Here is a 115,043-nt window from a genome sequence, read left to right on the forward strand (position 1 = left end):
ACTTCTTTCACGATTTGAAGTTTTAAACTTAAACTGTAATCCTTCTGTGTACGTTTAATGTACGTGGATGTTAATGTTTCTGCCATAACGATTCTTTTTTGTGTATCGCTATTTCAGGACGAGACAAAATAAATAATAAAAAAAACGCTGCAGATTCTGCAGCGTTTTTTGTTGAAAAGAGTTAGTAGATTTCCGTATTAAACATATTTCAAAAAATAAAGAGGATAATCCAGCTCAAAGGTTTCATGGAAAATGGTAAATCCATTTTGTTGGTAGAAGGTTCTGTTTTCTAATGTTGTTGTTTCAACATATATGAGTTCGTTCTCATATTTACTCATAGATTCTTTTAAAAGTCTTGTTCCAATTCCTTTGCCCTGTTCACCAGGAACTACAGCCATTAACCATAAATGAACAAATTTTTCTTCCGGATGAAATTTTACTAAGAGTTTTTCTCGTTGTAAAACTTTAAAGATATTTTCAATTCCAATACAATTGAACAGCAATTTTATTTCAAGCCAGATTTTTTTTAAACTGATTTGGGATTTTTCTAAGTATAAAATGCATGCTTTGTGATCGTCGCTGAGAAATATGCTTCCATTTAGCAGTGATAAATCAAATTGAAATTCCATTAATGCTCTCAATCTCTTATATCTGTTGCCAGAATTCTTTATGACAAAATTGATAGAATTAGGAATAAGAACATTTATGAAAGACTGGCATAAAATAGTAACGACTTTTTCTCTATCCTCATAGGTAGCTTTTTTCATGCATTTTTGTTTTTTCAAATATATAAAAAATAGAAGTGTGTTAATCAGTGTTTTATATGGCTTGTGTTAGTTTCTGCATTGAGCTTAGTTAACTTTTTTTCAAAAAAAACCATTCTTAAGCAAGAATGGTTAACTTTTTAATGTGAAATCAAAAAAATTCAATTAAGGCATTTTGAATCCTTTCGTATAAATTCTTCCGTAATCATCTACGAATTTTACCTGTACATTCCCCTGATATTTCTCAAGGATTTTTTCTACATCTTTTTGTGAATTGACAGGTTTGCCGTTTACCTCGATGATGATATAGTTATCTACAATTCCGATTTTAGCCATTTCACTGCCCTCAGAAACGTTTTTAGCTACTACACCACTGTTCAGTCCATATTCTGTTTTGAAACGTTCCGTAAGAGGGTCAAATTCAGATCCGATTTTTTCTGTTACGCTAAGATCGGCTTTCGTTCTGGTTGAAGTTCCTCCTTTCTGGTCTCTAAGTGTTACCGAAGTAGTTCCTTCTTTACCATTTCTTGAGTAGGTTACCTGAACTTTGTCACCAGGACGCTTGCTTCCGATAGACATGGAAAGATCAGCAAAGTCTGTAATATCGTAGTTGTCTACTTTGGTGATAACGTCTCCTTTTTTCAATCCTGCATCTTCAGCACCACTGTTTTCACCAAATCCTGTAATATAGATTCCTGATCCTACTTTTAGATTTGTTTTAAACTGCTTGTTGTAAGATGCTACTAACTGATCATTTGAAAGATCTAAAGACTGAACTCCAAGGAATCCTCTCTGTACAATTCCGAATTTCTTGATATCCTCAACAATTTTTCTCGCCAGGTTAGAAGGAACGGCAAATCCGTATCCCTGGTAATATCCTGTGGTAGACTGAATCGCAGAATTGATCCCGATCAGTTCTCCATTGGTATTTACCAAAGCACCTCCTGAGTTACCCGGGTTAATAGCAGCATCCGTCTGGATGAAGCTTTCAATAGGATTAGCAGCTTTTCCCTGGCTTCCCAGGATTCCGATACCTCTTCCTTTAGCAGAAACAATACCTGCTGTTACCGTAGAGTTTAATCCTAATGGATTTCCTACTGCAAGAACCCATTGTCCTACATCAATATTGTCAGAATTCGCAAAATTCAGATAAGGAAGCCCTTTTTCTTCAATCTTTAATAAAGAGATATCTGTATTAGGGTCTGTTCCTACCAATGTTGCGATATATGATTTCTTGTTGCTTAGTACGACTTCCAGCTTATTAGCACCTGCTACCACGTGGTTGTTGGAAATGATATAACCGTCCGGAGAGATGATTACCCCTGAACCCATTCCCGATGGCATATTATCAGGAACCTGCTGCTTTTGTCTCTGCTGGCCTCTTCCCCCGAAAGGATCTCCGAAGAAAAAGTCAAACAAATCCTGCTCTGAAGCTCTGCTTGATGTTCTGCTTTGATAATTTTTAATAGTTACTACAGCGGGAACGGTTGTTTTAGCCGCCTTTACAAAATCATCACCTACTGCTCCCGTATTCATTCCTGCGAATGAAGTATTGGGTGCTGCTGTTGTGAAATAAGATTGATCTCCATTGTTGGAGCCGTGTCCGAAATATTGTAAAGCTCCAACGGTAGTAGCTCCGGAAAGGACTCCAACTACTGCAAATGGTAATAGTTTTTTTAAAGTACTCTTCATTGTATATCTTTCTTGTTTATTAATTAATTTTCTTTTTATGTTTTTGAGTAAACAAATTTAATGTTAAATAAGTAAGCAATTAGTATGCTATGTTTCAATTTTAACTAAAATTTAACGGCTATTATATGATTTTGTGCCTTATGTCATAATTGTTAATGCCACAGTTAACAAAACTTAAAAAAAAATTAAAGAAAATATGGCAGACTTATCATACATAGTGATCTGATTTTCATTGCTGGCAGGTTACTGATTATTGTTCGTGATTGGTGTTATAAATATACTTAATTCTAAAATGATTATCTTTGCAAAAATTTTTATTCTCACTTAAAACGTTTATAGCATGCAACTGTATAACACCTTAAGCGCAGAAGAAAGAGCTCAACTTATTGATGAAGCCGGTAAAGACCGTCTTACCTTGTCTTTCTATGCGTATGCCAAAATCGAAGACCCCAAAAAATTTCGCGACGAACTATTTATAGCCTGGAATGCCCTTGATGCTCTTGGCCGTATTTATGTTGCTACAGAAGGAATTAATGCTCAGATGAGTGTTCCTGCAGATCAGTTTGAGGCTTTTCGTGATACGCTCGAAGTTTATGACTTCATGAAAGGAATCCGTTTGAATGTAGCGGTAGACCAAGACAATTACTCATTTTTAAAATTAACCATAAAAGTCAGAAACAAAATTGTTGCTGACGGTTTGAATGACGAAACTTTTGATGTGACCAATAAAGGAATTCACTTAAAAGCTCAGGAATTCAATAATATGCTGGAAGATCCCAATACCATTGTTGTAGATTTCAGAAATCACTACGAAAGTGAAGTAGGGCATTTTGAAGGTGCCATTACTCCGGATGTGGAAAATTTCAGAGAAAGTTTACCCATCATCAATGAACAGCTACAGGATTTTAAAGAAGATAAAAACCTGTTGATGTACTGTACCGGAGGAATCCGTTGTGAAAAAGCCAGTGCTTACTTCAAACACCAAGGTTTCAAAAATGTTTATCAATTGGAAGGAGGTATCATTGAATATACACGACAGATCAAAGAAGAAGGAATAAAAAGTAAATTCATTGGTAAAAACTTTGTATTTGACCACCGACTGGGGGAGAGAATTACAGATGATATTATTGCACAATGCCACCAGTGTGGAAAACCTTGTGATAATCATACCAATTGTGCCAATGATGCCTGTCATTTGTTGTTTATCCAATGCGACGACTGTAAAGCTGTGATGGAAAACTGCTGTTCTACGGAATGTCTGGAGACCATTCATTTGCCGTGGGATGAACAGGTGAAACTGAGAAAGGGATTACAGGTTGGAAATAAAGTATTCAGAAAAGGAAAATCAGATGCCCTGAAATTTAAAAACTCAGGAGATTTAACTGATAAACCTTTAGCAAAAGCTGAGACAAAAAATATCCGTCAAAAGATTGCTGTTAAAAAAGAATTGATTGGAAAGGCAGAACATTACTACTCAAAATCAAAGATTGCACAGTTTTTAATTGAACATAAGGATTTATCAGTGGGTGATAAAGTATTGATCTCAGGTCCTACAACGGGAGAGCAGGAAGTTACCATTACTGAAATCTATGCTAACGGAGGGCCTTGTGAAACGGCAAACATTGGAGATCAGATTACTTTTGCACTGCCATTCAGAGTTCGTTTGTCTGATAAATTGTACAGAATTGTGCAAAATGCATAATTCATAGCTGTCAATACAATTATTTCTGTTTTAACAACTTAATAATTCCAGACTTGAAATGACAAAAAGCGGAAAAATAGAACTGATGTCTCCTGCAGGAGATTTCATATCACTTCAGGCGGCTATAGATAACGGTGCAGACTCTGTCTATTTTGGAGTTGAGCAGCTCAACATGCGTGCAAGAGCAACAATGAACTTCACCATTGATGACCTGCAGGAAATCGCCAGAAGATGTGCTGAAAAAGGAGTAAGAACGTATCTGACCCTTAACACCATCATCTATGATCATGATCTTTCTATCGTCAGAACACTTTTAGATAAAGCGAAGGAAGCCGGTCTTACAGCAGTGATTGCAATGGACCAGGCTGTAATTTCTTATGCAAGGCAAATTGGTATGGAGGTGCATATTTCCACCCAGATTAATATAACCAATATTGAAACCGTAAAATTCTATGCTCTTTTTGCTGATACCATGGTGATGAGCCGTGAATTAAGTATCAGCCAGATCAAAAAAATCTGTACTCAGATTGAAAAAGATCAGGTAAAAGGACCTTCCGGTCATCTTGTTGAAGTGGAGATTTTCGGGCATGGTGCCTTATGTATGGCAGTATCCGGGAAGTGTTATCTGAGCCTGCATTCCCATAATTCTTCAGCAAACAGAGGGGCCTGTAAACAGAACTGCCGGAAAAAATATACTGTGATTGATCAGGAGTCAGGTTTTGAAATTGAACTTGAAAACGAATATATGATGTCTCCCAAAGACCTTTGTACGATTGGTTTCCTGAATCAGATTGTGGATGCCGGCGTGAAAGTCTTAAAGATAGAAGGAAGAGGAAGGGCTCCGGAATATGTAGCAACAGTTACAAAATGTTATAGAGAAGCAATTGACAGTATTGCGGAAGGAACGTTTTCTCAGGAAAAAGTGGATGAATGGATGAAACTTCTGGAGACCGTATACAACAGAGGCTTCTGGAGTGGATATTATCTTGGTCAGGAGCTGGGTGAGTGGTCTTCAAACTCCGGTTCCAGTGCAACACAAAAGAAGGTTTATATTGGAAAAGGAAGGCATTTCTATCCGAAATCCAATATCGCAGAATTTGTGGTTGAAGCCTATGATATTTCTGTAGGAGACAGTGTCCTTATACAGGGACCTACTACAGGATCACAGGAAATGGTCATCGAAAGTATGATCGTTGATGCGAAGACAGGGGCAGACAAGGCAACAAAGTCTGATGTGATTACTTTCCCTACGAAGTTCCGTGTACGGCCAAGTGACAAATTATATAAAATTGTTAAAGCGTAATGGTCATTGCTACACTTCAGAGAGATAAATGTATTGGTTGTAATTACTGTGTCGAATTTGCTCCGGAATATTTTAGAATGTCTAAAAAAGATGGTAAATCGGTATTGCTTAAGACGATTGATAAAAAAGGCTTCTACACGTTAAAAACACCAGACCACGAAGCGTTTGAATATTTGGAGAGAGCCGCCAACGCCTGTCCTGTGAAAATTATTTCTGTAAGAATCACTTAATCATTATGCTGAAAGCTGAGCTTAGAAAAAAATATACCCAAAAAAGGAAAGCCTTGTCTCCAGATGAGGCTTTTCTGTTATCTGAGAAGATTTTTGAAAATTTCATTCAATATTTTAAGCCAAAAGAATCAGAAAAAGTACACGTTTTTATCCCGATTCCGGCAAGGAAAGAAATTGATACCCAAATCTTCATTCAATATTTTTTAGCACAGAATATCCGGGTGTATGTGCCTAAAATTGTAGCGGATAAGCTGATTAATATTGAAATTTCTGAAGATACTGCTTTTGAAACCAACAGTTGGGGGATTTCAGAACCTGTTTCCAATGAAGATTCTGGCGAAAAATACTTTCATTATGTGATTACGCCTTTGTTGTATTGTGACAAAAAAGGGAATAGAGTAGGCTATGGTAAAGGATTTTATGACAGATTGTTTCAAAGTATTTCTGAGGAGACAAAAAAAATCGGAGTCAATTATTTTGCCCCCGATGAATATGTGGATGATGTCTGGGAAAATGATATTCCTCTTGACTATTTGGTTACTCCTATCGAAGTGCTGTCTTTTTGAAGCGGTTTGGAATAAAAATCCAAGAAGTAGAATTTAAACTCTTTTTTAAGCTTTGATGTAGACAATAAGATGTATTGTGCATTCTTTTCAAAGCTTCCCAGAGACTTGTTTTTACTGTCAAAATATTCCACATTAAACCTGGCATAGTCTAGTGTATCTTTTTTATAAAAATCTTTATATACATTCAGATTGCTGACTTTCGCTGTTTTTACTTTCATGCTGTCCAATTCCTTCAGCAATCTTTTAAATGTCAGTGAATCCGGTTTGTGAAAATAGCTTTCCATCTGGGAATAAATGACAGTATCTATTTCCGTATTTCTGTTTCCGCTGAGATATAGAGTAGACAGATCAAGAAGTTCCTGAACTTTCTGTTTGGTGATGGAATTAATCGCCTGCATGCTATCCATCTGTACGGCAGGATAGCTTTTTTCGTTGGTGCTGTTTCGTAGCTTATCGAGGTCGCTTACCTCTGAGGTTTTATTATTACAGGCAATAAATAATGTCAGAAGCACGGTGAAAATTAAAAAATTACTTATTCTTTTCATCTGTGGTAGCAATTTTAAATTTGATGGATACAATTTTACCTTTGGTATCCTTTTTCATTTCTATTACATTCAGGTTTTTCAGAGAGGTTGTTGGAGTCGTTACCAGCGTGATATACTTCTGCTTATCCAGCCTTTCAATGCCATAAGTATCATTATCATATACCTGATAAATTACTGCATTGTTGCTGATCAGGTTTTCAAGCTGATTTCTTTTTTGCTTGATAAGAGCAACCTGCTCATCCGGATTTCCTCCTTTGATGTCTTTTATAGAGAAATAATAAACCGCCATCTTATAATCATCCGGCTTTAATTCGATCTTTTCTTCTTCAGGAGCATTTTCAAGGTTCCTGTTCACTTCCAGAGGCTCATAGAAAGGAGCGCTGATTCGCATTTTTAGATTTTTATCCTTGGTAGAATAATAAAAACACTCTCCCGGCTTTATTTTATACATCAGCGGAGACTCATTTTCCTTCACCACCATTATTTCTAAAGTATTGATCACAGAAACTCCTCTGTCCTTATCAATGAAACAATATTTATAAGTTTTTGAAAAAAGTACATCTTTAAAACCTAAAAGACCGGTAATCGTAATCAAAACTGAAGTAACAAGTGCCCAGGCATTCTTTTTGAAGAAATTTTTCTTAGGCGGAATATCTGAAATTTCTATCTCATTTGTTATTGTTTTGTTTTGTGTAATTTGTTGATTTTCAGTATTCGATTTTTGTAAATCAGTATTTTCTGGGGTCCTGATTTCAACTTTTTTAGGTTGAAGTTCAATTTTTGGAAGTTCAGGAGCTTCAGAAACTGTTTTTTCAAGTTCTTCGAGATCTTCGTCTTCAAAATTTTCATTTTCCTGAAGTAATTCACCCGCAAAAAGATGCTGTTTCTTGAAATCGTACCATGAGTTGTAACCCGCATAAATGCTCAATAAATTGAGCATGTCTATTCTTGGTAGTTTAGTAACCGGTGAAGTTTTAAAATAAGTGTAAAATGACTTTTCACTGATGTTTCCTTTCGCTTTTTTTCGAAGGTCTTCCTGAAAATATATAATATCTATACCCTTCCACTTGGATATGTCATCCTGCGAAGGGGTATATTCTTTTAAGTATTGACCCTGAACATCCTTTTTTAGCTGTTCAAAGTGTAATAGATCTAAATCTGTCAATTTTTCAAAAAATAATTAAATTGTTGATTATCAGCTATGTTTTTTTGTAAAACTATTTTACAAAGGTATTACAATTATTTTTCATAGACAAATTTTCTAACTGCTCTACCTTTGTCTTGTTCAAATAACAGAACAGAAGAAAATTTTATAAAACAATATTAACAAAATTAAATTTAATTTATTATGAAAAAGTCATTATTCGTAGCTGCTATCGCTGCAATCTCTCTAGTTGCTTGTAAAAAAACTGAAGCTACTGCTACTGAAGGTACAACTGATTCTGCTGCTGCTACTGTAGCTGATTCTGCTGCTGTAGTTTCTGATTCAGCTGCTAAAGTTGTTGATTCTGCTGCAACTACTGCTGTAGAAGCTACTAAAGATGCTGCTGCTGCTACTACTGCTGCTGGTGCTGAAGTTGCTAAAGATGCTGCTAAAGGTGCTGCTGACGCTGCTAAAGGAGCTGCTGATGCTGCTAAAGGAGCTGCTGATGCTGCTAAAGATGCTGCTAAGAAATAATTCTAGCATACGCTTAACAATAAAAAAACCGTTTCACCCAGTGAAACGGTTTTTTTATGCTTAGTCATTGCGAGCTAAAGGCGAAGCAATCTCTTTCATATCAAAATAAGATCTGGAATAGCTTATCCCTTCTTTTGTTTCAGAGATTCATAGCAGGTAATAGCTACTGCATTACTCAGGTTTAAAGAATCAATACTTCCTGCCATCGGAATTAAAGTGTTTTTTCCTTTTCCAATCCAGAAATCACTCAATCCGGAATGTTCCGTGCCGAATAATACGGCAGAACGCTGTCTGAAATCTCTTTGATAAAGGTCTTCAGCACTTTCGTCCATCAGCGTAGTGTAGATATTGAAACTGTTTTTCTGCAGGAATTCCAATGTTTCCGTATTTTCAGCCTGATAGACTTCCATTCCGAACAGGCATCCTACACTGGATCTGATCACATTAGGGTTGTAGAAATCGGTTTTCCCGTCAGCAACAATCAAGGCATCAATACCAAATGCCTCACAGCTTCTTAAAATAGCACCAAGATTTCCTGGCTTTTCTACACCTTCAACAATAATTACCGTAGAATCTTTTTTAGGAACAAATGATGAAAGTGAATTTTCTTTGGTATGGTAAATGCCGATAATTCCTTCGGAACTTCCTCTGTAAGCGATTTTTTCATATACCTTCTCACTTACATAATGGATTTTTCCATCGGGAAGAGTTCCTTTAAAGATATTTTCAGAGATAAAGAACTCCAGCGGCTCAAAATCATACTGCATGGCTCTTTCATTTTCCTGCTGGCCTTCTACTACAAAAACTTTTGATTTTTTACGAAACCTGTTGTCAGTAAGAAGCTTAGTGACATTTTTTATTTTATCGTTTTGAAAACTTTCTATCAACATGCTGCAAAATTATGTAAAATTTATGATTGAACTTCTCTGGTTTTAATAAAAAGGTTTTTCCACGATATTTCAAATGGACTGTATTTTTCCATTTTAAAAATGAGAATGGTTATAAAGGTATGATGATTAGCTTTCCTGAGATTTAACTTTCTGATGGTTCAATAAGATTACTATTGTCAATAAGACTTTGTGGCAGCTCTTTTTTATTTTTAATTCCTAATGATTTCAATTTCTGAGTCTGGATCACCAGGTTGTCATTTCCGGTATGAAGCTGTTTGTAAGCATCATTGAATACATTTTTCGCCTGATCCAGATTTCGTCCTACTTTTTCCAGATTTTCTACAAAACCTACAAATTTGTCGTACAGTCTGGCACCGCGTTCCGCAATTTCAATAGAGTTTCTGTTCTGATATTCACGTTTCCAAAGATCGGCAATCAGTTTTAGGGAAGTAATCAGGTTACTTGGATTCAGTAGCAGAATTCTTCTTTCATAAGCATAGTTCCAAAGATTCTGGTCTGCCTGCATTGCCGCAATATAAGCCGGTTCACTCGGAATAAACATCATCACGAAATCCAGTGATTTTCCATAGTCATCGTATGCTTTTTGACTGAGTTGATTAATATGATTCTTGATAGATCCGAGGTGCTGGCTCAGTTTTATGGCGTAAACATCAGCATCAGTTTCGTCAACCAATTCTGTGAAAGCAGTCAGAGATACTTTAGAATCAATGATGACATTTCTTTCATCCGGGTATTTTACAACAGCATCAGGACGCATTTTCTTTCCGGAGAATTCAGAAAATAAAGCTTTATTGTCTTCATCGCGCAATTCATGTTCGAGAAAATATTCTCTTCCTTTTACCAATCCTGATTTTTCAAGAATACTTTCCAGAATCATCTCGCCCCAGTTTCCCTGAGTTTTGCTTTCTCCTTTCAGGGCACGGGTTAATTTTTTGGCATCTTCGGAAATCTGCTGGTTCAGTTCTGCCAGTTCTTTCACCTTTTCTGCAAGGGAGAAACGTTCTTTATTTTCCTTTTCGTAAGCTTCGTTGACTCTATTTTTTAAATCCGCGATTTTCTCCTGAAAAGGTTCAAGGATATTTTTTAAGTTATTTTGATTTAAGGTAGTAAACTTTTCAGTTTTTTCTTCTAAAATTTTATTGGCAAGATTTTCAAACTGAAGTTTAGAATCTTCCTGAATTTTAACAATTTCTTCTTTCTGGGTGTCAAGAGATTGTTGAAGACCTTCATTTTTGGCAGAAAGTTCAGAGTTTTTAGCATAAAGAGTCTGTTTTTCAAGAATGTGAGTTTCTATCTGAGAAGTCTGCCTCTGATTGATTTGTTTTAACTCCTGAAACTGAAGATTTAAGGATGAATATTCGGCAGAGATTTTAGAAAATTCATTTTTAAGGTCATCCAATAGATCCTGCTGCAGCATATTGGCTTCTTTCTCTTTACTGATGATTTGATTAAGCTCCTGAATTTTCTGGTTTGAATTTTCAAGATCAGATTGGGTTTTAATGGATAAAGTGTTCAGTGCATCATAAGAACTTCTTGAAACCATTGACGATTTTAGTACAAAGTATAGTATAACAGCGCCCAGTACACCACCGGCAATCAATCCAATAATTAAATATATCATCTCCATCTTCCAAAATTATGAAAAAAGGTCGGAAGCTGGAAGCGGGATGTTGGAAGTTCCTTTTGGACAGATAAGAACTGATTTTTTTTACAATTAAATTCAATGTTTTTTAAAGGGAAATAAAATGGAAACAATCGCTTTATAAAATTCCATTACCTCTCGCTTCCGGCCCCCAGCTTTCTTTCTGAATTAGAATACCTATATTTATGGGAAATTTCAGAGACTTATGAATATTTTGCTGGTAGAAGATGATCAAAGAATCAGTAATTTCCTGATAAAAGGCCTTTCCGAGGCTGGCTATAATACAACCCTGGCAGATTCCGGGGAAAATGCACGTGAGCTTCTTCATACCTATGATTTTGATATTATTTTAATGGATATTATGCTTCCCGGACTGGATGGCATGCAGTTGACACAAATTATCAGATTTAAAGGAAACTATACTCCGATTTTGGTTTTAAGTGCCCTGAACAGTCCTGATGATAAAATCAAAATGCTCGATATGGGTGCTGATGATTATTTATCCAAACCCTTCCATTTTGAAGAATTGATTTCAAGGATTAAAGCTTTAACCAGAAGAAATAAAATGAGCTACCAAAAGGAGGATCAATATTTATCATGCGGAAATATTGTGATTGATACTGATCTTCATAAAGTAACTCAGAATGATAAGGAAATAGAATTTTCCCCTACGGAATACAAACTGTTTACTTTTCTGATGGAGAATAAAAATAAAGTGTTGAGCAGAACCCAGATTTTACATAAGGTATGGGGAATTGATTTCGATAATACAACGAATGTAGTAGATGTTTATATTTCCTATGTCCGTAATAAGATTGATGAGACAGAACAGAAAATTATTCATACAGTAAAAGGAACCGGATATTTGATCAAAGACTGAAGATGACGCTAAGAAGTAGATTTACCCTTATTTCAAGCCTCTCATTTGGCATCGTTTCTATCATCACATCTGCGGTGATATTTTTTGCCTATTATGACAGTACCAAGATTTTCTATTTTGAAAAGCTCAGAAATACGGCTCTTATCTCTGCTATTTATTATCTTGAAAAGGATGAACTCCCGAAAGACCGACATGCCCAGATTAAAAAAGAATACAACCATCTGATTCAGAATAACAGGGTAGCGGTTTATAATCAGAATAATGAAGTTACCTTTGGACATAACCTTAACGATAAGAATATAAAGCTTTCCCATTTGCAGGCTGTCCGAAAAAACAAAGGAATACAGTTTATGTCTGATAATCAATTCTACTACGGAATTTTTTATCCTGATAACCAAGGTGACTTTGTGGTTTTTGTGAAGTCTTCCAACGATTCTTTTCAGTCACAAATCCTGAGATTGGCTATTATCATGCTTTCCGTATTGTTGATCGGGCTTCTCGCAATCTATTTTCTGAGCAGATACCTTTCTAAAGTAGTTTATAAACCTATCTCCAATGTAGTAGAACGGATCAATAAAGTAGAGTATAATAACATTTCTACGGCAATTATTACTTCTACCAATACCAATGACGAGATTGAAGATTTGATAAAGTCCTATAATAAACTGTTGGGCAGAATCTCTGAAAATGTACTCTTGCAGCAGAACTTTATCAATTATGTTTCCCATGAATTCAAAACACCCTTAGCAGCGATTTCTGGAAATCTGGAGGTGTTTGCCCAAAAAGACCGTACACCGGAAGAATACAGGGAAGTGGCTAAAGAGTCATTGGAAAATGTATATGAGATTGAAAATATTCTCAACAATCTTTTACTGATGTCCGGAATGACAAAGCTTGAGTCTTCTCACAAACCGATGAGAGTGGATGAACTGGTCTGGAAGATTTATGCAAAACTGGAACCCAAAGCAAAAGAAAACCATTCATCTATCAAAATACAGCTTCAGGTAACAAAACCTGCTTTACTGGAATTCCCGGGAAACGAAACACTTCTCTACCTGGCGTTATATAATATTGTAGAAAATGCCATCAAATATTCCTATGACAAACCTATAGTGATCACATTATCTGAAATGAACAGTCAGTTGTACATTGAGGTCAGAGATGAAGGAAGAGGAATTCCTGCTGATGATCTTGTGAAAATATCAGAGACTTTCTATAGAGGAAAAAATGTAGATGCTGTAAAAGGCAGCGGAATTGGTTTATCGCTTTCAAAAAGTATTTTTGATCATCATCATATTATCATGAAAATTGATTCTACGGTCAATGTGGGAACTAATGTTCTCCTGGAATTTCCTACCCATTCATAATCGTGTTATTTGTGAAAAGATTTGTGTTTTTCGTGTTTTAAAAAAGTTCTAATCAAACTCTAATGTTGAACTAACCGAATTTTAATTTTCTTTACAATTCCCTCTAATATTAGACAAATAGCTTTGTGGTCTTAAATAAGAGACCCTTGAAGAAGCTATTTTTTACACTATTTTATATTCCCTGTTTCAGTTTCTTTTCTGCACAGATTTCAGACACCATGAAAATCAGCAGAAAGGAGGCTGAAACTATTTTTCTGGCTAAAAACCTTGACCTTATTGCACAGAAGCTTGAAATTTCACAAGCCGAGGCAAGAGCTGTTCAGGCTAAATACTGGCCTAATCCTACATTGAGTATCAGTGAGGTGAATTTATGGAGAACTTATGACATCGAAGAACAGCCTGCGCTTATCAGAAATTGGGGAAAAAGTACTCAGATTTCTGCCGAGATAGAACAGGTGATTCAGACTGCGGGGAAAAGAAGAAAAAATATTGAACTCCAGAAAATAGAAGTGGAAGGAGAGAAGTATGAACTGCAGGAAGTTTTGCGTGAACTTAAAAAGACACTCAGAAATACGATTACTGAAATTCTTTACAATCAGGAACAGCAAAAAATCTATCAAGGGCAAATTACTTCCATTGAGAAAGTAACGAAATCCTACAATAATCAATTAAACCTCGGGAACATCAGTAAAGCTGAATATGTCCGCTTAAAAGCACAGGAAATTGAATTCAAAAAGAAACTGGTTTCATTGAAGCAGGAAATCGAAGACCAGCAGGTAGAACTGAAAGCTTTATTAATGCTGCCTTCTCAAACGTATCTGGAGATTTCAGATTCATTTGTTATGCCCGAAAAACAACTATCAGAACTGGAAGTGACTCAATGGATGGAAAAAGCAAAAGAAAACCGTCCCGATATCATGATCTCCAAAAATAAAGAGAAACACGCTGCCAAAAATCTGGAAATTCAAAATGCCATGAAAACACCTGATGTTGCAGTTTCTATAGGATATGACCGCGGAGGAAATATCATGAAAGATTTTATAGGACTGGGGGTTTCTATGGATCTTCCCATTTTTGACCGTAACAAAGGGAATATTCAGGAAGCTAAGCTTGAGATTGAAAAAAGCAAACTGGAGACCCGTAAAAACATGATGAAATCTGATAACGAAATTGTATCTGTTTTCAGAAACTATATCAGAACACAACAGGTCTCACAAGAAATTGATGAAAATTATGAATCTACGCTGGACGGTTTGCTGGTAAGCCATGAGAAGAATTTCAGACTAAGAAATATCAGCATGCTTGAATATATGGATTTCCTGGATACCTATATCGGAAATAAAATGATCATCCTGGACACTAAAAAAGAATTGAATCAATACTACGAAAACCTGCAGTATGTTGTAGGACAAGATTTATAAGATATGAACAAGAATATGAACCCATACATTGCTGCGGCTTACCTGTCTGCCCTCGTCATTTTTACAGGCTGTGCCGGAAAAGCAGAAAATAAAGAAACCGAAAAAGCCTATTGCATCAGCAAAGAACTTAAACAAGAGATTAAACTGGCCAAAGCAGAAATGCTTCCTATACAAGAAAGTATCACCCTTACCGGGGAAGTGGAAAGTAATTCTGATAAAACGGTTCCTTTTGTAAGTCTTGTAGACGGAGTAGTAATAGATACCTATTTCTCTCTTGGTGATTATGTGAAAAAAGGGCAAACGCTGGCTAGTGTAAAAAGTACGGCCGTTAACGAAATGCAGGATGATACCCAGACCCTTCAGGCGCAGCTGGCTGTTGCAAAAAGAAAACTGTCTTCCGTAGAAGCCATGTATAAAGATGATATTGCCTCCCAGAAAGATTTGCAGGAAGCAAGATCAGAGGTGGCCATATTGCAATCCAATATTTCCAAAACACAGAAAAATATGCAGCTGTATTCCGCAGGAGGAAGCACGATTCAGATAAAAGCACCTGCGGACGGATATGTGATTTCAAAGAATATTTCAAAAGGAATGCCTGTTACTGCCGGAGGAGATCAATTGTTTACCATTTCCAATCTGGATAAGGTATGGGTAATGGCCAATGTGTATGCTACCAATATGAGACACGTTTATGTGGATCAGCCGGTCGTGGTAAAAACGCTTGCTTATCCTGATGACAGTTTTTCAGGGAAGATTAATACTATTTCCCAGGTTTTCAATGAAAATGAAAGAGTACTCAAAGCCAAAATCATTATGGATAATAACGGAATGAAGCTAAGGCCGGGAATGTCTGCAGATGTTGTATTACCAGTGAATTCACAAAACAAAAGCGCACTGGCTATTCCGGCAAAGGCTTTAATCTTTGATAACAACCAGAGTTATGTAGTGGTTTACAAAAAAGATTGTGAGCTTGAGATCAGACCAGTAACAGAAATTGCTTCCAACAGCCAGTATATTTATGTAGAAGGCAATTTAAAACCAGGTGAAAATGTCATTGCTTCCAACGGACTGCTGATCTATGAAAACCTGAAAAACCAATTAAATAATTCCACGAAGTAATGCGAAAATTTGTACAGAATATAGTTTCCTTCTCTCTGAAAAACTCATTGATTGTTCTTTTGGGAACTTTTCTATTGCTCGCCGGAGGAATCTATTCCTATCTGCATACGCCCATTGAAGCATTTCCGGATGTTACCAATACAAGGGTACGAGTTATTACCCAATGGCCGGGGAGAAGTGCTGAGGAAATTGAAAAATTCGTTACCTTACCTATTTCCAAAGAAATGAATGCTATCCCGAATAAAACTTCGGTACGTTCTATTTCCTTATTCGGATTGTCTGTGGTGACGGTTATTTTTGATGATCATGTCAATGATTTTTATGCCCAGCAATATGCTTCCAATAAACTCGGAAATGTAGAACTTCCTGCCGGAGCAGAATACAGCATTGAGCCTCCTTCGGGAGCTACCGGTGAAATTTACAGATATATTATCAAGAGTAAACTTCCCATCAAAGAAGTAACAGCCATTCAGGATTGGGTGGTAGAAAGAGAGTTGCTGGCTGTTCCCGGTGTTGCGGATGTGGTAAGCTTTGGTGGAGAAGAAAAAACATATGAAATAAAAATTAATCCTACGGAATTACACAATTACGACCTTTCCCCCCTGGATGTGTATGAAGCAGTTTCTAGAAGTAATATCAATGTAGGAGGAGATGTAGTAGCAAAAGGTGATCAGGCTTATGTAGTGCGGGGGATCGGTCTTTTGGAGAAGAAAGAAGATATTGAGAATATTCAGATCGAGGTAAAAGGTTCTACACCTATTCTGGTGAAACATGTAGCTGAAGTAAAAGTTTCAGCAAAACCAAGATTGGGACAGGTAGGATACAACAAAGAAAATGATGTGGTAGAAGGAATTGTGATTATGCTTCGGGGTGAAAATCCAAGTGAAGTGATTGCAAGGCTGAAAGACAGAATAGAAGAACTGAATGGGGGAGAATTGCCGGGAGATGTCCAGATTGTTCCGATCATCGACCGTACGGAGCTTGTGAATACTACAGTGCATACGGTTTCTAAAAATCTTATTGAAGGAGTCATTCTGGTTTCCATCATTGTATTTATTTTCCTTTACAACTGGAGAACAACTTTCATCGTGGCATCAGTGATTCCTCTGGCTTTTCTGTTCGCTATTATTATGCTTAAAATTCAGGGATTGCCGGCCAACCTTATTTCCATGGGGGCGCTGGATTTCGGATTGCTTCTGGAAGGAACGCTGGTTATCGTGGAACATGTCTTTGTCGCCCTCGAACTTAAAGCGAAAAAGATAGGACTGCGCAGATTCAATAAAATTTCAAAACTCGGAATCATCAAGAAAAGTGCGGGAAGCGTAGCGAGCTATATTTTCTTCGCCCTACTGATTCTGATCGTTGCCCTGATGCCTATTTTCTCTTTCCAGAAAGTAGAAGGAAAAATGTTCTCTCCATTAGCATTTACACTTGGGTATGCATTATTAGGATCATTGATCTTAAGTTTAACATATGTTCCGGCAATGTGTAAACTGCTATTGACAAAAAATATTGAAGAGAAAGAAAACTTTATTTCAAGATTTTTCAGAGTTAATATCTATAAAATTTACGAATTCAGTGACCGCCATAAAAAAGGATTCATTGTTGGTTTCGTTGCTTTGCTTGCCGTGTGTGGATGGAGATTTTCCAATTATGGATCCGAGTTTTTACCCAAACTGAACGAAGGCGCAATTTATGTAAGAGCAACCCTTCCCAACAGTGTCAATCTGGATGAATCTGTAAGACTGACTAAAGAAATGAAGGAAATTCTCATGAAGTATGATGAAGTAAAATTTGTCATGACCCAGACAGGCCGTCCCAATGACGGAACCGATCCCACCGGGTTCTTTAATATCGAATTTAATATTCAGCTGAAACCGGAAAATGAATGGAAGAAAAAAATATCCAAAGAGGAACTTCTTGAAGAAATGAGAGTCTCCCTTGAGAGATTTCCAGGTATCAATTTTGGATTCAGCCAGCCGATACAGGATAACGTGGAAGAATATGTGGCAGGAGTAAAAGCTCCGCTGGTTATTAAAATTTTCGGAAATGATTTATTTGAGCTGGAAAATTACGCCAATAAAGTAGCTAATTCCATCAGAACCGTTCCGGGAATATCGGACGTGAATGTTTTCAAAAATATCGGACTTCCGGAATTGAGAATACAGCTTCACGATTCCAAAATGGCAAAATATGGAGTCTCCACAGCAGATGCACAGGCTGTGATTGAAATGACAATCGGAGGGCAGGCCGCTACCAAGTTTTATGAACAGGAGAGAATGTTTGACGTCATGCTCAGGTTTGAAAAAGATTACAGAGATACGCCTGAAAAGATGGGAAATATTTTGATCCCGACTCAGGACAATAAAAAAGTTCCGCTGAAAGAAATTGCAACCATTGATTATCATACAGGGCCATCATTTATTTACCGTGAAGGAAACAGCAGATATATCGGAGTTGGCTTTAATATTGAAGGACGCGATCTGGGAAGTACCATCAAAGAAGCCAAAGCGAAAGTAGATCAAGAAGTGAAGCTTCCGAAAAAGCATAAAATGACGTGGGCCGGAGAATTTGAAAGTAAAGAAAGAGCCGCAAAACAGCTGGCTATGGTAGTGCCGATTTCTTTAGTTCTTATTCTGATGCTATTGTACTTCAATTTCGGAAATATAAAAGATACGCTGATTTCATCCATTACACTTGCATTTGCATTCATCGGAGGGTTTTTATCCCTTTGGTTTACGGGAACGATCTTTGGAATTTCAGCGGGAATCGGGTTTATCATCCTGTTTGGAGTAGCTACCATAGACGGTATCGTACTCATTGGAGTGATGAAAGAAAATCTGCAAAACAGAATGTCACTCAAAGAATCCATAGCTCAGGGAGTGAAAAGCAGAATCCGCCCGGTGGTGATGATTGCCCTGATGGGTTCTATGGGACTTCTTCCGGCAGCCATGTCGAATGGAATGGGATCGGAAATTCAGAAACCTTTAGCCATTATGATTGTAGGAGGATTAATTATCTGTATGCTGCTTTCATTTACAGTGTTACCAATAATTTTCCACTATGCCTATCGCAAAAAGTATAAGGAAGCCATATAGTTTCTTTCATTTTGTTCATTATGAGGCCGGGATCCGTGAGGAAGATCCCGGCCTTTTTTTACGAATTTTTTGTAGCTTCTAAAATCTCAATATTTTTTACCACATCACTGCTTTCACATTTTTTTAGTTCTTTTAAAAGAGCAGGAGTGAGGATCTTCGGGTTCAGAATTTGAGTTGCAACTTTTGCGGCGGCGTAATCCACAATACCGATCACAGATTCTCTTAGGAAATTTGGAGTGTTGGAAGCGATAACTGCCGTTGCCCATGAAGTATCTCTTGCTTTGGATATGGCAAAATCAAGGACAGCATTATCCTTTCCGTTGGAAAGTTGGTCAACAAGATCTACAGGATAACAGATTTTGTTCAGCGAATTCTGTACGTTCTGATTAATGGATGCAATGACATTATTAATGTTCTCAAAATCTTTTTTCAAAGGATTTATTTTCCGGTAAGGCATAATAGAAGCGGCAGAAATACCAAGGTCCAGGTTGATGTGAGCATTCATACCAAGAAATATATGCTGTAATATTAAAAGATTCCTGTTTTTAGCGGCTTCAAAAGCAATGTACCATGAGTTGGTGCATCTTTCATTTTTACTGTAGCTGTCCCATGCCTGAAGATATCTTTGTGCAAAAGCAATGTCAAGTGAAGTCATCCTCGGATTGTCTTCAAATTTTTTCTGCTGAATTCCTTTCAGAACCTGTGTGGTCATAATTCTGTAGGTACAGGCAAAATATCCTGCGGGACTCTTGTTTTCCTTGCACCAGATGATAATTTCATCCAGTTTTTTAAGAACTTCCTCAATGGTTTTCATGATGGCTTTTGTTTACTTAAAGATACTAAAAAAGAGGCGTCTCAAAATTGTCATTCTGAACGAAATGTAATGTAGTGAAGAATCTCATGTAGTTGTTTATCAATAAGATTCTTCCTTCGTCAGAAATCGAAGATTCGACGTAGTCAATGACAAAAGCCAATTGTTTGACTTTTGAGACAGCCTCTTTATGTATTGTTATTCTGATTATGGGGTGATGATAACCGGATCAGTGATGATAATCGGATCTGGAAAAGGTTCAAGAATCAGTGGCTTGCACATGGCGGCCGGTTGACAGGTTCCTCCCATGCATATAAAGTTCGTCATGGTAGTAGTACCGTCAGGACATCTGATCATGCCTTCACCATGGCATCCTCCGGGACATTCTGCCGGGTATAGTGTTCCGCCGAATATATCTTTCAGCTCTGTTCTCGAAAGTTTTGTAATGTTTAATTTTTTCATGTGTTTAATTTTTAGTTTTTATTGGTATATAACTTACTCATAATTAGATAAGTAAATTGGATTATTTAAAAGCTAAAGTAATTAAATTAATTCATTAAAAAAAGAAATATTCATGTGCTTTTATTGGTAATTATTTGAAATGCAGATAGTTAAAGTGTGTCATGTGTTTATTCCAGGAAAGAAGTTGATTTTTTTTCCTGCTTTATTTAAGGATTTTCTTTCGAGATCTCATCATGATGTTTAAGATACAATGGCAGCGCTGCGGAACCATACCATGGGAAAATTTCATAGCTGAAGACACCGGCCTGAACTGCCGGATCTGTTTTTACCCACTGCGCGGCTTCTTCCTTAGATTGGGTGTTGAAAATAAACATACCGCGATAGTTCTCCTTATTGTTTTCAAGAAAAGGTCCGGCAACAACAATTTTGCCTTCATTGGCCAGCTTACCGATATTGGCCATGTGCCCTTTCATGAGTTTCCCCATTTTGGCTTTGTCTTCAATTTTAGCAGAACCTGATGTCAGCATAACAATCGTATAAGGTTTCATCCCATATTTGTCAGCACCTAAAGAAGTAGCCAGTTCCTGGTTGTATTTAGGCTTTTCTGCTTTCTTTTCCTGAGCAAAGGAAAATGCTGATAGGAGAAGACCTGCGAGTAGTAATGTTCCTGATTTCATCTTGTTTTTATTTTGATAAATATAATAAATCCTTATAGATTTCTGAAAACTGAATTTCAAATGTCACTATGAAACTAAAAAACCTCGATGATTTCGAGGCTTATATCTAATTGTTCTGATGAGGTTACTAATCTTTTATTCTTAAAAATTCTTTCGCCAGTTCGATCATCTTTGGATCTCCGGTATATTTACCATGCTCATCGGAAAGTTTTACTGTAGGAATCCATTCTTTATTGGGAGCTTGTACACCAATAAGTTTCATTACAATATTCATGGGCTTCAATCCCACATCATTGGTAAGGTTGGTGCCGATTCCGAATGAGATGCCAATTTTTCCTCTGCAATAATTGGTAATTTCCTCTACTTTTTCAAGATTTAATGCATCTGAAAAAATAATATATTTAAACATCGGATTGATCCCATTTCTTTGATAGTGAGCAATGGTTTTATCTGCAAATTCCAGAGCATCTCCACTATCATGACGAACGCCATCAAAAAGCTTAGCAAATTTTTTGTCAAACTGCTGGAAAAATACATCTGTGGTATAAGTATCAGACAAAGCTACTCCAAGATCACCTCTGTAAACATCTACCCAATGTTCCAGTGCCAACTCATTGGCCATTTTGAATCCATATTCGGCAGCATGGAACATAAACCATTCATGAGCATGCGTTCCGATAGGTTTTACACCGTATTTCATCGCAAAATGTACGTTTGAACTTCCGATAAAAGTAGACTCTTTTTTCTGGGTTAAAGCTTCCATTACCAGATTTTGTACCTTATAAGAGTGTCTTCTTCTCGTTCCAAATTCTGCAAATGTTACTCCAAGTCTGCCCAATGAATCTGCTTTTTCTATCGTTTTGCTCATGACCACTTCGTTGGAATCTCTTTCCATGTGGTTCATTTCGTAATGCAGTTCACTGATCAATGCCAGCAGTGGAACTTCCCAAAGAATTGTTCTGTACCAAAGTCCTTCCACAATGACGGAGAGGTCTCCTCCTTCCTGGTGGATTTTTACTTCAGACGGATCATAATGATAACCTTCTAAAAAATCAAGATAGGGCAGATCTATATAAGGACATGTTCTTGCCATGAACTTTTTTTCATCTTTCGTAAGTTTAAGTTCGGCCATTTTGTTGACAGCTTCTCTTAAAGCAGCGTCAAACCCTTCCGGAAAGTGGTGTTTTCCCCTGTTGATAAATTCATATTTTACAATAGAACTCGGGAATAGCTTTACCACAGCATTCTGCATGGTTATTTTATAGAAATCATTATCAAGGATAGAGTTTAATCTGACGTCGCTCATAATATGTGTAATTTTAACGCAAATATAAAAATAAAAAATAAAATCGCCTAAATGTAAGGCGATTTTTTTTAAATATTTCCATGCTTTTGATGGAGTTATTTTCCAAGATAGGAATTGTACATCCAAACTTCTTTCTCCTGCTCGGTGATATAGTCGCTCATTTGCGAATTGGTACCTTCATCTCCCGCTTTATCTGTAATATCTAAAAGTTCTCTCTGCAGATCAATTACTACTTTGAATGAACTTAGAATCTGTTCAACACTTTTGGTACCGTCCGTTACTTCTTTGCTTTCTTTAATGGTTGCTACCTTTAAGTAATCTGAATAATTATGTGCAGGAGTAGCTCCTAACGTAAGGATTCTTTCTGCAATCTCATCAATCTTTAAGACAAGGCTATTGTACAATTCCTCAAACTTTGGGTGAAGGGTGAAGAACTGATCACCTTTAATATTCCAGTGAGAACCTCTTGTGTTCTGATAGAATACTGAATAGTTAGCTAATAGTACATTTAATTTTTCTGAGATGTTTTTACAGTCGGCTTCTTTAAGACCGATAATACTTGCGTTTTTCATATGTATATATTTATTTTTTTAAATGTGATACAATCACCACTTCGGTTCAGTAGAATATGAAGCTTTTTAATGATGACTGCTGTGTTTATCATTGTATATCCCAAATTTACGAAATATCGTGCCGAACTCATTGGATTATTCATAGATCATAACTATAAGAAAGTTTTTAAATATAGTTTGGATATATCGGGTGAGGAATTATGATTCTACTGTGAATGAAAATTTTTATAGATCTTATTTAAAATAATAAATTTCATAATTATTTAATACACAATTTTTAAACTTGAAAAAAGATTCTTTTCTACCTGTTTTCCTCGTATATATTATACTTCTTTTATTGTTATATGGAAACGTCTTCTATTTTTGGTGTAAGTATTTGATTTTAATTTTTATATAAGTGTTTGCAGATTAAAAAAATATTACTATTTTTGCACCCTAAAATAAAAAGCAATTAAATGCCTACTATTCAACAATTAGTAAGAAAAGGAAGAGCCACGCTTGCCAAGAAGAGCAAATCGGCTGCCCTTGATTCTTGTCCACAAAGACGTGGTGTATGTACGAGAGTATATACAACTACACCGAAGAAACCTAACTCTGCACTTAGAAAAGTAGCAAGGGTAAGACTTTCTAACGGTAAAGAAGTTAATGCCTATATCCCGGGCGAAGGACACAATCTTCAAGAGCACTCGATAGTATTGGTTAGAGGCGGAAGGGTGAAAGACCTACCGGGAGTACGTTACCACATCGTAAGAGGTGCATTAGACACAGCTGGTGTAAATGGAAGAACACAGAGAAGATCTAAGTACGGAGCTAAGAGACCTAAACCAGGACAAGCAGCTGCTGCTCCTGCAAAAGGAAAGAAAAAATAATCATTAAATAAGGTACAAAAGCAATGAGAAAGACAAAAGCGAAAAAAAGACCGTTGTTACCAGATCCGAAATTTAATGATCAATTGGTAACGAGATTCGTAAACAACTTAATGCTTGACGGTAAGAAGTCAATCGCATTCAAAATTTTCTATGATGCATTAGATATCGTAGAAACTAAAAAAGGAGATAACGAAAAAACTGCACTTGAAATCTGGAAAGATGCACTTACAAATGTAATGCCTCACGTAGAAGTACGTTCTAGAAGAGTAGGTGGAGCTAACTTCCAGATCCCTATGCCAATCAGAGCTGACAGAAAAATTTCTATGGCAATGAAATGGTTAATCAAGTATTCTAAAGCTAGAAATGATAAGTCTATGGCTTTGAAATTAGCTAACGAAGTTGTAGCTGCTTCAAGAGAAGAAGGTGCTGCTTTCAAAAAGAAATCTGATACTCACAAAATGGCGGAAGCTAACAAGGCTTTCTCACACTTCAAATTCTAATCTGAAATGGGAAGAGATCTTAAATTTACAAGAAATATTGGTATCGCTGCTCACATTGATGCAGGTAAGACTACCACTACAGAAAGGATTCTATTCTATACAGGGGTAAACCACAAAATTGGAGAGGTTCACGATGGTGCTTCTACAATGGACTGGATGGAGCAGGAAGCAGAAAGAGGTATTACTATTACTTCTGCAGCTACCACTTGTTCTTGGAACTTTCCAACAGATCAAGGAAAAGCTTTACCAGAAACTAAACCTTACCACTTCAACATCATCGATACACCGGGACACGTTGACTTCACAGTAGAGGTAAACAGATCTTTAAGAGTATTGGATGGATTGGTATTCTTATTCTCTGCAGTAGATGGAGTAGAGCCTCAGTCTGAAACAAACTGGAGACTTGCAGACAACTACAAAGTTGCAAGAATGGGATTCGTAAACAAAATGGACAGACAAGGTGCTGACTTCCTTAACGTGGTAAACCAGGTTAAAGAAATGTTAGGATCTAACGCAGTTCCAATCGTTTTACCAATCGGTGCTGAAGAAGATTTCAAAGGAGTTGTTGACTTAATTAAAAACAGAGCGATCATCTGGGATGAAGCAGGACAAGGAGCTACTTTCGAAGTAGTGCCAATTCCTGAAGATATGAAAGATGAAGTTCTTGAATATAGAGAGAAACTGGTAGAAGCTGTTTCTGAATATGACGAAACTTTGATGGAGAAATTCTTCGAAGATCCGGATTCAATTACAGAAGAAGAAATCAATGCTGCATTGAGAGCTGCTACTATTGATTTATCTATTATCCCAATGACTTGTGGTTCTTCATTCAAGAATAAAGGAGTACAGTTTATGTTGGATGCAGTATGTAAATACCTGCCTTCTCCATTGGATAAAGATGATATCAAAGGTACTGATCCAAGAACAGACGCTGAAATTACAAGAAAACCATCTGTAGATGAGCCTTTCGCAGCTTTGGCATTTAAGATTGCTACTGACCCGTTCGTGGGAAGATTAGCATTCTTCAGAGCTTACTCTGGAAGACTGGATGCAGGTTCTTATATCTTGAACTCCCGTTCAGGAGATAAAGAAAGAATCTCAAGAATCTATCAGATGCACGCTAACAAACAAAACCCGGTAGAATATATTGAAGCTGGTGATATTGGTGCAGCGGTAGGATTCAAATCTATCAAAACTGGTGATACGATGTGTGATGAGAAAAACCCAATCGTTCTTGAATCGATGGTTTTCCCTGATCCGGTAATCGGTATCGCTGTTGAGCCTAAAACTAAAGCTGACCAGGATAAAATGGGTAACGCTCTAGCTAAATTGGCTGAAGAAGATCCAACGTTTACTGTAAGAACTGACGAAGCTTCTGGACAAACGATCATCTCTGGTATGGGTGAGCTTCACTTAGATATCATTGTAGACCGTATGAAGAGAGAGTTCAAGGTTGAAGTAAACCAGGGACAACCTCAGGTAGAGTACAAAGAAAACTTAACAAAAGTTGCCAGCCACAGAGAAGTTTACAAAAAGCAATCTGGAGGTAAAGGTAAATTTGCTGACATTGTATTTGAACTAGGACCTGCAGACGAAGGTAAAGTTGGTTTAGAATTCATCAATGAGATCAAAGGTGGTAACGTTCCTAGAGAATTCGTTCCTGCAATTGAAAAAGGATTTAAAGCTGCAATGAAGAACGGTCCATTGGCTGGTTTCGAAGTTGAAGGTATTAAAGTTACTCTTAAAGATGGATCTTTCCACGCAGTGGATTCTGACGCTCTTTCTTTCGAAATGGCTGCTAAGCTAGGATTTAAAGAAGCTGGTAAAGCTGCTAAACCAGTAATTATGGAGCCTATTATGAAACTGGAAGTTGTAACTCCGGAAGAATATATGGGTAACATCATTGGTGACCTTAACAAGAGAAGAGGTACTATCAGTGGCCAGGAAGAGAAAAACGGAGCTGTTGTAATCAAAGGTTCTGTTCCACTTTCTGAAATGTTTGGATATGTAACAACTCTAAGAACACTTTCATCAGGAAGAGCTACTTCTTCTATGGAATTAGAGAAATACGCACCAACTCCACAAAACGTTGCTGAAGAAATCATAGCTAAAGCAAAAGGTTAATTTTTAAATTAAAGAAATGTCACAAAGAATCAGAATAAAACTAAAATCTTACGATTACAACTTGGTAGACAAGTCTGCTGAGAAAATCGTAAAAACGGTAAAGGCTACTGGTGCTGTTGTAAACGGTCCTATTCCATTACCAACGAATAAGAGAATCTTCACAGTGTTGAGATCTCCGCACGTAAACAAGAAAGCAAGAGAGCAGTTCCAACTTTCAGCTCACAAGAGACTAATGGATATCTACTCTTCTTCTTCTAAGACTGTTGATGCTCTAATGAAATTAGAACTTCCTTCAGGTGTAGACGTTGAAATTAAAGTGTGATAAATGCATACTTTGCAATGATTATACAATCCGTTCCTTTTCAGGGACGGATTTTTTTATGCATCTGCTATTTGTATAAACTCAGTCAATGGCCAAAGTCAGATCTGTATTTTTATCAATCTGACTTTTTTTGATTGTACTTTCTCTAATCATATCAAAAAACTAAAAGATTAGTATTAATAATAGAACAGATCTGTTTGATCATTGTAAGGAGTCCTTTTATTGAATTAATGATTTGATATTAGCAGGACTTTTCATGGTGACATATGTCACACTACTTTATTTATTTAGAATTAATAAAAATAATAATTTTGTAAAAAATTATCAGATGAATAAAGTAGTATCCTTTTCTCTGCTATTATTGGGTGGGGTTCTGGCCAATGCACAGAAAGTAAATGATTCAGTTAAACACAAAAAAATTGAAGAAGTAGAACTATTTGGTGAGAAAAAGAAACAGCCGCAAGGCCTGGACGCAATTACCAGATTGCCATTGAAGACCAGAGATCAGATACAGAGTATTTCTGTAATTTCCCATAAAGCCATTGAAGAATTAGGAGCGCTTACAGTTACTGATGTTGCCAAAAACGTTCCGGGGGTAACTTTATTTTCAAGCTATGGCGGAGGAAATGAGAGTATGTCTATCAGAGGATATCGAGGAGTTCCTGTACTGAAAAACGGGGTTCAGCTGGATTCAGACTTCCGTACTGCAGGGATGATTACGGATATGCAGGGAGTGGAAAGTATTCAGGTGATCAAAGGATCTGCAGCTATCGGCCAAGGGATCGGAAATGGTTTAGGATCTGCAGGAGGAGTAATTAATGTGGTAACAAAAAGACCGCAGTTTATTGATCAGACTAATGTAGGATTCCGTTATGGAAGCTGGGATTTTTACAGACCTACCGTAGATTTCCAGAGAGTTCTGGATTCTCACGGAAAAGTAGCTGTGAGATTCAATGGAGCATACCAAAATAATAATTCATTCAGAAGCCACGTACAGGGTGAAAGAATTTATGTGAATCCATCTGTTGCTTTCCGCCCGGATGATAAAACAATAATCAATGTGGAAATGGATTATCTTCATGATAAAAGGACACCGGACAGAGGAACAATCAATCTTGCTCCGGGAACTGTTGAAGCATTATATCATATGCCGAAAGGGAAGTTTTTAGGATATGCATCTGATTATTCAAAAACAGAGACATTCAACTTTGCGACTACCATCGTACGTAACCTTACAGACAAATTAAAAGTGAGAGCTGCTTTCGTTAATTCCGTAAGCAATACAGATTCTGAAGCTTCATCAGTATCATTACCGGCTGGTGAAACCAACTATAATATCAGACAGCGTACCATTGGAAAATCACAGGGAGAAGATATCAACAAAGTATTACAGTTAGACTTCATTGGAGAGCAGATAAAGACAGGATTTATCAATCATACTTTCCAGGTTGGTTTTGACTGGAGAGAAACAGAAACTTCATCCACAACTTACGGAGCTTATAAAAATTCAATTGCACCCGGAAATTTAATTACTGCGCGTGATACAAAAATTGATAATATAACGTATGCCGCCAATCCGCTTGATATTTTCGACGTAGTGAACGGAAGTATTCCCAATCAGCTTCCGGTAAATGTCATCTATAAAAATCTGGGAAGATCAAACGCTGTTTTAACTCCAAGTATCGGAGCAATGGCCCAGGACGTAATGACTATCGGGAAATATGTAAAAGCTCATTTAGGACTTCGTTACAGCAGATTGAACGGATCCACCAATGAATCTGTAGATACATGGAATCCTAATTTCGGTTTGATTGTTTCTCCACTTCCCAATGTTAATGTATTTGGATCATATACTACAACAACCTCTTTAAGATCTTCTAATAACCTCCTTTTAGAGGGTGGAAGAGTAGGCCCGTCAATGACTAAACAATGGGAAGCAGGTATTAAATCAGACTGGTTTAATGAGCGTTTAAGATTTAACGTTACTTTATTTGATATTAAAACAGATCACCTTTCGTTCACTATTCTTGACGAAAATTATAACCCTGTTGTGATCGACAAACAGACGATGTATGGTCTTGCAGGAAATCTTCGAAGAAAAGGAGTTGAAGTAGAATTGATCGGAAGAATTCTTCCCAACCTTCAGGTGATGTCGGGGTGGGCATATCTGGATGCTCAATATCAGGACAGCCCTTCTTATATGAACGGATCAGCACCAATGAATGCCCCTAAACATACTGCAAACGGATGGCTGAATTATAAATTCAACGAAGGTACTTTATCAGGACTTGATGTAGGGGCAGGAATTTATTACGTAGGAAAAAGACCGGTTGACGAATGGACTCAGAAAACATTTACAGCAGGACACCTGAACAGTGTGAGGCCCGGTGACAAACCTTTCGATATGCCGGAATATACAACAGTAGATGCTCAGGTCGGTTATTCTCTGAAAAATGGAATGGGAATAAGAGTATTCTTCAATAATATTTTTGACAGTGTAGGATACAGTTCCTATTTCAGAGGTGGATATATCGATCAGATCCAGCCAAGAAACTTTGCTGTACAGGTAAACTATAAATTCTAACACAAAAAAAATATTATGAAAATTACCAGAATAGTATTTTTAGTAATCATTGCCATTGCCGGTTTAACCTCATGTTCCGAAGAGCATCTGTCTGAAGAGGAACTGAAAACGGCAAGAGAAAATATAGAAAGACATTACACAAATCCTAGAAGTATATATTCATGGGGTAATATTTCTCCCTGGAAAGATCATTGGAACAATACCTCTTATCCAAAAACTTTTTCACCTGGACAGGTCGGAAAGAGTATGATAGCAGAAGAAAAACAAAATCTTGAAAAGCATTTCTCAGGAAAAATCAAATAATTTAGTTTCAATCATTCATATCAATTTTAATTCAAAGAACATTAAGACAGAACTTTTGTCTTAATGTTTTTTAGTATTTATTATTCCGGATTCCTGTTAATTTTATACATTTAATCAATCTATAAAATGACGGTTATGGGAAAAAAAAGCTATAGTTTTTTTGAAAAATTTTCAAACTGGGCTGTAAAATTTACAGGAAGTCCATATGCTTTTATAGGAGCTTTTGTTATCGTAGTGCTATGGGCGGTAACCGGACCTTTCTTTGATTATTCCGAAACCTGGCAGCTGGTGATCAATACCGGAACTACAATCATTACCTTTCTGATGGTATTTTTGATTCAGAAAGCGCAGAATAAAGACTCCAAAGCGATACAGATTAAACTGAATGAACTTATAGCTGCTCATGAAAAAGCAAGTAATCGTATTGTGGATATTGAAGATCTTACAGAAGAAGAACTTGATCAGCTTCATGTTTATTATGAAAGACTAGGACATCTGGCCAAAAAAGAGACGGATATTCATACTTCCCATTCTATTGATGCCGCGGAAAGAAACCATGACTATAAATATGAGTTCTTCAAAAGAAAACATGAAGAATGGCTGCAGAAAAAAGATCATAAAAATATTGATTGAAAATTTTTTTTAATATTTTAAATACTGTGTTTTTTTTACATTGTATTACAGATATTATGGAGGTTTTGGTAGCTGTTTTTGAATTTTCATCTGGTTTCTAGTGTTTTTTTTAATAAATATATACATTTATTGAAAAAAAACATATGAAAACAAAATTATTTTGTTTGCCGGTATTCCTGTTGGCAATATCTGCAAATGCCCAATGGAACAGAGGGCTGCCTCAACAAAAAATAATAAAAAAGAGTGATCATTCTGTTTACTACCAGCTTGATATTGATCAGATAAGGACACAGCTGCTAAGAGCTTCTAAAATAGGCGAAGGTTCTCCCGTCACTATTAATATTCCTACTCTTAATGGAAAAATCGAGAGATTTTCAGTCAACAGCTTTCCGGTAATGGATGAAGCCCTGGCTAACAAATACCAGCTGGGTTCCTACGTTGGGCTCGGAGTGGACGACCCAACCAAATACATCAGGTTCAGTGTCGCCCCCAATGATTTTCAGTCCATGATCATTGGTGCCGACGGTCAATATGAGTTTATAGAACCGGCAACATCTGATAAGTCCTTTTATTCCGTACATGGAAAAACTAATAAAAACGGGCATGCATTTACATGTTCTACAAAGGAAGATAAGGAATCTGTTGCCAATCTTCAAAAGCTGAAAAATGCAGGTGTTACTGCAAGATCTAATAATAAAACTTTCCACACCTTAAGGCTGGCTATGTCAGTGACAGGTGAATACACTACCTATTTCGGAGGAGTTTCTGGTGCACTTACCCAGATTAATGCCACTTTATCAAGGGTAAATGGGGTATTTGAAAAGGAATTTAATGTACATGTCAATGCAATCGATGCCCCTGGCCTGATCTTTACCAATTCTGCTAATGATCCCTACAGTATAGCTGATAATAAGTGTAAATGGAATTACGAACTAATGAATACATTGCATGGAGGAGCTTATGGTGTTACAGATGATGATTTTGATATAGGACACTTGTTCGGAGCTTCTGGAGGAGGCGGAAATGCAGGCTGTATTGGCTGTATAGGAAGTAATGATACTTCTACAACGATTGATCCTGATTGTGATGATATACCTTCTCCCGATAATTATAAAGGGAGTGGATATACTTCTCCTGCGGACGGTATACCACAGGGAGATAACTTCGACATAGATTATGTAGCGCATGAAATGGGACATCAATTGGGAGATAATCATACCTATAGTTTTAATGAAGGAACAGGCGTTTGTGTGGAACCAGGATCGGGATCTACCATTATGGGCTATGCCGGAATTACAGGGACCAATACAGATGTTCAGCAACATTCTGATGCCTATTTTCATAGCGTAAGTATTGACCAGGTGCAGGCTAATCTTGCTGCAGTAACTGCTGATGTGGAAACACCTATCACCAATAATCCACCGGTTGTAACCGCAATGAATACAACTTATACCATTCCTAAATCTACAGCATTTGTATTGACAGCATCAGCAACAGATCCGGACGGAGATGCCTTGACTTATTGCTGGGAACAAGTGAATTCATGTTTATTAGCCGATGGCATTGGTAAATCAGGAGGTACAGGTGATGGAGCGTTAGCTATTGGTAACACATCATCTGGAGCTAATTTCAGATCCTGGACACCTACCTCCAGTCCTACCAGGTATTTTCCTAAGCTGGCAACCGTATTGGGAGGTGCAGTAAAAAATACAGCAGATTTTGAAGCGGCAAGTACTGTCGCAAGAACTACAGATTTCCGGGTAACCGTAAGAGATAATAAGCCGGGTGGACAGGCTCAGACTGCTTATGCTACTCAGACTGTAGTTGTAGGATCTGCAGCCGCGTTTACTGTAAATACAACATCATTAACACCCAATGCCAATTCTGCAATTGCATGGACGGTTTCCGGAACAACTGCTGCTCCATATAACGTAGTTAACGTAAAAATTGATTATACAGCAGATGGCGGAGCAACCTGGAATGACCTTGCTGCATCAGTTCCCAATAACGGATCAGCGAATGTTTTTATCCCGGCATCTTTAGCTGGAAAAACGATTCACCTGAGAGTCTCTGCTATTGGAAATGTTTTCTATGCTGTGAAGCAGGCTACCGTATCCGGTTTATTGGCAGTTTCTGAAGCTGGAAATGCGAAACCTGTGAAGATTTATCCAAACCCTGCAGAAGATGTATTGAACGTCACAAATGTTTCTTCAAGCGCTTCTTATGAAATTTTCAGTGCTCCGGGGCAGATCATTGCCAGAGGAACTATAGGCGACGGCAAAATTAATCTAAAAACTCTTGTGAAAGGAATCTACTTTATTACCATCAATAATAAAGAAGAAAAGAGTACAACTAAGTTTGTTAAAAAATAATCAGGTCATCCATCAAAATAAAAAACCTCTGATCATTCAGAGGTTTTTTTATGGTTTGTCTTATCTCATAAAATAGTTGAAATAACTACAGCTTCCCATCAGATTTCGGGTAGTTTCAGTGTCAGAATACTGAGCCTTCAGCTGAGCAAAATAAGTTCTGTACTTCTGGTTTTTAAGATTGTCCATTTCTTTTTGTCTGGCATCTTCTTTTTCAGACCATTTCGGATCAGAATAATCAAAATCCTTAGGTGCCTTGGCTTCATACTGATAATATTTACCCTGTTCAGCACTTGCCATCTGGAATAGGATTCTTGCTTTTTCTTCTTTATCATTGGAAAGCTTAAGCGCCTTTTGATAATAATTGATGGAAAGGTCAAAATTATCAGGTTCAATATAAGAAGTATCAAGGAAGTTTTTATAATAATACTTGTAAGGATTCTTTCTGTCTGTATTCCAGAAATCATATTTACCTCCGTTGCTGTTGTCAATGTCCATAACAAACAATTCTCGGTAATATCCTAAAATAGAAGTATTGTACAATAAGTTTCCGATAAGCTGATTGGCTTTTGCCGCTTTTTCATCCGTACCGTTTCCGATCTTTTTCAGCTGAATCAAAGCGTCTGCCAGCTCAAGTTTATTCATACTTGTTTTGATGAATGGGAAATCCGCGTAATTTTCCGCTTTCATACTTTCGGTATCAGGGCTTCCGAAACTTTCCCATACATTATGTCCGAATACAAGATCTGAAATATTTTTAAATCCATCGTACTCTGTGGGAGCGTATTGTTTTGGAGTGATGGTTTGGCCAGTCTTTTCTGTCCATTCATAATTTTGTCTTGGAATACCCGCAAAGCTTTTTGCTTTTTCATAATATGCTTTTGCTTTTTCAAAATCGGCAAGTCTCATGGCTCGGTCTCCATAAATGGTGTTGAAGAAGGCATCAATATTACCTACGCTGTCCATGTTTTTGGCGATGATCTGCTGCTCAAACTGGGTTTTATTAGGCTTTCTGTAAAATTCTTCTACGCTTTTTACCAGACTGGAGTTCGGGTTGTACTGCAGATCTGAAAGTTTATTGTTCATCAGGAATGATTTTCCGTCCTCTCCCTGAAGAAAATAACGGTTGGCAATAACATCTTTAAGGAAATCTGCAGTAGAAGGTACTTCACCATAATAATCAAAATTATCTGTAGTGGCAGTGTCTTTCTCTACTTTTTTCTCTACAAAGTATTCCGCATACTCTTTCATCAGATGGTCTTCATAGTCTGCATCAATTTTCGGCTGGGAAACAATATCATTAAGAACTTTCATTCTTTTGATTTCCTCCAGATATTCCGGATTGGTCGTTTTGATGTCATTCAGAATTTCAGAACTTTCTTTATAGTCTTTCTTTAAAAACTTAAGATAAGCGTCTGCAATCTGCCAGTACTCATCCTTAGACTTTTCCTTTGTTTTATCAGTGAATTTTTCAAGACTGTCAAGGAAATCCTGTGTTTTTTCATCATAATAATAAGCTGTTCTGTTATAAAAAGGGATTCTATCCGGATTACTGAACAGTTCATCGTCACTTTGATCAGCTTTAACGTTATTACCTGTTTTATCAGATTTGGAACCTCCGAAAAGATTTTTGAAGAACCTTACAATTTTCTGCCAGAAAGAAAGCTTTTCTTCTTTCACCTCAGTTTTGGTTGAATCTGCAGATGTATCTTTTGAGGTGTTATCCGTTGAATTTTCCTTCGTCGTTGCTTTTTGAGCATCTGAAGTGTAGTAATAGGTAGGCAGATAGCTTCTTTCAAGCTCGTTGATACTTCTGGCAGCCATTACCTTCAGAATCTCGGAATCTGGATCAATTTCATACATCTTTTCCATCATGGGAATTGGATTGTTGAAATCTTCATAACCCAAAAGGAAGTAAGCCATATTCTTTTCTTCATTCGTATTGGCTCTTTTCATGATATTGCTGAAAGAGGCAGTGTCTGAAAGTTTCATGGAAACAAAAGCAGACTCCTTACGGTCTTTACTGTTCATGAATACCTGAAAAAAGTTCCAGTTGGCATCACTGTTCATTTCCAGTCCTCTTTGAGCTCCTGCCAATTGGTCCAGAGACATGAAGTAGACCGTTCCTTTCAGTTTGATGGGAGCAACATATGTTTTGAAAGCCTGCAAAGCAGAATCGTAGTTTCTGGTATAATGATTAAGACGTACCAGTTGATATCCGTACCGCTGCTTGATTTCAGGATTTCTCGCTGCGTTGTACAAAGAGGTTAAAGCAGCAATGGTTTTATGGTAATCAAGAGCCGTAGCATTTTTTCTGTTGGCATCCCTGTCGTAATAGAATGAGTTTTCACTTTCTATATAATTGATGCTCATATAAGGCTCAAGATACTTGGCTTCAATCAAATAATTAATACCTTCCTTATATTTCTGGTAAAATCCGGTGCCTAGCTTTTGTAAAAGAGGGTTGGTTGGATTTCCGTTCTTTAAAGCATTCAGGTCGTTCATACTGATCTTATACACCAGATTCTGGGTTTCGGAATAGCTCAGCTGATTGTTAAAAAACTTTTTCCATGTTTCAACATTATCATCAGGAATCAATGCAGAATTATATCCTCCATAAAATCTGCTTGAATAATTATGCAGGAAGGGGAGATAAGCCTTGTCTTTGATGATGGTTTGCGTAAAAAGGTTGAAGTAATCATAATCAGGATCCGACCACGCACAGGCGTCAGATTGTGTATAGAAAAGTGATACGACCGCAAGTGAAAGAATATACTTTTTCATAGGGTGTGCAGTGTTTTTTTAGTTTTAATATTGTATGATGGCAGTGTTCTGGCAAGTATGCCTCTATCTCCAGGAGATTAAAATTTCCGGTCTGACACAAATTTACTATCTAATTGATAATAAATGATATTAAAATGCGGGATTTTTTTCTGTAAAAACCCAATAACATCATTAAGCTGTTCTTCAGATATTTCCTCTGCCTTTATTTTGAAACCTTTATTCAAATAACTTCCAAAGTAGAATCCGTCTTTCATGACTTCAACTTCGTGATCTGAAATCTTTTTGAAACTGGAGTTTTCCAGATCTCTTTTCGATAAGGCATTAATAAGTCTGTGTTTTCCTAAATGATTGGTAACAATTCCCCATGAATATATGGGAAGTGCCACTTCAACATTTTTGATCGGATAATCTTCCATTTTTGAAAGGTAGCTTTTCAGAATATTCACATCCAGGATAGAATTCTTATCAGATTTTTCAAGAGGCGATGAAGTAGAGTAGCACATCAGATACACTTTTCCTACGGGAGGAATTCCGGTCTGCTTTTTATCTTTTACCTGGTGAAGGCGAAGTGTACAGGTAATTTCTTTTCCGGAAATTCTTTTGAGTTCTTTCAGAAATTTAAAATAATCATTTCGTGTACCGGCGGTCCAGTCACAGTCGATCTGGATTTCGTTACTGCTGTTAAGATGATATTCTCTCGCTTTCTTTTGAACTAATACATGAATGCTTTCTGCCAGAAATTTGATCTCTTCCGCAGAGATCCCCAGCAAGGTCTGATTGGTAATGAAAACCGTAGGAACAATCTGTTTGTCTGTCTGAAAACTTGGGTCTTTGGTGATTACTGCAACAGGTTGAAATTTCCCATTCACCTTATCTACATCAAAAAATCTTGTGTACAAATAAGGAATCGTAGCTTTATCCAATGCTTTCTTTTCTGCATTGTCAAGCTTCAGTTTGGTTTTCCAGTAATAGAAAGTGTAAGTATGATTCTCTTTCCTGTTGCATGATACAGTAAGAAAGAGGAGAAATAGAAATAAAATTTTAAAATGTTTCATTGGTGTAAATCACCCTTCAAAAATAAAGATATTTTGGCAGAATATAACCCGTAAAATCCCGGTGATTAAAGGTAATAAGCAAAAAATATTGTATTGATGTAGTATGATTTGTTCAAATGCAGTAGGTTGTATAACGATTCCCCTCCTCCGGAGGGGTGGCAAATTTATAATTTGACGGGGTGGTTTTCCACAACAGGAAAACCACCCCAAATGGAGTGGCTTTTTCTCTATATTGTACTACTTAAAAAATTCGCTTTCACAGGTACAGGTTTCTTTATTGATGCTCTCAGTGGATGAGCAGCAGCCTTCAAGATTCTTAACATTTCCTTTTTCATCGGTAAGGTAGATTTTATCTTTATCAAATTTCACGAAAAACGTTTCCTCATATTTTTTAAAAACCACTTTCATTACCTTATTGGGTGCGTATTTACCAACATTGATTTCTTCCGTTGTTTCTTCTCCGCTGGCCTGATTCACCTGAACGTATCCAAAATGTACATCACCATTATTTTTGAGATCCAGATAATAATGAGGAGTACCTGTGCCACTATATCCTTTCATGATATCAAAAGCTCTGTATCCAATAAAAGGAAGCTCTGTCTGCTGTGCCCACGTAAAAATACTGATGCATAGAATCATTATACTGAAAAACTTTTTCATAGATATTTTTTTCAAAAGTAAAGATTTTTAAGCAAAAACATTCACCGTAAAAACACGGTTGTTTAAAAGATGTGTTGTACAAAATCTCTTTCAAAGTTTTTTATAACAATAAAGCCACTTCTTTTGGGAGTGGCTTTCTATAATGAGTTAAAATCAGATTAAAAAACGGTTGCCGCAAGCTGAATCCTTGCAAACTTATTCGATGGATTCCACATCGCCATCATGGTTACAGGAAGGCTGTAATGATCAGTAATCTTAACTACCTTTCCGGCCTTTAGGCCTACATTTACGATGTCAAAGCTGTTTTTACCATTGCCATATAAGAACGTTTTATCATTGAGCGCGAATCCTGCTCCTACAAATGCATCCAGATTGACTTTCTGTCCCTTAATAACAGGATAGCTTGCCTGTACATAAGTGGAGTATCTGTTCTTTTTGTAACTTCCATCAGCTTCAAGAATAACTTCTCCTGCATTGGCTCCCCCATACAGCATGATATCAGCCTCAATATTGATCGGGAATGACGGTCCGAAAGTATAGTTGGTTCTTAGATCAATAATATGGGCAGTTCTTCTCTGTGAATAGCTGAAAATATCGTCCGCAGCCACTGCAGTATTGATGTTTCGGGAATTGTAAAGGTCCCATAGCCCAATATAAAAACGTCCGTCAGAATATTGAATATAATAATTGATCTCTTTATAATGAGTGTTGTCTTTATCATCCGCAAGTGCAGATGCTCCCCAGATTCCTACCTTCCATTTTTTCTCTGCATCCAGGGCATACGACAGGTTTCCCATTACAACAGGCTTATCAGTAATAATAAGGCCTCTCCATAAATGATTGTTCTGAATATTGGCCGTAAAATCAAGTCTTCCTTCTTTGGATTCCGTGGCTTCAGCACTTTCCTGTGAAAATAGCTTTCCTGTCCCTAAAACAAGAAGGAAAATCCCTTTTAAGATTTTTTTCATCATGTGTTTTATTTTAAAAATCCATATAATACTGCTGCGATAATCGCTCCGGTAACCGGACCTACTACAGGAATCCACGCATAGCCCCAGTCACTGCTTCCTTTTACAGGTAAAATGGCATGCATGATTCTTGGTGCAAGATCTCTTGCCGGGTTAATGGCATAGCCTGTAGTTCCTCCGAGTGATAAACCAATTGCCCAGACTACAAACGTAACAGGAATTGCTCCGATAGAACCCAGACCTATTTTAGCGGTTGGATCTGCCTGTAAAGAAATACTTGGATCTGCAAAATAGAATACACAGAATACCAGTACAAATGTTCCGATAATCTCACTGATAAGATTGGACGATGTTTTTCTGATAGCAGGACCTGTACTGAAACATGCCAGCTTGGCTCCTTCATCTTCCGTAATCGCAAAATGGTCTTTATGAAACAGCCATACCAGAAATGCACCCAGCATTCCGCCGATCATTTGGGCTGCAATATAAGAGGGAACCAGGTCCCATGAAAATTTTCCTGCGGTTGCAAGACCAATGGTTACAGCCGGATTCAGATGGGCCCCACTTATTGGCCCTGCAACGGTTACTCCCACAAATACGGCCAATGCCCATGCGGTAGTAATAACAATCCATCCGGAATTATTTCCTTTCGTATCTTTTAAGACAACATTGGCTACAACACCGTTGCCTAACAATATAAGAAGCATCGTTCCGATAACTTCTGCAATAAATGGGGTCATATAAGTTTTTTTAATGTATGAGTTAATCTTCTATCCAGCTTTGGGCACTTTTTACAGCTTTCTTCCAGAAGTGGGTCATTTTATCCACTTGTTCTCTGGCCAGCTGAGGGTGGAAATCCTTGTCCACAATCCATTGTTCCTGGATTTCGTCAATACTTTTCCAATATCCTACTGCAAGTCCTGCAAGGTAGGCTGCACCAAGTGCTGTAGTTTCCAGTGTTTTGGGTCTTGTAATTTTAAATCCGAATAAGTCAGACTGGATCTGCATCAGAAGATCACTTGCAGATGCTCCGCCGTCTACTCTCAGCTCAAGACTTGCTCTTCCGGAATCGGCTTCCATTGCTTTTACAATATCATACACCTGAAATGCAATTCCTTCCAGTGTTGCTCTTGCTATATGTGCATCGGTAGTTCCCCGGGTAATTCCTACAATGGTTCCGCGGGCATACTGATCCCAGTAAGGAGCACCAAGACCTGTCAGTGCAGGGACAAAGTAAACGCCACCATTATCTGGTACGGAAGCTGCCAGTTTATTGATTTCATCAGAAGAATGAATAAGCTTAAGACCGTCTCTTAGCCATTGAATAGCAGCGCCTCCTACGAATACACTTCCTTCCAGAGCGTAGTTGACTTCTCCATTGATTTTCCAGGCTACAGTGGTAAGAAGATTGTTTTTAGAAGAAACTGCTTCCGTTCCTGTGTTCATTAATAAGAAACATCCTGTTCCATAAGTGTTTTTTACCATTCCCGGAGTGGTGCACATCTGTCCGAATAAAGCTGCCTGCTGATCGCCGGCAATACCTGCGATTGGAATTTTGGTAGAGAAAAGGGTAGTTGCTGTTTCTCCATATATTTCACTGCTTTGCTTGACTTCAGGGAGAATGTTTTTAGGAATATTGAACAGTTCTAATAAATCATTGTCCCATTCTAAAGTATGAATATTCAGAAGCATGGTTCTGCTGGCATTGGAAACGTCGGTGATAAACATTTTTCCACGGGTCAGTTTCCATACAAGCCATGTGTCAACAGTTCCAAAACATAATTTTCCTTCTTCGGCTTTCTGTCTTGCTCCTTCTACATTATCAAGGATCCATTTCAGCTTGGTCGCTGAAAAGTACGCATCCAGAACCAGTCCTGTTTTTTCTTTGATGGTTTCTGCATGTCCCTGTTCTTTCAGCTCGTCGCAGTATTTTGAAGTTCTCCTGTCCTGCCATACAATGGCATTATAGATGGGTTCACCGGTTTCCTTATCCCAAACAATTGTCGTTTCACGTTGATTGGTTATTCCGATGGCTGCAACTTCCAGTCCTGAGATTCCTGCCTTTGCAATAACTTCAGCTGCTACAGAGATCTGTGAAGACCAGATTTCGTTTGGATCGTGTTCTACCCAACCCGGAGTAGGAAATATTTGTCTGAAATCTTTTTGAGATACATATTCTATTTCTCCACTGTGATTGAAGAGAATCGCTCTGGAGGAAGTTGTTCCCTGGTCTAGAGCGAGAATTAGTTTTTCATTCATGTATATAATGCTAATTTAGGTTGATTACTTTAGGTGAATAAGGAGTTAGTAAATATCCTCTTGCCAGTTCAATGAATTCATTTTCCTGCTGCTGAGCCCATTCTTCAGAATATCCTTTTTCTTCAGCAATGATTTTTGCTACGTTATGAGCGCTGTCTATCGCTGCTCTGGCATCCAGGAAAAGCAAACGTACTCTTCTTGCCAGGATATCTTCAATCGTTTCTGCCATTTCAGCTCTTACTGCCCATACTACTTCTGCTACAGTAAAAGGGTGATCCGGGTGGATTTTTTGAGCATAGCGCGGATTACTTTCCTGTAATTTTTTGATCGCCGGAATATCAGATCCGTACACATACAGATGATTGGTTCTGTCTACCTGTTCCGGTTTTACATTTCCATGAATGGAAAGATGTTCTGTTTTAGACGGGCTGTTTCCCAATCTGTGAACTTTCATGGCTTCGTTTACGGTATCTTCTGCCATTTTACGGTAGGTAGTCCATTTTCCTCCGATAATGGAAACTAATCCAGTCTCTGAAGTAATGACCTTGTGGCTTCGCGATACTTCTTTTGTACTTTTGCTTCCGTCTTTGGGTGCAGCAAGCGGACGAAGACCTGCGAAAACAGATTTTACATCTTCACGTGTCGGTTTTTTAGCTAAATATTGTCTTGCTGTATTCAATACAAAACTGATTTCCTCTTCTAGTGCACGAGGCTCAAAGCTTTCATCCTTCAGAAGGGTGTCTGTAGTTCCCACCAAAGCTCTGTCATGCCATGGAACAACAAATAACACTCTGCCGTCCGATGTTTTTGGAATCATGATGGCATCATCACTTTTCAGGAAGGATTTATCCAGTACGAGGTGAATCCCCTGGCTTGGTACCACAAGTTTACCATGTTTAGGGTTGTTCATATTAAGAATATCATTGGTAAACACACCTGTTGCATTGATCACTACTTTACCATGGATCTGATATTGCTGTTTAGAAAACTGGTCTTCTGCAACTACACCGATTATTTTATCCGAATCATCTTTCAAAAGGTTGATTACTTTAACATAGTTGACAGCACTTCCGCCTTTTTCAATAATAGTCTGGGTAAGGTTGATCGCAAGTCTGGCATCGTCAAACTGTCCGTCCTGGTAAACAACTCCACTCATTAAGTGATTTTGTTCAATAGTGGGAAGCTTTTCGATGGTTTTTGATTTGCTGATGTATTTCGTTTTACCTAAGCTCAATTTTCCGGCAAGAAAATCATAAACAGATAGCCCTATCTTATAATAGATTCCTCCCCACCAGGTATAGTTAGGAATAATAAAAGACTGATTTTTTACAATATGTGCTGCGTTTTTTGCTAAGAGTCCTCTTTCTTTTAATGCTTCTTTTACCAATCCGACATCTCCCTGAGCGAGATATCTAACTCCGCCGTGTACCAATTTGGTACTTCTGCTGGATGTTGCTTTTGCGAAGTCATGAGATTCAAGCAATAAAGTTTTGAATCCCCTGCTTACCGCATCTAATGCTGAACCTAAACCACTGGCTCCTCCTCCTATGACAATAAAGTCCCATTCTTTTACATTGGTTAACTTACTGAGTTCTTCGTTTCGTTTCATAAATGTTTCGTTTATGTTTCGTTTTCAAATATATAAATTAAAAATGAAAGCAAAAAGAAAATAAATGAAATTTTAAAATATCGGAAAAAATCGGTAATTTTGATGAAACGAATAAAATGGAAAAGCTATTACCAAGGCAGGATGAAATACTTAAAGAGCTGGATGAGAAAGGATATGTACTTGTCCAGGATCTGTGTGAAAAGCTCAATGTTTCTTCGGTTACGATCCGAAAGGATCTGAACTATCTCGAAAGCCTGGGGCTTCTTTTCAGGAATCATGGAGGAGCAAGTAAGCAGGTAAGATATGCTTACGAGAAAAACGTCGGGGAGAAAGAAAACATCAATGTGGAAGCGAAGCAGATTATTGCCAAAGCGGCATTATCACTGATTCAGGAAAATGACTGTATTATATTGGCGTCCGGAACAACCATGCATTATCTTGCCAGAATGCTTGTGAATTTCAATTCGCTTACTGTTTTAACGTCCTCATTGAGGGTGGCTATTGAGCTTTGTAACAATCCTAATATTAATGTGATCCAACTGGGAGGGGAGGTGAGGAAAAGTTCAACTTCAATTGTAGGATCCATTTCGGAAGGAATTCTCAAACAGTTTTCATGTAATAAACTTTTTCTGGGAGTAGACGGTATTGATCTTGAATTTGGAATCAGTACCTCCAATGCGGCGGAGGCACATCTTAATCAGGTAATGATTGAGTGTGCGGATAAGACAGTCGTTTTGGCAGATTCGTCCAAACTGAATAAGAAGGGGTTTGGTAAAATTGCCTCATTGGACGAAGTAGATTATCTGATCACAGATAATGGTATCGGTGAAGAAGACCGGTCCGCGTTGGAAGAGAGAGGTGTTACGGTTATTGTAAAATAGATTGTATTCAGCTTAATCAAATAGTTAAAAAGAGACCATCTGACTTCAGGCGGTCTCTATTTTAAAATAGAAATCATTTGACTTATACTTTCCAGAAAAATCTCTTTTTGTTTTTTCTTTCCGCTCCAAGCGCAGTGTAGAACTTAATGGCTCTTGTATTAAAATCCGGGGTTTGCCATTGAATTATGGAGCAGCCTTCTTCTTGTGAGTGGCTTTTTATTAATTCCATTATTTGTTTTCCTGTTCCGTTTCCCCTTGCATTCTCTTTTAGGAATAAGCAGTCAACATACATATAGTAACCTGCGTCCCAGGTGGAGAACGGTTTGAAAAATGTTGCATATCCTGTTATTTCAGTATCAGATTCTGCAACCAGACATTTTATATGGGAATCCGGATCAAGGAGGTGTTTAGCGAGCTGTTCCTTTTTGTTTTCTTCCTTAAAAAAGTTTCTTTCATAGTGCGCATGGGCTTTACATAATTCAATAATGGAACTTATGTCTTTTTCTTCGGCGAATCTTATTTTCATATCTTTATGTTGATGGATTAGCAGGCGCATACAAAAGCGGAACCATTGGTAGGATCTGTTCCTTCTGTGGCATAGCCATCAAATTTCCACCATTCCATTCCTCCTATTAATTCCATCACCTTAAATCCTAATTGGGTCATTTTTAAAGCTCCTTTTGTGGAAGCATTACAGCCTATCCCGTCGCAGTAGCAGACATATATTTTTGACTTATCAAGGTGCCGGGTGCTTTCTTCTGTCATTTCCCGATGGGGCAGATTAATTGCAGATGGGATGTGTTCTTTGCTATAGCCATGTGGTCTTCTGGTATCTACTGCAATGTAATCTGTGCTGTTTTGAAATCCATCATATAAATCTGAAGGATCCATTTCATACATTAATTTTTTCTGGTAGAATTCAATTTGTTCTTGCATACTATTAAATTGTTTGTAGTGCAAAGCTATGATCGGGTTTATTCTTTTCCTAAGATTGAAATTGAATGTTCTGCAGTGTTAAATGAAATATTTTCAGATAGTGTTTTTTGTTATATGATTAACTTTGCGCTATGGAAATCAAGTTTTTAAAACTTATTAAAACAATTGCGGAGGAAGGGAGTATTGCAGGTTCTTCTGAAAAACTTTTTTTGACACAGTCAGCCTTAAGCCATCAGCTTAAAGATCTGGAAATCCAGCTCGGGTTTAAAGTGTTTTACAGGGCAAGGAACAAATGGGAGCTTACTGAGGAGGGAAGTGTGCTTTACAAAACTGCATGTACGGTAATAGATAGTATAGGGAATGGCCTGAATGAGATTCAACAGATAAGAGCCGGAGCGGCGGGTACCATAAAAATCAGTACAGAATGTTACTCATTTTATCAGGGACTACCGTTATTTATTCAGAAAATGAAAGTATTATATCCGGAGATTGAAGTGAATCTGGTATTGGAAGCGACTCATAAGCCTGTGGAAAAAATCATATCCAATGAAATTGATATTGCAGTGGTCACTTCAAAACCTGCCGGTAATAATGAATTGATCTGCATTGAGATTTTTGAGGATGAAGTTTTTGCAGTAATTCATAAAGAAAACCTTTTAAATGATACTGAATATCTTAGTGCTGAGGATTTTCGGGAAGCTCATTTAATCATTCATTCTTTTCCTTTAGAAACCGTTTCTGTTTACGATCGGTTCCTTAATCCTAGCGGAATGATGCCTGTGAAGATTTCAGCAGTTCCGCTAACAGAAGTTACTTTGGAAATGGTGCAGGCCAATATGGGGATTACCTGTATGCCGAAATGGGCATTGCATTCATTCAGGCTGTCTGATGAGCTGAAATTTAAAAAAATCGGAAGTAAGGGGTTGAAAAGAAAACATTATCTGGTGGTAAGAAAATCGGATGCCGGAAAAAAATATATTAATGACTTTCTTTTAAACTTCAAAGAATATTTTCAAAATTTTGGATAGTTTTTTTTCTGAAACTGCTAAATGATTAAAAATCAAAATATTTTAGTCGAAATATTTGTCAGTTACAAAATTATTCATAAATTTGCACACTCATTTTAGGGGCGTAGTATGCCTATATCAAAAGTAGAAATTACTTCAGACTTCCGAAAAATGGGGATAAATAAAGGATAAATTTTATTATAATATAAACAATGTCAGGTATTATTGGTAAAAAAATCGGTATGACATCTTTGTTTAACGAAGAAGGAAAAAACATTCCTTGTACAGTTATCCAAGCTGGTCCATGCTCGGTTTTACAGGTCAGAACCTTAGAAAAAGACGGTTATAAAGCTGTTCAGTTAGGTTTCGATGACAAGAGTGAGAAGAACGTTGGTAAAGCGTTAGCTGGTCATTTTAAAAAGGCTGGTTCTGCTCCTAAAGCTAAATTAGTTGAATTCTACAGAGAGTTCGTTGATGAAGTAAAAGTAGGAGAAGAAGTAAAAGTTGATTTATTCGCTGAAGGTGAATATGTTGACGTAACAGGAACTTCAAAAGGTAAAGGCTTCCAGGGTGTTGTTAAGAGACACGGATTTGGAGGTGTAATGCAGGCAACTCATGGTCAGCACAACAGACTTAGAGCTCCAGGTTCTATCGGTGCTGGTTCAGACCCTTCAAGAGTATTCAAAGGGATGAGAATGGCTGGAAGAATGGGAGGTAAGCAGGTAACTGTTCAAAACCTTCAAGTGTTAAAAGTTGATCAAGAACAAAATCTTTTAGTAGTAAAAGGTGCTGTTCCGGGAGCTAAAAATTCTTATGTAATTATCAGAAAATGGAACTAGTAGTATTAAATACATCAGGAAAAGAGACCGGAAGAAAAGTAACTCTAGACGAAACAGTATTCGGAATTGAGCCAAATCAGCACGCGGTTTACTTAGAAGTTAAACAGTATCTTGCTGCTCAAAGACAAGGTACTCATAAAGCAAAAGAAAGAAGCGAAATTACTGCTTCTACTAAAAAGCTTAAGAAGCAAAAAGGATCAGGATCTGCTAGATACGGTGATATCAAATCTCCAGTATTCAGAGGTGGAGGTAGAGTATTCGGACCAAAACCAAGAGACTACAGATTCAAATTGAACAAAGCTCTTAAGAGATTGGCTAAGAAATCTGTTTTATCTCAAAAAATGAGAGACAACAGCATTAAAGTTTTAGAAGATGTGAGCTTTGACGCTCCTAAGACTAAAGATTTCATCAATGTATTAAATGCATTGGAACTTAACGGTAAAAAATCTTTATTCGTTCTTCCTGAAGCTAACAAGAATGTGTATTTATCTTCAAGAAACTTACCTAAAACTAAAGTAATGAACTTCAACGAGATCAGTTCTTACGATTTAGTAAACGCTGGTGAGATCATTTTCTTCGAAGGTGCAGTTGAAAAATTCCAGGAAAATTTAAAGAAATAAATCATGTCAGTTATTATTAAACCAGTTATTTCAGAAAAGGCTAATTACCTTACAGATTTAAGAGGTTCTTATTCTTTCTTAGTGAATCCTAAGGCGAATAAAATCGAGATCAAAAAAGCTGTTGAAGCGGCTTACGGTGTAAAAGTAGCAGACGTTAACACAATGATTTATGCTCCGAAGGTTTCTTCAAAATACACTAAAAAAGGTCTTCAAGTAGGAAAGACAAATAAATTGAAAAAAGCGGTAATCAAACTTGCTGAAGGTGAGGTTATCGATATTTTTGCTGTAAATTAATTATTAATTATAAATAATAGTAATGTCTGTTAGAAAATTAAAACCTATCACCCCGGGACAGAGATTCAGAATTGTAAACAATTTTGAGGAAATTACTACCAACAAACCAGAGAAATCTCTAACAGTTGGTATTAAAAAGTCAGGTGGACGTAACCAAACAGGTAAAATGACCATGCGTTACACCGGAGGTGGACACAAAAAGAAATACAGAATTATTGACTTCAAAAGAAACAAAGCAAACGTTGAAGCTACTGTAAAATCTGTAGAATACGATCCAAACAGAACTGCATTTATCGCTTTATTAGAGTACGCAGACGGAGAGAAGAGATATATCATCGCTCCAAACGGTATCAAAGTTGATCAGAAAGTAGTATCAGGAGAAAGCGTTGAACCAAACGTAGGTAACGCAATGAAATTGAAAAATATTCCATTGGGTACTGTAATCTCTTGTGTTGAAATGAAGCCTGGACAAGGTGCAATTTTAGCAAGAAGTGCTGGTTCTTCAGCTCAATTAACTTCAAGAGATGGTAAATATGCAATCATCAAGTTACCTTCAGGAGAATCAAGAATGATCCTTACTGAATGTATGGCAATGATTGGTTCTGTTTCCAACTCAGATCACCAATTAACTGTATCAGGTAAGGCTGGTAGAAGCAGATGGTTAGGTAGAAGACCAAGAACAAGAGCGGTTGTAATGAACCCAGTAGATCACCCAATGGGTGGTGGTGAAGGACGTTCTTCAGGAGGTCACCCAAGATCTAGAAACGGTAAACCGGCTAAAGGTTACAAAACTAGAAAGAAAAACAAAGTGTCTAACCGTTACATCGTATCTAAAAGAAAATAATTATGGCAAGATCACTTAAAAAAGGACCGTTCATTCATCATACTTTAGATAAGAAGGTTCAGGCAAATATAGAGTCTGGTAAGAAGACAGTTATCAAAACTTGGTCTAGAGCATCTATGATCTCTCCGGACTTCGTAGGACAAACTATTGCTGTACACAACGGGAAATCTTTTATCCCTGTTTACGTTACAGAAAACATGGTTGGTCACAAGTTAGGCGAATTTTCTCCAACAAGATCTTTCAGAGGTCATGGTGGTAACAAAAACAAAGGAAGCAGATAATCATGGGATCAAGAAAACAAGATAGTTCAATCGCAAGAAAAGAAGCTAACAAAGACGTTGTAAAAGCTTCATTAAATAATTGCCCGTCTTCTCCAAGAAAAATGAGATTAGTTGCTGATATCATTAGAGGAGAGCAGGTAGACAAAGCACTTTATATCCTAAAATATTCTAAGAAGGATGCTTCTAACAAGTTAGAGAAATTACTTCTTTCTGCTATGGCTAACTGGCAAGTGAAAAACGAAGGTGCTGACATCGAGGAAGCAAACCTTATCGTTAAAGAAATATTTGTGGATAGTGCAAGACAATTGAAGAGACTAAGACCAGCTCCACAAGGTAGAGGGTATAGAATCAGAAAAAGATCTAACCACGTTACATTAATCTTAGGTAACAAAGAAAATTAATCAAGGTATGGGACAGAAGACAAATCCAATTGGTAACAGATTAGGTATCATCAGAGGATGGGATTCTAACTGGTTTGGTGGAAACGATTATGGAGACAGAATCGCTGAAGACTACAAAATCAGAAGATACCTTGAAGCTAGATTATCTAAAGGTGGTATTTCAAAAATTTATATTGAAAGAACTTTAAAATTAGTTACAGTAACTATTACTACTGCTAGACCGGGACTTATCATCGGTAAAGGAGGTCAGGAAGTTGATAAATTGAAAGAAGAGTTGAAGAAATTGACTGGTAAGGATATTCAAATCAACATTTTCGAAATCAAAAGACCTGAATTAGATGCTGTACTAGTTGCTGATAGTATTTCTAAGCAAATTGAAAACAGAATTTCTTACAGAAGAGCTGTTAAAATGGCAATGGCAAGTACTATGAGAATGGGTGCTGAAGGTATCAAAGTTCAAATCTCTGGTAGATTAAACGGAGCTGAAATGGCAAGATCAGAATCTTTCAAAGAAGGAAGAATTCCATTGTCAACTTTCAGAGCTGATATTGATTACCACTGGGCAGAAGCTCACACTACTTACGGTAGACTAGGGGTAAAAGTTTGGATCATGAAGGGTGAAGTTTACGGTAAAAGAGAACTTTCTCCACTAGTGGGACAACAGAAAAAAGGAGGTCAGTCAGACAGAGGAAACAGAGGAGGAGACAGAGACAACAGAAGACCTAGAAAAAACAACAACAATAACAATAATAATTAAAATTTTAGATTAGAAATTTTGAATTTTAAATTACCGTTACTTTTTTAAAATAAAAAAAATCTAAAATCTAAAATCTAAAATCTAAAATTTAGAAATTATGTTACAACCAAAAAGAACCAAATTCCGTAGAGTTCATAAGATGAAGATGAAGGGGAATGCCCAGAGAGGTAGTCAACTTGCTTACGGAACTTTTGGGATCAAAGCAACGGAAGGAGCTTGGATCACTGCAAGACAGATTGAAGCGGCTCGTATCGCTGCGACAAGATATATGAAGAGAGAAGGTCAACTATGGATCAAAATCTTCCCAGATAAGCCAATTACTAAGAAACCAGCGGAAGTACGTATGGGTAAAGGTAAGGGTGCTGTTGAATATTGGGTAGCTGTAGTAAAACCAGGTAAAATTATGTTCGAAGTTGGAGGTGTACCTTACGATATCGCTAAGGAAGCTTTAAGACTTGCTGCACAAAAATTACCAGTAGTTACTAAATTCATCGTTGCTAACGATTTTGTTAAACCTCTATAATCTTTGAATACAATGAAAAATGCTGATATTAAAAATTTAAGCGCGGGTGATATTCAAGCTCAATTAACTGAAGCAAAAGCTCAATATTCTAAATTGAAATTGGCTCATGCAATCAGCCCAATTGAAAACCCGATTCAAATCAGAGATTTGAGAAAAACAATCGCAAGACTAAACACTGAGTTAACTAACAAACAATAATTTCATTTTACAATGGATAGAAATTTAAGAAAAGAAAGAATCGGAGTGGTTTCCAGCAATAAAATGGAAAAAACTATTGTTGTTAGTGAAACTACAAGAGTAAAGCACCCGATGTACGGTAAATTCGTTTTGAAAACGAAAAAATATACTGCACACGACGAGAACAACGAATGCACAGAAGGTGATACAGTTTTGATCCAGGAAACTAGACCTTTGAGCAAGAGCAAGAGATGGAGATTAGTAAGAATCATTGAAAAAGCTAAGTAATAATGTTACAAACAGAATCAAGATTAAAAGTTGCTGATAACACAGGTGCTAAAGAAGTACTAGTGATCAGAGTTCTGGGAGGAACCAGAAGAAGATATGCTTCAGTTGGTGATAAAATCGTTGTTACGATCAAGGATTCTACGCCATCTGGAAACGCTAAAAAAGGTCAGGTATCTAAAGCTGTAGTAGTAAGAACTAAAAAAGCAGTAAGAAGAAAAGATGGTTCATACATCAAATTCGACGACAATGCTTGTGTATTACTAAACGCAGCGGGAGAAATGAGAGGAACGCGTGTTTTCGGACCAGTTGCTCGTGAGTTGAGAGACAAAGAATATATGAAAATCATTTCATTAGCTCCTGAAGTACTTTAATTTTAAAAATTTTTAAAAGAAATGTCAAAGTTAAAAATAAAAAGAGGAGATAACGTAATCATTACTACTGGTAAGAAAGATATCAAAGGTAAGACAGGTGAAGTTATTGAAGTGATCAAGAAAGAAGGTAGAGACCCAAGAGTAATCGTTGCAGGACTTAACATCGTTAAAAAACACGTTAAGCCTTCAGCTTCTAATCCTCAAGGAGGAATTACTGAGAAGGAAGCTTCTATTCATATCTCAAACGTAGCTTTAGTTGGTAAAGACGGAAAAGCTATCAAAATCGGTTATAAAATCGAAGGAGATAAGAAAGTAAGAATTAACAAAAAAACGGGTGAAACTTTATAATTTGAATTAACATGGAATATATAGCAAGACCCAAAAAAGCATATAAAGAGACAATTGTTCCTGCAATGATGGAAGAATTCGGGTATAAGTCAGTAATGCAAGTACCTAAATTAGAGAAAATCGTTGTATCACAAGGTTTAGGTGATGCTACTGCAGACAAAAAAATCATTGATTATGCTGTAGAAGAGCTTACAAATATCACAGGTCAAAAGGCTGTTGGTACAATCTCTAAGAAAGACGAAGCTGCTTTCAAATTGAGAAAAGGTATGCCTGTAGGTGCAAAAGTTACTTTAAGAGGAAACCAGATGTATGAATTCTTAGACAGACTTACTGCTTCTGCTTTACCACGTATCAGAGATTTCTCTGGTATCAAAGCTGATGGTTTCGATGGTAGAGGTAACTACAACTTAGGTATTACTGAGCAGATTATTTTCCCTGAAATCGTAATTGACAAAGTGAAAAAAATCCAGGGGATGGACATCACTTTCGTTACTACTGCGAAAACAGATAAAGAAGCTAAAGCATTATTAACTCACTTCGGTTTACCATTTAAAAAGAACTAAGAAATGGCTAAAGAATCAATGAAAGCGCGTGAGCGCAAAAGAGAAGCACTAGTTGCTAAATACGCTGCTAAAAGACAAGCTCTTAAAGAAGCTGGTGATTACGAAGGACTTCAAAAATTGCCTAAAAATGCTTCTCCTGTAAGATTACACAACAGATGTAAACTAACAGGTAGACCAAGAGGATACATGAGAACGTTCGGTATTTCCAGAGTAACTTTCAGAGAAATGGCAAACAACGGTCTTATCCCAGGTGTAAGAAAAGCTAGTTGGTAATTATTACTAATTAAAAATCGGGACAATTAAGTTGTTCAGATACTAAAGATAAAAATATCAGACCGAAGATTTCTGAAGTCTGATATTTTACTCTTCAAGTCTTTGCAAAACTGATTGTTCTTTAACCAATAATTTATAAAAGAAAAATGGTAACAGATCCAATTTCAGATTTCCTAACAAGAGTAAGGAACGCACAAAGCGCAGGCCACAAAGTGGTGGAAATTCCTGCATCGAAAATCAAAAAGGAGATTACTAAGATCTTATTTGATCAAGGGTATATCTTAAACTACAAGTTTGAAGATAACGCTGTTCAAGGAGTGATCAAAATCGCTTTAAAGTATGATAAGCAAACTAACAAACCGGCTATCAAGTCTATTCAAAGAGCTTCTAGACCAGGTTTGAGACAGTACAAAGGTTCAGCTGAGCTTCCAAGAGTACTAAACGGTTTGGGTATTTCTATCATCTCTACTTCTAAAGGAGTAATGACTGACAAGAAAGCTAGAGAAGAGAAAGTAGGCGGTGAAGTAATCTGCTATGTTTATTAATTTTTAATCAGAGGAAAATGTCAAGAATTGGTAAAGCAATTATAACAATTCCAGCAGGAGTTACAATCACTGAAAACAACGGTGTAGTAACTGTAAAAGGAGCTAAAGGAGAGCTTTCTCAGGAGCTTACTGCAGGAATTACTATAGAACAGAAAGATGGTGAACTTAACGTAAACAGACCATCTGATTCTAAACAACACAAAGCGCTTCACGGTTTATACAGAGCGTTAATCAACAACATGATTGTTGGTGTAAGTGCAGGTTTCGAAAAGAAACTTGAACTAGTAGGGGTAGGATATAGAGCTTCACACGCAGGTCAAAAACTTGAGTTGGCTTTAGGATTCTCTCACGGTATCGTATTAGAACTTCCAAGTGAAGTAAAAGTGGATACATTGACTGAAAAAGGTAAAAACCCAATTATTACTTTAACGTCTCACGACAACCAACTTCTAGGAATGGTAGCTGCAAAGATCCGTTCTTTCAGAAAGCCTGAGCCATACAAAGGAAAAGGTGTAAGATTCGTAGGAGAAATTGTTAGACGTAAAGCTGGTAAATCTGCTTAATAAATTATAAGTATTATGGCATTAAGTAAATTAGAAAAAAGAATAAGAATCAAAAGAAGAGTAAGAGGGAAAATCTCTGGATCTTCTGAATTGCCAAGATTATCTGTATACAAAAGTAATAAGGAAATTTACGCTCAGTTAATCGACGATAAAAATGGTAAAACTTTAGTTTCAGCTTCTTCAAGAGAGAAAGGTGTAGACGCTAAAGGGACTAAGACTGAAGTTTCTGCTGCTGTTGGTAAAGCTATCGCTGCTAAAGCTATCGCTGCAGGAATCGAAAGTATTGTATTTGACAGAAACGGATTCGTATACCACGGTAGAGTAAAAGCTCTTGCTGATGGTGCAAGAGAAGGAGGACTTAAATTCTAATCATTAAATTTCGGAAAATATGTTAGGACTAGATAATATAGAAAGAGTAAAACCGGGAGGATTAGAATTAAAAGATCGTCTCGTAGCTGTTAACAGAGTAACAAAAGTAACAAAAGGAGGTAGAGCTTTCGGATTTTCTGCTATTGTTGTAGTAGGTAACGAAGAAGGTGTTATCGGTTTCGGTTTAGGAAAATCTAAAGAGGTTGCTTCTGCAATTGCTAAAGCAGTTGAAGACGCTAAGAAAAACCTTGTGAAAGTTCCTGTAATGAACCATACTATCCCTCACCAAACTACTGCTAGATACGGTGGTGCAGATATCTTCCTAAGACCTGCTTCTCACGGTACAGGATTGATCGCCGGAGGTGCGGTAAGAGCGGTATTGGAATCTGCTGGTATTCACGATATCCTTTCAAAATCTAAAGGATCTTCTAACCCTCACAACGTAGTGAAAGCTACTTTCAAAGCGTTATTAGACATCAGAAGACCTGAAGAGATCGCTAGAATGAGAGGAATTTCTCTAAGTAAAGTGTTTAACGGTTAATAATTAAAACAATGGCAACAATTAAAGTAAAGCAAGTAAGAAGCGCTATTGGTAGAACAAAAACCCAAAAGAGAACGCTTGAAGCATTAGGATTAAAAAAACTTCACCAAGTTGTAGAACACGAAGCTACTCCTTCTATCTTAGGAATGATCGCTGCAGTAAGCCACTTACTTGAAGTTCAAAAATAATTTTATAAAAGAGAAATTAAAATGAATTTAAATAACATAAAACCTGCTGCAGGATCTACTTTCAACTCAAAGAGAATTGGTAGAGGTCAAGGTAGTGGAAAAGGAGGTACTTCAACAAAAGGACACAAAGGTCAGAAAGCTAGAGCTGGTTATTCTCAAAAAATCGGTTTCGAAGGTGGACAGATGCCTTTACAAAGAAGATTACCTAAATTCGGATTCAAAAACGTAAACAGAAAAGAGTTTAGAGGAGTTAACCTTGATACTATCCAGACTTTAATCGAGAACAAATCCATCACCGGAGATATCACGAAAGAAGTTTTAGTAGCAAACGGGATAATTTCTAAAAACGAATTAGTGAAAATTATGGGTAGAGGAGAATTGAAATCTGCGGTTTCAATCTCTGCTGACAAATTCACTAAATCTGCTGAAGAGCTTATTGCTAAAGCAGGTGGAAAAGCAATTACCTTATAATACTTACTAATGAAAGAATTTATACAAACACTTAAAAATATTTGGAGTCTTAAAGAACTTAGAGATAAAATTCTCTTCACTTTAGGGATTATCCTTGTGTATAGATTCGCATCTTATATCTCGCTTCCTGCAATTAACCTTGCAGAGGTGGGAGATCTCTTAGAGCATTATAAAAATCAAGGCGGTAACAAGCAAGGAGCAGGTCTCCTTGGCTTGCTTTCGTCGTTTACGGGGGGAGCTTTCAGCCACGCTTCCGTAATGGCGTTGGGAATCATGCCTTATATTTCTGCTTCTATTATTGTTCAGTTGATGGGGATGGCTATTCCTTATCTTCAGAAGCTTCAGAAAGATGGAGAGTCAGGTAGAAATACATTGAACCAAATTACAAGATGGTTAACAATTGGAGTTTGTCTGGTACAGGCACCTTCTTACTTAACTTCTATTACTCAATTATTCTTACCATATGCTCAGTTCCAGTCTGCATACTATGTAGAGCCAAATTCAATCATGTTCTGGTTGCCAAGTATTGTTATTTTGGTTGCCGGTTCAGTATTCGCAATGTGGCTGGGTGAAAAGATTACCGATAAAGGAATCGGAAATGGTATCTCTATCCTTATTATGGTGGGGATCCTTTCAAGATTACCTGAGGCATTCGTACAGGAGATGGCCGTGCAGAACGGAAAAGGAGGAATGGGATCTATCATGATCCTTATTGAAGTATTATTCTGGATGTTGGTAGTTCTTTTAGCAGTAATCTTATCAGTAGCTGTTAGAAAAATTCCAATTCAGTATGTAAGCAGAGCTCAAGCAAGAGGAGGTGTAAACAGAAATCTTATGCAGGGAGCAAGACAATGGATTCCATTGAAAGTAAATGCTGCTGGTGTAATGCCGATTATCTTTGCCCAGGCATTGATGTTCGTACCAGGATTATTAACAAAATTCGATGAGTCTAACACTTTTCTTGCAGGTTTCAAGAATGTTTTTAGCTGGCAGTACAACGTATTGTTTGCGCTATTAATTATTATCTTCTCATTTTTCTATACTGCGATTACAATTCCGGTAAACCAGATGGCTGATGACTTGAAGAGAAATGGAGGTTTAGTACCGAAAGTAAGACCCGGTAAAGAGACCGCTGATTATTTAGATGATATTTTATCAAAAATTACCTTGCCAGGTGCAATTTTTTTATCTATCTTTGCAGTCCTTCCAGCAATTGTGCATGGAAGCTTTGTTCAGACAGATGCGTTTGCCCTATTTTTCGGGGGAACATCATTATTAATTATGGTGGGTGTAATTTTAGATACAGTTCAACAGATTAATACTTATCTGCTGAACCATCATTATGATGGCTTAATGCAGTCTAAATTATCAAGAACGACTGGATATTAATTTATGGCAAAACAAAAACATATTGAACAAGATGGCGTGATCGTGGAAGCACTTTCTAACGCCATGTTCCGTGTAGAGCTGGAAAATGGGCATATCCTTATTGCTCATATCTCCGGCAAAATGAGAATGCATTATATTAAACTTTTACCTGGAGATAAGGTAAAACTAGAAATGTCTCCCTATGATTTAACAAAAGGGAGGATCACATTTAGATATTAAAACAATTAGCCAAATGGAATACCCATTCCATTTGGCATTTGTAAAAAATAAATACTATCAAAATGAAAGTAAGAGCATCAATTAAAAAAAGAAGCGCTGATTGCAAAATCGTACGCAGAAAAGGTGTACTATTCGTAATCAACAAGAAGAACCCAAAATTTAAACAAAGACAAGGTTAACATTAAATTATGGCGAGAATTGCAGGTATTGATTTACCAAAAAACAAAAGAGGTGTTATCGGTTTAACTTACATCTATGGAGTAGGAAGAAGTACTTCTTCTGAAATCCTTAAAGCTGCCGGTATCAGCGAAGACAAGAAAGTCAACGAATGGAATGACGATGAATTGGCTGCAATCAGAACATATATCTCTGAAAACGTAAAAGTAGAAGGAGAATTGAGATCTGAAGTGCAATTGAACATCAAGAGATTGATGGACATAGGATGCCAACGAGGAATACGTCACAGACTTGGATTACCTTTAAGAGGCCAGAGAACGAAAAACAACTCTAGAACACGTAAAGGGAAGAGAAAAACTGTTGCTAACAAGAAAAAAGCTAGTAAATAATCGTTAGGAATTATGGCAAAACAAACTAAAGTAGTTAAGAAAAGAAAAGTAAAAGTTGAAGCTATTGGTGAAGCTCATATTCAGGCTTCTTTCAATAACATCATCATTTCTTTAACAAATAAAAACGGAGAGGTTATCTCTTGGGCTTCTGCCGGTAAAATGGGTTTCAGAGGTTCTAAAAAGAATACTCCATTTGCTGCTCAGATGGCAGCTGAAAATTGCTCTGCTGTAGCTCACGAAGCTGGTTTAAGAAGAGTAAAGGTGTTTGTGAAAGGTCCAGGTGCAGGTAGAGAATCTGCTATCAGATCTATCCACAATTCAGGAATTGAAGTTAGCGAAATCATTGATGTGACTCCTATGCCACACAATGGATGTAGACCACCAAAAAGAAGAAGAGTTTAATTTTTAGAATTTACCCATTATGGCAAGATATATTGGACCTAAAACTAAGATTGCTAGAAAGTTTGGTGCTGCAATCTACGGAGATGATAAAAACTTCGAAAAAAGAAAGAACCAACCGCCAGGACAACACGGTCCTAACAAAAGAAGAGGTGCTAAAAAATCAGAATATGCAATTCAGTTAGCTGAAAAACAAAAAGCTAAATATACTTACGGTATTTTAGAAAGACAGTTTGCTAACCTATTTGACAAAGCACACAGAAGTAAAGGTGTAACAGGGGAAGTTCTATTACAACTTTGTGAATCAAGATTGGATAACGTAGTATACAGATTAGGTTTTGCTAAAACAAGATCTGGAGCTAGACAATTGGTTTCTCACAGACACATCACTGTGAACGGGGAAATTCTTAATATCCCTTCTTACTTGGTAAAAGCTGGTGATGTAATCGCTGTAAGAGAAAAGTCTAAGTCTCTTGAAGTTGTTACCAATGCATTGGCTTCTAAGTCAAACTATGAGTGGTTACAATTCAACGATGAGAAGAAAGAAGGAACTTTCGTTTCTGCTCCTGAAAGAATCCAGATTCCGGAGGACATTAAGGAGAACCTTATCGTCGAACTTTACTCTAAATAATTTTTTAATCAAATTTTTGCTCAACCCAATAATATGGCAATTTTACAATTCATAAAACCCGATAAAGTAATTTTACTTAACTCTGATGAATTTAAAGGTCAATTTGAATTCAGACCTTTAGAACCAGGTTTCGGGCTTACAATCGGTAATGCTTTGAGAAGAGTGTTGCTTTCTTCTCTGGAAGGATACGCTATTTCATCTATCAAAATAGAAGGTGTAGAGCACGAATTTTCAACTATTCCAGGAGTAATCGAAGACGTTACCGAAATTATTCTTAACCTTAAGCAGGTAAGATTAAAAGCTGCAGCAGAAGGCCAGGCTAACGAGCAGGTTGTTGCTAAAGTTTCAGGTCAAACGGTTATTACTGCTGGTGATTTAGGAAAGTCTATCAATGGATTTGAGGTTCTGAACCCGGATCTAGTGATCTGCAACCTAAACAGTGATGTAACTTTCGAAATTACTTTCAATATTGAAAAAGGTAGAGGGTATGTTCCTTCTGAACAAAATAAATCAAACAATGCTCCTGTAGGAACTATTGCTATTGACTCTATTTTCACGCCGATCAAGAAAGTACAATACAGCATTGAAAATTATCGTGTAGAGCAAAAAACAGACTACGAAAAACTTGTATTAGATATAGAAACTGACGGGTCTATCAGCCCTCAGAATGCTTTAACTGAAGCTTCTAAGATATTAATTTATCACTTCATGCTATTCTCTGATGAGAGAATCACGCTTGAAACTGAAGCTGTAAAAGCATCTATCCAGTACGATGAAGAAACTCTTCACACAAGACAACTTCTTAAGTCTAAATTAGCAGATATGGATCTTTCTGTAAGAGCCCTTAACTGTCTGAAAGCGGCTGAAGTAGAAACTCTTGGAGAACTGGTTTCTTACAGTAAGTCTGATTTGATGAAATTCAGAAATTTTGGTAAAAAATCTTTGACAGAACTAGAAGAATTAGTGCATTCAAAAGGTCTTAACTTCGGTTTCGACGTTGCAAAATATAAGTTAGACGCTGATAAATAATTAATAATGAGACACGGTAAAAAATTCAATCACTTAGGAAGAACAGCTTCTCACAGAAGTGCTTTACTTTCTAATATGGCTTGTTCTCTAATTGAGCATAAAAGAATCAACACTACTGTAGCTAAAGCTAAAGCTTTAAGAGTATATGTTGAGCCTCTATTAACAAAAGCAAAAGAAGATACTACACACAACAGAAGAGTAGTATTCTCTTACCTTCAAAATAAATTTGCGGTTGCTGAATTATTCAGAACTGTAGCTCCTAAAATCGCTGAAAGAAACGGTGGTTATACAAGAATCATCAAGACAGGATTCAGACCAGGTGATGCTGCTGATACTGCTCTTATCGAGTTAGTAGATTTCAACGAGCTTTACAACCCTAATGCTGAAGAGAAAAAAGCTACAAGAAGAAGCAGAAGATCTACAACTGCTAAAAAAGCTGAAGCAGTAGTTGCTGATGCTCCTGCAGTTGAAGAGAAAGTAGAAGAAGCTAAAGCTGATACTACTGAGGAAAAAACTGAAGAATAATATTCATTCAGATATATAAAAAAACCATCCGGAATCCGGATGGTTTTTTATTTAATACTTATCAAATAAAATGTCCCTCAATATGGAAGGACATTTTTTTATTTAAATCTTTGTTCTTTTCAGCTCAATAATATTGTTACCCTGTTCAAGGTGAAGGCTGTCTCCTTTTACCCTTGCAGTCATATCATCTTTTTTGTAAATCGTTTCATCTCCTTTCGTTTCCGACTTAGGCAAGGTAAACGTTTTCTTGTTGCTGGTAATAGCTACCGTACTTTCTTTCGGATCGTTTTTAAATACTACTTTCACCAGTGTTCCGTCAGTAGCTTTATACACAAAATCTGTTTTCTCAGTTTTCTGACCGTTGATATCTACTGTCGAAGAACTTTGTGTTACCGAATCTATCTTTCCGTTGTTGTCTGTAACTACAGTTTCTGAACTGTCTGTTTTGATAACGCTTTTGTTTCCGCTTTCACTTTTTTTACAGCTGACTACTGCCAGTGCCAATACAGCACCTAGTGCTAAAAGACTTTTTTTCATGATTATATTATTTGATATTCAATTGATTTTTATATTTTAAATTTTACAAAAATCATGCCTTACAATATGAGAAATTTTAACCGTTATTTATGCATAATTCTTTTATTTTTCTCCTTGAATACTGTGTTTTCGCAGAAAGGAAATTTTGAAATTAAAGATGGACATTTCTTCCTGAACGGAAAACCATTTACCGTGTATTCAGGAGAGATGCATTATCCCAGAGTTCCGTCGGAGTATTGGAAGCATCGTCTGGAGATGATGAAAGCAATGGGTCTGAATACTGTTACGACTTACGTTTTTTGGAATTATCATGAAGAAACTCCGGGAAAATGGAATTTTTCAGGTGAAAAAGATTTGCAGAAGTTTATCAAAACGGCACAGGAAGTTGGCTTATATGTTATCATTCGTCCGGGGCCTTATGTTTGTGCAGAGTGGGAATTCGGAGGATATCCATGGTGGCTGCAGAAAAATAAAGACCTTGAAATAAGAAGAGACAACAAAGCCTTCTTAGAGGAATGCCGTAAATATATCAGTCAGCTGGCAAAGCAGATCGTACCTCTACAGATTAATAATGGCGGCCCGGTTATTATGGTACAGGCAGAGAATGAATTTGGATCTTACGTTGCCCAAAGAAAGGATATTCCGTTGGAAGAACACAGAAAATACAGTCATAAGATTAAAGATATGCTGTTGAAAAGCGGGATCTCTGTACCTTTATTTACTTCAGACGGCAGTTCACTTTTTAAAGGAGGATCTATAGAAGGTGCTTTACCTACCGCAAACGGAGAAAGCGATATTGCTGTTTTAAAGAAAAGCATCAATGAGTATAATGGTGGAAAAGGTCCTTATATGGTTGCAGAATATTATCCCGGATGGCTTGATCACTGGGCAGAGCCATTCGTTAAAGTTTCCACGGAAGAAGTGGTGAAACAAACAAAGCTTTATATAGAAAATGATATTTCTTTTAATTATTATATGATTCATGGCGGAACCAACTTTGGATTTACCAGCGGAGCCAATTACGATAAGGATCATGATATCCAGCCGGATCTTACAAGCTATGATTATGATGCTCCCATCAGTGAAGCAGGATGGGCAACCCCTAAATATAATGCGTTGAGAGAAATTTTTCAATCCATCAATAAAAGTAAGCTTCCGGATGTTCCAAAACCAGTAAAAGTCATCACCATTCCCCGGATAAAATTTTCAAAAGTAAATTCTCTGTTTGATCTTACCGATCATCAGAAACCTGTTATTAATGACCAGCCACTGACGTTTGAAGATTTGAATATCGGAAACGGATATGTTCTTTACAGAAGAAAGTTTGACAAAGACCACAAAGGGAGATTGGAAATAAAAGGACTCCGTGATTATGCGAATATTTACATCAATGGCCAATGGAAAGGCGAATTGAACAGAGTTTATAAAAAGTATGATCTTGCTATTGAAATAAAATCCGGAGACCGGCTGGAAATTCTTGTTGAAAATATGGGAAGAATCAATTACGGAGCAGAGATTGTTCATAATTTAAAAGGAATTATCAGCCCCGTAAAAATTAATGGCGCTGAAGTTTCCGGGAACTGGGAAATGCTTCCTCTTCCTTTTGATACTTTTCCAAAACATCACTTTAAAAATAAAGAAATTGCAGATCATTCACCTGTTATTCAGGAGGCAGAATTTGTGCTTGAAGAAACCGGTGATACTTTTCTTGACATGAGAAATTTTGGAAAAGGTATTGTTTTTATTAACGGAAAAAATGCAGGAAGATACTGGAGTACTGCAGGTCCTCAGCAAACACTTTACATTCCCGGAGTATGGCTGAAGAAAGGCAAAAACAGGATTCAGATCTTTGAACAGATTAAGTCCCACCATACAATAAGCAGTATTGATTATCCTATCCTTGATCAGATTGTGAAAAATAATTAATTTTAAATATGTATTTGTAATTTTTTATTTTGATTTATTATGAACTATTTATGATAATATTGTTTTTGAAGTGAAAAATTGATTAAATTTAATACAGCTAAAACACTAAACCATAACTTCAAACTCAAATAGTAATATTACACAAAGGTGTAATTGATTTCAAATTGTTTTCTGTTGAAATTTGCTTCAAACAAACAAAGTCATGAGCATTTCCATAGCCATAGTAGAAGACGAAAAAAACTACAACAATGCGTTGAAGAAGGTCATCAATTATCAGAAGGATATGAAAGTGGTTGCCCAGTTCTTTGATGGCAATGATGCCATAACGAACCTGCCAGATATCTCTCCTGATGTTGTGATGATGGATATCCAGTTACAGGACATGCTCGGAATCGAGATCATAGAAAAACTGCGAAAAGAAATTCCCGGTACCCAATTTATTATGTGTACCAGCTTTGATGATGATGAAAAGATCTTTAATTCTTTAAAGGCTGGCGCCATGGGATATCTTGTAAAAGGTGAAAGTATGGATAAGATTCTTGCTTCGATACGGGACGTATATCAGGGAGGTGCTCCTATGAGCTTTTCTATTGCAAGAAGAGTATTGAATCATTTTGAAAAAAAGCTTCCGGAAATAAAAGGCTTTGATGAACTTACGGAACGCGAAAAAGAAATTCTAGAACTCCTTTCACAGGGACTTCTTTACAAAGAAATTGCAGATAAAAAATTCATCAGTATTGACACCGTCAAGAAGCACGTAGGAAATATTTACAGAAAACTCCACGTCAACAACAAAGTGGAGGCCGTCAATAAATTTAACCAATCAAAAAACTAAGAAATTATGGAAAATTCAAATGCAACAAGTCAGGTAATCCTTGATGACAATTTAGCTTACAGAAAAGGCCCTATCGGTAATAAACTTGAACAGCTGGTTGAAGATGTGTCGGAAATGAGGCCCATTAGCCACATTCTGGCAAAAAGTTTTATTGACAGTGCTAAAAGGGGAGTTTTGCTATTTATGCAAAATCAAAATGTGAATTTTAATCTCGGAGGTATTTATGCTGTAAAACATTCATTACTGAAAAATATTTGTGACCTCATGAATGATATTAAAGCGACCTATTTAACATTCACTTTTGTACAGATAGATCCCCGGGATTCCAGGTTGCGACTTACACCTAATTCTGAAAACAAGATGATCTACATGGTGGCCTCTTTGCAAACAGAGGGGAAAAATACCATTGATGAGCATAATTATCTTATCATCAATGCCAATCAGGATCTTTCACTTAAGGATCTGAAAATCTCCGATGAGAATGTAAAAGCACTTAATGATTTTTATCTTAAGAACGGACATCAGGTATTGACTAATTATTTAGGACGAAATAATACATTTTATATCAGTTATCATATCGTTGATCTGATAGATACCCTGTCAAAAGATGATAGTGAGACATTTATCATTAATCTTTGCGAGATCAGTGATGTGAAGAAAGTCGTTTTTGAAAATAATCTTGGCGATAAATTTCGCGAAGACCAATATAAAAGACATTTTGAAACCCATGAAAAACAAATGACACTGGTTTTTAGTACAGACGAAGGATATTACGATATGGGTTCATTATATCCGTAAAATGGTAATCCAGATAATATACATCGCAGTACTCCTGGCGGCTACTGTAAAGTCCATAATTTTAGCTGGGAAGAAAGGTCTTTCCAGCCAAAACTATTTTGCGATATTTTTATTTCTTTCGCTTTGTCTGGAGCTGTATGGCCATTATAAAATATTCAATAAAGAATTTGACTTTGCTTATCTGTTTAATTATTACAGCATTTTTTTGATTATATTTTTTAACATTTACTATGCTAAAATCTTCCCTCAGAAACTCAGGATATTTTTCCGCTGCATTCTGATTGCGATACTTGCCTATATTATCCTGTTTGTAAAGTTTTATAGTGATAACTATGAAAATACATTAGGAATATTAGTATGCTTTTATTTCATCATTAATGTGTTGGTTTGGTTGTACATCAGACTGAAGAATTTTGACGAAATAAAAATTCTGGACGATCCGCATTTCTGGGTTTCCTGTGGTTTACTTTTTTGGAGTATTTTCTTTATTTTCAGATCTATACCCATGTTTTTTCTTCGGGATAATGATCCGGGGCTTCTGCAAATTCTAAAAGTGATGCAGTATTGTGTAAATATCATTATGTATGGAATGTTCTATATTGCTTTAAGGAAATTTGAAAATAAAAACACAATATGAAGCAACTGCCGGATACAATAAGATTGGCTTATATTATTGCTGTTATTTTATTAATAACTTTTGTCATCTTTATTGTTTTAATAGTTGTTCTGTATAACAAAAGACAGCTTTTTTTTATTCAGCAGCAAAAGCTTAAAGAATCTGAACACCAGAACCAGCTCCTTCAGAAAGAACTGGAAAAACAAAAGGTGCTGGAACAGGAGCGGGAACGTATCTCCCACGATATGCATGATGATCTTGGAGCCGGAATTTCTGCATTGAAGCTCCAGGCAGAATTTCTGAAACAGAAAGCGGAAGATGATGATCTGTTAAACGACATCGATGAGCTTCTGAAAACCTCCGAAGAAATGAATATTTCCATGAGAGAAATGCTCTGGAGCCTGAACTCAGGAAATGACACCTTAGGAAGCTTTATCGATTATGCTGTCCTTTATACCGGAAACTTTTTGAAGAAAACAAAAATAATCGTGTATTCAGAATATGAAAATATCATAGCAGAAACACCGATTTCCACCGAAATGAGACGTAATCTTTTTCTTTGTCTGAAAGAAGCCGTTAATAACGTTTATAAACATAGCCGTGCCAACAGCCTGAAGCTTTCATTTTCGCAGGAAGAAAATAACTTTTCTATGAAAATCTCTGATAACGGAAAGGGAATTTCCGACGGCCATAAAGAAGGGAATGGTCTTAGAAATATGAAACGAAGAATGAGCGAATTATCCGGCGATTGTACAATCATTTCCGGAAATCCCGGAACCTGTCTGGTCTTCAAAACCAAATTATAAATTACCCTTTTGTGTAATTGACTGGTCCGTTTTTTAGAGAGAAATTTGATACATAAAATCAAAGGCCATGAAAACTCTTATTAACGACAGTATCGAAGATCTGGAAGCTGCTTTAAAAAACAGCAGTGATCTTCAGGAAAAGTTCAGAATAAATCCTGTAGAGGCCATAAAAAATGTAGAAATAAGAAATCCTAAGGATACAGACTACTGGATTTACAGGATTATTGTCCTGATGCTCGGGCTGGCAGTTATCGCAATCATTGCAGGGCTTATACTCATTGCTTACTGGAATGACGGCTCCTCCAAAGATAATCAGCTGGTCACTATATTTGCTACTATTTCATCAGGAGCAATAGGTGCCCTGGCCGGTCTTTTATCTCCCACACCCAGAAAATAATATAACCCTATATGCCGTATCATAAAGCTCACTTTTCAAGGTGAGTTTTGTTATGATCTTCCATTTTTTAATTCCTGATCTATTCCCTCAAAAATGGGGAATTATCATAATATAAATTAACTAAAATTTAACTTGGATTTATTTCAAAAAAATGCTGTGAAATACCCTTGAAAGTTAAATTTTGATTAAATTTGTCTAAACTAAAAAAATTAAAAAATGAGTGCAATTTCTTACATAGAAGCAAGACAGATTTTAGATTCCAGAGGAAATCCTACCATTGAAGTAGATGTATTTACAGAAAGCGGGGCAATGGGCCGTGCAGCTGTACCTTCAGGAGCATCTACAGGAGAACACGAGGCGGTAGAATTACGTGACGGTGGTTCAGAATATCTGGGAAAAGGAGTTCTGAAAGCTGTTGAAAATGTAAAAGAAGTAATTGCAGAGAATTTAGTAGGACAGCCGGTTTTTGAACAAAACTATATCGATCAGATTATGATTGATCTTGATGGAACGCCTAACAAAGGAAATCTTGGTGCCAATGCTATTCTTGGTGTTTCTTTGGCCGTAGCAAGAGCTGCCGCTGCAGAATTGGGAATGCCTCTTTATAAATATGTAGGTGGCGTGAACGCCAACACACTTCCTGTTCCAATGATGAATGTAATCAACGGTGGATCTCACTCAGATGCTCCTATCGCATTCCAGGAATTCATGATTATGCCGGTAAAAGCTGATTCTTTCTCTCATGCATTGAGAAAAGGAACTGAAATTTTCCACAACCTAAAGTCTATTCTTCATTCAAGAGGTTTATCTACTGCGGTAGGTGATGAAGGTGGTTTTGCACCAACTTTCAAAGGAACTGAAGATGCTTTGGATACTTTACTTCAAGCTATTGAAAAAGCAGGTTATAAGCCAGGTGACGATATTATGTTGGCACTTGACTGTGCGGCTTCGGAATTCTACAAAGACGGAATCTATGATTACAGAAAATTCCAGACTCCGGATGCAGCCCAGTTTTCAAGCAGCGAGCAGGTTTCTTACTTAGCGGAACTGGCTGCAAAATATCCAATCATTTCAATTGAAGATGGTATGCAGGAAAACGATTGGGAAGGTTGGAAAATGTTAACAGATAAAATTGGTGACAGAGTACAGCTGGTAGGAGATGATTTATTTGTAACCAACGTAGAAAGATTATCCAGAGGAGTAAAAGAAAATATTGCGAACTCTATCCTTGTAAAAGTAAACCAGATCGGTTCTCTTTCTGAAACAATGGCTGCTGTACAAATGGCTCAGAATAACAAATTCACTTCAGTGATGTCTCACAGATCAGGAGAAACCGAAGACTCTACAATTGCTGATTTAGCGGTAGCAATGAACTGTGGACAGATCAAAACCGGTTCAGCTTCAAGATCAGACAGAATGGCAAAATACAACCAGTTATTAAGAATTGAAGAAGCTTTAGGCGAAACTGCAATTTTCCCGGGATTAGAAGCTTTTAAAATCAAAAGATAATTAATCGAATTTATAAATAACGGCAAGCGAAATTTTTAGTTTGCCGTATTTTATGGAAAGTGGTATATTTAAAAAAAATAAATAAATAATGTCAGACAACAAAGTAATATTGAATTACGACGGTAATTCATATGAATATCCAATCGTGGATAGTACTATCGGAGACAGAGGGATTGATATTTCAAAATTAAGAGACCAGACAGGTTTAATCACTCTGGATTTAGGTTACAAAAATACAGGAGCTACTATTAGCGACATCACTTACTTAGACGGAGATAAAGGAGAATTATTTTACAGAGGTTATCCAATCGAGCAGATTGCTGAAAAATCTAACTTCACTGAAGTAATGTATCTTTTATTACATGGAGAATTACCTACTCAGGATCAGTTTACTTCATTCGACAATAATATTAAAAAATACAACTTCATCGCAGACGAAATGAAAAAAATCATTGATGTTTTTCCTCGTTCTGCCCACCCTATGGGAGTTTTATCTTCTTTAACGTCTGCTTTAACAGCCTTCAACCCGAAAGCTGTTAACGTAAACTCTAAAGAAGAAATGGATCACGCTGCTGAGCTTATGATCGCTAAGTTCTCTCACCTTTGTGCATGGACTTACAGAAAAACTCAGGGCTTACCATTAAACCACGGTGATAACAACCTGAACTACGTAGAGAACTTCTACAAAATGGCATTCAGATTACCAAACGCTGATTTCGAAATCGATCCGGTAGTTGTAAATGCTTTAGATAAATTATTAATCCTTCACGCAGACCACGAACAAAACTGTTCTACTTCTACAGTAAGAATGGTAGGTTCTGCCCACACAGGTCTTTTCGCTTCTATCTCTGCCGGAGTATCTGCACTTTGGGGACCACTTCACGGTGGTGCTAACCAGGCTGTAATCGAAATGCTTGAACTGATCGAGAAAGACGGTGGTGACGTATCTAAATATGTTGCTAAAGCTAAAGATAAGAATGATAACTTCCGTTTAATGGGATTCGGACACAGAGTGTACAAAAACTTCGACCCAAGAGCGAAAATCATCAAGAAAGCTGCTGACGATATCCTTAAAGCATTAGGTATCCAGGATAAAGCTCTTGACATTGCAATGCAGCTGGAAAGAGTAGCGCTGGAAGACGAATACTTCGTAGAAAGAAAACTATATCCAAACGTAGACTTCTACTCAGGTATCATCTACAGAGCGTTAGGAATCCCTACAGAAATGTTCACCGTAATGTTTGCATTAGGAAGACTTCCGGGATGGATTTCTCAGTGGAAAGAAATGAGACTGAAAGGAGACCCGATCGGAAGACCAAGACAGGTTTACCAAGGTGCTCAGCAAAGAAACTACATCGATATTGCAAGCAGATAATATTTGCTTATACTATAAAAAAATCCCAAAGCATGCTTTGGGATTTTTTATTTATATCAATTAGCTCAATAAGAAAGCCTGCTTTTTTAAGCAGGCTTTCTTTGTTTATTAAGGACACTGGCATCTGTCGCAAGTCCAGATATAACAGTTTCCTGCATCATCCCATTCACAGCATCTTCTGCCTGTTGAGATTGGAGCGCCTCCCATTACGGATTTTTGTTGATCTCTTCCTAACTTTTGTGCGTTTTTCAGCACCGGATTGTTCTTGTTCATGACTTTGATTTTTGGTGTTAATAGTTCAATTTTAAGGTTTATAATTTCGCGAAAATTATATCACTAATATAGGAAATTAAATAATATGATTATCTATTTTTTTGTTCTTATGTAGATGGAAAATAGTAAGTTGTAGATGTTTTTGGAACTATTCACTACAGTTGGCTCTGCATACAAGCAAATTTTGCCGAAGGGGGTTGATTTTGGGAACCAAATTTAATACATAAAATAATCCAAAAGTTTTATAGGTAGAGACCTTTACTTATATTTGTAGTATTGCATAAATCTTTATGAGACTAAACATTAAAAACGAAACGGGCAGGCTGAAGTCAGTAGTTCTGGGCCAGCCTAATTCATTGGGGCCGGTTCCCACACTAGAGGAAAGTTATGACGCAAAGTCATATTACTCAATCGAACACAACATTTATCCTAAAGAAGAGGATATTATCAATGAAATGAACGCTTTTGAAGCGGTTTTAAAAAAGTATGGCGTTGAAGTACTGCGTCCCAGCATCATCAAAGATTACAATCAGGTTTTTTCAAGAGATGTAGCCTTTGTAATTGATGATAAAATGATCATTTCCAATGTGATTGCAGACAGAGCAGACGAGCAGGAAGCCTATAAAAGTGTTTTTGAAAAAGTAGCATGGAGAAAGATCATTAATCTTCCGGAAACTGCACATATCGAAGGAGGTGATGTGATCGTATGGAATGACTTCCTTTTCATCGGAACCTGCTTCAGTGAAGATTACAGAAACTATAAGACGGCAAGAACCAATGAATATGCCATTGAAATCTTAAAAGAATATTTTCCGAAGAAAAGAATCATTGACCTGGAGCTGAAGAAAAATGATAAGGTTCCTTTTGAAGGCATTCTGCATTTGGATTGTACATTTAATCCGGTAGGTGAAGACAAATGTATTATTTATAAAAACGGATTTGTAGATGAAAGCGACTACCGTTTAATCATTGATATTTTCGGAGAAGAAAACTGTTTCCATATCAATGATGAAGAAATGTTTGAAATGTTCCCGAATATTTTCTCCATTTCTCCTGATGTTGTCGTTTCGGACAAAGCATTCACAAGAATGAATAACCACCTGAGAAACGAGTGGGGAATGACTGTTGAAGAAATTCCTTACAGAGAAATCTCTAAAATGGGAGGCTTGCTGAGATGCTCTACAATGCCGCTTGTGAGAGAGTAATTGAGTTGGAGAGTTTTAGGGTTTGAGAGCGGAGAAGTTTTAGAGTCTGAGCGTTAGAGTGTTGGTGGGTTTGAATATTTTTTTAATTTTAAAAAAATATTTGGGTATGTCGACAATTAAATTTCATCAGGACTTAAAAGTGTATCAAAAATCATTTGAAACAGCTCAACTGATTTATGAACTCTCAAAATCTTTTCCAAAAGAAGAACTTTAATCACTTACAGATCAGATAAGAAGATCATCAAGATCTGTAACGGCAAATATTAGTGAGGCTTGGGGCAAAAGAAAATATGAAAAATCCTTCATCGCTAAGCTTACAGACTCAGAGGGTGAAGCAAGAGAAACCCAAACATGGCTTCAGTTTGCTTTTGCCTGCCATTATATGAATGACGAGCAATATAATAATTTGCACAACAAGTATAACCAAATAATAGGGATGTTAGTTAACATGATGAGCCAGTCAGAAAAGTGGTGTTCATTTTCTTCGGTGAATAAAGAAGATAATAATTTGTAAAACGCTGTTCAGACACTCAAACTCTCATACACTAACACCCTCAAACTTAGAAAAAATGCAAACAACAGATACAGTATTAATGATAGAACCGATTGCATTCGGTTACAACGCTGAAACGGCGAAAAACAATTACTTTCAGGTAGAACAGACAGGCTCTGATATCCAGTCAAAAGCGTTGGCAGAATTCAACACCTTTGTCGGAAAGCTGAGAGAAAAGGGAATTAATGTAATCACTATAAAAGATACGTTGGATCCCCACACTCCGGATTCTATTTTCCCGAATAACTGGGTAAGTTTCCATAAAGACGGAAAAGTGGTTTTGTACCCGATGTTCGCTTCCAACAGAAGAGTGGAAAGAAGAGAAGATATTATCGAAAGTATCAAAGATCAAGGGTTTGAAGTGGCTGAAATTGATGACTGGTCTTTCTCTGAAACCCAAGGACACTTTCTGGAAGGAACAGGAAGTATGATTTTTGATCACGATAACAAAATTGCTTACGGTTCTGTTTCTTTGAGGCTGGATGAAAAACTGTTCAGAGAATTCTGTACAAAATACGGATTTACTCCCGTTGTATTCCATTCTTTCCAGACTGTAGGCACAGAAAGGCTTCCAATCTATCACACCAATGTAATGATGTGTGTAGCCGATAAATTTGTCGTAATCTGCCTTGACTGTATTGATGATGAACTTGAAAGAGGAAAAGTAGTGGAAGCTATTAAAGGATCCAGAAAAGAAATCATTGAAATTTCTGAAGAACAGATGCAGCAGTTTGCCGGAAATATGCTTCAGGTTCAGAATAAAGAAGGCAAAAAATTCCTGGTCATGAGCCAGACTGCTTACCAGTCTTTAACTCCGGAACAGGTAGCTGCTATTGAAAAATACTGCGAAATTATCTATTCAGACCTGAATACCATTGAAGTAAATGGTGGAGGAAGCGCAAGATGTATGCTTGCTGAGGTTTTTCTTCCAAAAAAATAATATATTTACAAAAAAATTAATTGAAACCATTATCAAGTAAAGGTTTACATATTCTTCTGACTTTGGAAACAGAGTCAGAAGATTTGTTATTAGACAGCAAAGGTTTTCTGGCGTTTACAGAAGGAATTCTGGAAACCAAAGAGGTGGAAATTGTAGGCGTTACCAATCATATTTTTGAGAATGACAGCTTTACTTCCGCCGTGATCCTTAAAGAGTCTCACCTTTGTATCCACACGTGGCCGGAATTTAAACAGCTTACTTTCGATGTTTTCCTTTGTAATTATACCCAGGACAATACCACAAAAGTAGAGCAGATTGCAGATGAAGTGGTTCAGTATTTTAAAGCTAATACCATTCAAAAACACAAAATTTACAGATAAAAATGCACTATGTCTGCCCAGCATGCGAATCCGAAAATACATTAGATCTCACCTTTCCTGTTGAAGAATACGTTTGTATGACCTGCTCCCATCTCATTGATGTAGCCTGGAACAAAAAAATTAAACATCTGAAAGTCCCAACGGAAAATGTTGTATTGGATGTCGGACAAAAAGGAAAAATTGACGGTACGGAATATACGGTTGTTGCGATTACTGTTAAAAAATACGGAAACAGTATTTTCTGGCGTGAATATTCTTTAAAAGACAGCAAAGGAAATGATGCTTTCCTGAGTGAGAGCGATGGACATTGGGTTTTCCTGATTTCTATACATCCTGATGATTTTAAAGGCAAGGATTCAAAATTTCCAACCTATCTCGGACGAACCTACCGGTGGTACGAAAATACTCCATGCACTATTGACGCTGCAGCCGGATTTTTTGATGAACATCTGGATTTCACCATTGCTACCTACAAAGAGTATGTCAACGGAACCCGTATGATCTCTCAGGAGAAGACCAGCAGAAAAAGCCAGTATTTCTATGGAGTTCACATTTCAAAATATGAAGTTAAGAAAGCTTTTAAAATAGCTAATCTGCCCTATTATACGGGAATAGGGATTGTTCAGCCCTATTATTTCGATATCAGACAAGCCGTGAACATCTTTTGTGTGGCTGCATTAATGATTTGTCTGCTCCAGATGTATGTCTACACTTCAAGAACGAACGAAACCGTTTTTGCAGAGACTATCAATTTTGCAGATGTAAAAGACAAAGAGCTGGTCAGCAAAAGCTTTACCTTGTCCGGCGGTTCAGCTCCGTTAAAGGTGAATGCTTTTTCAGGTGTTGATAATTCCTGGGCGAATGTTCAGCTAAGCCTTGTGAATGAGAATACCAACGAAATTATCTATACCTCCAAAGATATCGAACAGTATCATGGGTACGAAGGTGGAGAAAGCTGGACAGAAGGAAGCCAGTCCGAAGATTTTAACCTGTGTGGAGTAGGCTCCGGGAAATATCATTTCATTATTTCCGCCGAAAAAGAAGGAGGCTTACCCTCATTTTCAGGTCTTACATCTCCTGATTCGAAGGTCGTGATTTCACGGGATAAATCAGGAACAATTGAGGTTACTGATATATTCAAGGTGCAGACCAAGACTTTTACAGACGGACAGACGCTGGAAAAAGATACATCAGAAGTAATCAGACTTGCCAAAGAATCGTTCGGAACTCAGAAACTGGATTCCCTGATTAATACTGAAGCCCTTAGACTTACTACAGATCCTATTTCAAGCAATACCTATGTACAACTCAAAGCAACCTGGCTTCCCGTTTCATTCTGGAACTTCGGAATTATTTTATTCATAATGATTGCTCTGTTTGTGGCGATGTGGATAGGAAAACATTACTTTAATGTAAACAAATGGAAGAATAGTTCAAACTCACCTTATCCTGCCAATGATAACTAATATAACCAATTACATAAGACAAAACTGGATACTCTGCCTGATCGGAGGATTTTTCATGACCTGGTTTGTATACCTTACGTACCGGGGAAATCAGGTCTGCGACTGTGCCAAAACGGAAACATACCGCGACGGAACCACAAGAAGCCATTCCAGAGTAGGATTCTACAGATACTATCACAAATAAAAATATAAAAACTATGGACAACATCAATTTCTTACCCATACTAAACTCGGTTCTTTATTCATTTTTAGGAATCGCCATTTTACTTGTATGTTATTTCATTATTGAAAAACTGACTCCTGAAAAAACATGGCACGAGATCGCCCAGAACAAAAATATAGCTATTGCTATTGTCTTTGCGGCATTTATTATCGGAATTTCAATGATCATAAGCGCAGCAATTCATGGATAAGAAGAGGATTCCTCTTGAGCTGCTTTTATTGTTTTCAGTATTCGTCATTGCTACATGTGGATTGATTTATGAGCTGGTGGCCGGAGCCCTGGCGAGCTATCTTTTAGGAGACTCTGTAAAGCAGTTTTCTTTCATTATCGGAGTGTATCTCTTTTCAATGGGAGTAGGTTCCTACCTTGCGAAATTCATCAAAGGAAATCTTATTGATAAATTTATTGAGATCGAAATCCTCGTAGGAATTGTAGGCGGAATCAGTTCTGTTGTGCTTTTTATTCTGTTTAATACACTGGCACATTTTGAAAGCGTTCTCTATCTCTTTGTCTTCTTCACCGGATGTCTTGTAGGGGTGGAAATCCCGCTTCTGATGAATATTTTAAAAGACAGGGTTCAGTTTAAAGATTTAGTTTCAAATGTTTTTGCATTCGATTATATCGGGGCTTTGCTGGCATCCATTCTTTTCCCGTTGGTTTTGATTCCGAAATTAGGAATTGTAAAGACACCTTTGTTTTTTGGATTGATCAATATCTCTATTGCGATATTCCTGTGCTATTATCTTACAAAGGAATTATCAAAACCCTTATCCCTGAAAATAAAATCTATCGCGGCATTTGCCTTCTTGCTGGGACTTTTCTTTTTTTCAGATACGATTCTGTCTTATTCTGAAGAAAAACTATATGGCGAAAATGTGGTTTATACTAAAAGTTCACCCTATCAAAGAATCGTTTTAACGAGGAATACGCACGAGTTTCGTTTATATTTAAATAATAACCTACAGTTTTCTTCCACGGATGAATACCGTTATCATGAAGCTTTGGTACATCCTGCTATGTCGATGGCGAAAAACATTGATAATGTCCTGATTTTGGGAGGAGGTGACGGCTTCGCAGCCAGAGAAGTATTGAAATACAAAGACGTTAAAAAAGTAACCCTGGTGGATCTTGATGGTGAAATGACTCAGTTTTTCAAGACCAATGAAACCATGCGCAGGCTGAACCAGAATTCTTTTTCCAATCCAAAAGTAGAAATCATCAATAAAGACGCTTACATATGGGTAAAAGACAGTAAAAAGAAATTTGACGTTATCATCATAGACTTTCCTGATCCGTCCAATTATAGCTTAGGAAAACTCTATTCCCTGCATTTTTATAAAGAACTGGAGAAGCTGACAACGCTTGATACGAAAATTGTGGTTCAGACCACATCTCCATATTTTGCTCCGAAATCTTTCTGGTGTATTGAGAAAACAATCAATCAGATTTTTCCTTTCACAGCAGCGTATCATACCTATGTTCCGTCTTTTGGAGAATGGGGATTTTCGATGGCTTCATTTGAGCCCGTCAACAACAGAGTTTACAGAAAGCTTCCCGGCTTAAAATACTATGATTATAACTTTTCACAGATGTCTTATTTTAATAAAGATATGAAAGTGAAAGATGTAGAAGTTAACCGTCTGGACAACCAGATACTAGTCCGTTATTTCGATGAAGAGTGGGGGAAAGTACAGTAGAAAAGATTTTCTTACAACTATATTTTTAGGTAGCCTTATGCTTCCTTTTTTGCAGTATTGCGGAAAGAAAGTAAAAGCTTTGCTGTTAAAGATCACGGGGACCAATCATGTTCTCGGGCATAGATTATGGGCAAAAGATTTTCCACAGTTTTCTGAAGTTATCCACACTAAGTATCTTATTGTCGGGGGAGGAATTTCCGGACTTTCAGCGTGTAGATTTTTCAGTAAGCATCATAAAAATGATTATCTTCTTCTGGAAATGGAAAACCATCTTGGCGGCAATTCTTCCAACGGACAGAATTCATTTTCAAAATTTCCTTTAGGGGCTCATTATTTACCGTTACCGAACAAAGAGAATACAGAAATTATCGACTTCCTTAAAGAATGTAAAATCTGCTTGGGAACTGAGGATGGCGGAGAACCCATCCTTGATGAATACCAAATGACTTTTCCACAACAGGAAAGACTGTTTTATAAAAATGCCTGGCAGAACGATATTGTTCCGCAAAGAGGAATTTCAGCGCAAACCCAGCAAGAGCTTGCCCGCTTTTTTAAACTGATGGATGAATTTCGTGCAAAGAAAGACACTGAAGGAAGATATTGGTTTGCTATTCCGGTACATGACTCCAGCAGAGAAGATGAGGTGGTAAAGCTTGAAAAAATCATTTTTAAAGACTGGCTCACAGAAAATAACTTCTATTCGGAAGAACTTCTCTGGCTGCTGGATTATTCCTGCAGAGACGATTTTGGCTTAGGAATTGACTATGTTTCAGCATGGGCAGGCATCCATTACTTTGCCGGAAGAAAAAACAACTGGAGCACGAAATATAAAGATCAGGTATTCACATGGCCAGAAGGAAATGCAAGACTGGCAAACCATTTTTCAAAATATACAGAGGGAAAACATTGGCCGGGAAATCTGGTTTTTGATATAAAAATCAATGATAAAGTTGAGGTCTTAAGTTTTGATAATACCCAAAAGAAAACGAAGAAGATCATTGCAGATAAAGTATTGTTTGCAACCCCACAATTTGTGAATGAAAGAATTTTTAATCAAAAAAGAGCATCATCATTTCATTATGTTCCGTGGCTTTTAACCACCATTACCCTGAAGAATGAATTCGGAGGAGATGAAGAGCTGGCCTGGGATAATGTGATCTACGGTTCTTCGGGATTAGGTTATATCTTCGACCAGCACCAGAATCTGAACCAGGTTATAGGCGAAAAAGTGATTACTCACTATAAAAGTTTTTCAACCGGAGACTGCAAGAAAGCAAGGAAAAAGCTCTACACCATGAAAGATGCTGAACTGAAAGATTTAGTTTTGGATGATCTGAAGAAAGCCCATCCATTGATAGAAGATTTCATCCTGGAAATGCAGTTTCATAAAATAGGACATGCGATGATTGCTCCCGTTCCCAACCAAATTTTTGGTGAAGAAACCCAAAAAGCAAAAGAGTCCATAGAAGGAAAAATTTTCTTCGCTCATTCTGATCTTTCGGGAATCTCTATTTTTGAAGAAGCCTTTTATCAGGGAATCCGGACTGCAGAACAAATGATGTAAAATACTACAATGAAACAACCGTGGATACATAATGCAAAAACAGACTGGTGGTTTATTTTATCGCCGCCTTTTCTGGTATTGATGATTATCTTTCTATTTCAGAAACAAATTCAGGGGCTGGAAAATCATTATTCCTTTTACACATGGCTTTTCCTGATCGTTTTTGTGGATGTGGCTCATGTATATTCTACGCTGTTCAAAACGTATTTCGTAAAGGGAGAAATACAGAAAAATAAACTGCTGTATCTGGGAATTCCTGTTTTGAGCTGGATCTTGGGAATGATCCTGTTCCAGTTGGGTAGCCTGACATTCTGGTCAGTACTGGCATTGATTGCCGTTTTTCATTTTATACGGCAGCAATACGGATTTATGAGAATCTATGCGCGCTTTGAACCGGATAACTGGAGCAAAAAAATAGATGAGGTGGCTGTGTATTCCGCAACGATTTATCCGATGCTGTACTGGTTTAAAACGCCCCGTGCCTTCACCTGGTTTGTCAACAATGAGTTTGACTGGCTTCAAAATCTTCCGGATTATATTACTTTAATTACCATTATCTATTTTGCCATTCTGATTATTTGGATTATTAAAACTGTTGTTGAAGCTTTTAAAACAAAAAAAATTAACATTCCGAAAACAGCACTGATCACCGGGACTTTTCTTTCCTGGTATTTCGGGATTGTTTACTTCAATAATGATCTTCTGTTTACTTTTCTGAATGTGGTTTCTCACGGTATTCCCTATATCGCATTGATCTATATCCGGGAAATAAAGCAAAAAGAAAATCATCAGCTGAACCGGATGCAGATTTTTAAATCCTTTTCAGGAATATTCCTATTTGTCGGAGTCATTTTATCGTTTGCCTTTCTCGAAGAATTCTTGTGGGAAACGCTTGTCTGGAATGAGCACTTTTCCCTGAATATGGTGATCTCAGAAAATCTTTTTCAGTTTCTGGTTCCTTTGTTGGTTGTTCCGCAGCTCACTCATTATCTTCTGGACGGCTTTATTTGGAGAAAACCAAAAAAAGTTAGTTAACTTTGTCCGGAACGTTTAAAATCTGAAAATGAGACAATATTTTTTATCATTAACAATTTTTATTGGAATTATTGTTGGAGCCCAGCAGAAAACTTTCTGTAATCCTATCAATATCGACTACGGATATACCCCTTTTGAAGCCTTTTCCAAGCAGGGAAAGCACCGTGCTACAGCAGATCCGGTAATTGTCAATTTTAAAAATAAACTTTTCCTTTTTTCTACCAATCAGGAAGGATACTGGTACAGTGATGATATGCTGGATTGGAAGTTTGTAAAAAGGAAATTCCTCAGAGATAACAAATACATCCATGATCTTAATGCCCCGGCAGTCTGGGCAATGAAAGATACTTTGTATGTGTATGGCTCTACCTGGGAACAGGATTTCCCGATTTGGAAAAGTACTAATCCCACCAAAGACGACTGGAAAATTGCAGTGGATACTTTAAAAGTAGGAGCGTGGGATCCTGCATTCCATTATGATGAGGATAAGAATAAATTATATCTGTACTGGGGTTCAAGCAATGAATGGCCATTGCTGGGAACAGAAGTGAAAGTAAAAAACCTTCAGTCCGAAGGTTTCGTAAAACCGATTATTAAGCTAAAACCTGAAGACCACGGTTGGGAAAGGTTTGGGGAATACAATGATAATGTTTTTCTGCAGCCTTTTGTAGAAGGAGCGTGGATGACGAAGCATAACGGGAAATATTATATGCAGTATGGTGCTCCGGCAACAGAATTCAGCGGCTATTCCGATGGAGTGTATGTAAGTAAAAATCCTCTGGAAGGCTTCGAATATCAGCAGCATAATCCGTTCTCTTATAAACCGGGCGGTTTTGCAAGAGGTGCAGGGCACGGAGCGACATTTGAAGACAATTACAAAAACTGGTGGCATGTTTCGACCATCTTTATTTCAACTAAAAATAATTTTGAAAGAAGACTGGGAATCTGGCCGGCAGGATTTGATAAAGATGATGTGATGTACTGTAACACGGCTTATGGCGATTATCCGACTTATCTTCCCCAATATGCACAGGGAAGAGATTTTACAAAAGGTCTTTTTGCCGGATGGATGCTGCTGAACTATAATAAACCGGTGCAGGTTTCATCTACTTTGGGTGGATATCAGCCCAACTATGCGGTAGATGAAGACATCAAAACGTATTGGAGTGCTAAAACAGGAAATTCCGGGGAATGGTTCCAGACGGATCTGGGTGAAGTTTCTACGATTAATGCCATTCAGATCAATTATGCGGATCAGGATGCTGAATTTATGGGAAAAACGTTGGGGAAAATGCATCAATATAAAATCTATGGCTCCAACGACGGGAAAAAATGGAATGTGATTGTGGATAAAAGCAAAAACATGAAAGATGTTCCTCACGACTATGTAGAACTTGAACAGCCTGCAAAAGCCCGTTTCCTTAAAATGGAAAACCTTAAAATGCCAACAGGGAAATTTGCATTAAGCGGCTTCAGAGTATTCGGAAAAGGAGCAGGAAAGCAGCCTGCTAAAGTGGAAGGGTTTGTTCCTTTAAGAGCTGACCCGAAAAAATATGGTGAAAGAAGAAGTATCTGGATGAAATGGCAGCAGAACCCTGATGCAGACGGCTATGTAATCTATTTTGGAAAGTCTCCCGATAAATTATACGGAAGCATCATGGTATACGGAAAGAATGAGTATTTCTTTACCGGAGCAGACAGAACGGATGCCTATTATTTCCAGATTGAAGCTTTCAATGCCAACGGAGTTTCTGAAAGAACAGCCGTTGCAAAATCTGAATAAATCAATTTAAAAATAAAAAATAACACGTTTTGAGGATTCAGGACGTGTTATTTTATGTTTGCTTTCTTAAGAAATGTTTCTATTTTATTGATAAAGAATTCGTCATTTGGATGTTTATCCCAATCCAGGTGCCCACCATTAAATTGATAAGATTCACGGATAACATGGTTGGCTGTCAAAGCTGAATCCAGTCTTTTTTCTTGTGTAAACGGAATTACGCGGTCCGAATTTCCATAGTAAGATAAAGTAGGAGGGGAATCGCTTTTTATCCATTTCACAGGACTGGCAAAACCTATCTTTGATGTTCCGGTTTGAATTATTTCAGGGGCCACAAGTCTGCTTTCTACAAAAGAATACTCCTGATAGTTTTTAAACCCCGGATCCGAAAGATCTGCAGGACCCACAATATTAATTACAGCTTTTACTTTTTTATCCGCATCAAACTTGTAGGCATACAACATCGATAAATGGCCTCCGGCGCTGTTGCCTGATAAAATCACATTGGGATTGTAGCCCAGTTTATTTTTTAATAATTCAGTTACCTTTTTAATATCATTAGTTTGATTTGGAAGTCCAAAGCTCGTAGCTGAAGCAAGTCTGTAGTTCATATTAACGAAAATATGATCAGGAAATTTCTGCATCATAGAGAGTGTGAAAAAGGTGAGTTGTGATTTATCTCCAGCCCTCCAGCCTCCACCATGAATCATAATAAAAACATCCTTTTCTTTATTCGTTCGTGCAGATGGAATATAAAGATCCATAACCTGCTCTGGATTGTTTCCATAGTGAATATTTTCCTCCTTATCAAAGTGGATATCTTTACCAAGCTTTATCTTTTTTTCTTTGCAAGCTGTCCATAGAAAAAGGAGGCTGAGGGATATCAAAATAATTTTTATATCTTTTTTCATAATGATTAAATATAAAAAATCCGCTGAAAAGAATCAGCGGATACCGTAAGAATAATTAAATATGAAGAAAGATAATTCTCTATCTTGTTCTGCTTTTGATGGCATCTGATGCCCCTTCGATGTCTCTCACCTTTTTCACTTTCTGGTTTCCGAAATTGTAGGTAAGGCTTACGATTAAACTTCTGTTGTAACGGTTTTGGTGGATATAATTATAATTTCCGTTCTCCTGAAAGTCTTCAATTTTAACAATATTGGTATTCAGGACATCGTTTACATTCACTGCAAAAGTCCAGTCGTTCCACATTTTTTTAAGACTGAGATCCAGACTCATTAAGTTTTTCAGTGAACCAAGCTCAATCTGCTGTTTATCTACGAAGAAATAATTAAGTCCGAAGAACCATGTTTTCTTTTTATCAAGACGGATGGTATTATTGGTCTGGATCAGAAGACTGGTAGAATTGGTTTTATTGGTGTAGGTTATAAAATTTCCATTAGGTCCTTTGCTATCTTTGAAACGGTCTCCCGTAGTAGGATCCGTATCAAGACTTCCATTGTTGATATTATGCTGCACTCCAATATTGAAATTGGTTGTCCAGTACTGTTTGAAAAACGACTTCTGAATACCTACCATGGCCGACATTTCCTGCTTATTTCCAAAGTTGGTTCTGATGTATCTCAATGCAGGATTATCACCAATTTTACCATCCGGTGATACCGGGTATCCCTGAAGCGGAACCTGTGTAATGACGTCCTGAATGTAAGAATGGTTTAAAATCAGGAAATACGAATTTCTGTACATATAGGTAAGTTCCTGATTGTAGTTGGAAGAGGCCTTTACAAACGGATCATTCTGAGTATAATTATCATCGGTCAGAATATTTTTTACCGGATTAAGTTCCCAGAAACTTGGCCTTCTCATTCTGCTTGAAAAGGAATAGGAAATATTGTTTTTATCATTAATCGCATAATTCAGGCTGAGATAGGGAAGAAGGTTTTTGTAATTTCTCTCAATTCTTCTAAGGGCTTCTGTGGGAGCGTTGTCAGACGTACCAAGACTGTTGGTGATCTCGTATCTGGCACCTACTTTTCCTGAAAGTTTGTCGGAAATTTTTTTCTCCACGGTAAGATAGATTCCGTAGATGTTTTCATCATAGATAAAATGGTTGGGTCTTGAATCCGGAGCTGTTACGGGATTAAATGAATAAGTGATGTTTTTAGAATCGTTATCTGTTTTAGTCTTGTTATAATTTCCACCGACGGAAACGGTAAGATCATTTTTAAACTTTTGATTATAATCCACCATTCCGGAGAAATTATTAATGATCTGCGGAAGGTCCTGAATAACTTGTTTTGTTCTTGCTCCTACATTTCGGTTGATATCTGAGGTAAAGGTTTGGTTATCCGTAAACTGGAACCTTCTGTAGTTGAGGTATGCTGCATTTACATTCAGTTTGCTACCCAGAGAATCCGTTTTTAATTCATAGTTTAAATTCACAGAATTGTTATAAGATCGTGTATTCTCTCTGTTTTTAGACCATGTATATTCCGTATTCGTTTTTTTTATGGTATTGAATAAATCTACCGTTGAATTATAACTTTTATTGGCCCATGTATTCCATGATAAGGCAAGGTTGCTTTTGTCGTTCAGCTGGTAATCGATATTCAGATAACCTCCTATGTTTTTATTCGGATCGTCAATATCTCCGGTAGATTCGTTGGAAGTTGTTGAGGTTCCGTTTCTCAGGGTATAGGTTTGTGCTTCGATATTTTCACCGCCGCTAAGACTGGCACTTACTCCCAGTTTATCTTTTCTGTAATTGGCTGAGAAACTTGCCTGGCTTCCGTTATACTTATTGGTTGTGTTAGACATTCTCATGTTTCCGTTGAGACCGTCACTCATTTTTTTCTTTAAAATGATATTGATGATTCCATCAGAAGATTCTACCTGATACTCGCTGCCGGGAACAGTAATCACTTCAATTTTCTGGATATTTTCAGCCGGAGTATTTTTCAGAAACTGAGCCAGTGACTCAGAATCCATATTGCTTTTTCTTCCGTTGATATAGATCAGAGCATTGTTTTTTCCTGCTATTTTTAATGTTTTATCATCTGTAGAAGATAATAAAGGAGTTTGTTTTAAAAGATCAAAAGTGGTGTTTCCTTTGGCAACAGGTGATGCTGCCACATCGTATACAAAACGGTCACTTTGCTTTTTGAAAACCTGCTTTGTGATGGTAACACCTTCTATGTTTTTTGTTTTTGCCGTATCAGATTTCTTCTCTTGTGCAAATGCACAGGTACCGAATACAATTGCCATTGACAAAATTATACGTTTCATGTTGTTTTTATTTAAGAGTGGATTTAGTGAAATAAGTGGTTATAGATTAGGTTCTTGATTTTACAGCATCATTAGCCGATTTCATTTCCCTTGCTTTTTTCAGTTTCTGATTTCCGAAATTATAAGTAACCCCTAGGCTCATCAACCTTGGATAATTGAAGTTGGTGATATTGTTAAATTTTCCATCGGGCTGTACGCCTCTAATGCTGTAGAAACTTTGATTAAATAAGTCACTCACTTCCGCTACAATAGTCCAGTCTCCTGCAATTTTTTTCAGACTGAAATCGAAGCTTTGTCTTGCTCGGATCATACCTCCTTCCATGGCAGTCTGGCTGGCAAAGAAGTAATTCACTCCCAGGAACCAGTCTTTTTTAGAAGACAGTCTGATCACATTATTGATGGTTGCAGACATATTATAGTTTTTAACATCAATGATATAAGGATCCACTACTTCAGTTTCTCCCGGAACCGGCATGGAAGTAGGATCTTCAAATACTCCGCCTTTGTAGGTAACATATCCCAGATTGACAGAATAATTGGTTGTCCAGATGTCTTTGAACCAGGACTTGTTCATTCCAAGAGTAAGAGCAATTTCCCTGTTTTTACCATAATTGGTTCTGATATATCTTAAGAATCTGGTAGTTTCCATAATTGGATTTCCTTTGATATCCTTGATGATTTTCCCGTCAGCATCTTTTTTAGGAGCTGTTACCGTTCCCTGCAATGGAATCAGGTCTGAAGCTGCTGCATCTTCCACCATATTAAAACTAAGATTGGCATAGAATGCATTTTTGTACATATAATTTAACTCCTGATTATAATATTTGGAAGCCAGTATAAATGGATTGTTCTGTGTATAATTGGTAGGAGTAAAATAAGTTCTTGAAGGATTCAGTTCCCAGAATCTCGGTCTTCTGATTCTGCTGGAGAAAGTATAGCTCAGATTATGATTGGTATTGATGGCGTAGTTTAAATTCAGATAAGGCAGAAGGTTGTTGTAATTTCTTTCAAAACCTGTTTTATCTACAATATCCCCGGTGCTTCTGGTCATTTCGTAGCGGGCACCAATCTTTCCGGATATTTTCTCAGTCAGTTTTCTTTCATAGTTCAGGTAAATTCCAAGAATATTTTCTTTATAAATGAAGTGATTGGTTTGGTTGGGATCTATGATAAATTCCCCCTTTATTAGTTTATCCTGTTTGGTATCGTTATCTGTATTGGTGTGATTGTAGCTGATCCCCATTAACCATGTTGCGCCTTTCGCTGTCTTTTTCAGATAATCAATATTGGCTGCATAGTTGTTGATAATTTGGGGTACCGCCTGATGCAATGCAGAATATTTGTTAATCGTATCATTCGTTAGAGGAAAACTCTCATTGAAGCTTACTTTATCTCTGTTGAACCACAGGTAAGAAACATTTGATGTAAGTTTACTTCCCAGAGAATCTGTTTTCATCTCATAATTTAAATTGAAAGAATGATTTCTGGTCTGTGCATCCTCGTTATTCACTGTTCTGTTGTTTAAGACTCCGTTTTGCCAGTTGGTAATATCCAGTACAGAATTGAAACTTTTATTGTATCTCATGTTGTAGGAAAATCCAAGACTGTGTTTTTTATTGATTTCATAATCAACATTGAAGCCTCCACCAAAATTTTTGTTAGGATCATCATTAAACCCAAAAGACTCATTTCTGAAAGTAGGATCACCGTTGGACAGCGTATATCTTTGTCTGTCTGTCCAGCTTCCCGTTCTGAAATTGGAATTACCAGACCATTTACCTTGTCTGAAATTAAAAGAAGCTCCTGCATTAGGGTTATTGTAATAAGCCTGCTCGTTCTGCATTTTCAGCGTTCCGTTGTAGCCGTTGTTTTTGCTTTTTTTCATCACAATATTGATTACCCCTTCTTTAGATTCAACCTGGAATTCACTTCCTGGAACTGTAATCACTTCTATTTTCTGGATATCCTCAGAGGGAGTAGACTTCAGCATTTCAATCAACGCCTCAGAATCCATATTGGTTTTTTTATTGTTGATATAAATGATTGCATCATTTTTTCCCAAAATCTTCAGCGTCTTTCCGTCAATGCTGGAAATCATCGGTGTTTGTTTCAAAAGAGTAAAGGTGTTGGTCCCTTTAGCTACAGATGAAGAAGCTACATCGTATACCAAACGGTCACCTTGTTTTTTGAAAACCTGCTTCTTGAGATTCACTGCATCAATAGCATTTACTTTCAAACTGTCTTTTTTCTGCTGGGCAGTGATAAGTCCACCGAAAAATAGTGCTGCAATAAGAATTTGAGTCTTCATGATTATTCTTTTTTAATTAATAGCTTGTATGGTTTGTTATTTAACATTACAAAGATATATAATAAATTTAGTATTATGCAATACAAAGTACTTAAAAATATTTTTGAATCATCGCAATTGATTGATTGTCAGTTGATAAAAATTTAGTTTAAAATATTGATTGCTTGATCTTTCTGTATAATAAGACAAATAAATGATGCTAAATGTTACATCAATGAAAGAAATTATGAAAGAATTTTTTTTAAATTGGATAATTAATATTGGAATTTATCCTCGTAGTTCAACAATTATGTCACAAAGGTCATATCCGTAAAAATAAAAAAGGACCGAAAAGGTCCTTCATTATATTGTTTATTCTCTGTCGAATCGGGCCAGCTTTTTATCTACCCAAACCGTTGCAAAGGGGAAGAATGCCGATAATAAGGCAAAAACAAAATCTTCATCATCCCAATTATAAATTTTTCTGGCAGGAAGGCAGAGTAGAAGGTAAAGAGTAAAAAATAATCCGTGTAAACTACCAATAACACTGATGAAGATGATAGAATATAAATTTTCATCATACCGGATCCAGATCATCGCAACACCATACAATAAAAGACATGAAATGGCCTCTGCAAGACAAATCTGCTTAAACCATCTGATGATTTTTTCCTGAGAATATTTTGAGAATATTTTTTCGATGAAGTTCATTTCTTAAGATTGTGGTGAGGGTTAAAAGGTAAGAGTCTTTCTCCAGGCTTGGTTTTAGCCTCTCATTTCTGATTTACAAAATTACTTATAAAAACTACTACCATCCAAATATTCAAAAACTTCTGGTGGCAGCATAGGTCTTACATTTTTACCATCCTTTATCATATTACGGATTTCCGTAGCTGAAAGCTCTATTATGGGTGCTTTTACCAGAGAGATATTTTCATGCTGTAAATATTCAGGATCTTTTTTCTCGCCTTCAAATACTCTTGGGTAAACAATAATATGATGATTTTTGATCAGGATATCAGCATTTTTCCATTTGTGAAGGCTCTTTAGATTATCCTCTCCCATGATCAGACTGAAAGAATAATCAGGGTATTTCTCATGCAGATACGTTAAGGTATCAATAGTATAACTTGGTTTCGGAAGAGAAAACTCCACATTGGAAGCTCTCATATTGGGGTAATTCTTTACTGCCAGTTGTACCATATCAAGTCTGTTATGGTCATTCAGTAAAGACTTTTTGTCCTTAAATGGGTTTTGCGGGCTTACCACAAACCAAAGCTCATCCATATCAGAATTTTCCAGAATATAATTGGCCAGAATAAGATGCCCGATATGAATAGGATTAAATGATCCGAAAAATAAACCGATTTTTTTCATTTGTTCAGGTGGCAGGTAGAAGATTATAGGTAATAGTAATTAATCCCTGAATTTTACATCCTTGATATTAAGATAATGAGTGACATTGCCTTTCCAGTGATTCTCTTCCAGGGTAAAAGCAAGATCAAAATTTTTATTTTTAAAATCTTCAGCAAACTGTCCGAGTTTGAATCCGACACATTCAATATTTCGTCCCGTAGATTCCTGCTTGATATAAAACTTCAGGTGATTATTATCTTTTCCCATGGTTTTTACATATCCGGAAAGCTTCTGATTGGTTAATGTAAAAATAGGCTTCATATTATGAGGCCCGAATGGCGCCAGTTTTCTGTGGAAATTGATAAACTCTCTGTTGATTTCGTCAATTCTTATTTCCGTATCAATCGTAATAGAAGGTTCCTTTTGGTGCTCCTGGATTTTTTCAGAAACAATTCTTTCAAATTTTTCCTTGAAGGCATCAAACTTATCTTTTTCCATCGAAAGTCCGGCAGCAGCATGATGGCCTCCGAATTTAAGGAAATATTCAGAGCACATATCAAGAGCTTCATGTACATCGAAATCAGAAACAGACCTTGCAGAAGCTACCATTTCTCCGTTATTACCATCGGTAAAAACTAGTGTGGGTTTATAATAGGTTTCAATAAGCCTTGAGGCTACAATACCGATAACGCCTTTATTCCATTCAGGATGATAAACGATAGTCGTATGTTTGGTTTCCTGCTGGGATTCTATAATCTGATTGAGGGCCGAAAGGGTGGAATTCATATCCAGTTCACGCCTTTCATCGTTGAGGTTCATAATATCATTCACAATCTGATTGGCATGTTTCAGATTGTCGGAAACCATAAGCTCTACAGCTGCTTTACCATGAGAAATTCTTCCGGCAGCATTAATTTTGGGAGCTATTTCAAAAACGATATTGGAAATTTCAAAATGAGAAAGTTTATCTTCCGGAATCAATAATCGTAACCCAAGATTTCTGGTCTTCCTTAAGGTTTTTAATCCCATTTTAGCCAACACTCTGTTTTCACCTGTCATCGAAACAATATCTGCTGCAATGGAGATCGCCAGAAGATCGGTCAGTTCAAATAATTCTGCTTCCGGTAATTTATAAATGGTATTCAGTCCCTGGCAAAGCTTAAAGCCAACCCCGCATCCTGAAAGTTCCTTGAAAGGATAGCGGCAGTCGCTTCTTTTAGGATCAAGAACAGCTGCAGCGTTTGGAATCTCTTCACCCGGAAGGTGATGATCGCAGATAATAAAATCTATACCCAGATTGCTGGCATAGTTGATCATATCAAGTGCCTTGATTCCACAGTCTAGAGCAATGATTAATGAGAAACCATTTTCTTTGGCGAAATCAATTCCTTCCGTGGAAATTCCATATCCTTCAGAATTTCTGTCCGGGATATAATAATCTAAATATTTTTTCTCAACAATTTTGCTGAGATACAGGTACATTAAAGCAACCGCTGTGGTTCCGTCCACATCATAGTCACCATATACCAATATTTTTTCACCGTTTTCAATGGCGGTAGCAATACGCTCTACAGCTTTTTGCATATCTGCCATTAAAAAAGGGTTGTGGATATCGTTAAGGTTCGGTTTGAAGAATTCTCTGGCCTTTTGATAATTGTCAATTCCCCTAAGAACGAGGATTTTAGATTCAAAAGTACCAAAACCAAGTGACGAACTTAGTCTGTCCACAACTTCCTCATCGGGTTCAGGCTTGTAAATCCATTTTTGACTCATTTCACAAAAATAAGGAAAAAAAATAGCATTCAGGGAAGAACTGAAACGAAGTTTTGACTTAATAATTGTTAAAAAAAGGCTATCTTCATGCTCCAAAATTTTAAATGACTATGAAAAAAATTACTCTATGCTTTCTGTTACTGGGAACAGCATGTTCGATCAACGCACAGAAAATTAATCTTGGCAAAGCAGCCGGAATGGTTTCAAATGGTGCAAAAGCCTTAACATTTACCAACGAAGATGCTATTAAATTATCCAAAGAATCAGTAGAGTGGATGGATAAAAATAATCCTGTAGCAGGACCGAAAGATCCTTACACTGTGAGACTGAACAGGCTGTTTGGAAAACACAAATCTCAGGATGGTCTGAACCTTAATTATAAAGTTTATAAAGTAAAAGATATCAACGCGTTTGCCTGTGCAGACGGAAGTGTACGTGTATTCTCTTCCTTAATGGATATTATGACTGATAATGAACTGCTTGCCGTAATCGGACATGAGATCGGGCACGTAAAGAATCAGGATACCAAAGATGCTATGAAATCGGCTTATCTGAAGGCGGCTGCATTAGATGCTGCTTCCTCAGCTTCGTCAGATGTAGCTTCACTAAATGAAAGTCAGATAGGGAAGATGGCGAATGCATTTTTAGATGCTTCGCACAGCAAAAAGCAGGAATCTGAAGCAGATACTTATTCATATGATTTCATGAAGGCCAATAAGTATGATGTGGTAGGAGCATATACAGCTTTTAAAAAGTTAGCCTTACTTTCACAGGGAAGTACACAGACTAATTTTGAAAAGATGTTCAATTCTCACCCCGATAGCAACAAGAGAGCTGAATCTATCAAAAAGAAAGCAGAGAAAGAAGGCTTATGGAAAGATCCGGGAACGGTTACTTTACCTGCTGCAAAATTGACGAAATAAATATTATTTATTGTTTAAACGAAAACACCTCAAAGCACTGCTTTGAGGTGTTTTTATATAGATTTTAATGTTGTTCAGATTAAGAATACATTTTCTCTCTTAATTCTTTTACTTTTTTATCCGCAAGATACTCGTCGTAAGTCATTTCTCTGTCGATAATTCCGGAAGGAGTCAATTCGATGATTCTGTTACAGACTGTTGAAAGCATTTCGTGGTCATGAGATGCCAGTAAAAGATTTCCTTTGAAGTTGGATAAAGAGTTGTTCAAGGTTGTGATACTCTCCAGGTCTAAGTGGTTGGTAGGTTCGTCCAATAAAAGAACGTTCGCTTTTTGAAGCATCATTCTACTGAACATACATCTCATTTTTTCACCCCCTGAAAGTACTTTACAGGATTTCAAAGCTTCATCTCCTGAGAACAGCATTCTTCCTAAGAATCCTCTTACGAATTCTTCATGACGCTCTTCGTCATTTTTTGTAAACTGTCTCAACCAGTCAACTAAGCTTAAGTCTTCCTGGAAGAAGTTGGTGTTGTCTAAAGGCATGTGAGACTGGTTTGTTGTTACTCCCCATGCAACTGTTCCTTTATCAGCTTCTACATTTCCAGCAAGAATCTCGAAGAATTCTGTGATGGCTAAAGAGTTTTTAGAAAGTACTGCTACTTTGTCCCCCTTTTTAAGATTTAAATCAATATTTGAGAATAATAATTCCCCGTCTTTTGTTTTCTCAAGACCTTTTACATCAAGGATCTGATCTCCTGCTTCTCTTTCCATTTCGAAAATAATAGCAGGATATCTTCTTGAAGAAGGCTTAATATCATCAATATTTAATTTGTCGATCATTTTCTTTCTTGCAGTAGCCTGTTTTGCTTTCGCAACGTTGGAACTGAATCTCGCAATGAAGTCCTGAAGCTCTTTTTTCTTCTCTTCAGCTTTCTTGTTGGCCTGAGCTCTTTGTCTTGTTGCCAATTGAGAAGCCTGGTACCAGAAAGAGTAATTACCCGTGTATAGGTTAAGCTTAGAATAATCAAGGTCACCGATGTGTGTACAAACCGTATCAAGGAAGTGACGGTCGTGAGATACAACGATTACCGTGTTTTCATAATCAGCAAGGAAGTCTTCAAGCCATGAGATGGTATCGATATCAAGGTCGTTGGTAGGCTCATCCAGAATCAATACGTCAGGGTTTCCGAAAAGTGCCTGAGCCAAAAGAACTTTTACTTTGTCTTTGTTCTCAAGTTCGCTCATCAGCTGCCAGTGCATATCATCAGAAATACCTACGTTAGAGAGCATAGTCTGAGCATCAGATTCTGCAGTCCAACCACCCATTTCGTCATAAATTACACCTAGTTCACCGGCTTTAATACCGTCTTCGTCAGAGAAATCTTCTTTTGCGTATAACGCATCCATTTCCTCTTTTATCTCAAATAATTTCTTATTACCTCTTAAAACAGCTTCAAGAACTGTAAACTGATCATAAGCAAAGTGATCCTGTTCCAAAACTGACATTCTTTTCCCTGGCTCCAGAGATACATGTCCTGTTGTAGGATCCTGCTTTCCTGTTAGTATTTTCAGGAATGTAGACTTTCCCGCACCGTTTGCTCCGATGATTCCGTAGCAGTTTCCTTTGGTAAACATAATATTTACCTCGTCAAAAAGAATTCTTTTCCCGAATTGTAAAGATAAGTTAGATACTGTTAACATATAGTTTTGTAAATTTGGCGCAAAAATACGAAAAGAATTTGGGTATTTTGTAATAATATAATAGTCAAGTTTTTAAATGTACGGTATTTTTTATATATTTCATTAACGAAATTTTAAAATGATGAAGATTGAGAAAACAGTTAACATATTAAACAAAAGAGCCCGTTTTGAATATGAAATTCTTGAAGAATATGAAGCCGGAATGGTTTTAACGGGTACCGAAATAAAATCTTTACGTTCATCCAAAGCATCTATCACAGAATCGTTCTGTCAGTTTATTGATGGGGAATTGTACATCATCAACATGATGATTGATGAGTACAAATTGGGAACTTTTTACAATCACAAAACAAAAAGGGAACGGAAATTGCTCTTGCACAAAAAAGAATTACAAAAACTTGAAAAAAAGTTAAAGGATGCCGGGAACACCATAATACCTTTAAAATTATATATCACTGATAGAGGGAAAGCAAAGGTGCTCATAGCGCTTGGTAGAGGGAAAAAACTTTTCGATAAAAGAGAGGCGATAAAAGATAGAGAAAATAAACGGAACCTCGACAGAATATTAAAGAAAAGTTAAAAATCATTTGAAAAACTTTGTATATAAAGAAAAATTATATTTATTTTGCATTATCAATTATTTAATCATTTAATTCTATGAAAAATCTAAAATTAGGAATTTCAGCATTGGCGCTTACTGTTGCCTCTACTGTTTTCGCACAGACTACCAACAATCCGTGGTTAATCGGAGTTGGTGCTCATGCTGAAAACCACGTAGCAGCAAGAAGTAACTTCAGTAATACGTTCTCTGCTAACAATTTGACAAAAAGTATGTTCAATGTGAACAACTTTTCTATTACACCTCCACTATCTAAGTTAACAGTTGCTAGAAACGTTGGTAAAGGTTTAGTAATTGACTGGCAAACTTCTGTTGGAAATGTTGAAAACAAAAGATTCAACATGGGGAAAGAATTTTTCCTAATGACAGGTCTTGGTTTCCAGGCTCACGCTGCAGGTCTTTTATGGAACGAAGAATCTTGGTTTGATCCATATTTAAGAGTTGGTGCTAACTACTTAAGACATGACTATACAGCTCTTACTTTCCCTAGAACATCTGTTGATGATAACGGTAACCCAATCGAAACTGTAACTAACGGTAAGGATGGTAACGAAAACGGTAAAGCTAACCACTTTACTGTAGCTACAGGTGCTGGTGCTAACTTCTGGGTAACTAAGAACTTCGGTCTTGGTGTTCAGGGAGATTATGTATCAACTCCAGGTGACAAATCTACTGTTGCTAACTTCTGGCAAGCTTCTGCTTCCATCTTATTCAGATTCGGAAACAGAGACAGAGATAAGGATGGTATCCTAGATAAAGATGATCTTTGTCCAGATACTCCAGGTTTACCAGAATTCCAAGGATGTCCTGATACTGACGGTGACGGAGTTCCAGATAAAGACGATCAATGTCCAGAAGTGGCTGGTCCAGTTGAAAACAACGGATGCCCTTGGCCAGATACTGATGGTGATGGTGTAATCGACAAAGATGACGCTTGTCCTACAGTAGCAGGTCCTGCTGAAAACAACGGTTGTCCTTGGCCAGATACAGACGGTGACGGTATCTTAGATAAAGATGATGCTTGTCCTACTGTTCCAGGTCTTCCAGAATACAACGGATGTCCTAAACCAAAAGAAGTAACAGCTACTGATGTTGAGAAAAACCTTAAGAGTGTATACTTCGATTTCAACAAAGCTACAATCAAGCCTGAATCTAAAGGAGCTTTAGATACTGCTGCTGAAATCATTAAGAAAGACGGAGGTAGATTCCTATTAGTTGGTGAAACTGACAAAAAAGGAAGTGATGCTTACAACTTGAAGTTATCTAAAGAAAGAGCTGCTTCTGTAGTTGCTGCTTTAGATGCAAGAGGTGTAGATACCAACGCATTAAAATCAGTTGGTATTGGAGAGCAAAATGCTAAAGTTGCAGAATCTGCTTCTGACGCTGAAAGACAAGCTGATAGAAAAGTAACTGTTAGATACATTGGTGATGACAGTGAGTGGAACAAATATCAGAAATCTGATGTAGCTCCAGCGAAAAAAGCTACGAAAAAAGCTACTAAAAAAGCTCCAGCTAAGAAAAAAGCTGCTGCTAAAAAGAAAAAATAATTAATTTTTCTAAATAATGAATACCTCCAATTTGATTGGAGGTATTTTTTTTTTGTGGACTTTTGAGTAATTTTGTTGGAAATTTAAAAATTAAAATGGGAAGAGCATTTGAATATAGAAAAGCTTCTAAAATGGCCAGATGGGACAAGATGGCCAAGACATTCTCTAAAATTGGAAAAGATATTGCTTTAGCAGTGAAAGCTGGCGGAACAGATCCGGAATCCAATCCTGCATTGAGAAGATGTATCCAAAACGCAAAAGGGGCTAACATGCCTAAGGATAATGTTGAAAGAGCAATTAAAAAGGCAAGCGGTGCAGATGCAGAAAACTATGAAGAGATCACTTATGAAGGTTACGGACAAGGTGGTGTTGCTTTTTTTGTAGAATGTACTACAAACAATACTACAAGAACGGTAGCCAATGTAAGAGCTATCTTCAATAAGTTTGATGGTAACCTTGGTAAGAACGGGGAATTGGCATTTATCTTCGACAGAAAAGGTATTTTCACTATAGATTTGGCTCAGATCAAAATGGATTGGGATGATTTTGAAATGGAAATGATTGACGGAGGAGCAGAAGATGTAGAAAAAGATGAAGAAGAAGTAATGATTACCACTGCTTTTGAAGATTTCGGTTCTTTATCTCACAAATTGGATGCGCTTGGAATTGAAGCAAAAAGTGCAGAACTTCAAAGAATTCCAAATAATACGAAAGAAGTGAACGCAGAACAGTTCAAAGCGAATATGAAAATGCTTGAGCGTTTCGAAGAAGATGATGACGTGCAAAACGTTTACCACAACATGGAAATCACAGAAGAGCTGATGAACTCTCTATAAAAAATAATATAGCATTCATATACAGTTAATTTTCAATTAGTTTCTTTGTACAAAACTATGAAAAGAAACGTTGAATTAGTTGTTATATCGGATGTTCATTTGGGAACTTATGGATGTAAGGCTAAAGAATTGCTAAGATATCTCAATTCAATCCAGCCTAAAACTTTAGTTTTAAACGGTGATATTATCGATATCTGGCAGTTTAAAAAGTCTTACTTCCCTAAACCTCATTTGAAGGTAATCAGAAAGATACTTTCACTGGCTACCAAAAACACAGATGTCTATTACATTACAGGCAATCATGATGAAATGTTCCGTAAGTTCACAGATTTTGAACTGGGAAAACTTAAAGTCTGTAACAAGATCTGTCTGAATATCGATCAGAAAAAAACCTGGATTTTTCACGGGGATGTTTTCGATGCATCCGTCCAGCATTCCAAATGGATCGCCAAACTTGGCGGAAAAGGTTATGATCTTCTTATTATCATCAATAATGTTGTAAATTGGTTCCTGGAAAAAATGGGTAAAGAGAAATACTCATTTTCCAAAAAGATCAAAAACAATGTGAAAAAAGCGGTAAAATATATCGGGGATTTTGAATTGACAGCTTCAGAGCTGGCCATTGATAACCAATATGATTATGTGGTATGCGGGCATATCCACCAGCCACAGATCCGCGAGGTTGTTAATAAAAAAGGATCCTGTACTTACCTGAATTCCGGTGACTGGATAGAAAATCTTTCTGCTTTGGAATATCATGATAAACAATGGAAGATTTTTTATTATGATGAACATAAACATTTACTGAAAGATGATGAAGCAGAAGAAATCCCGGAGATGGATAATTCTGATCTTTTAAAAATTGTAACTAATTTTTCTTAAATGAAGATTCTGTATGCATTCCAGGGTACCGGAAACGGGCATATTGCCAGGGCACAGGAAATTATTCCTCTTCTCAAAAAGCATGCGTCTGTAGACACCTTGATCAGTGGCCATCAATCGCAATTGAAGGCTGATTTTGACATTAACTTTCAATACAGAGGCATTTCCCTTCTTTATAATAAAACAGGAGGTCTATCTTACCGAAAAACATTTACCGAAAATAAATTCTTTGAAGCCGCTAAAACAATCAGAGAACTAGAGCTGTCACAGTATGATTTAATTATTAATGATTATGAACCTCTGACAGGCTGGGCTTCCAAATTGAAAAAGTTTCCGTTGATAGAACTCAGCCATCAGGCTTCTATGAGTTTTCCTGAAACACCCAAACCAAAGGAAAAAGATTTTCTGGGAGAAATGATCCTGAAATATTATGTTCCCAGCGAAAAAAAAATAGGATTTCATTTTGAAAATTACCATCCACAGATCAAAAAACCTGTCATCAGGAGAAAGATCAGAAACCTTAATCCTTACAAACAGGGATATTATCTTGTTTATCTTCCGAGTTTTGCGGATGAAAATATCATTAAGGTTTTAAGAAAAATCCCTGTGGAGTGGAAAGTTTTTTCAAAATACAGCAAAGTACAGGTGAAAATAAAAAATGTAGAAGTATTTCCCATTGATGAAAGCCAGTACCTGAAATATTTTGAAGGCTGTGACGGAATTTTATGCAATGCAGGTTTTGAAACCCCGGCAGAAGCACTATTTATGGATAAGAAACTATTTGTGATTCCTATCCACAATCAATATGAGCAGGAATGCAATGCATGTGCTCTGGATAAAATGGGAATTCCCAATTCCAAGGTGTTAAATCTTCAGGAAATAATGGAATGGGTAGCATCAGATCATCATCTCAAAGTAGATTATCCGGATGATATTGAAGATATCCTGGTAAACGAGGTTTTAATTCTTTAAAAAGATATCGGCCACATCACTCATTCTCATCATCACAGACCTTGCATACGAACAGTGCGGGTATACTTTCCAATTGTTTTCTCTGGCAAATTTAATGGCTTCTTCCACAAGGAATTTTCCCATTCCTCTTCCTTCAAATTCCGGGTGTACCAAAACAAAAGAGATAATCAGTTTATGATCTTCAGGGAAAATGGTATAGGTAAGCCTTCCGACTTCTTTTATTTCGTTATTTAAAGTGATAACTCCGCCGTTCCCGGATTTATTGTTTTCAAATTTCATGATTCTTGACTTTAGTTTAAAGATACAAAAATTGAACCGAGCTTTGCGTAAGCAATAAGCAATAAGCAATAAGTCTTGCTCAACATTTTTCAAGTTGACCATTCACTTGCGAAGAAAAATTAACCATTGCCTACCTAATTATCTTTCCCCGTATAATAATTATAATCTTTGATAATTACACCGATGAACTGTCTTTCCGTCATTTTAGTGGGATCTATTTCCAGTTTCAGAATGCTTTTGATTTTTTCGGATAGTTTATTGATGATCTGGCGATCATCTGCTTTCAATGCTTTGGTATAATTGTCTTTGATAATTCTCATATCATTATCACTCAAAGCAATCACCTGAGGGAAAGAGGGAATATAATTTTCATGGATATTCTCCAGGATTGTATGAGAAATATTAATGTTGTTTTTTAGAGAGATAACGGCCGTTCCGGAAGCAATGTCACCCAAACGCTGATTATTTTTAGAAACAATCATAGAAATAAGTCCTACTACTCCGGCAAATGAAACATCTACAATTCTGAAAACCCACCGGATCATATAATCTGCGAAACTAGCCTGGTAACCGTCAATTTTCACCACTTTTATTTTCATGAGTTTTTTACCGGGAGTCTGGCCTTCCATCAAACTTTCCAATACAAGAGGATAAATATAAACAGGAAAGGTAAGGACAAGATATACCGCACGTATCGACCAGCCATCAAGACCATTCAGAAGATATCCCAAATCAAGAATATTGAAGAACAGATACAGGATAGCAACTACATAAGCAATCCTGATCAGAAGATCAATAATGAAGGCAAGCATCCTTTCTCCTATACCTGCAATAGTAAAATTAATATTTACATTTTGTGAGGTATTTATCGCAATTTGAGACATATTTTTTATTATTTTAGCCTTAATAATTATGAGAGAAGTTTATTTCATTAAACAAAATAAAGAAAAATGGTTGGGAATCGAACAGGTTATTCAAGGGAAAATTAAAAAAAATCCTGATGACCTGTCTTCATTGTATATAAACCTGATCAATGATCTTTCTTTTGCCCAGACTTATTATCCCAAAAGCAATACTACCGTTTATCTGAACCATTTATCTGCCCAGATTTTTCAGAAGATTTATAAAACAAAAAGGGTAGAGGAGAACAGGATGGTTTATTTTTTCAAAACCGAAGTTCCGCTGCTGATGTATCAGTACCGGAGATATCTGATATATGCCTTCCTCTTTTTCATTTTATTTACATCAATAGGAGTGCTTTCCGCCATTTATGATAAGAACTTTGTGAATATTATACTGGGCGAAGAGTATGTGAATGAAACGATCGAAAATATTAAAAATAATAATGCGGTAGGCGTTTATCAGAGCGGAAGTACCTGGGGAAGTACAATCGGGATCATTTTTAATAATATTCAGGTTGGAGCAAAGTTGTATATTTACGGTATTGCCGGAGGAGTGGGAACATTGTTTGCACTGCTCTCCAACAGTGTGATGCTGGGTGCTTTTCAATATTTTTTCTATGATTACGGAGCATTGGAAGACAGTGCAAGAGGAATATGGCTTCACGGAGTCTTTGAAATTTTTGCCATGGTTGTGGAAGCAATGTGCGGATTGATTCTGGGAGCTTCTATCTTATTTCCGAGAACGTTTTCAAGATTTAATTCATTTAAAAAAGGATTTAAAGATTCATTTAAAATATTTTTGAGTACGGTTCCTTTCACTATTTGTGCAGGGATTATAGAAGGATATGTCACCAGACACGCATTGAAGATGCCTTTACTATTGAACCTTATCATCATTTTTGGCTCACTGGCAATTATTGGATACTACTATTTTGTATATCCGTCTGTTGTTTACAAAAAAACTAATAAACACATCAATGATACAATTTTATAAAAAAAGAGACTTCGGAACTTTTATCAGTGATAGTTTCAATTTTTTCAAATTATACGGGAAGAATTATTTTAAAAACTATATTCTGATCAACGGCTTGCTTTTGATCTTAATGGTTACAGTTGTTATTTTCGGCTATAAGGAACTGTTTTCACAGATATTCGGATCTAATCTTGGCGGTGAAACCTATTATTTTGAACAGTATTTTTCAGAAAATTCCGGAATGCTGATCACAGTAGGATTACTGACTTTCCTGCTTTTCATGATTCTGATGATTGTCAATTATCTGTATCCTGTTTTTTATTTAAAAAGAATTGCACAGGGAGCAGAAAAAATAAAGACTGATGAAATTCTCGGCGACTTTAAAAACAATGCCGGAAGAATTGGAAAACTATGTCTGGGAATGATCTTTATCGTTACTCCGGCAATCTTATTTGTAGTAGGTTTTTCTTATATCCTGATTTTTATTATTATCGGATTGTTTTTGATACTGCTTCTTTATCCAACGATATTTAATTTTACTACCTTTCTGATGTATGATTATTTTAATTCGGACAGAGGTTTCTGGGGAAGCTTGAGCTATGCTTTACGTTCTCAGTTTTCTTACCCGAATGGAAGTGAAAAATCACCATACTGGAAATATTGGGGATCTGCATTTGTGATGTTTATTATTATGTATATGATAACATCTATATTCACATTTATCCCTATGATGTTCTTTTACGGATCCCTGCTTACTTCTACACCGGACGGAAATTTTGAGCAGAATCCTTTTACCGGAGCTGCCGGAATTGTATTTTTTGTATTCTATGGATTTTCTATGTTATTTTCATTTTTTCTTTCCAACCTGATGTATGTGAATGCAGGACTGATGTATTATGACAGCAGAACAGATCTTCACCAGAAAGTAGAATTGGCAGAAATAGATACAATTGGAATCAATGAATAAAATTATTTTTTTCATACTGCTTTTTTTCTCACTTGGGCTGGTTCATGCTCAGGATGATAATTCCGATTCTGATGATCTGGTAGATTCACTATACACCACCGGACATTACAGAAATATGCTGCGTGCGGATTCTGTGCTGATGAAAAATCCGGTATCAGAGAATGAGGTGTATCCGAAAACATTCAAAGAAAATATTCCGTCAAGATATAAAGGAAATGAATTTGACTATTCCGTATCAAAACCGAGAGAATCTTTCTTTCAAAAGCTGATGCGAAAAATCAATCAGATTATACAGAGTATTTTTGGAGAAACAGCGTTCACTAAATCGGCAGAGCTGACCACGATCATTATTCGTCTGTTTGCAATTATTCTTGTAGGTTTTCTGTTGTATTTTATTATTAAATATATTATGGGAAAAGACGGGAATTTTATTTTTGGTAAAAAAAATAAAAAACTGGATCTCAATGTACAGGAACTTCATGAGAATATCCATGAAATCAATTTCCCTGAAAGTATCGCGAAATTTGAAAACGCAGGAGATTATCGTTCCGCAGTTCGGTATCAATTCCTGTTTGTTCTTAAAAAACTGAGTGATAAAAAACTGATCACCTGGAATCCGGAAAAAACTAATAAAGATTATACTGCAGAGTTAAAAGCTGCCCACCTGAAGAATGACTTTTCTGATCTGTCCTATATTTTTGATTATGTCTGGTATGGAGAATTCAGTATTGATGAAGAGAGCTACCGGAAATTTAAAAATCAATATCAGGCCTTTAAACCATAACAATAATAACCATGAATAAAACTTTCAAAACATATGCTGTAATTTTCGTCATTGTGATGATTGTTCTGGCATTGCTTGAAGTTAACAAAAAAGAAACAACAGACTGGCGGAAGAATTTTGATATCAACGAAAAATCTCCGTTCGGGTTGTTTGTTTTCAATAAAGAAGCCAACAATCTTTTTAAAAATAAGCTGAAGAAGATTGAGCAGGTTCCTTACGAATATTACAGCCAGCATAAAAAACAGGCTCACAATATTGTCATCATTGAAAATAATCTTGACAGAGAGTCCTGGCATAAAATTCTGACTCAGATATCTGAAGGCTCAGATGCATTTCTGATGGTAACCCGTATGCCTAAAGAAATTTCAGACAGTATCGGATACTATGATTCAGAGATCTCCTTTGAAGAAGAAAATGTTTTGAAGCTTACCGACAAAAAATTTCAGAATGATTTTATTAAGCTGGATAAATTTCCGTCGGGCAGAGGATTCTCATTCATAAAACCGGGAGTGGAAGTACTGGGGAAAACCGTTGAGAAGAAGAATACAGATCAGGCCAATTTTATTAAAGTAAAGTTTGGTAAAGGATATATCTATGCTCATACAGAACCTCTTTTCCTTACGAATTATTATCTTCTAAAACCCGGAAATGTAAAATATGCTCAGGACGTATTTTCATATCTTCAGGATAGGGAAACCCTTTGGTTTGTCTCAAACAAAAGCTATGAATCACGCTTTTTCATGAGATTTATATTGTCAAATCCGGCTTTAAAATATGCATGGTGGGTATTTTTAGGAGGGCTTATTCTTTTTATCTTCTTTAATGCAAAAAGGAAACAGAGGATAGTCCCAGTAACAGAACCATTGAGAAATACTTCCCTGGATTTTGTGAAAAGCATTGGAAATCTGTATCTTCAGGAAGGCGATTTCCATGATATGATGGCCAAGAAAGCTCAATATTTCCTGAACAAGGTAAGAATGGATCTGTTGATAGATACCCAGCATCTAGATGAAGAATTTGCAAAAAAATTACATCTGAAAACTGGTAAACCCGTAGAAATGATTGGCGAAGCAATAGCACTTATCAAAAAAGCTCAGGATCCTTACGCCAGTGTAATGAAGGAAGATCTTACAAGGATCAATAAGCTCCTTGATGAAATACTTAAATAATATAACAATAGAATAACCTAACCATATAACAGTTTTTCAATGCTAAAATGTCTGTTCGTTAGAATAAATGTAATTGTAGATAGTCATTGTTAAACTAGCAAATTAAAATTATTATGGAAAACTTTGATAACCCGAATATAGAAAACCAAAACGCTATCAATCTTAATAAACAGGAAGAGCAGTTTCAGTCGAGAATTGATATGATTGAACTTCGTGCGAGTTTAGAGAAAGTAAAATCTGAGATCGGAAAAGTAATTGTAGGGCAGGAAAAAATGATTGAACATCTTTTGGCTGCATTACTTTCAAACGGACACGTACTTATTGAAGGCGTTCCGGGAGTAGCGAAAACAATCACGGCAAAATTATTAGCCAAAACCATTGACGTAGGGTTTAGCAGAATTCAGTTTACTCCGGACCTGATGCCTTCCGATATTTTGGGGACTTCCGTATTTAATGTGAAAAATTCAGAATTTGAATTCAAAAAAGGACCTATCTTCTCCAACTTCATCCTGATTGATGAGATCAACAGATCGCCGGCAAAAACGCAGTCTGCATTATTTGAAGTTATGGAAGAAAGGCAGATCACGATGGACGGTACACGATATACCCTTGAGGAACCTTTCCTGGTGATCGCTACACAAAACCCTATTGAACATGAAGGAACGTACAGGCTTCCGGAAGCGCAGCTGGACCGTTTTTTATTCAAAATCAATGTAGGATACCCTGATCTTGAGCAGGAAATTGCGATCATTAAAAATCAGCACGAAAGCAAAAAAGAAGATAAAACAGAAGGAATCAACCGCGTGATCACAGCTGAACAATTGAAAAACTACCAGCATCTGGTAAAAGAAATTATTGTGGAAAGCCAGCTGATGGAATATATTGCTAAAATTATCATCAATACCAGAGAAAACCAATTCTTATATCTGGGAGCTTCACCACGAGCTTCATTAGCTCTTCTTACAGCATCAAAGTCATTTGCCGCTTTAAGAGGTAGAGACTTTGTGACTCCTGAAGATATTAAAGAAGCAAGCTACGCCGTATTAAGACACAGAGTCATCGTATCTCCGGAAAGAGAAATGGAAGGTCTTACCGCAGATGAAATTATCCGTCAGATTTTAGAAGGAATAGAAATACCGAGATAGAACAATAGGTAGTAGATGGTAGGTAGCCGGTAGCAGTTGATTGTGAGTGAATGTTTAAATATTTACAAAATTATTATGTATGGCAAATTTTAAAGAACTTTTAGTCTGGCAGAGATCTATTGATTTTGTTACTGAAATCTACAGAACTACAGAAGCTTTTCCTAAGGATGAGATTTATGGCTTGCCATCACAAATCAGAAGGGCTGCTGTTTCTATACCCTCCAATATTGCAGAGGGAAACTCCAGGAGAAGCAAACCTGATTACTCGCAATTTTTAAAAATATCAAGAGGCAGTTGTGCGGAAGTAGAAACACAATTAATTATTTCAAAAAATCTCAAATTTTTAAATGAAAATGAGCATTTAAAATTAAATGAAAAGATTATAGAAATATCCAAAATGTTGAACGGACTCATTAACTCATTACAATAATACAACTGTAAGACCTATGGTGCGTTCACATAATCCTCAAAACCTGTAACCTGCAACCTATAATCTGCAACCTGCCACCTAACCAATGAAAAACTTATACATCAATACACGTTTCTTTTTTACACTCATCGGAGTGGGGATTCTGTATGTCCTTGCATTTTTCTTTCCGGTGCTGATGTGGGTAGCCCATATCGCACTCCTGATTTGTTTTTTGGCAGCAATGGTAGATTTTCTGTTGCTTTTCAACCAAAAGAATGCATTGCAGGTTCAAAGAATTCTGCCGGAAAAACTGTCTAACGGAGATGAGAATTTTGTAAAAATTGACATCAAGAATAATTACAACTTTACCATAGCCACTAAAATTATTGATGAAATCCCGTTTCAGTTTCAGAAAAGAGATTTTCTGATCAAAAAACAGATCACTTCCGGAGCAAATACATTTTTTCAATACACATTAGAGCCTAAAGAAAGGGGAGAATATCATTTCGGAGGATTGAATGTGTACGCATCATCACCAATAGGACTGATTTCAAAAAGATTTATTTTCCAGAAAGATGCTATGCTTCCTGCCTATCCCTCTTTTATTCATCTCAGAAAATATGAACTGATGGCTATTCAGAGTGAATTTTTATTAGGCGGAATCAAGAAAGTCAGAAAGCTGGGACATACCATGGAATTTGAGCAGATCAAAGAATATGTACCCGGAGATGATATCAGAACGATCAACTGGAAAGCAACTTCCAAGACCAACAGACTCATGGTAAACCAGTTTCAGGATGAAAAATCACAGCGTATTTTTATGTTGATCGATAAAGGAAGAACCATGAAAATGCCGTTCAATGGATTAAGTTTACTGGATTATTCCATCAATGCAACCATGGCACTTTCTCATATTATTTTAAGAAAAGGAGACAGAGCGGGAATGATGACTTTTTCCAAGAAAGCTGAAAATAAAATTGCTGCCGATAATAAATCCGGACAGCTGAAAAAAATCTCTGAAGCCCTTTATAATATCAAAACAGATTTCTTCGAAAGTGATTTCAACAGATTGTATCAGGATGTAAAATATTCCATCAACCAAAGAAGTTTAATTCTGCTTTTTACCAATTTTGAAACGTTAGACGGACTAAACCGGCAGCTGAAATATCTTAGGGGAATTGCCAAAAATCACTTGCTGGTAGTGGTATTCTTCAAAAATTCAGAACTGCAGACGTTGATCAACAAAAATCCTGAAAATATGCAGGAAATTTATGATGAAATTATTGCTGAAAAATTTGAATTTGAAAAGAAACTGATCATCCAGGAACTTCGTAAATACGGAATTTATACCGTATATACCCTTCCGGAAAATTTGAATATCGATGTTATCAATAAATATCTGGAGATAAAAGCGAGAGGAATTTTATAATACATTTTTTTGTGATTTATTTTTGTTATTTTAAATATTATTTTTATTATTGTAGTGTTAATGCTTTGTAAATTAACATAATAAAATAATTTATTAACAAACAAATCTAAAACCATGAAAAAAATTGTCTATGGGATAGCTATGTCAATTAGCTTTACCGCTTTCGCTTTTGCTTCTAGCCCAGTAAGCACCACAACTTCAAATTTTGATGAGAATGTCTTCGAGGAGGCTACAACACTTGAACTTTGCTGTCATACGGCAGATGTTTACGTAGGAAATACTAATTATGGATCTGTAACATCTTGTGCAGGAACCTGCCAGGCAGCTCAAGATAACTGGAATTCCATTCGCCAACAGGTTATTAAGGCTGTTGAAAAAAGCGAGTCATTAGATTAATCAAAAATTTTCTTGGGGGCTAAAACCCCCATTTTTATTTATTTTAATTTTCCCCCATTACCATGAAATTACTATATATTATTTTTCTCATTACAATCAATATTTCAGCACAGACATTTGAAATAGATTATAAATATCATGAGCTGCTACAACCTAAAAACCTTCCACGTGATGAGGTTCATAAACTTATTAACATAGATAATGACATATCTTATTATGTAGTAGATAAAGAACAAAATCATAGTAATGTACCTGGGTATACTGCACCTACTGAATCGGAGGCGTTAAGAACATTTAAAAAATTTAATCAGGACTCTGTTTATACAGTATATCCTGTTGGACTTAAATACGCTTATGTAAAAGAAAAAATCCCGGTAATTAATTGGAAAATAGAAAAGGAAACTAAAAAGATATTAGACTATGACTGTAGAAAAGCGACTGCGGAATATAGAGGAAGAAAATTTGAAGCTTATTTCACTGAGAAAATACCTACTACTGATGGTCCCTGGAAATTCTCTGGTCTTCCGGGTACTATACTGGAAGTTTATGATACTGAAAAAAAACTTACGATTGAAGCTATTGCGGTAAAAATATCAAGGGAGACGAAGAATTATGATCAGTACTTGTCCCGTTTGAATGTAAAAAGGAAATATACATATGAGGAATTTGCAAAATTAAGTGTTAAAAGACATTTAAAGATATTAGCGGCAATTAATTCAAGCTTACCTAATAATTCAGATGTTAGTTCAACTTCTAATTTAATAAAAAATTACCCGCAGGAGATAGAGATTATAGATGTTGAAAAGTATAAATAGATATTTTTTTTTATTGATTTTATTTTTTAGTTCCTTTCTTTTTTCACAGGGAATTCATATGACCATTAAAGATGAGAATGGAGACCTTATAAAAAATGGGAAAGCTTTTTTTTATGAAGAAAAAAATGAAAATTATACTGAATTCTCTTTAATTAGAAATGGCTCTGCATTATTTATTCCTACAATTGAATATCAAAATCTGAGGATTAAAATAGTTTCAGAAAGCTTTCTTCCTGAAGAGAAAATAATTCATGATTTTAAAGCTTCAAAGTCATATGAACTGGGCTTCCAGCTCAAAAAAGATAAAGAATATGCTATTGAAGAAGTTGTCATAAGTAAAAGAAAACCCATCACGGTAAAAAAAGATACCGTTACTTATAATGTGGAAAGATTTGCGGATGGCACAGAAGTAAAACTTGAAGATATTCTTAAAAAACTACCGGGCATTGAGGTTGATGATAGTAATGGAAGTATTAAATACAAAGGCAAAAGCATAGAAACCATCACCTTAGATGGGGATAATCTTTTTGATAGCAATTATACGATTGGGAGTAAAAATATCAACTTTGATATGATTGATAAAGTAGAGGCTATAGACAATTATCAATCAAATCCTTTATTAATTAAGGCTGACAGAGGGGACAAGGTTTCTCTTAATGTAAAGCTCAAAAAAAGTATATTGAATATTTCCGGATCAGCAAGCTATGCAAGTGGCTATTTTGGAAACAGAAAACAGGCTTATGATTTTGGAGGAAACTTAATAACTCTATATAATAATCTAAAATCTTTTTCTACTGTACAATATAATAATCTGGGATTATCCGGAAATAATGATTTTACGGCAAAAGATTCCGATTTAAAATATGGTAAAACAATTGATGATATTCATACTACGGCATCACTGCCAGCTTCCAGATGGAACTTCAACAATAATTTTATAGTAAGTTTAAACCTGATTTACAAATACAATAAGAATACAAGTTTCAAATTTAATTATAATATTAATGATGATAAGGTTTTAATAAATGAACAGACTAGAAATTCTTATCAGACAGATCAGGTTAATTTTGAAAATAATTCTTCCACAACTATTACAAAGTCCATATTAAAAAATTTTTTTAGCGGAGAGTTTAATTATTTACCTTCAAAAAAGATCAGGGTAAACTCTGTTTTCTCTTTAGATAATACCCATGATTTCCGGGATGGTTTTTATACCTTTAATGATAATGAAAATTCACGGGATTTGCTTTTTAGGCAGACTTATTTTAAGAATGTAACTAATATTACAAAAGTTTTTAAAAATGAAGATGTTTTAGATTTCTTTTTTAAATTGAGCTCTTTCCGGGGAAATGATAATCAGGAATTTTCACCGAACCTGCAAGTAGAAGATTTGTATAGCCTGCAGAATGTAGAAGCTCAGAAAAATGTTTTGAGTAGCTATATAAACTATCATAAAAAAATAAAGAAAATTAATCTGACACAATCTTTAGGTTTCAAAAGTTATGATGTAAATTTAGAATCTGTTCTTAATGAGAATACAGGATTTAATAATGAGAGAAACAATGTATTATACAAGGATATCAGTTTTTTTGTAAACAGTAATCTGAAGTATAATTATCAAAAGTGGATTTTTGAATCCAGATTAAACTTTGAACAAAAAAAAATCAGGTATAATAATATATCAGAAGATTGGACTGCCAATAATTTTTTATTTGGAAACGAATCTAATATTTCTTATGTATTTGGTGGTATTGATGTACTTTCTGCAAATTTTGAATATAAAAGAAAGCCCATACTGGAAAACTATCTCTATGATAATTATATTCGAACTTCATACAACTCAGTACAAAGAAATTTAATTAGCAGAGATCTTCAGAATGCAACATCCGTTGGACTTAAATTCTGGCACAACGATTTTGAAAATCAGTTTTTGATTAATACTTTCTTGAATTATAGCAACGAAAGAGGGCAGTATTTTTCAAACCTAAATATGGAAAGTGATCTTATTTCCGCAGTTTATTTTTTTAGTCCAAGACAAAATAATCAATTCACACATTTATTTAACTTAACTAAATTAATTTACCCGATCAAAACAAAAGTAAAAATTAAAACATTTTACACAAGATCAAATTATTTTAACATAATTAATTCTGACGAAAGAAAAGTACAGGTTCAGAATTTTAATATTACCTTAGGCTTTAACTCAGCATTCAGCTCAAAAATAAGATTTGAAAATGAAACCACATTCGGTTTTCTGGATTATAAATCGGATGTTGAAACCGAAAACAAATCCATTCAAAATAAGTTTACATTTGTTTTGGTACCTATTAATAGTTTTTCATTTATCAGCGAATTTTATACCTATGTACCCAATAGAAAAGAAAAGGCAACCTTTAATTTCTTAGATGTTACGATAAAGTTTCTTCCTGTTAAAACAAAATACAGTTTCTCATTTTCTTTAAGGAATTTGTTAAATGAAAAATCATTTGTAAATACTTTTACTACAGATTATTCGCAGGTAATTCAGGCAATTCCATTATTGCCATTTCATTTTTCCTTTGGTGGAAGTTATCGTTTTTAAAGGTTCAATGTCTCCAGAAACTAGTTCTGCAAAAATAAACGGAATTTTATAACTTTGTAGAAGCAATAAGCAATAAGCAATGAAAATTACACTCAACAGAATAAACGACGATTTTTTATTTGAATGTACCAATGCTCAGGGAAATTCTATTCTTTTGGATAATACTTCCCAGCCGGGAGCTAAAGGAGTTTCTCCAATGGAAAGTGTACTGATGGCTGTGGCAGGCTGCAGCGGAATTGATGTAGTTTCTATTTTAAAGAAGCAGCGTCAGGAGATCAGAAGCTTTCAGGCAGAGGTAGAAGGAGAAAGAGTACAGGTAGAAGATGCGAAACCTTTTAAATCAATTAAAGTTAAATTCCTTCTGGAAGGAGAAATTGATCCTAAAAAAGCATTAAAAGCCGCAGAGCTTTCTTTTGAGAAATACTGTTCCGTATCAAAAACATTAGAACCGAATGTAGAAATCGGATACGAAGTCTATGTGAACGGAGAAAAAATTTAATCTCTTATATAAAATAACAAAAGCCGGATGTTTCATCCGGCTTTTATTATTACTCATTACCAATTACTCATTGCTTATTAAAAGGTGAGTCTTGGCTTTATCAGTTTCGCTACAGTAGCAGTCCATCCTGTTTGATGGGAAGCACCCACACCACGGCCGTTATCACCATGGAAATATTCAAAGAACGTAATATAATCTCTGAAGTGTTCATCATAATTGAACTTGGGATTGCCTCCGTTGAACGCCCTTTGGCCATGTTCATCCTTTAAAAATATTGAGCAGAGTCTTTTGCTGATATTCTGGGCTACTTCATCCAGGTTTCTTTTATCACCGCTTCCCGTTGGGAATTCTACTTTCAGACTGTTTCCATAATAATAATGGAAGCGCTGCAGGCTTTCAACAATCAGGAAATTGATAGGAAACCAGATGGGGCCGCGCCAGTTGCTATTTCCGCCAAACATTCTGCTGTCACTTTCTGCAGGCGTATAGTATACCATATTTTCAGACCCATGTACAGAGAATACAAACGGATTTTCTTCGTATACCTTAGACATAGCACGTATTCCGTAAGAACTCAGGAACTCATTTTCATCAAGCATTCTGGTCAGAACTTTTGTCAGTCTGTTTTTACGAAGTATGCTCATAAGGTGTTTTCGTCCGTGTCCTTCCTCGTCCCAATGGGAAACGAGTTTGGTAAGCTCCGGTTTATTTTTTAAGATCCACTCCATTCGGGTCCTGAAATTCGGCATCTTTTCCAGTAAGCGATGGTCTACAATTTCAACAGCAAACATAGGAATCAAACCAACAATACTTCTTAACCTCAAAGAAACACTGTCTCCGTTTCCAAGCTGCAATACATCATAGAAAAATCCGTCTTCTTCATTCCAGAGACCTTTTGTGCCTTCGCCCAGATTTTCCATAGCCTCAGCGATATAAAGATAATGTTCAAAAAACTTGATGGCCATATCTTCATACACCTGATAATATTGGGCAAGTTCCATCGCAATACGCATCATATTCAATGCATACATGGCCATCCAGCTGGTTCCGTCTGCCTGTTCGAGGTGCTGGCCATCCTTTAAAACCATATTCCGGTCAAAAGCTCCGATATTATCGAGACCCAGGAAACCTCCACCGAAAATATTTTTTCCGTTTTTATCCTTTCGGTTCACCCACCACGTGAAATTAAGCAGGAGTTTCTGGAATACTTTTTCTAAGAATAATAAATCCGGCTTTCCGTTATTTTTTTCATCAATTTTAAAAACACGGAAACAAGACCATGCGTGCACCGGCGGATTCACATCACTCATATTCCACTCATAGGCAGGAAGCTGTCCGTTAGGGTGCATATACCATTCTTTCGTAAGCAGTAACAGCTGTCCCTTGGCAAACTCTGCATCGATGATGGAAAAAGGAACACAGTGAAACGCCAGGTCCCACGTTGCATACCATGGATATTCCCATTTATCAGGCATGGAAATAATATCCTTGTTATGCAGATGATTCCACTCTGTATTTCTTACATATTCATTGAAATTTCTTGGCGCTTCAAAATTAGGATCACCTTTCAGCCATTTTCCGATATTATAATGATAAAACTGTTTGTTCCAGAGAAGCCCGGCAAAAGCCTGTCTCTGTACATTTCTCTCATCTTCGTTAACGGTATCACTCTGAATTTCCTGATAAAACTCTTCAGCTTCAGTCTGCCGGGTATTGAAAATTTCATCAAAGTTTTCAAAAGGCTCATCGGCTTCATCCGGGCACAATCTGAATTCAAAAACCTTTGATTCTCCGGCTCCGATAAGCTCATCGATCAGGAAAGAAGCTTTTGTCCCTTTCTTTGCGGGATTAATCGTATTTGCCTGGTGGGTAATAAAATGATTGATGCCATCTTTGAAATATGTATTTTCACCTGCAGGAGCTCCGTAAAGCTTAGAAGTATTGGTTTCATTATCACAAAATACGCTTTGTGCATTGGTATTTCGGGAATAAAGTTTTTTAATGGAGATACTGTCGTGTCCAATATTGATACTTCCGTCATGAGAAGCATTAAGCTCTGCCTTATAGGTGTTGTATCCCCATTTCCAGTTGTTTCTGAACCATACAGTAGGCGCTACCAGAATAGGTGCTTCATGCTGACTTCGGTTACAGACCGTTACTCTGGCAAGAATATCATTGTGATCGGCCTTGCAATATTCAATGAAAATATCAAAATATTCATCATTATCGAAAATTCCGGTATCGAAAATTTCATATTCCGGTTCCTTTTTACTGCGTCTTCCGTTTTCTGCAACAAGTTCATCGTAAGGAAATTCATTGATGGGATATTTATAAACCATTTTCATATAACTATGAGTAGGTGTATTATCCAGATAATAAAAGATTTCTTTGATGTCTTCCCCATGATTACCCTGAGGATTGCTCAAACCAAAGAATCGTTCCTTTACCATTTTGTCTTTCTTGTTCCAGAACGAAAAAGCAAAACATAAAAGCTGCTTTACATCAGAAATTCCGGCAATACCTTCTTCACCCCAACGGTAGGCATAGCTTTCTGCATTATTATGGTTGGTGAAATTCCAGGCATTCCCGTTCGGGCTATAATCTTCGCGTACATTTCCCCACTGCCGGTTGCTTACATAAGGTCCCCAGTTTTTCCATTTGGTATCTTGTAATCTATCTTTTTCGGCGGTCATATCTCATCACTTTTCCATACGAAGTTAGTTTTTTTGAGAAGTAATTCCAATTTTTTTCATCTGAATAATTATTAATATACTCTTGGAATACTTGTATTTAAGGGCTTTTTTAAATATTAAAATAATTTTTTTTTGAAATTAAAAGAAAAGAACTACCTTTGCACCATTCGTTCATTCAAATATTGAAAATGTTATCAAGAAAGGTTGAGGGATTAGACCCTATGAAACCTTAGCAACCCTTTGCGCAAGTAAAGAAGGTGCTACGTTCTACCAAAATAATTTTGGACAGATAACTTACTGAAGTTCTTTTCAGCCATTTCCTGTGGCATTTTCAATTGTATTAAAATTTAATAGAATTGAAAACAGAACTAAACTATATTAATCTTACGTATCAAACTCATTCCCAAAAGGAATACCATATCTCATTAAGCTATCAGCTTTTTGGGAAAGATCTGTTTACAGCCCCTGTTGTCTTAATCAATCATGCTCTTACCGGAAATTCAAACGTATCCGGAGAAAAAGGCTGGTGGAAACAGCTGGTGGGAAAAAATCAGATTGTTGATACCGATCAATATACCGTTCTGTGCTTCAATATACCAGGAAACGGATACGACGATTTTTTAATTGAAGATTATGAAGACTTTACTCCTTCAGATATCGCTGCGATATTTCTGAAAGGACTTGAAGTTTTACAGATCAAAAATTTATATGCCATTATAGGAGGCTCTCTGGGAGGAGGTATTGCCTGGGAAATGCTTGCCCAGCAGCCGGATCTTGCTGAGATTTTTATTCCTATTGCCTGCGATTACAGAACACACGACTGGCTTCATGCACAGTGTCTGGTTCAGAAATTTTTATTAAATGATAAGGAAGAACCATTACAGAAAGCAAGAATTCATGCCATGTTGTGCTACAGAACACCGCAGTCGCTCAATGACAGATTTCAAAACCAATATAATCAGGACAAACAACGCCTGGAATCAGAAGACTGGCTGGTTTATCATGGTAATGCACTAAACGAAAGATTTAGTTTAAAAGCTTACAAATTGATGAATCATCTCTTGATGAATATAAATGCTGCTGATACAGCACTGGAGAACATACAGGCACGAATGCACATGATCTCCGTAGATACAGATTTATTTTTCCCGGCTTCTGAAATCCGAATGTGTTTTGAAAACTTAAAAGAGAAAAATAAAGATGTTTCTTATCACGAGATCCAATCTATACACGGGCATGATGCCTTCCTAATGGAATATCAACAATTAAATAATATCATTAAAAACATTTTATAGAAGTAATGAAAAATGCTAACGAAATAAAATTTTTGAAGAACAGATCAATCGTTAAATTTGAAGGAGAAGATTTCCTGGGAGAAATCGGGATTGACGGACGAATTTTTAAAGCGCTTACTTTGGCGCGTATCAGTGTAGGAGTAATCTCTCAGCAGGCCGTAGAAAACGGAATTTCTATCCTGGTTCATGAAAATGATGCAGAGAAGGCAGTGGCTTGTCTTATCGATGAATTTGAAGCAGAAAGAAAGTCAGGAAAAGTTTCCCAGATCTATAGTATCAATAATGTTTCTGTCATTGGTTTTGTAGCAGAAGATTTTAATAAAGTCTTTGCTGAGCTGGCAAGAAATAATGTTTTTCCATTGCTTTTGAACCAGGTAGCAGGAGAAAACAGAGTCAATATCGTAGTGACGTCTTCACAGGATGAAAAAACAAGAAACATCATAGAATCTGAAATTTTCAAAAAACCGAAAACCGTTCATCTGGCCATTATTGGCCATGGAAATGTAGGAAAAACCTTGATAGAACAGGTACTTGAATCTGCAGAAGAAATTAAAAAACGTAAAAAAATAGACCTTAAAGTAGTTGCAGTAGCCAACTCAAAGAAAATTGCCTTCAACAAAAAAGGATTTGATGCCAATTGGGGGGATGAGGTTTTAACAGCAGAAAGACCGTCAAACGTGGAAGAACTGATTAATTTCTCTAACGAAAATCAACTGGAGAATCTGATTGTTGTGGATAACACCGCAAGCAAAGATTTTGTAAAAAACTATCACGCCCTGGCAGAAAACGGGTTTGATCTGGTGTCTTCCAACAAGATCTTCAATACCCTTCCAATTGAAGAATACAGAAAACTAAGATATACGTTGAGTAAAAACAACAGACGTTATCTGTATGAAACCAATGTGGGAGCAGGATTACCGTTAATTGATACCATCAAGTTATTACACCTTTCAGGAGAAAATATCACAAGAATTAAAGGCGTATTCTCAGGAACATTGAGTTATGTGTTCAATAATTTTTCTTTGAGGGACGATAAATTCTCAACCATTATCAACGAAGCTTTGGAGAAAGGATATACAGAACCGGATCCGAGAGAAGACTTATCAGGAAACGATGTAGCAAGAAAATTATTGATCCTTGCAAGAGAATTAGACTTAATCAACGAGTTCGGAGATATCAATATTCAAAACCTGGTTCCGGAAAGCTTACTGGAGGTTTCAAAATCAGAATTCCTTTCAAGACTGGAAGAACTGGACGAAGAATATCAGAAAATAAAAGAAAACCAGGAGCCCGGACATGTATTGAGATATGTGGGAGATCTACACGGAGATTTACAGAAAGATAAAGGTGAACTGGATGTAAAACTGGTTTCTGTTCCTGCAACTTCAGCATTGGGACAACTGAAAGGTTCAGACTCCATCTTTGAAATCTACACAGAAAGCTATGGAGAAAATCCAATCGTGATTATGGGAGCCGGAGCTGGTGCAAAGGTAACCGCAAGAGGAGTATTCGGAGATATTTTAAGAGTAAGTGAAACAAAATAATATTTAATATAACAATCTAATAATGTATCAGTTTACCAATAATTTGTGTCGTTATTCTGAGCAAAGCGAAGATTTTAATTGGTACATTGTTAGACTGCTATATTGGTAAATTAATTAAAACTATATGGAAAATTTTGAAACATCAGCAATAAGAACCCAGACGGAAAGAACCCAGTTTGACGAACATTCTACACCATTATATCTTACCTCCAGTTTTATATTTCAGGATGCGGAGGATATGAGAGCAAGCTTTGCAGAAGAAAAACCAAAAAACTTATACAGCCGTTTTTCCAATCCTAATGTAACAGAATTTACAGATAAGATTGCTAAAATGGAAGGTGCAGAAGCGGGATATGCCTTTGCGACAGGAATGGCCGCCATCTATTCTACATTTGCGGCGTTATTGAATGCTGGTGATCATATCGTAAGCTGCCAGTCGGTGTTCGGGTCGACACACACTTTGTTTACCAAATATTTCCCGAAATGGAATATTGAAACTTCTTATTTCAAAGCAGAAGATGCAGCGAATGTGGAGCAATACATCAAACCTAATACAAAGATCTTATACCTTGAAACTCCTACCAATCCGGCTATCGAAATTCTGGATCTGGAGTTTTTCGGACAAATTGCAAAAAAGCATAACCTTATTTTTATTGTAGATAACTGTTTTGCAACACCTTATCTTCAGCAGCCTATCAAATATGGTGCAGATATTGTTGTACACTCAGCAACGAAACTGATTGACGGACAGGGAAGAGTTTTAGGAGGAATAGCAGTAGGAAAAGAAGACCTGATCAGAGAAATTTATCTTTTCGCAAGAAATACAGGGCCTGCATTGTCTCCTTTCAACGCCTGGGTATTATCAAAAAGTTTGGAAACATTGGCTATCCGTGTAGAAAAGCATTGTGAGAATGCCTTGAAAGTAGCGGAGTTTTTAGAAAGTCATCCAAATGTTGAATTGGTAAAATATCCATTCCTGAAATCCCATCCTGGTTATGAGGTAGCCAAAAAGCAGATGAAACTCGGAGGAAATATTGTGGCCTTTGAAATAAAAGGGGGAATAGAAGGAGGAAGAAACTTTTTAGATAAGATACAAATGTGTTCATTGTCTGCCAACTTAGGTGATACAAGAACGATCGTTACGCATCCGGCTTCTACAACGCATTCCAAATTATCAGACGACGAAAGAAATGAAGTAGGAATTACTGCAGGACTGGTACGTTGTTCAGTAGGATTGGAAAATGTGGATGATATCATTGCAGATTTAAAACAAGCTTTGGATTAATTCAAACAGCTGCAGGCTTTACCTAAAATCGATAAAATGAAAAATTCAGAACAATTATATAAAGCTTTATCCGAAAGAATTTTAATTCTTGACGGAGCGATGGGTACCATGCTTCAGAGATACAAATTCGAAGAAGAAGATTACCGTGGAGAGCGTTTCAAAGACTGGGAACATCCGGTAAAAGGAAACAATGACCTGCTTTCTCTGACACAGCCTCAGGCGATTGAAGAAGTTCATAAGAAATATCTGGAAGCCGGAGCTGATATTATTGAAACCAATACATTTTCAGGAACTACCATTGCGATGGCAGATTACCACATGGAAGATCTGGTATACGACCTGAACTATGAGTCAGCAAAAATTGCCAGAAAAGCCTGTGATGAGTATACTGCGAAAAATCCAGACAAACCGAGATTTGTAGCAGGATCTATCGGACCTACAAACAGAACAGCAAGTTTAAGTCCTGATGTGAATGATCCGGGATACAGAGCCATCACTTTTGAAGAATTGAGAGTAGCTTACAAACAACAGTGTGAAGCTTTGTTGGATGGGGGTTCAGACATCCTTCTGGTAGAAACCATCTTTGATACTTTGAATGCAAAAGCTGCTTTATTCGCTATTGATGAACTGCAGGACGAAAGAGGAATTGAGATCCCGATCATGGTTTCAGGGACCATTACCGATGCCTCCGGAAGAACTTTGAGCGGACAGACCGCAGAAGCTTTTCTGATCTCAGTTTCCCACCTGAATTTATTAAGTGTAGGTTTCAACTGTGCATTGGGAGCAGATCAGCTGACTCCTTATCTTGAAACACTGGCTCATAATTCAGAATTCTATGTTTCAGCATATCCGAATGCCGGTTTACCAAATGCTTTCGGAAAATATGACGAAACTCCTGAGGACATGGCAAGACAGATTAAAGAATATGTAGAGAAAGGATTAATCAATATTATTGGAGGATGCTGCGGAACTACCCCTGAGCATATCAGGGCGATTGCAGATCTGGTGAAAGATTATCCGCCTAGAAAATTGAAAGAATTTGTCTGATTTGATAGATTTTTTTAATTAAAATCAAGAATGAAGGCTCGGTTATAAATATTATCTTTAAATAAACCACAAAATTTAATGTAATGGAAAAGCCGATTTACTTAAAAGATTCAGAAGATGTTAAGCTTTTTAATGAGTTGAGGAAGA

121 protein-coding genes, 1 pseudogene and 1 riboswitch (1 of these 123 running past the window's edge) are annotated in these 115,043 nt (G+C 36.7%); of the genes and pseudogenes, 90 read left to right on the top strand and 32 right to left on the bottom strand.

All coding sequences use genetic code 11. The features are described 5' to 3' along the window. Window positions 1–197: 197 nt before the first annotated feature. The gene (locus ACLI50_RS21040) at window positions 198–767 is read right to left on the bottom strand and encodes a GNAT family N-acetyltransferase (protein ID WP_110008517.1); all 570 of its coding nucleotides are present in this window, start codon (window positions 765–767) and stop codon (window positions 198–200) included. Between the two features lie 162 nt (window positions 768–929). Continuing rightward, a complete protein-coding gene (locus ACLI50_RS21045) occupies window positions 930–2,456 on the bottom strand; it encodes a trypsin-like peptidase domain-containing protein (RefSeq protein WP_202840891.1) in 1,527 nt (508 codons plus the stop codon). A 340-nt stretch (window positions 2,457–2,796) separates the two neighbouring features. Between ACLI50_RS21045 and trhO the strand changes: the two genes are divergently transcribed. From trhO to ACLI50_RS21065, 4 genes are read left to right on the top strand one after another with little or no spacing between them, the layout of a single operon-like run. Further along, window positions 2,797–4,158: an oxygen-dependent tRNA uridine(34) hydroxylase TrhO gene (gene trhO / locus ACLI50_RS21050; protein WP_411414583.1), complete on the top strand. Its 1,362-nt coding sequence runs from the start codon at window positions 2,797–2,799 to the stop codon at window positions 4,156–4,158. A 58-nt stretch (window positions 4,159–4,216) separates the two neighbouring features. Beyond that, window positions 4,217–5,461 (top strand): peptidase U32 family protein, encoded by a 1,245-nt coding sequence (locus ACLI50_RS21055; protein WP_411414584.1) that lies wholly within the window; start codon window positions 4,217–4,219, stop codon window positions 5,459–5,461. After that, window positions 5,461–5,691, top strand: coding sequence for a ferredoxin (locus tag ACLI50_RS21060; protein WP_062673534.1), 231 nt, complete (start codon window positions 5,461–5,463; stop codon window positions 5,689–5,691). The genes ACLI50_RS21055 and ACLI50_RS21060 overlap by 1 nt, the downstream gene beginning before the upstream one ends. A 53-nt stretch (window positions 5,692–5,744) precedes the next feature. Beyond that, window positions 5,745–6,257, top strand: coding sequence for a 5-formyltetrahydrofolate cyclo-ligase (locus ACLI50_RS21065; RefSeq protein WP_343642457.1), 513 nt, complete (start codon window positions 5,745–5,747; stop codon window positions 6,255–6,257). Here ACLI50_RS21065 and ACLI50_RS21070 read toward each other — a convergent pair. Both ACLI50_RS21070 and ACLI50_RS21075 read right to left on the bottom strand, forming a co-directional pair. Continuing rightward, window positions 6,221–6,802: a hypothetical protein gene (locus tag ACLI50_RS21070; protein ID WP_343642459.1), complete on the bottom strand. Its 582-nt coding sequence runs from the start codon at window positions 6,800–6,802 to the stop codon at window positions 6,221–6,223. The genes ACLI50_RS21065 and ACLI50_RS21070 overlap by 37 nt on opposite strands. Continuing rightward, window positions 6,786–7,967: a hypothetical protein gene (locus tag ACLI50_RS21075; protein ID WP_343642461.1), complete on the bottom strand. Its 1,182-nt coding sequence runs from the start codon at window positions 7,965–7,967 to the stop codon at window positions 6,786–6,788. Before ACLI50_RS21075 ends, ACLI50_RS21070 begins: the two co-directional genes overlap by 17 nt. A gap of 183 nt (window positions 7,968–8,150) precedes the next feature. Between ACLI50_RS21075 and ACLI50_RS21080 the strand changes: the two genes are divergently transcribed. Further along, on the top strand, window positions 8,151–8,480 hold the full coding sequence (locus ACLI50_RS21080) for a hypothetical protein (RefSeq protein WP_034694620.1): 330 nt from the start codon (window positions 8,151–8,153) through the stop codon (window positions 8,478–8,480). 122 nt (window positions 8,481–8,602) lie between these two features. Here the strand turns inward: ACLI50_RS21080 and ACLI50_RS21085 are convergent, their stop codons facing one another. Both ACLI50_RS21085 and ACLI50_RS21090 read right to left on the bottom strand, forming a co-directional pair. Next, a complete protein-coding gene (locus ACLI50_RS21085) occupies window positions 8,603–9,370 on the bottom strand; it encodes a TrmH family RNA methyltransferase (protein ID WP_343642463.1) in 768 nt (255 codons plus the stop codon). 142 nt (window positions 9,371–9,512) lie between these two features. After that, entirely contained in the window at window positions 9,513–11,018 is a 1,506-nt protein-coding gene (locus tag ACLI50_RS21090; protein ID WP_343642465.1) for a DNA recombination protein RmuC, read from the bottom strand. Between the two features lie 220 nt (window positions 11,019–11,238). Between ACLI50_RS21090 and ACLI50_RS21095 the strand changes: the two genes are divergently transcribed. The 5 genes from ACLI50_RS21095 to ACLI50_RS21115 all read left to right on the top strand — a co-directional run bounded on the left by ACLI50_RS21095 (window position 11,239) and on the right by ACLI50_RS21115 (window position 18,918). After that, the gene (locus tag ACLI50_RS21095; RefSeq protein WP_202840875.1) at window positions 11,239–11,913 is read left to right on the top strand and encodes a response regulator transcription factor; all 675 of its coding nucleotides are present in this window, start codon (window positions 11,239–11,241) and stop codon (window positions 11,911–11,913) included. Between the two features lie 2 nt (window positions 11,914–11,915). Continuing rightward, on the top strand, window positions 11,916–13,280 hold the full coding sequence (locus ACLI50_RS21100) for a sensor histidine kinase (RefSeq protein ID WP_411414585.1): 1,365 nt from the start codon (window positions 11,916–11,918) through the stop codon (window positions 13,278–13,280). A gap of 146 nt (window positions 13,281–13,426) precedes the next feature. Then, entirely contained in the window at window positions 13,427–14,701 is a 1,275-nt protein-coding gene (locus tag ACLI50_RS21105) for a TolC family protein (protein WP_411414586.1), read from the top strand. A gap of 3 nt (window positions 14,702–14,704) precedes the next feature. Further along, on the top strand, window positions 14,705–15,820 hold the full coding sequence (locus ACLI50_RS21110; RefSeq protein WP_202840872.1) for an efflux RND transporter periplasmic adaptor subunit: 1,116 nt from the start codon (window positions 14,705–14,707) through the stop codon (window positions 15,818–15,820). Further along, window positions 15,820–18,918: an efflux RND transporter permease subunit gene (locus ACLI50_RS21115; protein WP_411414587.1), complete on the top strand. Its 3,099-nt coding sequence runs from the start codon at window positions 15,820–15,822 to the stop codon at window positions 18,916–18,918. The genes ACLI50_RS21110 and ACLI50_RS21115 overlap by 1 nt, the downstream gene beginning before the upstream one ends. A 58-nt stretch (window positions 18,919–18,976) precedes the next feature. Here the strand turns inward: ACLI50_RS21115 and ACLI50_RS21120 are convergent, their stop codons facing one another. The 5 genes from ACLI50_RS21120 to ACLI50_RS21140 form a co-directional block, all read right to left on the bottom strand. Further along, the gene (locus ACLI50_RS21120; RefSeq protein ID WP_343642475.1) at window positions 18,977–19,732 is read right to left on the bottom strand and encodes a DUF5995 family protein; all 756 of its coding nucleotides are present in this window, start codon (window positions 19,730–19,732) and stop codon (window positions 18,977–18,979) included. Between the two features lie 204 nt (window positions 19,733–19,936). Then, window positions 19,937–20,191 carry a hypothetical protein gene (locus tag ACLI50_RS21125; RefSeq protein ID WP_411414588.1) on the bottom strand — a complete coding sequence of 85 codons (255 nt, stop codon included), beginning with the start codon at window positions 20,189–20,191 and terminating at the stop codon, window positions 19,937–19,939. A 206-nt stretch (window positions 20,192–20,397) separates the two neighbouring features. Continuing rightward, entirely contained in the window at window positions 20,398–20,868 is a 471-nt protein-coding gene (locus tag ACLI50_RS21130) for a YciI family protein (protein WP_411414589.1), read from the bottom strand. A 127-nt stretch (window positions 20,869–20,995) separates the two neighbouring features. Continuing rightward, window positions 20,996–22,174: a nicotinate phosphoribosyltransferase gene (gene pncB, locus ACLI50_RS21135; protein WP_110008537.1), complete on the bottom strand. Its 1,179-nt coding sequence runs from the start codon at window positions 22,172–22,174 to the stop codon at window positions 20,996–20,998. 95 nt (window positions 22,175–22,269) lie between these two features. Next, entirely contained in the window at window positions 22,270–22,746 is a 477-nt protein-coding gene (locus ACLI50_RS21140; RefSeq protein ID WP_062673577.1) for a Dps family protein, read from the bottom strand. 455 nt (window positions 22,747–23,201) lie between these two features. Here ACLI50_RS21140 and rpsL point away from each other — a divergent pair, with 455 nt between their 5' ends. The 8 genes from rpsL to ACLI50_RS21180 all read left to right on the top strand — a co-directional run bounded on the left by rpsL (window position 23,202) and on the right by ACLI50_RS21180 (window position 32,453). Continuing rightward, on the top strand, window positions 23,202–23,615 hold the full coding sequence (gene rpsL / locus ACLI50_RS21145; RefSeq protein ID WP_002983146.1) for a 30S ribosomal protein S12: 414 nt from the start codon (window positions 23,202–23,204) through the stop codon (window positions 23,613–23,615). 23 nt (window positions 23,616–23,638) lie between these two features. Continuing rightward, entirely contained in the window at window positions 23,639–24,115 is a 477-nt protein-coding gene (gene rpsG, locus ACLI50_RS21150) for a 30S ribosomal protein S7 (protein ID WP_062673583.1), read from the top strand. Between the two features lie 6 nt (window positions 24,116–24,121). After that, window positions 24,122–26,239 carry an elongation factor G gene (gene fusA, locus ACLI50_RS21155; protein WP_062673585.1) on the top strand — a complete coding sequence of 706 codons (2,118 nt, stop codon included), beginning with the start codon at window positions 24,122–24,124 and terminating at the stop codon, window positions 26,237–26,239. Window positions 26,240–26,255: 16 nt separating this feature from the next. After that, entirely contained in the window at window positions 26,256–26,561 is a 306-nt protein-coding gene (gene rpsJ, locus ACLI50_RS21160) for a 30S ribosomal protein S10 (protein WP_002661363.1), read from the top strand. 328 nt (window positions 26,562–26,889) lie between these two features. Next, window positions 26,890–29,145, top strand: a complete 2,256-nt coding sequence (locus ACLI50_RS21165) for a TonB-dependent siderophore receptor (RefSeq protein WP_411414590.1) — start codon at window positions 26,890–26,892, stop codon at window positions 29,143–29,145. Between the two features lie 15 nt (window positions 29,146–29,160). Further along, a complete protein-coding gene (locus tag ACLI50_RS21170; RefSeq protein WP_343642486.1) occupies window positions 29,161–29,448 on the top strand; it encodes a hypothetical protein in 288 nt (95 codons plus the stop codon). A 135-nt stretch (window positions 29,449–29,583) separates the two neighbouring features. Beyond that, window positions 29,584–30,081 (top strand): low affinity iron permease family protein, encoded by a 498-nt coding sequence (locus ACLI50_RS21175; RefSeq protein WP_411414591.1) that lies wholly within the window; start codon window positions 29,584–29,586, stop codon window positions 30,079–30,081. Window positions 30,082–30,224: 143 nt separating this feature from the next. Next, window positions 30,225–32,453: a zinc-dependent metalloprotease gene (locus ACLI50_RS21180; protein ID WP_411414592.1), complete on the top strand. Its 2,229-nt coding sequence runs from the start codon at window positions 30,225–30,227 to the stop codon at window positions 32,451–32,453. A 60-nt stretch (window positions 32,454–32,513) separates the two neighbouring features. Here the strand turns inward: ACLI50_RS21180 and ACLI50_RS21185 are convergent, their stop codons facing one another. The 7 genes from ACLI50_RS21185 to ACLI50_RS21215 form a co-directional block, all read right to left on the bottom strand. Then, the gene (locus ACLI50_RS21185; RefSeq protein WP_411414593.1) at window positions 32,514–35,234 is read right to left on the bottom strand and encodes a hypothetical protein; all 2,721 of its coding nucleotides are present in this window, start codon (window positions 35,232–35,234) and stop codon (window positions 32,514–32,516) included. A gap of 77 nt (window positions 35,235–35,311) precedes the next feature. Next, the gene (locus ACLI50_RS21190) at window positions 35,312–36,289 is read right to left on the bottom strand and encodes a hypothetical protein (RefSeq protein WP_411414594.1); all 978 of its coding nucleotides are present in this window, start codon (window positions 36,287–36,289) and stop codon (window positions 35,312–35,314) included. Window positions 36,290–36,526: 237 nt separating this feature from the next. Beyond that, window positions 36,527–36,949: a hypothetical protein gene (locus ACLI50_RS21195; protein ID WP_411414595.1), complete on the bottom strand. Its 423-nt coding sequence runs from the start codon at window positions 36,947–36,949 to the stop codon at window positions 36,527–36,529. A gap of 158 nt (window positions 36,950–37,107) precedes the next feature. Beyond that, window positions 37,108–37,917, bottom strand: coding sequence for a hypothetical protein (locus ACLI50_RS21200; RefSeq protein ID WP_411414627.1), 810 nt, complete (start codon window positions 37,915–37,917; stop codon window positions 37,108–37,110). A gap of 8 nt (window positions 37,918–37,925) precedes the next feature. Then, window positions 37,926–38,657, bottom strand: a complete 732-nt coding sequence (locus ACLI50_RS21205) for an MIP/aquaporin family protein (protein ID WP_411414596.1) — start codon at window positions 38,655–38,657, stop codon at window positions 37,926–37,928. A 22-nt stretch (window positions 38,658–38,679) separates the two neighbouring features. After that, entirely contained in the window at window positions 38,680–40,176 is a 1,497-nt protein-coding gene (gene glpK, locus ACLI50_RS21210; protein WP_411414597.1) for a glycerol kinase GlpK, read from the bottom strand. A gap of 10 nt (window positions 40,177–40,186) precedes the next feature. Continuing rightward, complete coding sequence (locus ACLI50_RS21215) at window positions 40,187–41,785, bottom strand: glycerol-3-phosphate dehydrogenase/oxidase (RefSeq protein WP_343642498.1); 1,599 nt, start codon at window positions 41,783–41,785, stop codon at window positions 40,187–40,189. A 116-nt stretch (window positions 41,786–41,901) separates the two neighbouring features. Between ACLI50_RS21215 and ACLI50_RS21220 the strand changes: the two genes are divergently transcribed. Continuing rightward, window positions 41,902–42,666 carry a DeoR/GlpR family DNA-binding transcription regulator gene (locus ACLI50_RS21220; RefSeq protein ID WP_411414598.1) on the top strand — a complete coding sequence of 255 codons (765 nt, stop codon included), beginning with the start codon at window positions 41,902–41,904 and terminating at the stop codon, window positions 42,664–42,666. 82 nt (window positions 42,667–42,748) lie between these two features. Here ACLI50_RS21220 and ACLI50_RS21225 read toward each other — a convergent pair whose 3' ends face one another. After that, window positions 42,749–43,192, bottom strand: a complete 444-nt coding sequence (locus ACLI50_RS21225; protein ID WP_411414599.1) for a GNAT family N-acetyltransferase — start codon at window positions 43,190–43,192, stop codon at window positions 42,749–42,751. A 17-nt stretch (window positions 43,193–43,209) separates the two neighbouring features. Beyond that, window positions 43,210–43,602 (bottom strand): rhodanese-like domain-containing protein, encoded by a 393-nt coding sequence (locus ACLI50_RS21230; protein ID WP_110008550.1) that lies wholly within the window; start codon window positions 43,600–43,602, stop codon window positions 43,210–43,212. Between the two features lie 131 nt (window positions 43,603–43,733). Between ACLI50_RS21230 and ACLI50_RS21235 the strand changes: the two genes are divergently transcribed. From ACLI50_RS21235 to rplQ, 29 genes are all read left to right on the top strand, one after another. Next, window positions 43,734–44,630, top strand: coding sequence for a LysR family transcriptional regulator (locus ACLI50_RS21235; RefSeq protein ID WP_411414600.1), 897 nt, complete (start codon window positions 43,734–43,736; stop codon window positions 44,628–44,630). Between the two features lie 191 nt (window positions 44,631–44,821). Next, window positions 44,822–45,448: a 50S ribosomal protein L3 gene (rplC, locus tag ACLI50_RS21240; RefSeq protein WP_002983195.1), complete on the top strand. Its 627-nt coding sequence runs from the start codon at window positions 44,822–44,824 to the stop codon at window positions 45,446–45,448. Beyond that, window positions 45,439–46,068 carry a 50S ribosomal protein L4 gene (rplD, locus tag ACLI50_RS21245; RefSeq protein WP_034694672.1) on the top strand — a complete coding sequence of 210 codons (630 nt, stop codon included), beginning with the start codon at window positions 45,439–45,441 and terminating at the stop codon, window positions 46,066–46,068. Before rplC ends, rplD begins: the two co-directional genes overlap by 10 nt. A 3-nt stretch (window positions 46,069–46,071) precedes the next feature. After that, window positions 46,072–46,362 carry a 50S ribosomal protein L23 gene (rplW, locus tag ACLI50_RS21250; protein ID WP_002983204.1) on the top strand — a complete coding sequence of 97 codons (291 nt, stop codon included), beginning with the start codon at window positions 46,072–46,074 and terminating at the stop codon, window positions 46,360–46,362. Between the two features lie 22 nt (window positions 46,363–46,384). Beyond that, a complete protein-coding gene (rplB, locus tag ACLI50_RS21255; RefSeq protein WP_027381305.1) occupies window positions 46,385–47,206 on the top strand; it encodes a 50S ribosomal protein L2 in 822 nt (273 codons plus the stop codon). 2 nt (window positions 47,207–47,208) lie between these two features. Continuing rightward, window positions 47,209–47,487, top strand: a complete 279-nt coding sequence (gene rpsS, locus ACLI50_RS21260) for a 30S ribosomal protein S19 (protein ID WP_002983209.1) — start codon at window positions 47,209–47,211, stop codon at window positions 47,485–47,487. Window positions 47,488–47,489: 2 nt separating this feature from the next. Next, window positions 47,490–47,888 (top strand): 50S ribosomal protein L22, encoded by a 399-nt coding sequence (gene rplV / locus ACLI50_RS21265; protein WP_002983214.1) that lies wholly within the window; start codon window positions 47,490–47,492, stop codon window positions 47,886–47,888. Between the two features lie 7 nt (window positions 47,889–47,895). Continuing rightward, on the top strand, window positions 47,896–48,645 hold the full coding sequence (gene rpsC / locus ACLI50_RS21270) for a 30S ribosomal protein S3 (RefSeq protein WP_034694675.1): 750 nt from the start codon (window positions 47,896–47,898) through the stop codon (window positions 48,643–48,645). Between the two features lie 97 nt (window positions 48,646–48,742). Continuing rightward, window positions 48,743–49,168: a 50S ribosomal protein L16 gene (gene rplP, locus ACLI50_RS21275; protein WP_076596996.1), complete on the top strand. Its 426-nt coding sequence runs from the start codon at window positions 48,743–48,745 to the stop codon at window positions 49,166–49,168. A 12-nt stretch (window positions 49,169–49,180) separates the two neighbouring features. After that, window positions 49,181–49,366: a 50S ribosomal protein L29 gene (rpmC, locus tag ACLI50_RS21280; protein WP_034694678.1), complete on the top strand. Its 186-nt coding sequence runs from the start codon at window positions 49,181–49,183 to the stop codon at window positions 49,364–49,366. 12 nt (window positions 49,367–49,378) lie between these two features. After that, window positions 49,379–49,633, top strand: a complete 255-nt coding sequence (gene rpsQ / locus ACLI50_RS21285) for a 30S ribosomal protein S17 (RefSeq protein WP_027371715.1) — start codon at window positions 49,379–49,381, stop codon at window positions 49,631–49,633. 2 nt (window positions 49,634–49,635) lie between these two features. Continuing rightward, entirely contained in the window at window positions 49,636–50,004 is a 369-nt protein-coding gene (rplN, locus tag ACLI50_RS21290) for a 50S ribosomal protein L14 (RefSeq protein WP_002983226.1), read from the top strand. A gap of 21 nt (window positions 50,005–50,025) precedes the next feature. After that, complete coding sequence (gene rplX / locus ACLI50_RS21295) at window positions 50,026–50,352, top strand: 50S ribosomal protein L24 (RefSeq protein ID WP_047427597.1); 327 nt, start codon at window positions 50,026–50,028, stop codon at window positions 50,350–50,352. 11 nt (window positions 50,353–50,363) lie between these two features. Further along, window positions 50,364–50,915, top strand: coding sequence for a 50S ribosomal protein L5 (gene rplE, locus ACLI50_RS21300; RefSeq protein WP_034694682.1), 552 nt, complete (start codon window positions 50,364–50,366; stop codon window positions 50,913–50,915). 3 nt (window positions 50,916–50,918) lie between these two features. Beyond that, window positions 50,919–51,188 carry a 30S ribosomal protein S14 gene (gene rpsN, locus ACLI50_RS21305; RefSeq protein WP_002983233.1) on the top strand — a complete coding sequence of 90 codons (270 nt, stop codon included), beginning with the start codon at window positions 50,919–50,921 and terminating at the stop codon, window positions 51,186–51,188. A gap of 146 nt (window positions 51,189–51,334) precedes the next feature. Next, on the top strand, window positions 51,335–51,733 hold the full coding sequence (rpsH, locus tag ACLI50_RS21310) for a 30S ribosomal protein S8 (protein ID WP_002983236.1): 399 nt from the start codon (window positions 51,335–51,337) through the stop codon (window positions 51,731–51,733). A 17-nt stretch (window positions 51,734–51,750) separates the two neighbouring features. Continuing rightward, window positions 51,751–52,296: a 50S ribosomal protein L6 gene (gene rplF, locus ACLI50_RS21315; RefSeq protein ID WP_110008552.1), complete on the top strand. Its 546-nt coding sequence runs from the start codon at window positions 51,751–51,753 to the stop codon at window positions 52,294–52,296. A 15-nt stretch (window positions 52,297–52,311) separates the two neighbouring features. Continuing rightward, window positions 52,312–52,665, top strand: a complete 354-nt coding sequence (gene rplR / locus ACLI50_RS21320; RefSeq protein ID WP_002983242.1) for a 50S ribosomal protein L18 — start codon at window positions 52,312–52,314, stop codon at window positions 52,663–52,665. Between the two features lie 19 nt (window positions 52,666–52,684). Next, window positions 52,685–53,206 (top strand): 30S ribosomal protein S5, encoded by a 522-nt coding sequence (rpsE, locus tag ACLI50_RS21325; protein WP_002983245.1) that lies wholly within the window; start codon window positions 52,685–52,687, stop codon window positions 53,204–53,206. An 11-nt stretch (window positions 53,207–53,217) separates the two neighbouring features. Next, a complete protein-coding gene (rpmD, locus tag ACLI50_RS21330) occupies window positions 53,218–53,394 on the top strand; it encodes a 50S ribosomal protein L30 (protein ID WP_029297759.1) in 177 nt (58 codons plus the stop codon). A 21-nt stretch (window positions 53,395–53,415) separates the two neighbouring features. After that, the gene (rplO, locus tag ACLI50_RS21335) at window positions 53,416–53,865 is read left to right on the top strand and encodes a 50S ribosomal protein L15 (protein WP_110008553.1); all 450 of its coding nucleotides are present in this window, start codon (window positions 53,416–53,418) and stop codon (window positions 53,863–53,865) included. 9 nt (window positions 53,866–53,874) lie between these two features. Further along, window positions 53,875–55,254, top strand: coding sequence for a preprotein translocase subunit SecY (gene secY / locus ACLI50_RS21340; protein WP_002983253.1), 1,380 nt, complete (start codon window positions 53,875–53,877; stop codon window positions 55,252–55,254). 3 nt (window positions 55,255–55,257) lie between these two features. Further along, window positions 55,258–55,473, top strand: a complete 216-nt coding sequence (infA, locus tag ACLI50_RS21345) for a translation initiation factor IF-1 (RefSeq protein ID WP_002983257.1) — start codon at window positions 55,258–55,260, stop codon at window positions 55,471–55,473. Between the two features lie 62 nt (window positions 55,474–55,535). Then, entirely contained in the window at window positions 55,536–55,652 is a 117-nt protein-coding gene (gene rpmJ / locus ACLI50_RS21350; RefSeq protein ID WP_007839480.1) for a 50S ribosomal protein L36, read from the top strand. 9 nt (window positions 55,653–55,661) lie between these two features. Beyond that, entirely contained in the window at window positions 55,662–56,039 is a 378-nt protein-coding gene (gene rpsM / locus ACLI50_RS21355; protein WP_002983260.1) for a 30S ribosomal protein S13, read from the top strand. 12 nt (window positions 56,040–56,051) lie between these two features. After that, entirely contained in the window at window positions 56,052–56,441 is a 390-nt protein-coding gene (gene rpsK, locus ACLI50_RS21360) for a 30S ribosomal protein S11 (RefSeq protein ID WP_002983263.1), read from the top strand. A 19-nt stretch (window positions 56,442–56,460) separates the two neighbouring features. Beyond that, the gene (rpsD, locus tag ACLI50_RS21365) at window positions 56,461–57,069 is read left to right on the top strand and encodes a 30S ribosomal protein S4 (protein ID WP_110008554.1); all 609 of its coding nucleotides are present in this window, start codon (window positions 56,461–56,463) and stop codon (window positions 57,067–57,069) included. A gap of 33 nt (window positions 57,070–57,102) precedes the next feature. Continuing rightward, the gene (locus ACLI50_RS21370; protein WP_047376582.1) at window positions 57,103–58,098 is read left to right on the top strand and encodes a DNA-directed RNA polymerase subunit alpha; all 996 of its coding nucleotides are present in this window, start codon (window positions 57,103–57,105) and stop codon (window positions 58,096–58,098) included. Between the two features lie 6 nt (window positions 58,099–58,104). After that, a complete protein-coding gene (gene rplQ / locus ACLI50_RS21375) occupies window positions 58,105–58,623 on the top strand; it encodes a 50S ribosomal protein L17 (RefSeq protein WP_110008555.1) in 519 nt (172 codons plus the stop codon). Window positions 58,624–58,725: 102 nt separating this feature from the next. Here the strand turns inward: rplQ and ACLI50_RS21380 are convergent, their stop codons facing one another. Beyond that, window positions 58,726–59,160, bottom strand: coding sequence for a hypothetical protein (locus tag ACLI50_RS21380; protein ID WP_137905027.1), 435 nt, complete (start codon window positions 59,158–59,160; stop codon window positions 58,726–58,728). A 66-nt stretch (window positions 59,161–59,226) separates the two neighbouring features. Between ACLI50_RS21380 and ACLI50_RS21385 the strand changes: the two genes are divergently transcribed. The 8 genes from ACLI50_RS21385 to ACLI50_RS21420 all read left to right on the top strand — a co-directional run bounded on the left by ACLI50_RS21385 (window position 59,227) and on the right by ACLI50_RS21420 (window position 67,422). Beyond that, entirely contained in the window at window positions 59,227–61,086 is a 1,860-nt protein-coding gene (locus ACLI50_RS21385; RefSeq protein ID WP_411414601.1) for a glycoside hydrolase family 35 protein, read from the top strand. 202 nt (window positions 61,087–61,288) lie between these two features. After that, entirely contained in the window at window positions 61,289–61,921 is a 633-nt protein-coding gene (locus ACLI50_RS21390) for a response regulator (RefSeq protein WP_202840842.1), read from the top strand. Between the two features lie 6 nt (window positions 61,922–61,927). After that, window positions 61,928–62,719 (top strand): hypothetical protein, encoded by a 792-nt coding sequence (locus ACLI50_RS21395; protein ID WP_202840841.1) that lies wholly within the window; start codon window positions 61,928–61,930, stop codon window positions 62,717–62,719. A gap of 1 nt (window position 62,720) precedes the next feature. After that, window positions 62,721–63,356 carry a hypothetical protein gene (locus ACLI50_RS21400; RefSeq protein WP_411414602.1) on the top strand — a complete coding sequence of 212 codons (636 nt, stop codon included), beginning with the start codon at window positions 62,721–62,723 and terminating at the stop codon, window positions 63,354–63,356. After that, a complete protein-coding gene (locus tag ACLI50_RS21405; protein WP_411414603.1) occupies window positions 63,353–64,141 on the top strand; it encodes a sensor histidine kinase in 789 nt (262 codons plus the stop codon). The genes ACLI50_RS21400 and ACLI50_RS21405 overlap by 4 nt, the downstream gene beginning before the upstream one ends. 67 nt (window positions 64,142–64,208) lie before the next feature. Continuing rightward, a complete protein-coding gene (locus ACLI50_RS21410) occupies window positions 64,209–64,538 on the top strand; it encodes a hypothetical protein (RefSeq protein ID WP_330745118.1) in 330 nt (109 codons plus the stop codon). 216 nt (window positions 64,539–64,754) lie between these two features. Continuing rightward, window positions 64,755–66,047: a phosphopyruvate hydratase gene (gene eno / locus ACLI50_RS21415; RefSeq protein WP_047427629.1), complete on the top strand. Its 1,293-nt coding sequence runs from the start codon at window positions 64,755–64,757 to the stop codon at window positions 66,045–66,047. Window positions 66,048–66,135: 88 nt separating this feature from the next. Continuing rightward, window positions 66,136–67,422, top strand: coding sequence for a citrate synthase (locus ACLI50_RS21420; protein WP_110008563.1), 1,287 nt, complete (start codon window positions 66,136–66,138; stop codon window positions 67,420–67,422). A 108-nt stretch (window positions 67,423–67,530) separates the two neighbouring features. On the opposite strand, the gene ACLI50_RS21425 is transcribed toward ACLI50_RS21420, so the two are convergent. Next, window positions 67,531–67,695 (bottom strand): hypothetical protein, encoded by a 165-nt coding sequence (locus ACLI50_RS21425; RefSeq protein WP_156121335.1) that lies wholly within the window; start codon window positions 67,693–67,695, stop codon window positions 67,531–67,533. Window positions 67,696–67,985: 290 nt separating this feature from the next. Between ACLI50_RS21425 and ACLI50_RS21430 the strand changes: the two genes are divergently transcribed. The 12 genes and pseudogenes from ACLI50_RS21430 to ACLI50_RS21480 all read left to right on the top strand — a co-directional run bounded on the left by ACLI50_RS21430 (window position 67,986) and on the right by ACLI50_RS21480 (window position 78,541). Further along, window positions 67,986–68,900, top strand: a complete 915-nt coding sequence (locus tag ACLI50_RS21430) for a dimethylarginine dimethylaminohydrolase family protein (RefSeq protein WP_076596983.1) — start codon at window positions 67,986–67,988, stop codon at window positions 68,898–68,900. Window positions 68,901–69,006: 106 nt separating this feature from the next. After that, window positions 69,007–69,114 carry a four helix bundle protein gene (locus ACLI50_RS22670; protein ID WP_432205878.1) on the top strand — a complete coding sequence of 36 codons (108 nt, stop codon included), beginning with the start codon at window positions 69,007–69,009 and terminating at the stop codon, window positions 69,112–69,114. A 12-nt stretch (window positions 69,115–69,126) separates the two neighbouring features. Continuing rightward, window positions 69,127–69,414: pseudogene (locus ACLI50_RS21435) on the top strand (four helix bundle protein); the annotation flags it as partial. A gap of 55 nt (window positions 69,415–69,469) precedes the next feature. Then, window positions 69,470–70,393 (top strand): citrulline utilization hydrolase CtlX, encoded by a 924-nt coding sequence (gene ctlX, locus ACLI50_RS21440; RefSeq protein ID WP_411414604.1) that lies wholly within the window; start codon window positions 69,470–69,472, stop codon window positions 70,391–70,393. 20 nt (window positions 70,394–70,413) lie between these two features. Beyond that, entirely contained in the window at window positions 70,414–70,773 is a 360-nt protein-coding gene (locus ACLI50_RS21445) for an S-adenosylmethionine decarboxylase family protein (RefSeq protein ID WP_202840833.1), read from the top strand. 2 nt (window positions 70,774–70,775) lie between these two features. Next, entirely contained in the window at window positions 70,776–72,239 is a 1,464-nt protein-coding gene (locus tag ACLI50_RS21450) for a DUF4178 domain-containing protein (protein ID WP_411414605.1), read from the top strand. Next, window positions 72,229–72,423, top strand: a complete 195-nt coding sequence (locus tag ACLI50_RS21455; protein ID WP_167456636.1) for a hypothetical protein — start codon at window positions 72,229–72,231, stop codon at window positions 72,421–72,423. Before ACLI50_RS21450 ends, ACLI50_RS21455 begins: the two co-directional genes overlap by 11 nt. Window positions 72,424–72,436: 13 nt before the next feature. Continuing rightward, window positions 72,437–72,652 (top strand): DUF350 domain-containing protein, encoded by a 216-nt coding sequence (locus ACLI50_RS21460; protein ID WP_115956693.1) that lies wholly within the window; start codon window positions 72,437–72,439, stop codon window positions 72,650–72,652. Next, window positions 72,645–74,159, top strand: a complete 1,515-nt coding sequence (locus tag ACLI50_RS21465; protein WP_411414606.1) for a polyamine aminopropyltransferase — start codon at window positions 72,645–72,647, stop codon at window positions 74,157–74,159. Before ACLI50_RS21460 ends, ACLI50_RS21465 begins: the two co-directional genes overlap by 8 nt. A gap of 37 nt (window positions 74,160–74,196) precedes the next feature. Continuing rightward, window positions 74,197–75,723 carry an NAD(P)/FAD-dependent oxidoreductase gene (locus ACLI50_RS21470; protein ID WP_411414607.1) on the top strand — a complete coding sequence of 509 codons (1,527 nt, stop codon included), beginning with the start codon at window positions 74,197–74,199 and terminating at the stop codon, window positions 75,721–75,723. Window positions 75,724–75,732: 9 nt separating this feature from the next. Then, window positions 75,733–76,758 (top strand): hypothetical protein, encoded by a 1,026-nt coding sequence (locus ACLI50_RS21475; RefSeq protein ID WP_411414608.1) that lies wholly within the window; start codon window positions 75,733–75,735, stop codon window positions 76,756–76,758. Between the two features lie 28 nt (window positions 76,759–76,786). Further along, a complete protein-coding gene (locus tag ACLI50_RS21480) occupies window positions 76,787–78,541 on the top strand; it encodes a discoidin domain-containing protein (RefSeq protein WP_330745124.1) in 1,755 nt (584 codons plus the stop codon). Between the two features lie 47 nt (window positions 78,542–78,588). Here the strand turns inward: ACLI50_RS21480 and ACLI50_RS21485 are convergent, their stop codons facing one another. From ACLI50_RS21485 to recJ, 6 genes are all read right to left on the bottom strand, one after another. Beyond that, complete coding sequence (locus tag ACLI50_RS21485; RefSeq protein ID WP_411414609.1) at window positions 78,589–79,449, bottom strand: alpha/beta hydrolase fold domain-containing protein; 861 nt, start codon at window positions 79,447–79,449, stop codon at window positions 78,589–78,591. Window positions 79,450–79,528: 79 nt separating this feature from the next. Further along, window positions 79,529–81,787 (bottom strand): TonB-dependent receptor domain-containing protein, encoded by a 2,259-nt coding sequence (locus ACLI50_RS21490; RefSeq protein ID WP_411414610.1) that lies wholly within the window; start codon window positions 81,785–81,787, stop codon window positions 79,529–79,531. Between the two features lie 46 nt (window positions 81,788–81,833). Then, window positions 81,834–84,095: a TonB-dependent receptor domain-containing protein gene (locus ACLI50_RS21495; protein WP_411414611.1), complete on the bottom strand. Its 2,262-nt coding sequence runs from the start codon at window positions 84,093–84,095 to the stop codon at window positions 81,834–81,836. A 351-nt stretch (window positions 84,096–84,446) separates the two neighbouring features. Further along, window positions 84,447–84,785, bottom strand: coding sequence for a DUF3817 domain-containing protein (locus tag ACLI50_RS21500; RefSeq protein ID WP_110008576.1), 339 nt, complete (start codon window positions 84,783–84,785; stop codon window positions 84,447–84,449). 81 nt (window positions 84,786–84,866) lie between these two features. Then, on the bottom strand, window positions 84,867–85,451 hold the full coding sequence (nadD, locus tag ACLI50_RS21505; RefSeq protein ID WP_110008577.1) for a nicotinate (nicotinamide) nucleotide adenylyltransferase: 585 nt from the start codon (window positions 85,449–85,451) through the stop codon (window positions 84,867–84,869). Window positions 85,452–85,490: 39 nt separating this feature from the next. Further along, a complete protein-coding gene (gene recJ, locus ACLI50_RS21510) occupies window positions 85,491–87,203 on the bottom strand; it encodes a single-stranded-DNA-specific exonuclease RecJ (protein ID WP_227940877.1) in 1,713 nt (570 codons plus the stop codon). A 110-nt stretch (window positions 87,204–87,313) separates the two neighbouring features. Here recJ and ACLI50_RS21515 point away from each other — a divergent pair, with 110 nt between their 5' ends. Then, window positions 87,314–88,126, top strand: coding sequence for a M48 family metallopeptidase (locus ACLI50_RS21515; RefSeq protein ID WP_202840808.1), 813 nt, complete (start codon window positions 87,314–87,316; stop codon window positions 88,124–88,126). A gap of 79 nt (window positions 88,127–88,205) precedes the next feature. On the opposite strand, the gene ACLI50_RS21520 is transcribed toward ACLI50_RS21515, so the two are convergent. Then, window positions 88,206–89,828 carry an ABC-F family ATP-binding cassette domain-containing protein gene (locus tag ACLI50_RS21520; RefSeq protein ID WP_411414612.1) on the bottom strand — a complete coding sequence of 541 codons (1,623 nt, stop codon included), beginning with the start codon at window positions 89,826–89,828 and terminating at the stop codon, window positions 88,206–88,208. Window positions 89,829–89,949: 121 nt separating this feature from the next. On the opposite strand from ACLI50_RS21520, the gene smpB reads away from it, so the two are divergent. The 5 genes from smpB (at window position 89,950) to ACLI50_RS21545 (ending at window position 94,684) form a co-directional block, all read left to right on the top strand. Next, on the top strand, window positions 89,950–90,408 hold the full coding sequence (smpB, locus tag ACLI50_RS21525) for an SsrA-binding protein SmpB (protein WP_047427948.1): 459 nt from the start codon (window positions 89,950–89,952) through the stop codon (window positions 90,406–90,408). Between the two features lie 77 nt (window positions 90,409–90,485). Further along, window positions 90,486–91,994: an OmpA family protein gene (locus ACLI50_RS21530; RefSeq protein WP_411414613.1), complete on the top strand. Its 1,509-nt coding sequence runs from the start codon at window positions 90,486–90,488 to the stop codon at window positions 91,992–91,994. Window positions 91,995–92,089: 95 nt separating this feature from the next. Then, on the top strand, window positions 92,090–92,830 hold the full coding sequence (locus ACLI50_RS21535; RefSeq protein WP_076596963.1) for a YebC/PmpR family DNA-binding transcriptional regulator: 741 nt from the start codon (window positions 92,090–92,092) through the stop codon (window positions 92,828–92,830). Between the two features lie 57 nt (window positions 92,831–92,887). After that, entirely contained in the window at window positions 92,888–93,712 is an 825-nt protein-coding gene (locus ACLI50_RS21540) for a UDP-2,3-diacylglucosamine diphosphatase (RefSeq protein ID WP_110008582.1), read from the top strand. Then, window positions 93,713–94,684: a glycosyltransferase family protein gene (locus ACLI50_RS21545; protein WP_202840806.1), complete on the top strand. Its 972-nt coding sequence runs from the start codon at window positions 93,713–93,715 to the stop codon at window positions 94,682–94,684. Here ACLI50_RS21545 and ACLI50_RS21550 read toward each other — a convergent pair. Together ACLI50_RS21550 and ACLI50_RS21555 are read right to left on the bottom strand one after the other, a co-directional pair. Further along, window positions 94,673–94,963, bottom strand: a complete 291-nt coding sequence (locus ACLI50_RS21550) for a GNAT family N-acetyltransferase (RefSeq protein ID WP_202840804.1) — start codon at window positions 94,961–94,963, stop codon at window positions 94,673–94,675. The two genes, ACLI50_RS21545 and ACLI50_RS21550, sit on opposite strands and share 12 nt — an antisense overlap. A 134-nt stretch (window positions 94,964–95,097) precedes the next feature. Next, window positions 95,098–95,847, bottom strand: coding sequence for an RDD family protein (locus ACLI50_RS21555; protein WP_411414614.1), 750 nt, complete (start codon window positions 95,845–95,847; stop codon window positions 95,098–95,100). 28 nt (window positions 95,848–95,875) lie between these two features. Here ACLI50_RS21555 and ACLI50_RS21560 point away from each other — a divergent pair, with 28 nt between their 5' ends. The 11 genes from ACLI50_RS21560 to ACLI50_RS21610 all read left to right on the top strand — a co-directional run bounded on the left by ACLI50_RS21560 (window position 95,876) and on the right by ACLI50_RS21610 (window position 107,032). After that, window positions 95,876–96,859 carry a stage II sporulation protein M gene (locus tag ACLI50_RS21560; protein WP_343643367.1) on the top strand — a complete coding sequence of 328 codons (984 nt, stop codon included), beginning with the start codon at window positions 95,876–95,878 and terminating at the stop codon, window positions 96,857–96,859. Beyond that, complete coding sequence (locus ACLI50_RS21565) at window positions 96,843–97,805, top strand: DUF4013 domain-containing protein (RefSeq protein WP_216443370.1); 963 nt, start codon at window positions 96,843–96,845, stop codon at window positions 97,803–97,805. Before ACLI50_RS21560 ends, ACLI50_RS21565 begins: the two co-directional genes overlap by 17 nt. Continuing rightward, on the top strand, window positions 97,798–98,589 hold the full coding sequence (locus ACLI50_RS21570; protein ID WP_411414615.1) for a DUF4129 domain-containing protein: 792 nt from the start codon (window positions 97,798–97,800) through the stop codon (window positions 98,587–98,589). The genes ACLI50_RS21565 and ACLI50_RS21570 overlap by 8 nt, the downstream gene beginning before the upstream one ends. Window positions 98,590–98,600: 11 nt before the next feature. Beyond that, window positions 98,601–99,758 (top strand): DUF4350 family protein, encoded by a 1,158-nt coding sequence (locus ACLI50_RS21575; RefSeq protein WP_411414616.1) that lies wholly within the window; start codon window positions 98,601–98,603, stop codon window positions 99,756–99,758. 113 nt (window positions 99,759–99,871) lie between these two features. Then, the gene (locus tag ACLI50_RS21580; RefSeq protein ID WP_202840794.1) at window positions 99,872–100,903 is read left to right on the top strand and encodes an AAA family ATPase; all 1,032 of its coding nucleotides are present in this window, start codon (window positions 99,872–99,874) and stop codon (window positions 100,901–100,903) included. A gap of 79 nt (window positions 100,904–100,982) precedes the next feature. After that, window positions 100,983–101,333, top strand: coding sequence for a four helix bundle protein (locus ACLI50_RS21585; RefSeq protein WP_343643365.1), 351 nt, complete (start codon window positions 100,983–100,985; stop codon window positions 101,331–101,333). Between the two features lie 85 nt (window positions 101,334–101,418). Next, window positions 101,419–102,741 (top strand): DUF58 domain-containing protein, encoded by a 1,323-nt coding sequence (locus tag ACLI50_RS21590; RefSeq protein ID WP_343643364.1) that lies wholly within the window; start codon window positions 101,419–101,421, stop codon window positions 102,739–102,741. Window positions 102,742–102,855: 114 nt separating this feature from the next. Further along, the gene (locus ACLI50_RS21595; protein WP_343643363.1) at window positions 102,856–103,137 is read left to right on the top strand and encodes a hypothetical protein; all 282 of its coding nucleotides are present in this window, start codon (window positions 102,856–102,858) and stop codon (window positions 103,135–103,137) included. Between the two features lie 62 nt (window positions 103,138–103,199). Beyond that, window positions 103,200–103,952, top strand: a complete 753-nt coding sequence (locus ACLI50_RS21600) for a GLPGLI family protein (RefSeq protein ID WP_343643362.1) — start codon at window positions 103,200–103,202, stop codon at window positions 103,950–103,952. Window positions 103,953–104,010: 58 nt separating this feature from the next. Continuing rightward, complete coding sequence (locus tag ACLI50_RS21605; RefSeq protein ID WP_343643361.1) at window positions 104,011–106,533, top strand: hypothetical protein; 2,523 nt, start codon at window positions 104,011–104,013, stop codon at window positions 106,531–106,533. A 79-nt stretch (window positions 106,534–106,612) separates the two neighbouring features. Then, window positions 106,613–107,032, top strand: coding sequence for an OsmC family protein (locus ACLI50_RS21610; RefSeq protein ID WP_411414617.1), 420 nt, complete (start codon window positions 106,613–106,615; stop codon window positions 107,030–107,032). Between the two features lie 77 nt (window positions 107,033–107,109). On the opposite strand, the gene ACLI50_RS21615 is transcribed toward ACLI50_RS21610, so the two are convergent. Next, the gene (locus ACLI50_RS21615; protein WP_411414618.1) at window positions 107,110–109,725 is read right to left on the bottom strand and encodes an MGH1-like glycoside hydrolase domain-containing protein; all 2,616 of its coding nucleotides are present in this window, start codon (window positions 109,723–109,725) and stop codon (window positions 107,110–107,112) included. 188 nt (window positions 109,726–109,913) lie between these two features. After that, a riboswitch (SAM riboswitch) is annotated at window positions 109,914–110,021 on the top strand. Window positions 110,022–110,081: 60 nt separating this feature from the next. Here ACLI50_RS21615 and ACLI50_RS21620 point away from each other — a divergent pair. From ACLI50_RS21620 to ACLI50_RS21640, 5 genes are all read left to right on the top strand, one after another. Further along, window positions 110,082–111,020 (top strand): alpha/beta fold hydrolase, encoded by a 939-nt coding sequence (locus ACLI50_RS21620; RefSeq protein WP_202840786.1) that lies wholly within the window; start codon window positions 110,082–110,084, stop codon window positions 111,018–111,020. A 5-nt stretch (window positions 111,021–111,025) separates the two neighbouring features. Then, window positions 111,026–112,564 (top strand): ACT domain-containing protein, encoded by a 1,539-nt coding sequence (locus ACLI50_RS21625; protein WP_411414619.1) that lies wholly within the window; start codon window positions 111,026–111,028, stop codon window positions 112,562–112,564. 124 nt (window positions 112,565–112,688) lie between these two features. Continuing rightward, complete coding sequence (locus ACLI50_RS21630) at window positions 112,689–113,849, top strand: O-succinylhomoserine sulfhydrylase (protein WP_411414620.1); 1,161 nt, start codon at window positions 112,689–112,691, stop codon at window positions 113,847–113,849. Window positions 113,850–113,885: 36 nt separating this feature from the next. Further along, window positions 113,886–114,896 carry a homocysteine S-methyltransferase family protein gene (locus tag ACLI50_RS21635; protein ID WP_411414621.1) on the top strand — a complete coding sequence of 337 codons (1,011 nt, stop codon included), beginning with the start codon at window positions 113,886–113,888 and terminating at the stop codon, window positions 114,894–114,896. An 83-nt stretch (window positions 114,897–114,979) separates the two neighbouring features. Beyond that, window positions 114,980–115,043: the 5' portion of a fatty acid desaturase family protein gene (locus tag ACLI50_RS21640; RefSeq protein WP_202840780.1), read on the top strand. 1,028 nt of this gene lie beyond the right edge of the window; 64 of the gene's 1,092 nt are visible here — the first part of the coding sequence; the start codon lies at window positions 114,980–114,982; its stop codon lies off the right edge, out of view.

The organism is Chryseobacterium cupriresistens (genome assembly GCF_046614675.1).
Taxonomy (GTDB): domain Bacteria; phylum Bacteroidota; class Bacteroidia; order Flavobacteriales; family Weeksellaceae; genus Chryseobacterium; species Chryseobacterium cupriresistens.

Excerpts from the sequence above, each read along its gene's own strand:
- trhO (WP_411414583.1), top strand. The coding sequence starts at position 2,797 with ATGCAACTGTATAACACCTTAAGCGCAGAAGAAAGAGCTCAACTTATT.
- ACLI50_RS21220 (WP_411414598.1), top strand. The coding sequence starts at position 41,902 with ATGGAAAAGCTATTACCAAGGCAGGATGAAATACTTAAAGAGCTGGAT.
- ACLI50_RS21215 (WP_343642498.1), bottom strand. The coding sequence starts at position 41,785 with ATGAAACGAAACGAAGAACTCAGTAAGTTAACCAATGTAAAAGAATGG.
- ACLI50_RS21475 (WP_411414608.1), top strand. The coding sequence starts at position 75,733 with ATGAAACAACCGTGGATACATAATGCAAAAACAGACTGGTGGTTTATT.
- ACLI50_RS21590 (WP_343643364.1), top strand. The coding sequence starts at position 101,419 with ATGAAAAACTTATACATCAATACACGTTTCTTTTTTACACTCATCGGA.
- ctlX (WP_411414604.1), top strand. The coding sequence starts at position 69,470 with ATGCAAACAACAGATACAGTATTAATGATAGAACCGATTGCATTCGGT.
- ACLI50_RS21175 (WP_411414591.1), top strand. The coding sequence starts at position 29,584 with ATGGGAAAAAAAAGCTATAGTTTTTTTGAAAAATTTTCAAACTGGGCT.
- ACLI50_RS21520 (WP_411414612.1), bottom strand. The coding sequence starts at position 89,828 with ATGTTAACAGTATCTAACTTATCTTTACAATTCGGGAAAAGAATTCTT.
- ACLI50_RS21610 (WP_411414617.1), top strand. The coding sequence starts at position 106,613 with ATGAAAATTACACTCAACAGAATAAACGACGATTTTTTATTTGAATGT.
- ACLI50_RS21110 (WP_202840872.1), top strand. The coding sequence starts at position 14,705 with ATGAACAAGAATATGAACCCATACATTGCTGCGGCTTACCTGTCTGCC.
- ACLI50_RS21465 (WP_411414606.1), top strand. The coding sequence starts at position 72,645 with ATGGATAAGAAGAGGATTCCTCTTGAGCTGCTTTTATTGTTTTCAGTA.
- fusA (WP_062673585.1), top strand. The coding sequence starts at position 24,122 with ATGGGAAGAGATCTTAAATTTACAAGAAATATTGGTATCGCTGCTCAC.
- rpsN (WP_002983233.1), top strand. The coding sequence starts at position 50,919 with ATGGCTAAAGAATCAATGAAAGCGCGTGAGCGCAAAAGAGAAGCACTA.
- ACLI50_RS21495 (WP_411414611.1), bottom strand. The coding sequence starts at position 84,095 with ATGAAGACTCAAATTCTTATTGCAGCACTATTTTTCGGTGGACTTATC.
- ACLI50_RS21485 (WP_411414609.1), bottom strand. The coding sequence starts at position 79,449 with ATGAAAAAAGATATAAAAATTATTTTGATATCCCTCAGCCTCCTTTTT.
- rplE (WP_034694682.1), top strand. The coding sequence starts at position 50,364 with ATGGAATATATAGCAAGACCCAAAAAAGCATATAAAGAGACAATTGTT.
- ACLI50_RS21600 (WP_343643362.1), top strand. The coding sequence starts at position 103,200 with ATGAAATTACTATATATTATTTTTCTCATTACAATCAATATTTCAGCA.
- ACLI50_RS21095 (WP_202840875.1), top strand. The coding sequence starts at position 11,239 with ATGAATATTTTGCTGGTAGAAGATGATCAAAGAATCAGTAATTTCCTG.
- secY (WP_002983253.1), top strand. The coding sequence starts at position 53,875 with ATGAAAGAATTTATACAAACACTTAAAAATATTTGGAGTCTTAAAGAA.
- ACLI50_RS21575 (WP_411414616.1), top strand. The coding sequence starts at position 98,601 with ATGAATAAAACTTTCAAAACATATGCTGTAATTTTCGTCATTGTGATG.
- rpsQ (WP_027371715.1), top strand. The coding sequence starts at position 49,379 with ATGGATAGAAATTTAAGAAAAGAAAGAATCGGAGTGGTTTCCAGCAAT.
- ACLI50_RS21635 (WP_411414621.1), top strand. The coding sequence starts at position 113,886 with ATGAAAAATTCAGAACAATTATATAAAGCTTTATCCGAAAGAATTTTA.
- smpB (WP_047427948.1), top strand. The coding sequence starts at position 89,950 with ATGAAGATTGAGAAAACAGTTAACATATTAAACAAAAGAGCCCGTTTT.
- ACLI50_RS21630 (WP_411414620.1), top strand. The coding sequence starts at position 112,689 with ATGGAAAATTTTGAAACATCAGCAATAAGAACCCAGACGGAAAGAACC.
- ACLI50_RS21125 (WP_411414588.1), bottom strand. The coding sequence starts at position 20,191 with ATGAAAAAATTAAACATTACAAAACTTTCGAGAACAGAGCTGAAAGAT.
- recJ (WP_227940877.1), bottom strand. The coding sequence starts at position 87,203 with ATGAGTCAAAAATGGATTTACAAGCCTGAACCCGATGAGGAAGTTGTG.
- rpsE (WP_002983245.1), top strand. The coding sequence starts at position 52,685 with ATGTTAGGACTAGATAATATAGAAAGAGTAAAACCGGGAGGATTAGAA.
- rpsL (WP_002983146.1), top strand. The coding sequence starts at position 23,202 with ATGCCTACTATTCAACAATTAGTAAGAAAAGGAAGAGCCACGCTTGCC.
- ACLI50_RS21530 (WP_411414613.1), top strand. The coding sequence starts at position 90,486 with ATGAAAAATCTAAAATTAGGAATTTCAGCATTGGCGCTTACTGTTGCC.
- rplO (WP_110008553.1), top strand. The coding sequence starts at position 53,416 with ATGAATTTAAATAACATAAAACCTGCTGCAGGATCTACTTTCAACTCA.
- ACLI50_RS21090 (WP_343642465.1), bottom strand. The coding sequence starts at position 11,018 with ATGGAGATGATATATTTAATTATTGGATTGATTGCCGGTGGTGTACTG.
- ACLI50_RS21040 (WP_110008517.1), bottom strand. The coding sequence starts at position 767 with ATGAAAAAAGCTACCTATGAGGATAGAGAAAAAGTCGTTACTATTTTA.
- rpsH (WP_002983236.1), top strand. The coding sequence starts at position 51,335 with ATGGTAACAGATCCAATTTCAGATTTCCTAACAAGAGTAAGGAACGCA.
- ACLI50_RS21625 (WP_411414619.1), top strand. The coding sequence starts at position 111,026 with ATGAAAAATGCTAACGAAATAAAATTTTTGAAGAACAGATCAATCGTT.
- rpsJ (WP_002661363.1), top strand. The coding sequence starts at position 26,256 with ATGTCACAAAGAATCAGAATAAAACTAAAATCTTACGATTACAACTTG.
- rpsM (WP_002983260.1), top strand. The coding sequence starts at position 55,662 with ATGGCGAGAATTGCAGGTATTGATTTACCAAAAAACAAAAGAGGTGTT.
- rplR (WP_002983242.1), top strand. The coding sequence starts at position 52,312 with ATGGCATTAAGTAAATTAGAAAAAAGAATAAGAATCAAAAGAAGAGTA.
- ACLI50_RS21200 (WP_411414627.1), bottom strand. The coding sequence starts at position 37,917 with ATGAAAAAAATCTTAAAAGGGATTTTCCTTCTTGTTTTAGGGACAGGA.
- pncB (WP_110008537.1), bottom strand. The coding sequence starts at position 22,174 with ATGAGCGACGTCAGATTAAACTCTATCCTTGATAATGATTTCTATAAA.
- rpmJ (WP_007839480.1), top strand. The coding sequence starts at position 55,536 with ATGAAAGTAAGAGCATCAATTAAAAAAAGAAGCGCTGATTGCAAAATC.
- ACLI50_RS21455 (WP_167456636.1), top strand. The coding sequence starts at position 72,229 with ATGATAACTAATATAACCAATTACATAAGACAAAACTGGATACTCTGC.
- rplW (WP_002983204.1), top strand. The coding sequence starts at position 46,072 with ATGTCAGTTATTATTAAACCAGTTATTTCAGAAAAGGCTAATTACCTT.
- rpsD (WP_110008554.1), top strand. The coding sequence starts at position 56,461 with ATGGCAAGATATATTGGACCTAAAACTAAGATTGCTAGAAAGTTTGGT.
- ACLI50_RS21535 (WP_076596963.1), top strand. The coding sequence starts at position 92,090 with ATGGGAAGAGCATTTGAATATAGAAAAGCTTCTAAAATGGCCAGATGG.
- rpsS (WP_002983209.1), top strand. The coding sequence starts at position 47,209 with ATGGCAAGATCACTTAAAAAAGGACCGTTCATTCATCATACTTTAGAT.
- ACLI50_RS21235 (WP_411414600.1), top strand. The coding sequence starts at position 43,734 with ATGGAAATCAAGTTTTTAAAACTTATTAAAACAATTGCGGAGGAAGGG.
- ACLI50_RS21165 (WP_411414590.1), top strand. The coding sequence starts at position 26,890 with ATGAATAAAGTAGTATCCTTTTCTCTGCTATTATTGGGTGGGGTTCTG.
- ACLI50_RS21185 (WP_411414593.1), bottom strand. The coding sequence starts at position 35,234 with ATGAAAAAGTATATTCTTTCACTTGCGGTCGTATCACTTTTCTATACA.
- ACLI50_RS21515 (WP_202840808.1), top strand. The coding sequence starts at position 87,314 with ATGAAAAAAATTACTCTATGCTTTCTGTTACTGGGAACAGCATGTTCG.
- ACLI50_RS21385 (WP_411414601.1), top strand. The coding sequence starts at position 59,227 with ATGAGAAATTTTAACCGTTATTTATGCATAATTCTTTTATTTTTCTCC.
- ACLI50_RS22670 (WP_432205878.1), top strand. The coding sequence starts at position 69,007 with ATGTCGACAATTAAATTTCATCAGGACTTAAAAGTGTATCAAAAATCA.
- ACLI50_RS21500 (WP_110008576.1), bottom strand. The coding sequence starts at position 84,785 with ATGAACTTCATCGAAAAAATATTCTCAAAATATTCTCAGGAAAAAATC.
- ACLI50_RS21395 (WP_202840841.1), top strand. The coding sequence starts at position 61,928 with ATGGAAAATTCAAATGCAACAAGTCAGGTAATCCTTGATGACAATTTA.
- ACLI50_RS21180 (WP_411414592.1), top strand. The coding sequence starts at position 30,225 with ATGAAAACAAAATTATTTTGTTTGCCGGTATTCCTGTTGGCAATATCT.
- ACLI50_RS21390 (WP_202840842.1), top strand. The coding sequence starts at position 61,289 with ATGAGCATTTCCATAGCCATAGTAGAAGACGAAAAAAACTACAACAAT.
- nadD (WP_110008577.1), bottom strand. The coding sequence starts at position 85,451 with ATGAAAAAAATCGGTTTATTTTTCGGATCATTTAATCCTATTCATATC.
- ACLI50_RS21225 (WP_411414599.1), bottom strand. The coding sequence starts at position 43,192 with ATGAAAATAAGATTCGCCGAAGAAAAAGACATAAGTTCCATTATTGAA.
- ACLI50_RS21170 (WP_343642486.1), top strand. The coding sequence starts at position 29,161 with ATGAAAATTACCAGAATAGTATTTTTAGTAATCATTGCCATTGCCGGT.
- ACLI50_RS21585 (WP_343643365.1), top strand. The coding sequence starts at position 100,983 with ATGGCAAATTTTAAAGAACTTTTAGTCTGGCAGAGATCTATTGATTTT.
- ACLI50_RS21380 (WP_137905027.1), bottom strand. The coding sequence starts at position 59,160 with ATGAAAAAAAGTCTTTTAGCACTAGGTGCTGTATTGGCACTGGCAGTA.
- ACLI50_RS21080 (WP_034694620.1), top strand. The coding sequence starts at position 8,151 with ATGAAAAAGTCATTATTCGTAGCTGCTATCGCTGCAATCTCTCTAGTT.
- ACLI50_RS21130 (WP_411414589.1), bottom strand. The coding sequence starts at position 20,868 with ATGAAATCAGGAACATTACTACTCGCAGGTCTTCTCCTATCAGCATTT.
- ACLI50_RS21580 (WP_202840794.1), top strand. The coding sequence starts at position 99,872 with ATGGAAAACTTTGATAACCCGAATATAGAAAACCAAAACGCTATCAAT.
- ACLI50_RS21560 (WP_343643367.1), top strand. The coding sequence starts at position 95,876 with ATGAGAGAAGTTTATTTCATTAAACAAAATAAAGAAAAATGGTTGGGA.
- ACLI50_RS21085 (WP_343642463.1), bottom strand. The coding sequence starts at position 9,370 with ATGTTGATAGAAAGTTTTCAAAACGATAAAATAAAAAATGTCACTAAG.
- infA (WP_002983257.1), top strand. The coding sequence starts at position 55,258 with ATGGCAAAACAAAAACATATTGAACAAGATGGCGTGATCGTGGAAGCA.
- ACLI50_RS21490 (WP_411414610.1), bottom strand. The coding sequence starts at position 81,787 with ATGAAACGTATAATTTTGTCAATGGCAATTGTATTCGGTACCTGTGCA.
- ACLI50_RS21595 (WP_343643363.1), top strand. The coding sequence starts at position 102,856 with ATGAAAAAAATTGTCTATGGGATAGCTATGTCAATTAGCTTTACCGCT.
- ACLI50_RS21060 (WP_062673534.1), top strand. The coding sequence starts at position 5,461 with ATGGTCATTGCTACACTTCAGAGAGATAAATGTATTGGTTGTAATTAC.
- ACLI50_RS21370 (WP_047376582.1), top strand. The coding sequence starts at position 57,103 with ATGGCAATTTTACAATTCATAAAACCCGATAAAGTAATTTTACTTAAC.
- ACLI50_RS21605 (WP_343643361.1), top strand. The coding sequence starts at position 104,011 with ATGACCATTAAAGATGAGAATGGAGACCTTATAAAAAATGGGAAAGCT.
- ACLI50_RS21195 (WP_411414595.1), bottom strand. The coding sequence starts at position 36,949 with ATGAAAAAGTTTTTCAGTATAATGATTCTATGCATCAGTATTTTTACG.
- ACLI50_RS21230 (WP_110008550.1), bottom strand. The coding sequence starts at position 43,602 with ATGCAAGAACAAATTGAATTCTACCAGAAAAAATTAATGTATGAAATG.
- ACLI50_RS21555 (WP_411414614.1), bottom strand. The coding sequence starts at position 95,847 with ATGTCTCAAATTGCGATAAATACCTCACAAAATGTAAATATTAATTTT.
- ACLI50_RS21400 (WP_411414602.1), top strand. The coding sequence starts at position 62,721 with ATGGTAATCCAGATAATATACATCGCAGTACTCCTGGCGGCTACTGTA.
- rpmC (WP_034694678.1), top strand. The coding sequence starts at position 49,181 with ATGAAAAATGCTGATATTAAAAATTTAAGCGCGGGTGATATTCAAGCT.
- ACLI50_RS21540 (WP_110008582.1), top strand. The coding sequence starts at position 92,888 with ATGAAAAGAAACGTTGAATTAGTTGTTATATCGGATGTTCATTTGGGA.
- ACLI50_RS21070 (WP_343642459.1), bottom strand. The coding sequence starts at position 6,802 with ATGAAAAGAATAAGTAATTTTTTAATTTTCACCGTGCTTCTGACATTA.
- rpmD (WP_029297759.1), top strand. The coding sequence starts at position 53,218 with ATGGCAACAATTAAAGTAAAGCAAGTAAGAAGCGCTATTGGTAGAACA.
- ACLI50_RS21480 (WP_330745124.1), top strand. The coding sequence starts at position 76,787 with ATGAGACAATATTTTTTATCATTAACAATTTTTATTGGAATTATTGTT.
- ACLI50_RS21460 (WP_115956693.1), top strand. The coding sequence starts at position 72,437 with ATGGACAACATCAATTTCTTACCCATACTAAACTCGGTTCTTTATTCA.
- ACLI50_RS21140 (WP_062673577.1), bottom strand. The coding sequence starts at position 22,746 with ATGAAAAACGCAAGTATTATCGGTCTTAAAGAAGCCGACTGTAAAAAC.
- ACLI50_RS21120 (WP_343642475.1), bottom strand. The coding sequence starts at position 19,732 with ATGAAAACCATTGAGGAAGTTCTTAAAAAACTGGATGAAATTATCATC.
- ACLI50_RS21615 (WP_411414618.1), bottom strand. The coding sequence starts at position 109,725 with ATGACCGCCGAAAAAGATAGATTACAAGATACCAAATGGAAAAACTGG.
- rplF (WP_110008552.1), top strand. The coding sequence starts at position 51,751 with ATGTCAAGAATTGGTAAAGCAATTATAACAATTCCAGCAGGAGTTACA.
- rplC (WP_002983195.1), top strand. The coding sequence starts at position 44,822 with ATGTCAGGTATTATTGGTAAAAAAATCGGTATGACATCTTTGTTTAAC.
- ACLI50_RS21470 (WP_411414607.1), top strand. The coding sequence starts at position 74,197 with ATGCTTCCTTTTTTGCAGTATTGCGGAAAGAAAGTAAAAGCTTTGCTG.
- ACLI50_RS21205 (WP_411414596.1), bottom strand. The coding sequence starts at position 38,657 with ATGACCCCATTTATTGCAGAAGTTATCGGAACGATGCTTCTTATATTG.
- rpsK (WP_002983263.1), top strand. The coding sequence starts at position 56,052 with ATGGCAAAACAAACTAAAGTAGTTAAGAAAAGAAAAGTAAAAGTTGAA.
- ACLI50_RS21055 (WP_411414584.1), top strand. The coding sequence starts at position 4,217 with ATGACAAAAAGCGGAAAAATAGAACTGATGTCTCCTGCAGGAGATTTC.
- rpsC (WP_034694675.1), top strand. The coding sequence starts at position 47,896 with ATGGGACAGAAGACAAATCCAATTGGTAACAGATTAGGTATCATCAGA.
- ACLI50_RS21570 (WP_411414615.1), top strand. The coding sequence starts at position 97,798 with ATGAATAAAATTATTTTTTTCATACTGCTTTTTTTCTCACTTGGGCTG.
- ACLI50_RS21190 (WP_411414594.1), bottom strand. The coding sequence starts at position 36,289 with ATGAAACATTTTAAAATTTTATTTCTATTTCTCCTCTTTCTTACTGTA.
- ACLI50_RS21405 (WP_411414603.1), top strand. The coding sequence starts at position 63,353 with ATGAAGCAACTGCCGGATACAATAAGATTGGCTTATATTATTGCTGTT.
- ACLI50_RS21450 (WP_411414605.1), top strand. The coding sequence starts at position 70,776 with ATGCACTATGTCTGCCCAGCATGCGAATCCGAAAATACATTAGATCTC.
- ACLI50_RS21425 (WP_156121335.1), bottom strand. The coding sequence starts at position 67,695 with ATGAACAAGAACAATCCGGTGCTGAAAAACGCACAAAAGTTAGGAAGA.
- ACLI50_RS21545 (WP_202840806.1), top strand. The coding sequence starts at position 93,713 with ATGAAGATTCTGTATGCATTCCAGGGTACCGGAAACGGGCATATTGCC.
- rplX (WP_047427597.1), top strand. The coding sequence starts at position 50,026 with ATGTCAAAGTTAAAAATAAAAAGAGGAGATAACGTAATCATTACTACT.
- rplV (WP_002983214.1), top strand. The coding sequence starts at position 47,490 with ATGGGATCAAGAAAACAAGATAGTTCAATCGCAAGAAAAGAAGCTAAC.
- rplN (WP_002983226.1), top strand. The coding sequence starts at position 49,636 with ATGTTACAAACAGAATCAAGATTAAAAGTTGCTGATAACACAGGTGCT.
- ACLI50_RS21565 (WP_216443370.1), top strand. The coding sequence starts at position 96,843 with ATGATACAATTTTATAAAAAAAGAGACTTCGGAACTTTTATCAGTGAT.
- ACLI50_RS21430 (WP_076596983.1), top strand. The coding sequence starts at position 67,986 with ATGAGACTAAACATTAAAAACGAAACGGGCAGGCTGAAGTCAGTAGTT.
- ACLI50_RS21045 (WP_202840891.1), bottom strand. The coding sequence starts at position 2,456 with ATGAAGAGTACTTTAAAAAAACTATTACCATTTGCAGTAGTTGGAGTC.
- ACLI50_RS21410 (WP_330745118.1), top strand. The coding sequence starts at position 64,209 with ATGAAAACTCTTATTAACGACAGTATCGAAGATCTGGAAGCTGCTTTA.
- glpK (WP_411414597.1), bottom strand. The coding sequence starts at position 40,176 with ATGAATGAAAAACTAATTCTCGCTCTAGACCAGGGAACAACTTCCTCC.
- rplB (WP_027381305.1), top strand. The coding sequence starts at position 46,385 with ATGTCTGTTAGAAAATTAAAACCTATCACCCCGGGACAGAGATTCAGA.
- ACLI50_RS21550 (WP_202840804.1), bottom strand. The coding sequence starts at position 94,963 with ATGAAATTTGAAAACAATAAATCCGGGAACGGCGGAGTTATCACTTTA.
- rpsG (WP_062673583.1), top strand. The coding sequence starts at position 23,639 with ATGAGAAAGACAAAAGCGAAAAAAAGACCGTTGTTACCAGATCCGAAA.
- ACLI50_RS21115 (WP_411414587.1), top strand. The coding sequence starts at position 15,820 with ATGCGAAAATTTGTACAGAATATAGTTTCCTTCTCTCTGAAAAACTCA.
- eno (WP_047427629.1), top strand. The coding sequence starts at position 64,755 with ATGAGTGCAATTTCTTACATAGAAGCAAGACAGATTTTAGATTCCAGA.
- ACLI50_RS21420 (WP_110008563.1), top strand. The coding sequence starts at position 66,136 with ATGTCAGACAACAAAGTAATATTGAATTACGACGGTAATTCATATGAA.
- rplP (WP_076596996.1), top strand. The coding sequence starts at position 48,743 with ATGTTACAACCAAAAAGAACCAAATTCCGTAGAGTTCATAAGATGAAG.
- rplD (WP_034694672.1), top strand. The coding sequence starts at position 45,439 with ATGGAACTAGTAGTATTAAATACATCAGGAAAAGAGACCGGAAGAAAA.
- ACLI50_RS21100 (WP_411414585.1), top strand. The coding sequence starts at position 11,916 with ATGACGCTAAGAAGTAGATTTACCCTTATTTCAAGCCTCTCATTTGGC.
- rplQ (WP_110008555.1), top strand. The coding sequence starts at position 58,105 with ATGAGACACGGTAAAAAATTCAATCACTTAGGAAGAACAGCTTCTCAC.